The 110641-nt window shown below is 70.5% G+C and carries 121 protein-coding genes (1 of these 121 cut by a window edge); 88 read left to right on the plus strand and 33 right to left on the minus strand.

Features of this window, described 5'->3' with window-relative positions:
* Positions 1-96: 96 nt before the first annotated feature.
* From IEZ08_RS21610 to IEZ08_RS21890, 57 genes are all read left to right on the plus strand, one after another.
* Entirely contained in the window at positions 97-3981 is a 3885-nt protein-coding gene (locus IEZ08_RS21610; protein WP_068921145.1) for a DNA-directed RNA polymerase subunit beta', read from the plus strand.
* A 346-nt stretch (positions 3982-4327) separates the two neighbouring features.
* Positions 4328-5011: a TetR/AcrR family transcriptional regulator gene (locus tag IEZ08_RS21615; protein ID WP_268249354.1), complete on the plus strand. Its 684-nt coding sequence runs from the start codon at positions 4328-4330 to the stop codon at positions 5009-5011.
* 53 nt (positions 5012-5064) lie between these two features.
* Complete coding sequence (locus tag IEZ08_RS21620; RefSeq protein WP_176728371.1) at positions 5065-6888, plus strand: TOMM precursor leader peptide-binding protein; 1824 nt, start codon at positions 5065-5067, stop codon at positions 6886-6888.
* On the plus strand, positions 6885-9263 hold the full coding sequence (locus IEZ08_RS21625) for a lantibiotic dehydratase (RefSeq protein ID WP_189242794.1): 2379 nt from the start codon (positions 6885-6887) through the stop codon (positions 9261-9263). The genes IEZ08_RS21620 and IEZ08_RS21625 overlap by 4 nt, the downstream gene beginning before the upstream one ends.
* On the plus strand, positions 9260-10294 hold the full coding sequence (locus tag IEZ08_RS21630; RefSeq protein WP_068921149.1) for a cytochrome P450: 1035 nt from the start codon (positions 9260-9262) through the stop codon (positions 10292-10294). The genes IEZ08_RS21625 and IEZ08_RS21630 overlap by 4 nt, the downstream gene beginning before the upstream one ends.
* Before the next feature lie 124 nt (positions 10295-10418).
* Positions 10419-11066: a DUF5969 family protein gene (locus IEZ08_RS21635; RefSeq protein WP_189242795.1), complete on the plus strand. Its 648-nt coding sequence runs from the start codon at positions 10419-10421 to the stop codon at positions 11064-11066.
* A 44-nt stretch (positions 11067-11110) separates the two neighbouring features.
* The gene (locus tag IEZ08_RS21640; protein ID WP_068921151.1) at positions 11111-12229 is read left to right on the plus strand and encodes a methyltransferase; all 1119 of its coding nucleotides are present in this window, start codon (positions 11111-11113) and stop codon (positions 12227-12229) included.
* Between the two features lie 26 nt (positions 12230-12255).
* Positions 12256-13488, plus strand: a complete 1233-nt coding sequence (locus IEZ08_RS21645) for a coproporphyrinogen-III oxidase family protein (RefSeq protein WP_176728372.1) — start codon at positions 12256-12258, stop codon at positions 13486-13488.
* 134 nt (positions 13489-13622) lie between these two features.
* Positions 13623-13781 (plus strand): thiomuracin/GE37468 family thiazolyl RiPP peptide, encoded by a 159-nt coding sequence (locus tag IEZ08_RS21650; RefSeq protein WP_229803382.1) that lies wholly within the window; start codon positions 13623-13625, stop codon positions 13779-13781.
* A 57-nt stretch (positions 13782-13838) separates the two neighbouring features.
* Positions 13839-16319 carry a lantibiotic dehydratase gene (locus tag IEZ08_RS21655; RefSeq protein ID WP_189242796.1) on the plus strand — a complete coding sequence of 827 codons (2481 nt, stop codon included), beginning with the start codon at positions 13839-13841 and terminating at the stop codon, positions 16317-16319.
* Positions 16312-17220 carry a thiopeptide-type bacteriocin biosynthesis protein gene (locus IEZ08_RS21660; protein WP_189242797.1) on the plus strand — a complete coding sequence of 303 codons (909 nt, stop codon included), beginning with the start codon at positions 16312-16314 and terminating at the stop codon, positions 17218-17220. Before IEZ08_RS21655 ends, IEZ08_RS21660 begins: the two co-directional genes overlap by 8 nt.
* Complete coding sequence (locus IEZ08_RS21665; protein ID WP_189242798.1) at positions 17201-18202, plus strand: thiopeptide maturation pyridine synthase; 1002 nt, start codon at positions 17201-17203, stop codon at positions 18200-18202. Before IEZ08_RS21660 ends, IEZ08_RS21665 begins: the two co-directional genes overlap by 20 nt.
* Positions 18202-19572 carry a SagB family peptide dehydrogenase gene (locus IEZ08_RS21670; RefSeq protein WP_068921157.1) on the plus strand — a complete coding sequence of 457 codons (1371 nt, stop codon included), beginning with the start codon at positions 18202-18204 and terminating at the stop codon, positions 19570-19572. The genes IEZ08_RS21665 and IEZ08_RS21670 overlap by 1 nt, the downstream gene beginning before the upstream one ends.
* Positions 19560-21356, plus strand: coding sequence for a hypothetical protein (locus IEZ08_RS21675; RefSeq protein ID WP_068921158.1), 1797 nt, complete (start codon positions 19560-19562; stop codon positions 21354-21356). Before IEZ08_RS21670 ends, IEZ08_RS21675 begins: the two co-directional genes overlap by 13 nt.
* Positions 21356-23092: a TOMM precursor leader peptide-binding protein gene (locus IEZ08_RS21680; RefSeq protein ID WP_189242799.1), complete on the plus strand. Its 1737-nt coding sequence runs from the start codon at positions 21356-21358 to the stop codon at positions 23090-23092. Before IEZ08_RS21675 ends, IEZ08_RS21680 begins: the two co-directional genes overlap by 1 nt.
* Positions 23093-23108: 16 nt before the next feature.
* Positions 23109-23477 (plus strand): hypothetical protein, encoded by a 369-nt coding sequence (locus tag IEZ08_RS21685; protein WP_068921160.1) that lies wholly within the window; start codon positions 23109-23111, stop codon positions 23475-23477.
* On the plus strand, positions 23467-24693 hold the full coding sequence (locus IEZ08_RS21690) for a coproporphyrinogen-III oxidase family protein (RefSeq protein ID WP_068921161.1): 1227 nt from the start codon (positions 23467-23469) through the stop codon (positions 24691-24693). The genes IEZ08_RS21685 and IEZ08_RS21690 overlap by 11 nt, the downstream gene beginning before the upstream one ends.
* Before the next feature lie 9 nt (positions 24694-24702).
* Positions 24703-25710: a methyltransferase gene (locus IEZ08_RS21695; protein WP_068921162.1), complete on the plus strand. Its 1008-nt coding sequence runs from the start codon at positions 24703-24705 to the stop codon at positions 25708-25710.
* Between the two features lie 507 nt (positions 25711-26217).
* Positions 26218-26589: a 30S ribosomal protein S12 gene (gene rpsL / locus IEZ08_RS21700; RefSeq protein ID WP_012887826.1), complete on the plus strand. Its 372-nt coding sequence runs from the start codon at positions 26218-26220 to the stop codon at positions 26587-26589.
* Positions 26590-26591: 2 nt separating this feature from the next.
* Positions 26592-27062: a 30S ribosomal protein S7 gene (gene rpsG / locus IEZ08_RS21705; protein WP_068921163.1), complete on the plus strand. Its 471-nt coding sequence runs from the start codon at positions 26592-26594 to the stop codon at positions 27060-27062.
* Positions 27063-27098: 36 nt separating this feature from the next.
* Positions 27099-29192, plus strand: coding sequence for an elongation factor G (fusA, locus tag IEZ08_RS21710; protein WP_203863447.1), 2094 nt, complete (start codon positions 27099-27101; stop codon positions 29190-29192).
* An 89-nt stretch (positions 29193-29281) separates the two neighbouring features.
* Complete coding sequence (gene tuf, locus IEZ08_RS21715; protein WP_068921164.1) at positions 29282-30475, plus strand: elongation factor Tu; 1194 nt, start codon at positions 29282-29284, stop codon at positions 30473-30475.
* A 333-nt stretch (positions 30476-30808) separates the two neighbouring features.
* On the plus strand, positions 30809-31117 hold the full coding sequence (gene rpsJ / locus IEZ08_RS21720) for a 30S ribosomal protein S10 (protein ID WP_012887830.1): 309 nt from the start codon (positions 30809-30811) through the stop codon (positions 31115-31117).
* Positions 31118-31131: 14 nt separating this feature from the next.
* On the plus strand, positions 31132-31785 hold the full coding sequence (gene rplC, locus IEZ08_RS21725; protein WP_068921165.1) for a 50S ribosomal protein L3: 654 nt from the start codon (positions 31132-31134) through the stop codon (positions 31783-31785).
* On the plus strand, positions 31782-32429 hold the full coding sequence (rplD, locus tag IEZ08_RS21730; protein WP_068921166.1) for a 50S ribosomal protein L4: 648 nt from the start codon (positions 31782-31784) through the stop codon (positions 32427-32429). The genes rplC and rplD overlap by 4 nt, the downstream gene beginning before the upstream one ends.
* The gene (gene rplW, locus IEZ08_RS21735) at positions 32429-32728 is read left to right on the plus strand and encodes a 50S ribosomal protein L23 (RefSeq protein WP_068921167.1); all 300 of its coding nucleotides are present in this window, start codon (positions 32429-32431) and stop codon (positions 32726-32728) included. Before rplD ends, rplW begins: the two co-directional genes overlap by 1 nt.
* A gap of 93 nt (positions 32729-32821) precedes the next feature.
* A complete protein-coding gene (gene rplB / locus IEZ08_RS21740; RefSeq protein WP_068921168.1) occupies positions 32822-33658 on the plus strand; it encodes a 50S ribosomal protein L2 in 837 nt (278 codons plus the stop codon).
* An 11-nt stretch (positions 33659-33669) separates the two neighbouring features.
* Complete coding sequence (gene rpsS / locus IEZ08_RS21745) at positions 33670-33948, plus strand: 30S ribosomal protein S19 (RefSeq protein WP_030451498.1); 279 nt, start codon at positions 33670-33672, stop codon at positions 33946-33948.
* Positions 33949-33986: 38 nt separating this feature from the next.
* Positions 33987-34340, plus strand: a complete 354-nt coding sequence (rplV, locus tag IEZ08_RS21750) for a 50S ribosomal protein L22 (RefSeq protein ID WP_068921169.1) — start codon at positions 33987-33989, stop codon at positions 34338-34340.
* Positions 34340-35188 carry a 30S ribosomal protein S3 gene (gene rpsC / locus IEZ08_RS21755; protein WP_068921170.1) on the plus strand — a complete coding sequence of 283 codons (849 nt, stop codon included), beginning with the start codon at positions 34340-34342 and terminating at the stop codon, positions 35186-35188. The genes rplV and rpsC overlap by 1 nt, the downstream gene beginning before the upstream one ends.
* A 2-nt stretch (positions 35189-35190) precedes the next feature.
* On the plus strand, positions 35191-35610 hold the full coding sequence (gene rplP / locus IEZ08_RS21760; protein WP_067130055.1) for a 50S ribosomal protein L16: 420 nt from the start codon (positions 35191-35193) through the stop codon (positions 35608-35610).
* Entirely contained in the window at positions 35610-35846 is a 237-nt protein-coding gene (gene rpmC / locus IEZ08_RS21765; protein ID WP_068928352.1) for a 50S ribosomal protein L29, read from the plus strand. The genes rplP and rpmC overlap by 1 nt, the downstream gene beginning before the upstream one ends.
* Positions 35839-36114, plus strand: a complete 276-nt coding sequence (gene rpsQ / locus IEZ08_RS21770; RefSeq protein ID WP_068921171.1) for a 30S ribosomal protein S17 — start codon at positions 35839-35841, stop codon at positions 36112-36114. The genes rpmC and rpsQ overlap by 8 nt, the downstream gene beginning before the upstream one ends.
* Before the next feature lie 207 nt (positions 36115-36321).
* Complete coding sequence (gene rplN, locus IEZ08_RS21775; protein ID WP_068896541.1) at positions 36322-36690, plus strand: 50S ribosomal protein L14; 369 nt, start codon at positions 36322-36324, stop codon at positions 36688-36690.
* Positions 36691-36699: 9 nt separating this feature from the next.
* Positions 36700-36996 (plus strand): 50S ribosomal protein L24, encoded by a 297-nt coding sequence (gene rplX / locus IEZ08_RS21780; protein ID WP_203863449.1) that lies wholly within the window; start codon positions 36700-36702, stop codon positions 36994-36996.
* A complete protein-coding gene (rplE, locus tag IEZ08_RS21785; protein WP_068921173.1) occupies positions 36996-37565 on the plus strand; it encodes a 50S ribosomal protein L5 in 570 nt (189 codons plus the stop codon). Before rplX ends, rplE begins: the two co-directional genes overlap by 1 nt.
* Positions 37566-37567: 2 nt before the next feature.
* Positions 37568-37753 carry a type Z 30S ribosomal protein S14 gene (locus tag IEZ08_RS21790; RefSeq protein ID WP_012887844.1) on the plus strand — a complete coding sequence of 62 codons (186 nt, stop codon included), beginning with the start codon at positions 37568-37570 and terminating at the stop codon, positions 37751-37753.
* A gap of 142 nt (positions 37754-37895) precedes the next feature.
* Entirely contained in the window at positions 37896-38294 is a 399-nt protein-coding gene (rpsH, locus tag IEZ08_RS21795) for a 30S ribosomal protein S8 (RefSeq protein ID WP_068921174.1), read from the plus strand.
* 17 nt (positions 38295-38311) lie between these two features.
* Positions 38312-38854, plus strand: coding sequence for a 50S ribosomal protein L6 (rplF, locus tag IEZ08_RS21800; RefSeq protein WP_068921175.1), 543 nt, complete (start codon positions 38312-38314; stop codon positions 38852-38854).
* A gap of 2 nt (positions 38855-38856) precedes the next feature.
* Entirely contained in the window at positions 38857-39240 is a 384-nt protein-coding gene (rplR, locus tag IEZ08_RS21805; protein ID WP_189242800.1) for a 50S ribosomal protein L18, read from the plus strand.
* A 61-nt stretch (positions 39241-39301) separates the two neighbouring features.
* Positions 39302-39934, plus strand: a complete 633-nt coding sequence (gene rpsE / locus IEZ08_RS21810; protein WP_068921177.1) for a 30S ribosomal protein S5 — start codon at positions 39302-39304, stop codon at positions 39932-39934.
* A 3-nt stretch (positions 39935-39937) separates the two neighbouring features.
* Positions 39938-40120 (plus strand): 50S ribosomal protein L30, encoded by a 183-nt coding sequence (gene rpmD / locus IEZ08_RS21815; protein ID WP_068921178.1) that lies wholly within the window; start codon positions 39938-39940, stop codon positions 40118-40120.
* A 2-nt stretch (positions 40121-40122) separates the two neighbouring features.
* Positions 40123-40578, plus strand: coding sequence for a 50S ribosomal protein L15 (rplO, locus tag IEZ08_RS21820; RefSeq protein ID WP_068921179.1), 456 nt, complete (start codon positions 40123-40125; stop codon positions 40576-40578).
* Positions 40579-40753: 175 nt separating this feature from the next.
* Positions 40754-42070, plus strand: coding sequence for a preprotein translocase subunit SecY (secY, locus tag IEZ08_RS21825; protein WP_068921180.1), 1317 nt, complete (start codon positions 40754-40756; stop codon positions 42068-42070).
* A complete protein-coding gene (locus IEZ08_RS21830; RefSeq protein ID WP_068921181.1) occupies positions 42070-42720 on the plus strand; it encodes an adenylate kinase in 651 nt (216 codons plus the stop codon). Before secY ends, IEZ08_RS21830 begins: the two co-directional genes overlap by 1 nt.
* Positions 42721-42854: 134 nt before the next feature.
* Positions 42855-43682, plus strand: a complete 828-nt coding sequence (gene map, locus IEZ08_RS21835; RefSeq protein ID WP_068928353.1) for a type I methionyl aminopeptidase — start codon at positions 42855-42857, stop codon at positions 43680-43682.
* 51 nt (positions 43683-43733) lie between these two features.
* On the plus strand, positions 43734-44159 hold the full coding sequence (locus IEZ08_RS21840; protein ID WP_229803384.1) for a DUF1707 SHOCT-like domain-containing protein: 426 nt from the start codon (positions 43734-43736) through the stop codon (positions 44157-44159).
* A gap of 110 nt (positions 44160-44269) precedes the next feature.
* Positions 44270-44746, plus strand: a complete 477-nt coding sequence (locus tag IEZ08_RS21845) for a hypothetical protein (protein WP_068921182.1) — start codon at positions 44270-44272, stop codon at positions 44744-44746.
* A 377-nt stretch (positions 44747-45123) separates the two neighbouring features.
* Positions 45124-45345, plus strand: a complete 222-nt coding sequence (gene infA / locus IEZ08_RS21850) for a translation initiation factor IF-1 (protein WP_012887858.1) — start codon at positions 45124-45126, stop codon at positions 45343-45345.
* A 24-nt stretch (positions 45346-45369) separates the two neighbouring features.
* Positions 45370-45483: a 50S ribosomal protein L36 gene (gene rpmJ, locus IEZ08_RS21855; protein ID WP_003956441.1), complete on the plus strand. Its 114-nt coding sequence runs from the start codon at positions 45370-45372 to the stop codon at positions 45481-45483.
* A gap of 217 nt (positions 45484-45700) precedes the next feature.
* Positions 45701-46081: a 30S ribosomal protein S13 gene (gene rpsM, locus IEZ08_RS21860; protein WP_068921183.1), complete on the plus strand. Its 381-nt coding sequence runs from the start codon at positions 45701-45703 to the stop codon at positions 46079-46081.
* Positions 46082-46129: 48 nt separating this feature from the next.
* Positions 46130-46534: a 30S ribosomal protein S11 gene (gene rpsK / locus IEZ08_RS21865; protein ID WP_020542285.1), complete on the plus strand. Its 405-nt coding sequence runs from the start codon at positions 46130-46132 to the stop codon at positions 46532-46534.
* Between the two features lie 20 nt (positions 46535-46554).
* Positions 46555-47181 (plus strand): 30S ribosomal protein S4, encoded by a 627-nt coding sequence (gene rpsD / locus IEZ08_RS21870; protein WP_068921184.1) that lies wholly within the window; start codon positions 46555-46557, stop codon positions 47179-47181.
* A gap of 100 nt (positions 47182-47281) precedes the next feature.
* Complete coding sequence (locus IEZ08_RS21875; RefSeq protein ID WP_068921185.1) at positions 47282-48298, plus strand: DNA-directed RNA polymerase subunit alpha; 1017 nt, start codon at positions 47282-47284, stop codon at positions 48296-48298.
* Positions 48299-48507: 209 nt separating this feature from the next.
* Entirely contained in the window at positions 48508-49083 is a 576-nt protein-coding gene (gene rplQ, locus IEZ08_RS21880; protein ID WP_068921186.1) for a 50S ribosomal protein L17, read from the plus strand.
* 80 nt (positions 49084-49163) lie between these two features.
* On the plus strand, positions 49164-50039 hold the full coding sequence (gene truA / locus IEZ08_RS21885) for a tRNA pseudouridine(38-40) synthase TruA (protein WP_068921187.1): 876 nt from the start codon (positions 49164-49166) through the stop codon (positions 50037-50039).
* Between the two features lie 105 nt (positions 50040-50144).
* Positions 50145-51716, plus strand: coding sequence for an alpha/beta hydrolase (locus IEZ08_RS21890; RefSeq protein ID WP_229803386.1), 1572 nt, complete (start codon positions 50145-50147; stop codon positions 51714-51716).
* Between the two features lie 10 nt (positions 51717-51726).
* On the opposite strand, the gene IEZ08_RS21895 is transcribed toward IEZ08_RS21890, so the two are convergent.
* From IEZ08_RS21895 to IEZ08_RS21905, 3 genes are all read right to left on the minus strand, one after another.
* On the minus strand, positions 51727-53493 hold the full coding sequence (locus tag IEZ08_RS21895) for a hypothetical protein (protein ID WP_189242801.1): 1767 nt from the start codon (positions 53491-53493) through the stop codon (positions 51727-51729).
* A gap of 470 nt (positions 53494-53963) precedes the next feature.
* Positions 53964-55106, minus strand: coding sequence for a hypothetical protein (locus IEZ08_RS21900; protein WP_189242802.1), 1143 nt, complete (start codon positions 55104-55106; stop codon positions 53964-53966).
* Positions 55107-55141: 35 nt separating this feature from the next.
* Positions 55142-55837: a CAP domain-containing protein gene (locus IEZ08_RS21905; protein ID WP_068921191.1), complete on the minus strand. Its 696-nt coding sequence runs from the start codon at positions 55835-55837 to the stop codon at positions 55142-55144.
* Between the two features lie 525 nt (positions 55838-56362).
* Here IEZ08_RS21905 and rplM point away from each other — a divergent pair.
* From rplM to IEZ08_RS21925, 4 genes are all read left to right on the plus strand, one after another.
* On the plus strand, positions 56363-56806 hold the full coding sequence (gene rplM, locus IEZ08_RS21910) for a 50S ribosomal protein L13 (RefSeq protein WP_068921192.1): 444 nt from the start codon (positions 56363-56365) through the stop codon (positions 56804-56806).
* Positions 56807-56877: 71 nt separating this feature from the next.
* Positions 56878-57399: a 30S ribosomal protein S9 gene (gene rpsI / locus IEZ08_RS21915; protein ID WP_068921193.1), complete on the plus strand. Its 522-nt coding sequence runs from the start codon at positions 56878-56880 to the stop codon at positions 57397-57399.
* A gap of 1 nt (position 57400) precedes the next feature.
* Positions 57401-58762: a phosphoglucosamine mutase gene (gene glmM / locus IEZ08_RS21920; RefSeq protein ID WP_189242803.1), complete on the plus strand. Its 1362-nt coding sequence runs from the start codon at positions 57401-57403 to the stop codon at positions 58760-58762.
* 249 nt (positions 58763-59011) lie between these two features.
* On the plus strand, positions 59012-60004 hold the full coding sequence (locus IEZ08_RS21925; RefSeq protein ID WP_084779546.1) for an alpha/beta hydrolase family protein: 993 nt from the start codon (positions 59012-59014) through the stop codon (positions 60002-60004).
* On the opposite strand, the gene IEZ08_RS21930 is transcribed toward IEZ08_RS21925, so the two are convergent.
* Entirely contained in the window at positions 59983-60627 is a 645-nt protein-coding gene (locus IEZ08_RS21930; RefSeq protein ID WP_189242804.1) for a LuxR C-terminal-related transcriptional regulator, read from the minus strand. The genes IEZ08_RS21925 and IEZ08_RS21930 overlap by 22 nt on opposite strands.
* A 177-nt stretch (positions 60628-60804) precedes the next feature.
* Between IEZ08_RS21930 and IEZ08_RS21935 the strand changes: the two genes are divergently transcribed.
* Positions 60805-61341 (plus strand): hypothetical protein, encoded by a 537-nt coding sequence (locus tag IEZ08_RS21935; RefSeq protein WP_068921196.1) that lies wholly within the window; start codon positions 60805-60807, stop codon positions 61339-61341.
* Positions 61342-61416: 75 nt separating this feature from the next.
* Here IEZ08_RS21935 and IEZ08_RS21940 read toward each other — a convergent pair whose 3' ends face one another.
* The 5 genes from IEZ08_RS21940 to coaA form a co-directional block, all read right to left on the minus strand.
* A complete protein-coding gene (locus tag IEZ08_RS21940; protein WP_084779547.1) occupies positions 61417-62133 on the minus strand; it encodes an ABC transporter permease subunit in 717 nt (238 codons plus the stop codon).
* 2 nt (positions 62134-62135) lie between these two features.
* Complete coding sequence (locus tag IEZ08_RS21945) at positions 62136-63050, minus strand: ABC transporter ATP-binding protein (RefSeq protein WP_068921198.1); 915 nt, start codon at positions 63048-63050, stop codon at positions 62136-62138.
* Positions 63047-63952 (minus strand): hypothetical protein, encoded by a 906-nt coding sequence (locus IEZ08_RS21950; RefSeq protein ID WP_068921199.1) that lies wholly within the window; start codon positions 63950-63952, stop codon positions 63047-63049. Before IEZ08_RS21950 ends, IEZ08_RS21945 begins: the two co-directional genes overlap by 4 nt.
* Positions 63945-64850: an ABC transporter ATP-binding protein gene (locus IEZ08_RS21955; protein ID WP_068921200.1), complete on the minus strand. Its 906-nt coding sequence runs from the start codon at positions 64848-64850 to the stop codon at positions 63945-63947. The genes IEZ08_RS21950 and IEZ08_RS21955 overlap by 8 nt, the downstream gene beginning before the upstream one ends.
* A gap of 149 nt (positions 64851-64999) precedes the next feature.
* Complete coding sequence (gene coaA / locus IEZ08_RS21960; RefSeq protein ID WP_068921201.1) at positions 65000-65932, minus strand: type I pantothenate kinase; 933 nt, start codon at positions 65930-65932, stop codon at positions 65000-65002.
* A gap of 185 nt (positions 65933-66117) precedes the next feature.
* Here coaA and IEZ08_RS21965 point away from each other — a divergent pair, with 185 nt between their 5' ends.
* Positions 66118-67533 (plus strand): PhoX family protein, encoded by a 1416-nt coding sequence (locus tag IEZ08_RS21965; RefSeq protein WP_068921202.1) that lies wholly within the window; start codon positions 66118-66120, stop codon positions 67531-67533.
* Positions 67534-67549: 16 nt separating this feature from the next.
* On the opposite strand, the gene IEZ08_RS21970 is transcribed toward IEZ08_RS21965, so the two are convergent.
* Positions 67550-67978, minus strand: coding sequence for an organic hydroperoxide resistance protein (locus IEZ08_RS21970; RefSeq protein ID WP_275424748.1), 429 nt, complete (start codon positions 67976-67978; stop codon positions 67550-67552).
* Positions 67979-68043: 65 nt separating this feature from the next.
* Here IEZ08_RS21970 and IEZ08_RS21975 point away from each other — a divergent pair, with 65 nt between their 5' ends.
* Complete coding sequence (locus tag IEZ08_RS21975; protein ID WP_203863446.1) at positions 68044-68619, plus strand: TetR/AcrR family transcriptional regulator; 576 nt, start codon at positions 68044-68046, stop codon at positions 68617-68619.
* Between the two features lie 40 nt (positions 68620-68659).
* Here the strand turns inward: IEZ08_RS21975 and IEZ08_RS21980 are convergent, their stop codons facing one another.
* From IEZ08_RS21980 to IEZ08_RS22020, 9 genes are all read right to left on the minus strand, one after another.
* Entirely contained in the window at positions 68660-69994 is a 1335-nt protein-coding gene (locus IEZ08_RS21980; protein WP_189242805.1) for an FtsX-like permease family protein, read from the minus strand.
* The gene (locus IEZ08_RS21985) at positions 69991-70719 is read right to left on the minus strand and encodes an ABC transporter ATP-binding protein (protein ID WP_189242806.1); all 729 of its coding nucleotides are present in this window, start codon (positions 70717-70719) and stop codon (positions 69991-69993) included. Before IEZ08_RS21985 ends, IEZ08_RS21980 begins: the two co-directional genes overlap by 4 nt.
* Positions 70712-71236, minus strand: coding sequence for a PadR family transcriptional regulator (locus IEZ08_RS21990; RefSeq protein ID WP_189242807.1), 525 nt, complete (start codon positions 71234-71236; stop codon positions 70712-70714). Before IEZ08_RS21990 ends, IEZ08_RS21985 begins: the two co-directional genes overlap by 8 nt.
* A 52-nt stretch (positions 71237-71288) precedes the next feature.
* A complete protein-coding gene (locus tag IEZ08_RS21995) occupies positions 71289-71582 on the minus strand; it encodes a sigma factor (RefSeq protein WP_229803388.1) in 294 nt (97 codons plus the stop codon).
* A gap of 149 nt (positions 71583-71731) precedes the next feature.
* Positions 71732-72484 (minus strand): peptidylprolyl isomerase, encoded by a 753-nt coding sequence (locus IEZ08_RS22000; RefSeq protein WP_068921207.1) that lies wholly within the window; start codon positions 72482-72484, stop codon positions 71732-71734.
* Between the two features lie 148 nt (positions 72485-72632).
* Positions 72633-73223, minus strand: coding sequence for a superoxide dismutase family protein (locus IEZ08_RS22005; protein ID WP_084779548.1), 591 nt, complete (start codon positions 73221-73223; stop codon positions 72633-72635).
* A gap of 351 nt (positions 73224-73574) precedes the next feature.
* Entirely contained in the window at positions 73575-74174 is a 600-nt protein-coding gene (locus IEZ08_RS22010; RefSeq protein ID WP_068921208.1) for a dihydrofolate reductase family protein, read from the minus strand.
* 67 nt (positions 74175-74241) lie between these two features.
* Positions 74242-75441: a sensor histidine kinase gene (locus IEZ08_RS22015; protein WP_068921209.1), complete on the minus strand. Its 1200-nt coding sequence runs from the start codon at positions 75439-75441 to the stop codon at positions 74242-74244.
* A gap of 13 nt (positions 75442-75454) precedes the next feature.
* The gene (locus tag IEZ08_RS22020) at positions 75455-76108 is read right to left on the minus strand and encodes a response regulator transcription factor (RefSeq protein ID WP_068921210.1); all 654 of its coding nucleotides are present in this window, start codon (positions 76106-76108) and stop codon (positions 75455-75457) included.
* A gap of 118 nt (positions 76109-76226) precedes the next feature.
* Here IEZ08_RS22020 and IEZ08_RS22025 point away from each other — a divergent pair, with 118 nt between their 5' ends.
* The 11 genes from IEZ08_RS22025 (at position 76227) to tsaD (ending at position 85012) form a co-directional block, all read left to right on the plus strand.
* Positions 76227-76544, plus strand: coding sequence for a hypothetical protein (locus IEZ08_RS22025; protein ID WP_176728373.1), 318 nt, complete (start codon positions 76227-76229; stop codon positions 76542-76544).
* Positions 76541-76891, plus strand: a complete 351-nt coding sequence (locus IEZ08_RS22030) for a holo-ACP synthase (protein ID WP_068921212.1) — start codon at positions 76541-76543, stop codon at positions 76889-76891. The genes IEZ08_RS22025 and IEZ08_RS22030 overlap by 4 nt, the downstream gene beginning before the upstream one ends.
* Positions 76892-76900: 9 nt before the next feature.
* Positions 76901-78478 carry an NAD(P)H-hydrate dehydratase gene (locus IEZ08_RS22035; protein WP_068921213.1) on the plus strand — a complete coding sequence of 526 codons (1578 nt, stop codon included), beginning with the start codon at positions 76901-76903 and terminating at the stop codon, positions 78476-78478.
* Between the two features lie 17 nt (positions 78479-78495).
* Positions 78496-79623 carry an alanine racemase gene (gene alr / locus IEZ08_RS22040; RefSeq protein WP_229803390.1) on the plus strand — a complete coding sequence of 376 codons (1128 nt, stop codon included), beginning with the start codon at positions 78496-78498 and terminating at the stop codon, positions 79621-79623.
* A gap of 22 nt (positions 79624-79645) precedes the next feature.
* The gene (locus tag IEZ08_RS22045) at positions 79646-80719 is read left to right on the plus strand and encodes an alpha/beta fold hydrolase (RefSeq protein ID WP_068921215.1); all 1074 of its coding nucleotides are present in this window, start codon (positions 79646-79648) and stop codon (positions 80717-80719) included.
* A 55-nt stretch (positions 80720-80774) separates the two neighbouring features.
* Positions 80775-81227, plus strand: a complete 453-nt coding sequence (gene tsaE, locus IEZ08_RS22050; RefSeq protein ID WP_068928357.1) for a tRNA (adenosine(37)-N6)-threonylcarbamoyltransferase complex ATPase subunit type 1 TsaE — start codon at positions 80775-80777, stop codon at positions 81225-81227.
* 245 nt (positions 81228-81472) lie between these two features.
* Positions 81473-82132: a hypothetical protein gene (locus IEZ08_RS22055; RefSeq protein WP_068921216.1), complete on the plus strand. Its 660-nt coding sequence runs from the start codon at positions 81473-81475 to the stop codon at positions 82130-82132.
* Positions 82133-82150: 18 nt separating this feature from the next.
* Positions 82151-82714, plus strand: a complete 564-nt coding sequence (locus tag IEZ08_RS22060; RefSeq protein WP_068921217.1) for a class F sortase — start codon at positions 82151-82153, stop codon at positions 82712-82714.
* A gap of 114 nt (positions 82715-82828) precedes the next feature.
* Positions 82829-83521, plus strand: a complete 693-nt coding sequence (gene tsaB, locus IEZ08_RS22065) for a tRNA (adenosine(37)-N6)-threonylcarbamoyltransferase complex dimerization subunit type 1 TsaB (RefSeq protein WP_068928358.1) — start codon at positions 82829-82831, stop codon at positions 83519-83521.
* Entirely contained in the window at positions 83518-83988 is a 471-nt protein-coding gene (gene rimI / locus IEZ08_RS22070) for a ribosomal protein S18-alanine N-acetyltransferase (RefSeq protein ID WP_342342436.1), read from the plus strand. Before tsaB ends, rimI begins: the two co-directional genes overlap by 4 nt.
* The gene (gene tsaD, locus IEZ08_RS22075; protein WP_068921219.1) at positions 83981-85012 is read left to right on the plus strand and encodes a tRNA (adenosine(37)-N6)-threonylcarbamoyltransferase complex transferase subunit TsaD; all 1032 of its coding nucleotides are present in this window, start codon (positions 83981-83983) and stop codon (positions 85010-85012) included. The genes rimI and tsaD overlap by 8 nt, the downstream gene beginning before the upstream one ends.
* 22 nt (positions 85013-85034) lie before the next feature.
* On the opposite strand, the gene IEZ08_RS22080 is transcribed toward tsaD, so the two are convergent.
* Positions 85035-86105, minus strand: coding sequence for an alkene reductase (locus IEZ08_RS22080; RefSeq protein ID WP_141703557.1), 1071 nt, complete (start codon positions 86103-86105; stop codon positions 85035-85037).
* Positions 86106-86213: 108 nt separating this feature from the next.
* Here IEZ08_RS22080 and IEZ08_RS22085 point away from each other — a divergent pair, with 108 nt between their 5' ends.
* Positions 86214-86705 (plus strand): MarR family winged helix-turn-helix transcriptional regulator, encoded by a 492-nt coding sequence (locus tag IEZ08_RS22085; RefSeq protein WP_084779549.1) that lies wholly within the window; start codon positions 86214-86216, stop codon positions 86703-86705.
* Positions 86706-86782: 77 nt separating this feature from the next.
* Here IEZ08_RS22085 and IEZ08_RS22090 read toward each other — a convergent pair whose 3' ends face one another.
* The 3 genes from IEZ08_RS22090 to IEZ08_RS22100 all read right to left on the minus strand — a co-directional run bounded on the left by IEZ08_RS22090 (position 86783) and on the right by IEZ08_RS22100 (position 90066).
* Complete coding sequence (locus IEZ08_RS22090; protein WP_068921221.1) at positions 86783-88171, minus strand: coiled-coil domain-containing protein; 1389 nt, start codon at positions 88169-88171, stop codon at positions 86783-86785.
* Positions 88172-88382: 211 nt separating this feature from the next.
* Positions 88383-89549, minus strand: a complete 1167-nt coding sequence (locus IEZ08_RS22095) for a class I SAM-dependent methyltransferase (RefSeq protein WP_068921222.1) — start codon at positions 89547-89549, stop codon at positions 88383-88385.
* A gap of 25 nt (positions 89550-89574) precedes the next feature.
* Positions 89575-90066 (minus strand): MarR family winged helix-turn-helix transcriptional regulator, encoded by a 492-nt coding sequence (locus tag IEZ08_RS22100; protein ID WP_068921223.1) that lies wholly within the window; start codon positions 90064-90066, stop codon positions 89575-89577.
* A gap of 110 nt (positions 90067-90176) precedes the next feature.
* Between IEZ08_RS22100 and IEZ08_RS22105 the strand changes: the two genes are divergently transcribed.
* Positions 90177-91028 (plus strand): NAD-dependent epimerase/dehydratase family protein, encoded by an 852-nt coding sequence (locus tag IEZ08_RS22105; protein ID WP_068928360.1) that lies wholly within the window; start codon positions 90177-90179, stop codon positions 91026-91028.
* Between the two features lie 3 nt (positions 91029-91031).
* Here the strand turns inward: IEZ08_RS22105 and IEZ08_RS22110 are convergent, their stop codons facing one another.
* The gene (locus IEZ08_RS22110; protein ID WP_189242808.1) at positions 91032-91322 is read right to left on the minus strand and encodes a PDDEXK family nuclease; all 291 of its coding nucleotides are present in this window, start codon (positions 91320-91322) and stop codon (positions 91032-91034) included.
* A gap of 427 nt (positions 91323-91749) precedes the next feature.
* Between IEZ08_RS22110 and groES the strand changes: the two genes are divergently transcribed.
* From groES to IEZ08_RS22130, 4 genes are all read left to right on the plus strand, one after another.
* Positions 91750-92061: a co-chaperone GroES gene (gene groES / locus IEZ08_RS22115; RefSeq protein WP_068921225.1), complete on the plus strand. Its 312-nt coding sequence runs from the start codon at positions 91750-91752 to the stop codon at positions 92059-92061.
* An 88-nt stretch (positions 92062-92149) separates the two neighbouring features.
* Positions 92150-93775 carry a chaperonin GroEL gene (groL, locus tag IEZ08_RS22120; protein ID WP_068921226.1) on the plus strand — a complete coding sequence of 542 codons (1626 nt, stop codon included), beginning with the start codon at positions 92150-92152 and terminating at the stop codon, positions 93773-93775.
* Positions 93776-94132: 357 nt separating this feature from the next.
* On the plus strand, positions 94133-94771 hold the full coding sequence (locus tag IEZ08_RS22125) for a sigma-70 family RNA polymerase sigma factor (RefSeq protein WP_068928361.1): 639 nt from the start codon (positions 94133-94135) through the stop codon (positions 94769-94771).
* A complete protein-coding gene (locus IEZ08_RS22130) occupies positions 94768-94980 on the plus strand; it encodes a hypothetical protein (RefSeq protein WP_068921227.1) in 213 nt (70 codons plus the stop codon). The genes IEZ08_RS22125 and IEZ08_RS22130 overlap by 4 nt, the downstream gene beginning before the upstream one ends.
* On the opposite strand, the gene IEZ08_RS22135 is transcribed toward IEZ08_RS22130, so the two are convergent.
* Both IEZ08_RS22135 and IEZ08_RS22140 read right to left on the minus strand, forming a co-directional pair.
* A complete protein-coding gene (locus IEZ08_RS22135) occupies positions 94941-95318 on the minus strand; it encodes a DUF5319 family protein (RefSeq protein WP_176728374.1) in 378 nt (125 codons plus the stop codon). The two genes, IEZ08_RS22130 and IEZ08_RS22135, sit on opposite strands and share 40 nt — an antisense overlap.
* Before the next feature lie 149 nt (positions 95319-95467).
* Positions 95468-96469 (minus strand): helix-turn-helix transcriptional regulator, encoded by a 1002-nt coding sequence (locus IEZ08_RS22140; protein WP_068921228.1) that lies wholly within the window; start codon positions 96467-96469, stop codon positions 95468-95470.
* Between the two features lie 387 nt (positions 96470-96856).
* Here IEZ08_RS22140 and guaB point away from each other — a divergent pair, with 387 nt between their 5' ends.
* Positions 96857-98338: an IMP dehydrogenase gene (gene guaB, locus IEZ08_RS22145; protein ID WP_189242809.1), complete on the plus strand. Its 1482-nt coding sequence runs from the start codon at positions 96857-96859 to the stop codon at positions 98336-98338.
* A 67-nt stretch (positions 98339-98405) separates the two neighbouring features.
* Positions 98406-99524, plus strand: coding sequence for a GuaB3 family IMP dehydrogenase-related protein (locus IEZ08_RS22150; protein ID WP_176728375.1), 1119 nt, complete (start codon positions 98406-98408; stop codon positions 99522-99524).
* 76 nt (positions 99525-99600) lie between these two features.
* Here IEZ08_RS22150 and IEZ08_RS22155 read toward each other — a convergent pair whose 3' ends face one another.
* The 4 genes from IEZ08_RS22155 to IEZ08_RS22170 are packed head-to-tail and all read right to left on the minus strand — an operon-like array spanning position 99601 to position 103639.
* Positions 99601-100425 carry a class II fructose-bisphosphate aldolase gene (locus IEZ08_RS22155; protein WP_068921230.1) on the minus strand — a complete coding sequence of 275 codons (825 nt, stop codon included), beginning with the start codon at positions 100423-100425 and terminating at the stop codon, positions 99601-99603.
* A gap of 21 nt (positions 100426-100446) precedes the next feature.
* Complete coding sequence (locus tag IEZ08_RS22160) at positions 100447-101577, minus strand: 1-phosphofructokinase family hexose kinase (RefSeq protein WP_068921231.1); 1131 nt, start codon at positions 101575-101577, stop codon at positions 100447-100449.
* Positions 101578-101594: 17 nt separating this feature from the next.
* A complete protein-coding gene (gene nagA / locus IEZ08_RS22165) occupies positions 101595-102737 on the minus strand; it encodes an N-acetylglucosamine-6-phosphate deacetylase (protein WP_068921232.1) in 1143 nt (380 codons plus the stop codon).
* A gap of 29 nt (positions 102738-102766) precedes the next feature.
* Complete coding sequence (locus IEZ08_RS22170; protein ID WP_189242810.1) at positions 102767-103639, minus strand: SIS domain-containing protein; 873 nt, start codon at positions 103637-103639, stop codon at positions 102767-102769.
* Between the two features lie 102 nt (positions 103640-103741).
* Here IEZ08_RS22170 and IEZ08_RS22175 point away from each other — a divergent pair, with 102 nt between their 5' ends.
* The 3 genes from IEZ08_RS22175 to IEZ08_RS22185 all read left to right on the plus strand — a co-directional run bounded on the left by IEZ08_RS22175 (position 103742) and on the right by IEZ08_RS22185 (position 106983).
* A complete protein-coding gene (locus tag IEZ08_RS22175) occupies positions 103742-104512 on the plus strand; it encodes a DeoR/GlpR family DNA-binding transcription regulator (protein WP_068921234.1) in 771 nt (256 codons plus the stop codon).
* Between the two features lie 239 nt (positions 104513-104751).
* Positions 104752-106488 (plus strand): glycerol-3-phosphate dehydrogenase/oxidase, encoded by a 1737-nt coding sequence (locus IEZ08_RS22180; protein WP_084779551.1) that lies wholly within the window; start codon positions 104752-104754, stop codon positions 106486-106488.
* 183 nt (positions 106489-106671) lie between these two features.
* Positions 106672-106983: an aldo/keto reductase gene (locus IEZ08_RS22185; protein WP_268249352.1), complete on the plus strand. Its 312-nt coding sequence runs from the start codon at positions 106672-106674 to the stop codon at positions 106981-106983.
* A gap of 117 nt (positions 106984-107100) precedes the next feature.
* On the opposite strand, the gene IEZ08_RS22190 is transcribed toward IEZ08_RS22185, so the two are convergent.
* The 3 genes from IEZ08_RS22190 to vanY-N all read right to left on the minus strand — a co-directional run bounded on the left by IEZ08_RS22190 (position 107101) and on the right by vanY-N (position 108391).
* A complete protein-coding gene (locus IEZ08_RS22190) occupies positions 107101-107430 on the minus strand; it encodes a type II toxin-antitoxin system PemK/MazF family toxin (protein WP_068921237.1) in 330 nt (109 codons plus the stop codon).
* Complete coding sequence (locus IEZ08_RS22195; protein ID WP_068921238.1) at positions 107427-107726, minus strand: hypothetical protein; 300 nt, start codon at positions 107724-107726, stop codon at positions 107427-107429. Before IEZ08_RS22195 ends, IEZ08_RS22190 begins: the two co-directional genes overlap by 4 nt.
* 68 nt (positions 107727-107794) lie before the next feature.
* Positions 107795-108391, minus strand: a complete 597-nt coding sequence (gene vanY-N / locus IEZ08_RS22200; RefSeq protein WP_189242812.1) for a D,D-peptidase/D,D-carboxypeptidase VanY-N — start codon at positions 108389-108391, stop codon at positions 107795-107797.
* Positions 108392-108582: 191 nt separating this feature from the next.
* On the opposite strand from vanY-N, the gene IEZ08_RS22205 reads away from it, so the two are divergent.
* The gene (locus IEZ08_RS22205; RefSeq protein WP_176728376.1) at positions 108583-109257 is read left to right on the plus strand and encodes a response regulator; all 675 of its coding nucleotides are present in this window, start codon (positions 108583-108585) and stop codon (positions 109255-109257) included.
* A 7-nt stretch (positions 109258-109264) separates the two neighbouring features.
* Positions 109265-110641: the 5' portion of an ATP-binding protein gene (locus tag IEZ08_RS22210; RefSeq protein ID WP_068921241.1), read on the plus strand. The gene runs 132 nt beyond the window's last position; 1377 of the gene's 1509 nt are visible here — the first part of the coding sequence; its start codon is at positions 109265-109267; its stop codon lies off the right edge, out of view.

Consider the following 110641-nt stretch of genomic DNA (forward strand, 5'->3'; position numbering starts at 1 on the left):
CTTCCGCGCCGCGGAGGAGCTCGGCATCGACCTGTCCCGGCGCGAGCCGAGCAGCGTCGAAGAGGTCTGATCTAGAAGCTGAGGAGGGGAAAACACATGTTGGACGTCAACTTCTTCGACGAGCTTCGGATCGGCCTGGCGACGGCTGACGACATCCGCCAGTGGTCGCACGGTGAGGTGAAGAAGCCCGAGACGATCAACTACCGGACCCTCAAGCCCGAGAAGGACGGACTCTTCTGCGAGAAGATCTTCGGTCCGACCCGGGACTGGGAGTGCTACTGCGGTAAGTACAAGCGTGTCCGGTTCAAGGGCATCATCTGTGAGCGCTGCGGCGTCGAGGTGACGCGCGCCAAGGTGCGCCGTGAGCGGATGGGCCACATCGAGCTGGCCGCGCCCGTCACGCACATCTGGTACTTCAAGGGCGTCCCGTCCCGTCTGGGATACCTGCTCGACCTGGCCCCGAAGGACCTGGAGAAGGTCATCTACTTCGCGGCCTACATGATCACGCATGTCGACAAGGACCTGCGTGAGCGTGACCTGCCCTCGCTGGAGGCGAAGATCTCCGTCGAGCGGCAGCACATCGAGCAGCGCCGCGACGCCGACATCGAGGCCCGGCAGAAGAAGCTGGAGGCCGACCTGGCGGAGCTCGAGGCCGCCGGGGCGAAGGGCGACCAGCGCCGCAAGGTCCGCGAGGGCGCCGAGCGCGAGATGCGCCAGCTCCGTGACCGGGCCCAGCGCGAGCTGGACCGGCTGGACGAGGTCTGGAGCCGCTTCAAGAACCTCAAGGTCCAGGACCTGGAGGGCGACGAACTGCTCTACCGCGAGATGCGCGACCGCTTCGGCCGTTACTTCCGCGGTGGCATGGGCGCCCAGGCCATCCAGGAGCGCCTGTCCAACTTTGACCTCGACGCCGAGGCCGAGAACCTGCGCGAGACGATCCGCAGCGGCAAGGGCCAGAAGAAGGCCCGCGCGCTCAAGCGTCTCAAGGTCGTCTCCGCGTTCCTGAACACCCGCAACTCGCCCAACGGCATGGTCCTCGACTGCATCCCGGTCATCCCGCCGGACCTGCGCCCGATGGTGCAGCTCGACGGTGGCCGGTTCGCGACCTCGGACCTGAACGACCTGTACCGCCGGGTCATCAACCGCAACAACCGCCTCAAGCGTCTGCTCGACCTCGGCGCCCCCGAGATCATCGTGAACAACGAGAAGCGGATGCTCCAGGAGGCCGTCGACGCGCTGTTCGACAACGGCCGCCGCGGTCGCCCGGTCACCGGTCCCGGCAACCGCCCGCTGAAGTCCCTCAGCGACATGCTGAAGGGTAAGCAGGGCCGGTTCCGCCAGAACCTGCTGGGCAAGCGTGTCGACTACTCCGGCCGTTCGGTCATCGTCGTCGGCCCGCAGCTGAAGCTGCACCAGTGCGGTCTGCCCAAGCAGATGGCGCTGGAGCTGTTCAAGCCGTTCGTGATGAAGCGTCTGGTCGACCTGAACCACGCGCAGAACATCAAGTCGGCCAAGCGCATGGTGGAGCGTGCCCGCCCGGTCGTGTGGGACGTCCTCGAAGAGGTCATCACCGAGCACCCGGTGCTGCTCAACCGCGCGCCCACCCTGCACCGCCTGGGCATCCAGGCCTTCGAGCCGCAGCTGGTCGAGGGCAAGGCCATCCAGATCCATCCGCTCGTCTGCACCGCGTTCAACGCGGACTTCGACGGTGACCAGATGGCCGTGCACCTGCCGCTGTCGGCCGAGGCACAGGCCGAGGCCCGCATCCTGATGTTGTCCACCAACAACATCCTGAAGCCCGCCGACGGCAAGCCGGTGACCATGCCCACCCAGGACATGATCATCGGTCTCTACTCGCTGACCACCATCAAGGACGACGGCGAGGGCGCCGGCGCGGGGCGGGTCTTCGGCTCGGTCGCCGAGGCGCTCATGGCCTTCGACCGGCGCGAGCTGGACATCCAGGCCAAGATCCAGATCAGGATGAAGGGCGACGTCCCGCCGCCGCGCGGCTGGACGCCCCCGGAGGGCTGGGAGCAGGGCGACACGTACCGGCTGGAGACCACGCTGGGCCGGTGCCTGTTCAACCAGACGCTGCCCGCGAACTACCCGTTCGTTAACATGCAGGTCGGCAAGAAGCAGCTGTCGGTCATCGTCAACGAGCTGGCGGAGAAGTACCCCAAGGTCGAGGTGGCCGCGGCGCTGGACGCGCTGAAGGACGCCGGCTTCTACTGGGCCACCCGCGCCGGTGTCACGATCTCGATCGAGGACGTCGTCGCGCCGCCGAACAAGGCCGAGATCATGGAGTCGTACGAGCGCCGGGCCGACAAGGTCCAGCGCGAGTACGAGCGGGGTCTCATCACGGACGAGGAGCGCCGTCAGGAGCTCATCGAGATCTGGACGCACGCGACCAGTGACGTGACCGAGGACATGCAGAAGGCGTTCCCGAAGAACAACCCGGTCTGGATGATGGTCCAGTCGGGTGCCCGAGGAAACCTCATGCAGGTCCGCCAGATCTCCGGCATCCGCGGTCTGGTGTCCAACACCAAGGGTGAGACGATTCCGCGCCCGATCAAGGCCTCGTTCCGCGAGGGCCTGTCGGTGCTGGAGTACTTCATCTCCACCCACGGTCAGCGGAAGGGTCTGGCGGACACCGCGCTGCGGACCGCCGACTCGGGTTACCTGACCCGTCGTCTGGTGGACGTCGCGCAGGACGTCATCGTCCGTGAGATCGACTGCGGCACCGACCGCTCGGTCCCGCTGCACGTCGGCGAGCGCGACGCCCAGGGCAACCTGGTCAAGGCGGAGAACGCCGAGAGCAACGTGCACGGCCGCATCCTGGCCGAGGACGTCGAGGTGGACGGCAAGATCATCGCGACCGCGGGTGTCGACATCAACGACACCCATGTGACCGCGCTGGTCGAGGCCGGGATCGAGACCGTCAAGACCCGCAGCGCCCTGGTCTGCGAGGCCAAGATCGGTGTCTGCGCCACCTGCTACGGCCGTTCCCTGGCGACCGGCAAGCTGGTGGACGTCGGTGAGGCCGTCGGCATCATCGCCGCCCAGTCGATCGGTGAGCCCGGTACCCAGCTGACCATGCGGACCTTCCACACCGGTGGTGTGGCGGGTGCGGACATCACCCACGGTCTGCCCCGTGTCCAGGAGCTCTTCGAGGCGCGCATCCCCAAGGGTGTCGCCCCGATCAGCGAGGCCGAGGGCCGGGTCCGCATCGACGAGACCGACAAGACCCGCAAGATCGTCATCGTTCCGGACGACGGTTCCGACGAGATCGCGTACCCGGTGTCGATGCGCTCGCGCCTGCTGGTCTCCGAGGGGCAGCGCGTGTCGGTCGGTCAGCAGCTGATCGCCGGTGCGGTCAACCCCAACGAGGTGCTGCGCATCCTCGGCCCGCGGGCCGTGCAGCTGCACCTGGTGGCCGAGGTCCAGCAGGTCTACCGCTCGCAGGGTGTGTCGATCCACGACAAGCACATCGAGATCATCGTGCGCCAGATGCTCAAGCGGGTGAACGTCCTGGAGTCGGGCGACACCGACATGCTCCCCGGCGAGCTGGTCGAGCGGCCGCGCTTCGAGCGGATGAACCGCGAGTGCGTGGCCGAGCAGGGCACGCCGGCCTCCGGCCGCCCGGTGCTCATGGGCATCACCAAGGCCTCGCTGGCGACCGAGTCCTGGCTGTCGGCGGCGTCCTTCCAGGAGACGACCCGGGTGCTCACCGACGCGGCGATCCACGCCAAGTCGGACTCGCTGCTCGGCCTCAAGGAGAACGTCATCATCGGAAAGCTCATCCCGGCCGGTACCGGCATGCCGCAGTACCGCAACATCCGGGTCGAGCCCACCGAGGAGGCCAAGGCCGCGATGTACACGGTCGGGGGCTACGACGGCTCCGCGGCGGACTACACCTTCGGTTCGGGCTCCGGTGAGGCCGTGCCGCTGGAGGAGTACGACTTCGGGCAGTACAACCGGTAAACCACGCAGAACCGACATGCCCGGCGCTTTCGGAAGGCGCCGGGCATTTCGGTATTCGGGACCACCTCGTCCGGGGGCCGGGCATCCATCGTGCGCCCGTGCCGGCCCCTCCCGCGTGAAGGCCGCGACCGACAAAAGCCCAGCATACGACAGGAATTCACCGGGATGATTATTTATCCTTGACGCATTCGATGATCGTGGTTAATGTGACAAAGTGCGTAATGTCCACCTGGTGGGCGTATAGTTATTGGGCTGGGGGCATAATGACTATCCGTATCCGGTCGTGCAACGCGCTGCGGTCGCGGCGGGAAAGCGCGTGACGAGCTCGCGCAGTAATGCCGAACGAGTGGTCCGAATCATCGACGCATCTGCGGAGCTTTTACTCCAGAGGGGATATCGACGGGTGACCGTCGAGGAGGTCGCCAGCCATGCCGGTGTCTCCAAGAGCAGCGTCTACCTGCACTGGAACACGAAGGACGACATCTTCTACGACGCTCTCGACCGCGAGTGCGCCGCGCTCGTGTGCGAGGCCGTCGACCGCGTCAGACGCAACCCGGCCGAAATCCTGGCTCACCGGATGGCGGCCAATCTGCTCCGGATCATCCTGGACAGGCCGCTGCTGCGGGCGCTGCTGATGGGTGACCAGGCGATTCTGGGATCGCTCCGCCATGCGAAGTCGTCCGCTCTCCGATCCCGGACGGCGGCAATTGACGAGCTGATTCACCGATATCTCTCAGCGCTGCAGAAAAACCAACTCATCTGTCCCGACATCGATCTGCGCATCACCCGGAAAGCGGTGTGGGAAATGCTGCGCGGCATGATTTTCTCGGCGGGGACGGAGCCGTTGGGCAAGCCGCGCTCCGCCGAGCTGGCGCAGGTCATGACGGTTACCGTGCGGCGGGCGTTCGAGCCCAGGGGCGTACCGGGGATCGACCGGATCACCGCCGCCGCGGCCGAGGTCTTCGAGGCGTTCGACGAACTCATTCCGACCGCGGAGAACCTGGACTTCGAGCGCCCGATGGTGCTATGACCGTGGCGCCGGCATATCTTTCTCCGGTTTCGAGGACGCTTGTCGGAAACGGTGTGCTCGCCGACCGGCTCTCGGCGGTGCCGGCCGGGCTCGATCCGGATCTGGTGCTGGCCGTATCGGACGCGCCCGATCCCGCGGTGCTCGCCGCGGCGAGAGCGACGGGCCGCCCGGTGCTGCCGGTGATCGCCGAGATGGGGCACGTCCGCATCGGACCGCTGGAACGGCCGGGCGAGCCGGGGTGCTCCGACTGCCTGAGCATCCGCAGACATCGTGCCGCCACCCGGTCGGCCGAACGCGAGGCGGTGTGGCTGAGACACGGCGAGAGCATGGCCGGTGCGATGTCGCCGCTGCTCGTGCCGGCGGCACTGGACCTGGTGGCCGCGCTCGTCGCCGGAGCGGCGGCGGGCCGCGGCGGCATTCTGCTGGTCGACCTCGCCGACCTCGCCGTGACGCCGCACTCGTTCCTGCCCGATCCGCTCTGCGGCCGGTGCGGGGAACTGCCGGACGACAGCCCGGAGCGTGCGCGCGTCACGTTGGTGCCGCGGCCGAAGCCCGCTCTGGACCAGTACCGGGTGTGGGACGCCGAACACGAACTGGACCGCCTGATCCGGACCTACGTCGACGACCACACCGGTCTCGTGAACTCGCTCACCCCGGCGGCGCTCGGTTCGCTCGCCGTCGCGGGAGCGGCGATCCGGCTACGCGGGACGACGGTGTTCGAACCGGGCTTCGGCCGGTCCCGCAGCTACCGCCGCAGCTCGGCCATCGCGTTGCTCGAAGCGCTGGAGCGGTACGGCGCCATCGGCCCCGGCGGCAGGCGCGGAACCGTACGCGCGAGCTACGCGTCCCTGGGCGACCGGGCGGTGGATCCACGGTCGCTGGGCCTGCACCCGCCCACGCACTACGCGCTGCCGGACTTCCCGTACCGGCCGTTCACGGTCGACGCGGTGTGCCGTTGGGTGTGGGGGCACTCGTTCGCGGCCGGTGGTCCCGTGCTGGTGCCGGAGCGCAACGTCTACTACGGGCGCTCCGACGACCAGCCGTTCTGCTACGAGCTCGCCAACGGCTGCGCCCTGGGATCGTGCCTGGAGGAGGCGATCTTCCACGGCATCCTGGAGGTGCTGGAACGCGACGCGTTCCTGCTGACCTGGTACACCCGTGCGCGGGCCCCGCGCATCGATCTCGGCACGGCCCGCGATCCGGGGATCCCGCTGGTCGCCGCGGCGATCACCGCCGAGACCGGTTACCTCGTCGAGTGCTACGACATCACGCCCGACCACGGAGTGCCGTGCGTGTGGGCGCTGGCCCGTACGCTGTCCGGTGAGCCCGCCACGATCAGCGCCGCCGCCGCCGGGACCAGCCTGGAACACGCCGCCGCGGGGGCGCTCGCCGAACTCGGCCCGATGGTGCCGACCGTGCGCGAGCACTTCCCCCCGAACGCCGACCGAGCACGGACGCTGGCCGCCGACGGCAGCCGGGTACGGTCGATGATCGACCATTACCTGGTGTACGGAGTGCGGTCGGCGGCGGAGCGGTTGTCGTTCCTCACCGAGGGGACGACGCGGGTGCCGTTCCCACCGCCTCCCGAAGGGTTCCGGCACCAGGATCTGACCCTCGACCTGGAGTTTCTGATCGACCGGCTCGCGGACGTCGGGCTCGACGTGATCGTGGTCGATCTGACGACACCGGAGCATCGCGCGGGCGGCCTGCGCTGCGTGAAGGTGCTCGTGCCCGGTGCGGTCCCGATGACGTTCGGGGAGCAGAACCGCCGCACCTGGGGGCTGCCGCGACTGCTGGACCCGGCCGCGGTGCGCGGACGGGGGATGCCGGTGCGTGTCCACGCCGACCTGAACCCCGACCCCCACCCGTTCCCGTGAACCGCGCGGTCGCCAGGGTCGGCGGACTGCCGCTGTCCGCTCTGGACGCTCTGGCCTGCCCTGACGCCACGGCTCTGGCCGCCTGTGTCGTCTCGCTCACCGACGAGTTGTCCCGGCGGGCCGCGGTGCTGTCCGACCTCCTGTACGAGGTGATCGGCGCCGCGGAGGAGCACAAGCCCGTCCTGGTGGCGATCCGGCGGGACCTGCACGGGCTGCGTCGGCCCAAGCGGATCGAGGTGCTGCCCGCGGCGCTGCTGGATCGGGTCCATGAGTGGATCTCCCTCTGGGAACAGCGCGCGCGGGCCCGCGCCGCGTTGCCCGAGGTGCTCGCGGGTGAGGCCCGGACGGCCTGGGCGTCGCTGCGGGAGCTGGCCGCCGCTCCGGCGGTACGGCACGGGCTCGCGCACGCCAGCCCGGACCTGTCCGCGGAACTGGAGAAGTGGCTCGCCGACCCGGGGCGACGGCCCCGGGCGGGGACACTGGCGAGCCTGCTGCGCTACGTCACCCGGGTGGCGGCCAAGACGAGTCCTTTCAGCACGTTCACGAGCGTTCACCGCGTGCACTGGGAGATGGAGGGGACGGGCTGGGAGATACCCGACTCACCGCCGACCGTGGTGGTCGAGGCCGATGTGGGACTCCGGCTGCTGGTGGAGTTCATGGTGCCACGATGGCCAGGACCGGCCGCGGCGCGTACGGTCCGGCTGTCGCCGACCGCGTACATGTCCGGGCGGAAGCTGCTCTTCCTCGGCCCGGACGGGCGGACGCGCGCACTCGAACGGACGGCGGCGCTGGATGCCCTCGTCGAGTTGCTGCGTGCCGAGCACGGGGCCCGGTGGGACGTGGTGGCCGGCAAGCTCGCCGCAGAAGACCGCGAGCAGGGGGAGGAGACCCTGGCCCGGCTGGTGCGCGGCGGGCTGGTGGAGGCGGTGGTGCCGGTGCCCGGCCAGGCGGCGAGGCCGTTCGCGGCCCTCGCGGACTGGGCCCGGGCCGCCGAGGTCGCCCATCCGCTGAACCGCATCCAGCAGGCACTGGACCTCACCGGACCCCTCGGCACCGGTGACCCGGCGACATCGGCCTGCACCGAGGCGGCGCGTCGCGTCACCGCCGAACTCCCCGCGCTCAGCCTTCCCGCCATGCCGCTCCCCGAGCTGCGCCGCCGCGTTCTGCGCGAGTCGACCGTCGGCGCGCCCGTCACCTGCGCGCTCCCGGAGTGGCGACCGGCCCTGGCCGACCTGGAACGGGTCCGCCGCTGGCTGGCGGTCCACGATCCGATGTTGCCGCTCCGCCTTTCCCTGGCGGACCACGTCCGCGACTGGTTCGGCCCGGACTCCAGCCCGCCGCTGCTGGAGGTGTACCTCCGGGTCGAGGCGGCTCAGCCGGGGTCGCCGCTCCACCCCGACTTCCTGGAACGCCCCGACCCCCTGGCGGATGTCGCCGACCCGCGCCTGCGCGGACTGCGCGACCTGCGCGTCCGGACGATCGAGGCGCTTCACGGAGGGCGGGCCGAGGAGATGCTCGGCGAACTGCCGGGGTGGATCGGCGACCCGGGACCGGTCACCTGCTACGTCCAGCCCTTCCATGAGGAGGGCGAGCTCAGGCTGGTCCTCAACACCGCGCACGGCGGCCACGGCCGGGGCATCACCCGCTGGAGCAGACTTCTGGGCGGCAGTCCGGTGCGGGTCTCCCCCGGCTACCTGGCCGCCGAGCTGCCGGGGGTCTTCGGGCACAGCTTGAACCTGCGCGCTCCCGGCACGGAATGGGAACTCGACTACCCGGGCGCGGTAGGCCAGGCACCGCCGGATCGCCGCATTCCGCTCACCGAGTTGCAGGTCCGGCACGACCAGGCCAGGGGTCTCGTCACCCTGTGGTGGCCGCGTGCCGGCCGGCGGGTCGTCCCGGTGCACGCGGGCATGATGTCGGAGACGCTCCTGCCGCCGCTGGCGCGGCTGCTCGTCGAGGCGTTCGGTACCACCTACCTGACCCACCCCACCCTCCCGGCGATCCCGCGGGCGAGCGGCCCTCGGATCGATCTCGGCCGTGTCACCCTCGCCAGAGCCCAGTGGACGGTCGGCCAGGACGCCGTTCCCCGGCGGGAAGACGACGACGCCGATCACTTCGTCGCCGTCCAGCGGTGGCTGCGCCGCACCGGGATTCCGCGCCGTTGCTTCGTGCGCGTCCGGGAACGCCAGGTGAGCAGGGACCGGATCGCGTTCGACAAACGGCACAAGCCGGTGTTCATCGACTTCGGCAGCTGGCCGTCGGTGCTGGAGTTCGACCGGATGGTCGAGCGGACGACCGGCGAGCTGGAAGTGGCGGAGGCGCTGCCCGACGGCGATCGGGCCGTGGAGTTCGCGATCGAGGTGGGGGAACCGTGACGCAGTATCCACTGAGCCGTCCGGAGCCGCTCGGGGTCCACCCCGACTACCGGCGGCTCCGTGAGACATGCCCGGTGGCGCGGGTCGGCTCGCCCTACGGCCCGGCCTGGCTGGTCACCCGCTACGCGGACGTGGCGGCGGTGCTGACCGACGCGCGGTTCAGCCGTGCGGCGGCGCCGGAGGACGACGGTGGCATCCTGCTCAACACGGACCCGCCGGAGCACGACAGGCTGCGCAAGCTCATCGTGGCGCACACCGGAACGGCGCGGGTCGAGCGGCTCCGGCCGAGGGCCGAGGAGATCGCGGTCGCGCTGGCACGGCGGATCCCGGGTGAGGGTGAGTTCATCAGCGCGTTCGCCGAGCCGTTCTCGCATCGGGTGCTCAGCCTGTTCGTCGGGCACCTGGTCGGCCTGCCCGCCCAGGACCTGGGTCCGCTGGCCACCGTCGTGACGCTCGCGCCGGTGCCCGACCGGGAGCGGGGAGCCGCCTTCGCCGAGCTGTGCCGGCGGCTCGGGCGCCAGGTGGACCGGGAAACGCTCGCGGTGGTGCTCAACGTCGTCTTCGGCGGGCACGCGGCGGTGGTGGCCGCGCTGGGCTACTGCCTGCTGGCCGCGCTGGACGCACCGCTGCCGAGGCTGGCGGGCGATCCCGAAGGCATCGCCGAGCTGGTCGAGGAGACGCTCCGCCTCGCGCCACCGGGCGACCGGACTCTGCTGCGCCGTACCACGGAGCCGGTGGAGCTGGGCGGGCGGACACTCCCCGCGGGCGCGTTGGTGATCCCGTCGATAGCGGCGGCGAACCGCGACCCGGACCGGCCCGTCGGCCGGCGCATGCCCCGGCATCTGGCGTTCGGCCGAGGCGCGCACGCGTGCCTCGGGATGGCGCTCGCCAGGATGGAGCTGCAGGCGGCGCTCAAGGCGCTGGCCGAGCACGCCCCCGACGTGCGGCTTCCGGCCGGGACGGGCGCCCTCGTGCGAACACATGAAGAATTGTCGGTGAGCCCTCTTGCGGGAATCCCGATTCAGAGGTAAGAGCGAAAAGTCGAGAATACGGTTTTGGTCAGCGGGTTCGGATTCCTTGCGATGTCCGTAACGCGACAATAGCCTCGAATCAGCGAGCAGAAAGACTAGCGCTGTAGGGATTCGAGGGAGAACCGTGTCGGCAGAACACCCTTACCACGACAGGCTGCGCGCCTTGTTCGCGTATCTTCGGAAAGTCGACAGCGACCCGGCCGTGGCGTCCGAGCTCCAGGAGGACCCGGAGAAAGCCCTGCGTGCAGCAGGTGTGGATCAGGCATTCGACCGTCCGGAAGCCTTTCAGGCTTTCGTCGGGAAACTGTCGGCGCTGAGCGGTGAAGCGTGGCTCGCGACTGTTCACTCGATGATTGAATTATGTGAGAACGGCTCCGACGTGCAGCCGCCGACGGGGCCGAATATCTCATTCCGGCTCTCCGGGGACGGCAGTGTCACCGCTATCGCCAACCGCGGCGAAGTCGCCAAGAAGGTGCAGCCCAATCCGTTCTACACGAGTGGGAAGAGCGCGTCGGCGGGCAGCCGGCTGCGCATTTACCCCGAGTACGCGACCAGCGAGCTGTCGGCGCGGCTGAGCGAGCGTTATCTCTCGACGTTCTACCAGCGCACCCTGCTCAAGCGCGTCGTTCTCGACCCGGCCACCGTCGTCGAGGACGCGGACGCCGGTGAGGGCGTCACCGTGAGCCGGTCGCACTACAAGGGCGTCGAGTTCGACCTGCACACCAGGGCCGAGGGCGCGGACCGCGAGATCATCGCCGCGTTCGTGCGCTGATCATCGGCACAACGACCACGACATCACATCCACGGAGGCTCGGGATGCTCAGCAGCGCCCTGGAAGTAGACATCGACGAGGCGGCCGTCGCCGCCGACCTCAGAGAACTGGCCGCGGCACTCGACCGCAGCGGCTACGGAGAGATCCTGACGTGCTTCCTGCCGCAGAAAGCGCAGGCCCACATCTGGGCGCAGACCGCGGCGAAGATCGATGGTCCGCTGCGGACCCTGATGGAGCTCTTCCTGCTCGGCCGCGCGGTGCCGCAGGACGACCTCCCGCCCCGGATCGCCGCGGTGATCCCCGGCCTCGTCTCCGCGGGGCTGGTCAAGACGGGGCAGGGCGCCGTGTGGCTGCCCAACCTCATCCTGCTCCGGCCGATGGGCCAGTGGCTGTGGTGCCAGCGCCCGCACCCCTCGCCCACCATGTACTTCGGCGACGACTCGCTCGCGCTGGTGCACCGCATGGTGACCTACCGCGGCGGCCGCGCCCTCGACCTGTGCGCGGGGCCGGGCGTGCAGGCGCTGACGGCGGCGCTGCGCAGCGAGCACGTCACGGCGGTCGAGATCAACCCGGTGGCGGCGGCGCTGTGCCGTACCAACATCGCCATGAACGGACTCTCGGACCGGATGGAGGTCCGCCTCGGCAGCCTCTACGACGTCGTGCGGGGCGAGGTCTTCGACGACATCGTGTCGAACCCGCCGCTGCTGCCGGTCCCCGAGGACGTGCAGTTCGCGTTCGTCGGCGACGGCGGCCGTGACGGCTTCGACATCTCCTGGACCATCCTCGACGGCCTGCCCGAGCATCTGTCCGACCGCGGAGCATGCCGCATCGTCGGCTGCGTGCTGAGCGACGGCTACGTGCCCGTCGTGATGGAAGGCCTCGGCGAATGGGCGGCGAAGCACGACTTCGACGTGCTGCTGACCGTCACCGCCCATGTCGAGGCGCACAAGGACTCCTCCTTCCTGCGCAGCATGTCGCTGATGTCGAGCGCGATCTCCGGCAGGCCCGCCGAGGAACTGCAGGAGCGCTACGCCGCGGACTACGCCGAGCTCGGCGGCTCCCACGTGGCGTTCTACGAGCTGTGCGCGCGGCGCGGCGGCGGCTCGGCCCGGCTCGCGGACGTCTCCGCCACCAAGCGCTCCGCCGAGGTCTGGTTCGTCTGACCTGCCACCGACCGGACGGGATCGCTATGTCGACGACACTTCGCGGAACAGGCGGCGCAGTCGCCGAGCAGCCCTTGCTGATCTACGTGAACGTTCCGTTCTGCAACTCCAAATGCCACTTCTGCGACTGGGTCACCGAGGTGCCCCTTGCGGATCTGCGGCTCACGCCGGACTCCTCGCCGCGGCAGCGTTACATCGCCGCGCTGGTGCAGCAGATCGAGACCCACGCCCCGGTCCTGACCGGCTTCGGCTACCGGCCGGAGATCATGTACTGGGGTGGCGGCACGGCCAGCATCCTCTCGATCGACGAGATCGAGGCGGTGGCCGGCGCGCTGTCGTCGCGGTTCGACATGAGCGGACTCACCGAGGCCACCATCGAGGGCAGTCCGGAATCCCTGGACCCGGACAAACTGAAGCTGTTCCGCGCGGCCGGGTTCAACCGGATCAGCATCGGCGTCCAGGCGTTCGATGACGCCCGCCTGCGTCGCATCGGCCGCGTCCACTCCGCGGAACAGGCGGTGCGCGCGGTCGAGATGGCCGCCGAGGCGGGGTTCGACAACATCAACATCGACCTGATCGTCGGATTCCCCGGCCAGGAGGTCGACGAGGTGTCCCACATGATCCAGCGGGCCGTCACCCTGCCGGTCAACCACTTCTCCGTGTACCCGTACCGTCCGACGAACGGGACGGTGATGCGCAAACAGGTACGGCGCGGCAACAGCGAGATCGATGTGGACGAGCAGCTGCGGTCCTACGCCTACGCCCGTGACCTGCTCGCCGAACACGGATTCGACGAGTACGCCACCGCCTACTTCGGCGGCCCCCGGTGCGAGTCCGACGAGGTCTACTACAAGCTCACCATGGACTGGATCGGATTCGGCTCCGGTGCGAACTCCCTGATCGGGACGCGGTTCCTGCTGAACGAGCGGGGGGCCCTCCACCGGTTCAGCGCGGCGCCGCAGCGGTTCGACTCCGACATCCCGGCGTCCTCACCCCACCTGACACGCCATTTCCTGGCGCAGGCGCTGACCACCGTGGACGGCATGGACGCGCGGACGTTCCAGCAGCGCACCGGCCGTTCGCTGCGGGCGGCGTGCGAGGAGCCCGCCGTACGGCGGATGCTCGAGCAGATCAACCGGCGTGGCCGGCTGATCATCGACTCGCGCGGCATCCGTCTGCACCGCGACGACATGGCCTCGACCTACATCACGATGAACAGCGTCGACCTGTACGCCGCGACCGAGCAGATCGGCGGATGACCACGGGTCCTCCCGCCGATCCCGCTCCACAGTCTTCGCGATCCCGTGTGTCCGTCCCATGGGGGGACGGGCGTGCCGGTCGACCGCCATGGGGTCGTGGAGGAACGACAAGACAAGGAAAGGAGATGAGCGAGATGGAGTTGAACCTTAACGACCTGCCCATGGACGTCTTCGAGATGGCCGACAGCGGCATGGAAGTCGAGTCACTCACCGCGGGACACGGGATGCCCGAGGTCGGTGCCTCGTGCAACTGCGTGTGCGGCTTCTGCTGTTCCTGCAGCCCGTCCGCGTGACGATCAAGGAGTGCCGCCGGCCTCGGCCGGCGGCACTCCGCCTGCGAGGGGGAGACGATGCGTGTGGAGAAAGGCCACGAGATCGTGGTCCGGGTCGCGGGGGTGCCCGCGGCCGTTCTCGGCGGACTGCGCCTGCCGCACTCCGCCGCACTCGTCACGCATCTCATCGCGGAGGACCACCGGCTGACGGCCGAGGCCGCCGTGCTCTCCGACGACCTCTTCGAGCTGATCGGCGACGCCGGACCCGCGCGCGCCGCGCTGGTCGGCCTGCGACGCGCGCTCGCCCCCGGACGTCGCCGCCCCTCCGCGCGACTGATCGAACGGTGCCCCCTGCCGGAGCCCCTGGCCGGCCGGATCACCGCGTGGGCGCGGGCACGGGCGGAATGGGACGGACGGCGCCGCGAACTCGACGACCTGCTGACGAAGGAACGCGCCGACGTGCTCGGCCACGTACGCGCGGCCTGCGCCGACCCCGCGTTCCGGCGGGGCCTGTTCCTGTCCGGCGCCGAACTGTCCGGCACGCTCGACCGCTGGCTGGCCGACCCGGACCGCCCGCCCCGGCCCGGAAAGGTGCTCAGACTCGTCAAATACCTCGCGCGCGCCTCGGCCAAGACCAGCCCGTTCGGCTCCTTCATGGTGAGCGCGCTCACCGGCTGGAGCGACGACGGCATGGGCGCACCGGAGTCCGTCGAGGTGACCGAGCCGTCCGGCGCGTTCCTCGACGCCGTCCGTGACGCGTTGCTCGCCGACCCGCGGCTGGCTGACCGGGTGCCGTTGCGTCCCAACCCGAGCCTGACCGAGGCCGGCGACGCGCTGATGTTCGTGTCCGGGCAGACCGGGGAGCGGATCGCCACGGTCGGGCGGGTGCCCGCGGTCGAGCTCTGCCTGCGGCACGCCGAGTCCCGGCCCACCGCGCCCCGGCTGGCCGGGCTGCTGACCGAGGCGGGTGCCGACCCCGGCGAGGCCGCCCGGTTCGTCTCCCGGATGGTGACGGCGCAGCTGCTGGTGCCGTGCCCGCCGGTCACCGACGACGATCACGACCCGTTCGGCGCCTGGGCCCGCTGGGCGGACCTTCCCGAACTGCGCGAGCTGTCGGCCGCGTTGCGTCCCGTACGGCTCGGACGGCATGGCCGCTCCGGACCCTCCGGACCGTCCGGCCCGGACGCCCACCGGCGGCGCCGGGAGAGGACCGCCGCCGCGCTCACCGCCGTGGCGGAACGTCTCGGCATCGACCCGCCCGCCGAACCCGCGCACGAGGTCGAGGTCGGCGTCGGCAGACCGGCGCCGCCGGCGCTGCCCGACGACGTGCTCGCCGATCTGGACGCCGTCCGCCGATGGCTGTCGGTGTTCGACTGGAAGATCCCCGTCCGGGTGAGCGTGGGCGCGTACTGCCGGGAGCACTTCGGCCCCGGTTCCCGGACACCGTTCCTGCTGGTGTGCCGGCAGGCCACGGCGGCCTTGCCCCACTTGTTCGGACCGGCCGCGATGCCGTGGTTCTCCGACCTGACCGGCAGCCCACGCCTGCGCGAGCTGGACCGCCTCCGGGAGCGGGCCCGCGGGCTGGCCCGCTCGGGCGCTCTCGACCGCCGGGAGGTCCTGGACGACACCGCCGACTGGCCCGCGTGGCTGACCTCACCCGCCTCCGTCGGCTTCTACCTGCAGCTCCTTCCCGGAGAGCCCGGGAAGGTCGTGCTGAACGCCGTCCACGCCGGACACGGCCGGGCGTCCGGACGCCTCCACCACCTCCTCGGCCGGGCGGGCGCCGCACCGGAGCGCCCCGCGCGGCCGGGCCCGCCCCTGGCCGAGATCGGCGGGAGGTTCGGTTCGGCGCTCAACACCCGCACGCCGAGCACGCTCCTGGAGATCGACCATCCCGGCGCGGCCTCCGGCCGCGACCCCGGCCATCGGATCCGTCTCGGCGAGCTCATGGTCGTCCACGATCCGGAGACCGATCTGGCCTTCCTGCACAGCGAGCGGTTCGGGCGGATCGAACCGGTGCACCTCGGCATGATGGGCGAGCTGGCGCTGCCCGCCGTGGCCGGGTTCCTCGAACGCGCCTTCGCGCCCACCTACCTGTTCCACCCGAGCGTCCCCCCGCTGATCTCCCTGCGAGACCTCGCCGGAACCGCCGCGACCCGGCGGTTCCCCCGCGTGTCCGTGGGCGGCGTCATCGTGCAGCGTGCCCGCTGGACCGTGCCCGCCGACCGGGTGCCCGCCCGTTCGGGACCGGACGCGGACCATTCGGGATCGGACGGAGACCATCTGCTCGCCCTCGCCCGGTGGCGGCACGCCGAAGGCATCCCCGAACGGTGCTTCGTCCGCGGCTGGAGCCCCGGCGCCGCGTTCGGCAAGGCCCGCAAACCCCTGTACGTCGATTTCGCCTCCTGGCACCTGACGACCCTGTTCGAGCGGGAGGCACGCTCGAACGCCGCCGTCGTCATCGACGAGGCCCTGCCGGACCCCCTGGCCGAAGGCGCTCCGGCCCACGTGACCGAGTACCACATCGAGATCGACACCGGAGGGACGGCTGATGCCTGACCAGCCGACCTGGCTCGGAGCGCACCTGCACTACCGTGGCGACCTCGACATGATGTTGCGGGACGCGGTGGCGCCGCTGGTGCGCGCGCTCGGCACCGACTTCTTCTTCCTGCGCTACTGGGACGGAGGCAGCCACGTGCGGCTGCGGCTGCGCGGAGCCGACGAGGCCGTCGTCGCCGACCACATGAACGCGTACTTCGCCGCGCATCCCGCACCGGAGACCATGACCCAGCAGGAGTACGCCCGGGTCGCCGCGGTGCTGGCCGACCGCGAGGGCATGACGCACCACCTCACATCGCTCCGGCCGAACAACTCCGTGGAGTTCGTGCCCTACCGGCCCGAGACCGGCAAATACGGCACCGGGGAGACGTTACGCGCCGTCGAGCGGCACTTCGTCGAATCCAGCCGGTCCGCGCTGGACATCATCGGCCGCTCACCGACCGGCAACCAGCGGGAACTCGCCGTGCTGGGCATCCTGCTGCTGGCCTGGTACGCCGCCGGGGTGCCGGAGGAACGGCTGCCCGGCGCGGCCGAGACGTTGTGCCGGGGCTGGCGCGGTGGTCACGACCTGCCCGAGGACCGGGTGGAACGAGAGTTCGCCGGCGTGCGGGAGCGGGTCGTGCGACTGGCCGGCTCGCTGCGCGGCCTCGAACCGAGGCCGGATCATCCCGGCACCAGCCTGCACGCGTGGGCGGCGACGTTCGCGCGGCTCGGCGCCGCGCTGGCCGGACCGGACCGGCTGCGGGTGCTCGACAACTGCGCTCACCTGGCGGCCAACCGGCTGGGCGTGTCCATGGCGGCCGAGGTGCGCCTGCGGCTGCTCGCCGTACGGGCGTTGCGTGAGACGGCTTCCCCGAGACCGTTTCGGTGCGGAGGTGACGGTGACCTGGCGACGCTTTGACGTGGCCTACCACGACCCGGATCTCGACCGGCTGATCCTGGCGGCGCGGCCGCTGCTCTCGGAGAGCCCCGGCCGCGGCTGGTTCCAGCGGCACTGGGTACGCGGCCCGCATCTGGAGCTCTGGTTCGACCACCCGGAACCCTCGTGGGAGCGGGTGCGGGAGGTGCTGGGCACCCACCTGCGCGCCCACCCGTCCCGCACCGGGATCGACCCGGACCGGCTGCTGCCCCAGCACCGCCGCCTGGCCCTCGCCGAGCAGATCGACGAGCCGCTGCTGCCCTTCTACGACGACAACACGCTGCACCGGGCCGTGCCGCGGTCCCGCGTGCACGTGCTGGGCAGCGCGGCGGCCGAGGATCTGTTCCACGACTTCCACGCCGCCGCCAGCACCGCGGCGTTCGACCAGCTCGACGCGGTGGTGGCGGGGGAGTCCCGGCTGGGGCTGGCGTTCGAGCTGATGATCGCGGCGGCGCACGCCCACGCCGAGGGCGGCATCACCGGCGGGTTCGTGTCGTTCCGCTCACACGCCGAGGCGTTCCTGGCCGGCGCCGCCGGCCTGCGCGAGCGCTGGGAGGCCGAGTACCGCACCCGCGCGGAGGCGTTGCGCGCGCAGGTCGCCGCCGTGGTCACCGGGACCCCGCGCGGCCGGGCCTGGACCGGGTTGCTCGACGGGTTCGCCGGCCGCGGCGACGAGTTGATCGCGTCCGGCGCCCTGACGGTCGAGCCCGCCTCACCGACCGCGGCCGCCGAGCCGGACACCGAGTTCCACCGGGCGTTACGCGCCAACCGGACCTGGCACGACGAGGTGCTGCGGTCACCGTCGTTCCGCCGGTACCGGCTGCTGCTCAACCTGACGTACCTGCAGATGTCCCGGCTGGGGGTGACCGCCGTGCAGCGGTCGCTGCTGTGCCACTTCGCCGCCTCGGCGGTCGAGGAGGAGTACGGGGTGTCCGCCATCGAGATCGCCGTAGGAGGCATGTGATGTCAGTACAGGCTGATTCGGTCGTGGCGCACCGGTGGGCGCTGCGGTCCGGCGTCTACCGCGCCACCGCGGCCAACGGCGACCTCATGCTCGCGGCCTGGCCGCACACCGCGATGCTCGGGCATGCGTCCCCGCAGCTGCTGGCGTTGCTGGACGCGCTGGCCGAAGGACCGGTGCCGGTCGACGAGCCCGGCATGTCGGCCACGCTGGACCGGTTGCGCGCGGGCGGCTGGCTCTCCAGGACGGTCTCCTGCGCGGGACGCGACCTCTACACGGTCACTCCGCTCGCCGCGCCCACCGAGGCTCCGGCGCCCGCGGGGGAGCTGAGGCTGTCCCGCTTCGCGGTGCTGCGGAACACCCCGGAGGGGCTGGTGCTGGAGATGCCCGGCTCGTGGTGCGACATCCGCGTGCACGACCCCGCGGTGGCCGCGCTGCTCGCCGACCCGTCCGGTGACGCGGGGCTGCCCGCCGACGCCGCCGCGGCGGTGCGCGCCGATCTGGTCGCCGCCGGGATGCTGGTGGCGGAGGAGGAGGAGCGGGAGCCGTTCGAACGGCGGCAGTGGAGCACGCACGAACTGTGGTTCCACGAACGCAGCAGGCTCGGCAACCGCGGCTGGTTCGGCGGCGCCCACTTCGGCGGCACCTTCTGGGCGCGCGGCGTGCACGAGCCCCCGCCCGCGCGGCCGTCGCCCTACCCCGGCGAGGCCGTCCCCCTCGCACGGCCGGATCTCGCGACGCTCCGCCGCACCGATCCGACGCTCACGACCGTGCTGGAGGACCGGGAGAGCGTCCGCGACCACGACGACGACGCCCCGATCACCGCCGAGCAGCTGGGTGAGTTCCTCTACCGCTGCGCACGGGTGCGCCTGCTCCGCACCATCGAGGGGTTCGAGTACTCCAGCAAGCCCTATCCCGGCGGCGGGTCCGCGTACGAGCTGGAGGTGTACCCGATCGTCCGGCTGGCCGCGGACCTGACGGCGGGCATGTACCACTACGACGCCCATGACCACCTGCTCCGCCCCGTCCAGCCGCTGGGCCACCCGTCGGTGCGCAGGTTGCTGAAGGTCGCCACCGAGTCGTCCGTGACGAAGGCGCCGCCCCAGGTGCTGCTCGTGATCAGCGCACGGGTCGGCCGCATCATGTGGAAGTACGAGGCCATGGGCTACGCCCTGATGCTCAAGCACGTCGGCGTGCTGCAGCAGACGATGTACGCGGTCGCGACCGCCATGGGCCTGGCCCCCTGTGCGCTGGGCAGCGGCGACGACCTGGCGTTCACCGGCGCCACCGACCGGGACCGGCTCACCGAGTGCGCGGTCGGGGAATTCATGATCGGCAGCCGTAGGAAGGAGCTCGCGACATGGCAGCTCTGAACGTCCTGCTGCGCCCCGACGCGTACTACGCCGAGGTCGACGGCGGCGTCTACTTCATCAGCCACCAGGGCGAGACGTTCATCGCCGGTCCTACGGTGCACCAGTGGCTCGACCGCCTCGCGCCGCTGCTCGACGGCACCCGCACCCTCGACCGGCTCACCGCGGGCCTGCCCGCCGACCGGGCCGCGTTCGTCACCAAACTCGTCGGCGTCCTCGCCGAGCGCGGCCTGGTGCGCATGGTCGGCCCCGGCACGCCGGACACGCTCACCGACGCCGAACGCCACGAGTACCGCGGACTGCTGTCCTATCTCGGCTACTTCAGCGACTCACCCGGCCACGTCCTCGAAAACGTCCTCGACACCCCGACCGTGATCATCGGATCGGACCCGCTGGCGGCCGAGCTGAGCCGCGCGTGCGCCGCCGCGGGACTGCGGAAGGTCGAGATGGCCGACGAGGTGGGCACCGCCCAGGTCGTGGTACACGTGGCCGACCGCGCCGAACCGGAGCGAGCCGTACGGCTGGAGCGGCTCTGCGCCGCGTCCGGAGCCCTGCTGGCGCAGGTCATGCCCGTGGCGGACGGCATCTGGTGGCAGCCCGCGGCCCGGGGCGGTGGCTTGGCGAGCGCCTGGCGCAGGCACCGGGCACTGGCAGGTCCGGTCCCGGCGGCCGGCCCTCCGGACCCGGTGGCGGCCAAGGTGGTGGCGAACCAGGTGGCGCACGACGTGTTCCGGCTCCTGACCGGTCTGCGCGAGGAGACCGCGCCCCGGCTGGTGGTGTTCGACCCGCGGACCATGGCGAGCACCACGCATCCGATCATTCCGCACCCGCTCGACCTGCCCGCCGAACCGCTGGACGAGGCCGCGTTCCTCGACCGGATCACCTCGCTGCGCACCGCCCCCGCGGTGAGCGAGGAGGAGTTCTCCCGGCGGGCCAAGGGGCTGATGGACGGGAGAACCGGACTGTTCGCCGAGATCGACGAGGGCGATCTCGCGCAGTTGCCGCTGCACGTCACGGCGACCACGGTGTCCGACCCGTGCGGGAGACTGGGCGACGCGCCCAGGCCGGTGGTCACCGGCGCCGGTTTCACCTTCGAGGAGGCCCGCTACCGGGCGGCGCTCGCGGCCCTGGCGCGCGCCGGCACGCTGACGCTCGACGAACGGCGGCTGATCGACGGCCACGTGCACGCCTACGACCTGGTGGACCACACGGCACGCCTGGTGCCGGCGGAGACCGTCTTCGGCGCGTCGCGTGGTGCCGCGGCGGCGTACTCATGGGACGAGGCGGTCGCCGCGGGCCTGACCGCCCACGCGGCCGCGCTCACCCTCGACGGGATCGCGCACGTCACCGAGCCGTTCGGGCGGGTGGACCTGACGGAGGCGCCGGAGTACTGCCTGGCGATGATCCGCGCGCTCGGCGAGAAGCCGGCCGTGTACGACGTCACCGGACCGCTGGGTGCGCCCACGGTGGTCGGGACGCTCTCCGGCGGGGCCACCGCGTGCGGTGCGGCCCTGACGATCGAGGCCGCCGTGGCCGCATGCCTCCGCGACCTGCTGCTGGTCCGCCAGGCCGAGATCAACGATCAGCCGGTCTACGCCCCGGCGCCGTGCGCGCCCCCGTCCCCGGCGCTTCAGGGGGATCACCTGGCGCCCCGGCGGCCGGGCACCGATGTGCCCACGCTCGTGGCGAGACTGGCCGAGCAGGGCCGCCGTCCGCTGGCGGTGCCGCTCGACCACGACCCGGCCGTGCACGCGGCCCTGCCCTTCGTCGTCCAGGTGGTGTGCTGATGATCCGTGTGCCGGACAGCGGCGAACTGACCGTCGCGCTGGAGAAAGGCCCGAGGCTCCCGGTCCGGACGGAACTGGGCCGGATCACCGTCGGCCCGCTGGAACGGCCGGGCGTGCCGGGGTGCCGGGAATGCGTGCGCGTCCGGGAGAGGCGCGTCCAGCCCGACGCCCGCAAGGCCGAAGCCGTGCGCGCCCTGCACACCCCGGCAGCGAGTCAGTGGCTCACCCCGCTCGCCACCGACCTGGTCCACACCCTGGTCGCGAGCGAGGCCGCCGCGCTGGCGGCCGACGCGGAGCCCCGGACCGTGAACGCCGTGCTGGAGATCGACCTGATGACCCTGGAGATCACCCGGCACCGGTTCCTGCCGGATCCGCTGTGCGCGCACTGCGGGGACCTGCCGCCGGACGCCCCGGCGGAGCTCACCCTCCGGTCCCGGCGCAAGCTCGGCGGCAGCCCGCGGACCAGGGAGATCGAGCTCGACGCGCTCTTGGAGACCTACGTGGACGGCCGGACCGGCATGATCCGCCCGCTGAAGACCGGCGTGCAGGGCGGTCTCACGGTGGCGAGCGCGATGCTGCCGATCCGCGCGGGCAACGGCCTCGAACCGGGCGTCGGCCGCACCCGGAACTACCGCGCCAGCAAGCTCACCGCCGTGCTGGAGGCGCTGGAACGCTACGGCGGCGTGAGTCCCGGGGGCCGCCGCACGGTGATCAGGTCCGCCTACCGCGACATCGCCGGTGACGCCGTCCACCCCGATGGGTTCGGCACGCATCCGGAGGAGAACTACGACCGTCCCGACTTCGAGTTCCGCCGGTTCACCGAGGACACGGTGTGCCGATGGGTGTGGGGCTACTCGTTCGCGCAGTCGCGGCCCGTCCTGGTGCCGGAGAATCAGGTCTACTACTACGCCCGGCACATGCCCGACGGCGAGAAGCCGTTCGTCTTCGAGGTCTCCAACGGATGCGCGCTCGGCTCGTGTCTGGAGGAGGCGATCCTCCACGGCCTGCTGGAGGTCGTCGAACGCGACGCGTTCCTGCTCACCTGGCATGCCCGGCGGCAGGTCCCGGTGCTGGACCCCGCGCTGGCGGCCGACCCGGTGCTGCCGATGCAGGTCGCCGCGATCACTGCTGAGACGGGACATCGGGTGCTGTGCTTCGACACCACGGCGGAACACGGCATCCCGAGCGTGTGGGTCATGGCGGTGGACGCCGAACGCCGCCCGGACCAACCCGCCACCGCCCACGCCGCCGGCTCGGCGCTCACGCTGGAGAAGGCCACGATGAACGCCCTCAGCGAACTGGGACCGCTGCTGGCGGATGTGATCCGCCGCTACCCGCAGCAGCGGGAGCGGGCGCAGGCCATGGTCCGCGACCCGGAGGAGGTCGTCACCATGCACGACCACTCGATCCTCTACGCCGCGCCGGAGGCGGCGGACCGGCTGGACTTCCTCATCGGCCGCGCCGACGGCCCGAAGGCGGGGTTCGGCACGGACCGGTTCACCGGTGACGACCTCACCGCGGACCTGCGGGCCATGATCGATGCGGTGCTGGCGGCCGGAATGGACGTGGTGGTGGTCGACCAGACCACCCCCGAGCACCTGGCGGGCGGATTCCGCTGCGTGAAGGTGCTGGTGCCCGGCGCGTTGCCGATGACGTTCGGCCATCGGCACCGGCGGCTGGGAAACCTGCCGCGGCTGGAGACCGTACGGACCACCGATCCGCACCCGTTCCCGTGAGCAGGAAGGATCCGCCATGTACGTGGTGATCGTCGCGTTCGACCTGAAGGACTCCGCCATCGACTTCGCCGAACTGCGCGCCTGGGTGCACGACCGGGCGGCGGACGATTACTCCAGGCTGCCGGGGATGCGCTTCAAGGCGTGGTTCTCCGACGAGAGGAAACGGCTGTGGGGCGCGGTCTACCTGGTGGAGTCGATGTCGTCGTTCGACCGGGACAAGATCCCGCTGCTGCCCGACGGAGCCACCGGACCGGTCGGCACCCGGCCGACCTCGATCATGTTCCTGGAACTTGAGGCGTTCGTCGCCGGACCCGACGGCATCGCCGGGATCGAAGCGCTCACCCGGCAGGGGCTGAGCATGGTGGGAGGCAGTCATGACCACTGAAGCGATCACAAACGCACTTCCGCTGACCGGGCCGAAGACGGACGAGCCGTTGCTGCTCTACGTCAACGTCCCGTTCTGCAACTCCAAATGCCACTTCTGCGACTGGGTGGTGGACGTCCCGGTCTCCGACCTGCGGCTCACTCCCGTGTCAGCGGGCCGGATCGACTACCTGGAGGCGCTGCGCACCCAGATCCGCATCCACGCCCCCGCCCTGCGGGAGGCCGGTTACCGCAGCGAGGTCATGTACTGGGGCGGGGGCACGGCGACCGTTCTCACCGAACGGGAGATCGAGCAGACCTACGCGTGCCTGGCGGCGGAGCTCGACCTGTCCTCCCTGGCCGAGGCGACGATCGAAGGCAGTCCCGAGTCGGTGGACCTCGCCAAGCTGACGTTCATGCGCGACCTCGGCTTCGACCGGGTGAGCCTCGGCGTGCAGTCGTTCGACGAGACGAGGCTGCGCCGCATCGGCCGCGCGCACTCCGCGGGCCAGGCCGTGCAGAGCGTCGAGGCCGCGCACGCGGCGGGGTTCGACAACATCAACATCGATCTGATCGTCGGTTTCCCGGACCAGTCACTGGAGGAGGTCGAGGAGATGATCCGGCGGGCGCTCGACCTGCCGGTGAACCACTTCTCGGTCTACTCGTACCGGGCGACCGAGGGCACGGTGATGCGCAAGCAGATCGAGCGCAGCGGTACCGAGATCCTGCTGGAGCATCAGCTGCGGTCGTACCGGCTCGCCGCGGACATGCTGGCCGCGGCGGGGCACCCCGAGTACGCGGTCTCGTACTTCGGCGTGCCGAGGTGCCTCGCAGACGAGGCGTACTACCGGCTCAGCATGGACTGGATCGGCTTCGGGACGGGCGCCAACTCGCTGATCAATCAGCGCTACCTGCTGAACGGCCGCGGCCGGATGCGGGACTTCACCAGCAAGCCGGGGGAGTTCGAGGTGAACCTGCCGGCCGCCACCGGATCGCTCACCGTGCAATGGCTGCCCAGGGCGCTGGGCACCTCGGAGGGGATCGACGCGGTCACCTTCCAGCGCCGCACCGGCATGTCGTTACGCGCGGCGTGCGAGGAGCCCGACCTGAACGCGTTCCTGAGGCAGGTCAACAGGTTCGGCGATCTGGTGGTGGACCGCACCGGCATCCGCCTCGCGGACGACGACCGGTCGAGCGTGCTGTCCCGTACGTTCGCCGCGATGGGCTGGGTGTCCTGAGTGGAGGCGATGCGCACGGTGCTCGCCGCCGCGGACCTGGCGACGCCCATGGCCGTCCGGGTCGCGGCGACGCTGAGGCTGGCCGACCGCATCGCGGCCGGAACGGATTCCGCGGCCGCACTCGCCGCGGCCGCGGGGGCCGATGAGGCGGCACTGACGCGGTTGCTGCGCTACCTGGTCGCGCGGGACATCTTCCGCGAACCGTCACCGGGGCGTTTCGCCCTGAGCCCGGCCGCGGAGCTGCTGCGCGGCGACCGCCCGGAGCGGTTGCGCGACTGGCTGGACCTCACCGGCCCGATCGGCCGCGCGGACCTGGCGTTCGGGTCGCTGCTGGACGTCGTGCTCACCGGCAGGCCCGGATACCCGATGATCCATGGACGGGGCTTCTGGGACGACCTCGCCGGCCGGCCCGAGCTCGCCGCCGCGTACGACGCCCTGATGGGCGGCAAGCGCGACTGGGCGGCGACCACCCTCGCCGCGCTCGACTGGAGCCGTTCCCGGCATGTGGTGGACGTCGGCGGCGGCAACGGCACCCTGCTGTCGTGTGTCCTGGCCGCGCATCGGCATCTGCGCGGCACTGTCGTGGACCGGCCCTCGTCCGCCGAGGCCGCCGGGGCGGTGCTGGCGTCGGCGGGCGTTGCGGACCGCTGCGAGTTCCGGGCGGGGGACTTCTTCGAACCGTTGCCGGTGAAGGGTGCCGACACCTATCTGCTGAGTTCGATCGTGCACGACTGGGACGACTCCTCGGCGGTCGCGATCCTGCGCCGCTGCGCGGAGGCCGCCGGGCCGGGCGGCCGGATACTGCTGTGTGAGCTGATGGCCGGAGGCGGGCGGGACCAGCGGGCGGTGACACAGATGGACCTGTGCATGCTCGTGTACTTCGGCGGGCGGGAACGCACCGGGGACGAGTTCGCCGCGCTGGCCGAGCGTGCCGGACTGGAACTGCGGACGGTGACGCCGCTGCCGCCGCATGACTGGGGCAACTCGCTCATCGAGTGCGTGGTCACCGGGGGCTGAGGCCTGCCCGGCGGCTCCTTCCGGGGTTCGCGACGGGGGGTCGGCGGGCCCGGGGACGTCTCGGGGGATATACTTCTCGTCGAGCCCGATGCGGACGGCGTCACCCCCTCGAAGGGGGCGTCTCTCTCCGGTCTCCGGCCGGGACACTCGCTGTGACCTACCGGAACGCGGAAGAGAGTCGTTTTGACGTGCGCCGCGGGCCTGGGTAGGCTAGCTAGCCGTGACCACGGTCATGGGCTCCGAGCTGCGCCTAGCCGGGTATTCAGGCAGGTAGATATTCAGGCAGGTAGACTGGCGGAGTTCAGCATGGTCTCTTCCTGGAGTCTACTCAGGGCGAGTGTGCTTCCATTAAGCGCGACACGCCCGACTGCGTGGGTCGGCGATGGAGAGATAACAGCAGGTCATGACACCGGCAGTACCTGCAAAAAGCAAGAAACCTGAGACGAGGCACGCTGCGGCCTCGGCTCTGACGGACGTTTACCGGCCAAGGCACGAAACGGAGATGTAGTGCCCACTATTCAGCAGCTGGTCCGCAAGGGCCGCCAGGACAAGGTCACAAAGACCAAGACCCCGGCGCTCAAGGCCAGCCCTCAGCGACGCGGCACCTGCATGCGCGTTTACACCACGACCCCCAAGAAGCCGAACTCCGCGCTCCGCAAGGTGGCGCGTGTCCGGCTCACCAACGGCATCGAGGTCACGGCCTACATCCCGGGTGTCGGTCACAACCTCCAGGAGCACAGCATCGTGCTCGTCCGTGGTGGTCGTGTGAAGGACCTGCCGGGTGTTCGCTACAAGATCATCCGCGGCTCGCTCGACACCCAGGGTGTCCGCAACCGCAAGCAGGCCCGTAGCCGTTACGGCGCGAAGAAGGAGAAGTAAGAATGCCTCGCAAGGGTTCTCCTGGCCGTCGTCAGCTCACGCCCGACCCTGTCCACAACTCGCCGCTGGTCACCGCGCTCATCAACAAGGTGCTCCTGGACGGCAAGCGCTCGATCGCGCAGTCGATCGTCTACGGCGCCCTTGAGGGATGCCGCGACAAGACCGGCAACGACCCGGTCGTCACGCTGAAGCGCGCTCTGGACAACGTCAAGCCCACCCTTGAGGTCCGCAGCCGCCGCGTCGGCGGTGCGACCTACCAGGTCCCGGTCGAGGTGCGCGCCGCGCGCAGCACCACCCTGGCCCTGCGCTGGCTGGTGCAGTACTCCCGCGCCCGCCGCGAGAAGACCATGACCGAGCGCCTGATGAACGAACTGCTCGACGCCAGCAACGGCCTCGGCGCTTCGGTCAAGAAGCGCGAGGACACCCACAAGATGGCCGAGTCCAACAAGGCCTTCGCCCACTACCGCTGGTAACAGCGGGTTCCACGAGACGACGAGGACGCGAGAGAAGTGGCCACCACGCTTGACCTGGCCAAGGTCCGAAACATCGGCATCATGGCCCACATCGACGCGGGCAAGACCACGACGACCGAGCGCATCCTGTTCTACACCGGTATCACTTACAAGATCGGTGAGGTCCACGAGGGCGCAGCCACGATGGACTGGATGGAGCAGGAGCAGGAGCGTGGTATCACCATCACCTCCGCTGCCACCACCTGTGAATGGCTCGGCCACACGATCAACATCATCGACACGCCGGGTCACGTCGACTTCACCATCGAGGTCGAGCGTTCGCTGCGCGTCCTCGACGGCGCCGTCGCCGTGTTCGACGGTGTGGCGGGTGTCGAGCCGCAGTCCGAGACGGTGTGGCGTCAGGCTGACCGCTACAACGTGCCCCGCATCTGTTTCGTCAACAAGATGGACCGGGTCGGCGCGGAGTTCCACCGCTGCGTCGACATGATGGTCAGCCGGCTGAACGCGACTCCCGCGGTCATCCAGCTTCCCTGGGGCGTCGAGGCCGGCTTCAAGGGCGTCATCGACCTGGTGAAGATGAAGGGCCTGCTCTGGAGCGCCGAGGCGGCCAAGGGCGAGATGTACGAGACCGTGGACATCCCGGCGGACCACGTCGAGGCTGCCCGCGAGTGGCGTGACAAGCTCGTCGAGACCGTCGCCGAGAACGACGACGAGCTGATGGAGCTCTTCCTGGAGGGTGTCGAGCCCACCGAGGAGCAGCTGGTCGCGGCCATCCGCCGCGCCACGCTGTCCGGTTCCATCAACCCGGTCCTGACCGGCACCGCGTTCAAGAACAAGGGCGTGCAGCCCCTGCTCGACGCGATCGTCGCCTACCTCCCCGCGCCGACCGACATCCCGGCCTTCAAGGGCCACGCGGTCAACAACGAGGAAGAGGTCATCGAGCGTCACGCGGATGTGAAGGAGCCCTTCTCCGCGCTGGCCTTCAAGATCATGAGTGACCCGCACCTGGGCCGTCTCACCTACATCCGCATCTACTCGGGCACGCTCGAGTCCGGTTCCGGGGTCATCAACTCCGTGAAGGGCAAGAAGGAGCGGATCGGCAAGATCTACCAGATGCACGCGAACAAGCGCGAGGAGCGCCCGTCCGCGCACGCCGGTCAGATCGTCGCCGTCATGGGGCTGAAGGACACCACCACCGGTGACACCCTGTGCGACCCGGCCCACCCGGTCGTCCTGGAGTCGATGACGTTCCCGGCCCCGGTCATCAACGTCGCGATCGAGCCCAAGACCAAGGGCGACCAGGAGAAGCTCAGCACCGCCATCCAGCGGCTGGCCGAGGAGGACCCGTCCTTCCAGGTCCGCCGGGATGAGGAGACCGGTCAGACGGTCATCTGGGGTATGGGCGAGCTCCACCTGGAGATCCTGGTCGACCGGATGCGCCGCGAGTTCAAGGTCGAGGCCAACGTCGGCCGGCCCCAGGTGGCGTACCGGGAGACCATCCGCCGCAAGGTGGAGAAGGTCGACTACACGCACAAGAAGCAGACCGGTGGCTCCGGCCAGTTCGCCAAGGTCATCATTGACATTGAGCCGCTGGGCGAGGGCAACGACGGGTACGAGTTCGAGAACAAGGTCACCGGTGGCCGCATTCCGCGGGAGTACATCCCGTCGGTCGACGCGGGTGCCCAGGAGGCCGCCGAGTTCGGTGTTCTCGCCGGCTACCCGATGGTCGGGGTCAAGGTCACCCTGCAGGACGGCGCCTACCACGAGGTCGACTCGTCCGAAATGGCCTTCAAGATCGCTGGCTCGATGGCCTTCAAGGAGGCCGCGCGCAAGGCGGACGCCGTAATCCTGGAGCCGGTGATGGCCGTCGAGGTCACCACGCCCGAGGACTACATGGGTGACGTCATCGGTGACCTCAACGGTCGCCGCGGACAGATCCGTGCGATGGACGAGCGTGCCGGCGCCCGCGTCGTCCAGGCGCTCGTACCGCTCTCTGAGATGTTCGGTTACGTGGGTGACCTGCGTAGCAAGACGCAGGGACGGGCGAGCTTCAGCATGCAGTTCGACTCCTACGCGGAAGTGCCTCAGCACATCGCCAAGGAGATCGTCGCGAAGGTGCGGGGCGAGTAATCCTCGCCGGCCGGTCCCGTCAGGGGCCGGCCTTCCCCCACCTGAGTGAAAAGACGAAAGTCAAGTCAGAATCTCTAAGGAGACAGACAGTGGCCAAGGCCAAGTTCGAGCGGACCAAGCCGCACATGAACATCGGCACCATTGGGCATATCGACCACGGCAAGACCACTCTGACCGCGGCGATCACCAAGGTGCTCCACGACCGGTACCCCGAGCTGAACAAGGCGACCCCGTTCGACAAGATCGACAAGGCGCCCGAGGAGAAGGCTCGTGGCATCACGATCTCCATCGCGCACGTCGAGTACCAGACCGAGAAGCGCCACTACGCCCACGTGGACTGCCCCGGTCACGCCGACTACGTGAAGAACATGATCACCGGTGCTGCTCAGATGGACGGCGCCATCCTCGTGGTCGCCGCCACCGACGGCCCGATGCCGCAGACGAAGGAGCACGTCCTCCTGGCCCGTCAGGTCGGCGTCCCCTACATCGTCGTGGCCCTGAACAAGGCCGACATGGTGGACGACGAGGAGATCCTGGAGCTCGTCGAGCTCGAGGTCCGCGAGCTGCTCTCGGCTCAGGAGTTCCCCGGCGACGACCTGCCGGTCGTGCGCGTCTCCGCTCTCAAGGCCCTCGAGGGCGACGAGAAGTGGGCCGACAGCATCATCGAGCTGATGAACGCTGTGGACGAGAACATCCCCGAGCCGCCGCGTGACACCGACAAGCCGTTCCTCATGCCGATCGAGGACGTCTTCTCGATCACCGGTCGTGGAACCGTCGTCACCGGCCGTATCGAGCGCGGTGTCGTCAAGGTCAACGAGCAGGTCGACATCATCGGCATCAAGAGCGAGAAGACCACGACCACCGTCACCAGCATCGAGATGTTCAACAAGATGCTGGACGAGGGCCACGCGGGTGACAACGCGGCCCTGCTGCTCCGCGGCATCAAGCGTGAGCAGGTCGAGCGCGGCCAGTGCATCATCAAGCCGGGCACGACCACCCCGCACACCGAGTTCGAGGCTCAGGTCTACATCCTGTCCAAGGACGAGGGCGGCCGCCACACGCCGTTCTTCAACAACTACCGTCCGCAGTTCTACTTCCGTACGACTGACGTGACCGGTGTCGTGAACCTGCCCGAGGGCACCGAGATGGTCATGCCCGGTGACAACACCGAGATGACCGTCCAGCTCATCCAGCCGATCGCGATGGAGGAAGGCCTCAAGTTCGCGATCCGTGAGGGTGGCCGGACCGTCGGCGCCGGCCGCGTCACCAAGATCCTCAAGTAGTTCGACCGCGGAGTGGCGGCCGGCCCTCCTCAAGGGGCCGGCCGCCGCACCGCGCGGGGACCCCGCAGGGTCCCCCGCACGACCCACGAACCGTGATCTCGCAGGTGGTTCGGCTGTGAAAGTGACCGAACTAACTGCCAGATCACGGAAGAAAGCGCAGACCATCAGCGTCTGCTACGTGGGACATCCAAGGGAGAGGAAGCCGGGCCGGGCGCGGCGGGGACGTCGAGGACGGACCCGCGGGCTGTACGGCGAGGCGGACTCCACCCCTGTATAGCGGCCACCGGCCGCACGTAACTTTTTCAGACGACAGCGAAGGACACCGAGGCCATTATGGCGGGACAGAAGATCCGCATCCGGCTCAAGGCCTATGACCACGAGGTCATCGACAGCTCGGCCAAGAAGATCGTCGAGACGGTGACGCGGACTGGCGCTAAGGTCGCGGGCCCGGTTCCGCTGCCGACCGAGAAGAACGTGTACTGCGTCATCCGCTCGCCGCACAAGTACAAGGACAGCCGCGAGCACTTCGAGATGCGCACGCACAAGCGGCTGATTGACATCATCGACCCGACGCCGAAGACGGTCGACTCGCTCATGCGACTCGACCTCCCCGCCGGCGTTGACATCTCGATCAAGCTCTGAGGGAACGCACAGACATGGCTAAGCAGATCAAGGGCGTCCTGGGCAAGAAGCTCGGCATGACCCAGGTCTTCGACGCGGACAACCGGATGGTCCCGGTGACCGTCGTCGAAGCTGGTCCGTGCGTCGTGACCCGCGTCCGCACCCCGGAAAAGGACGGCTACTCCGCCGTTCAGCTCGGCTTCGGGCAGATCGACCCGCGGAAGGTCAACAAGCCGCTCGGTGACTACCTGCGCAAGCACGAGATCACCCCGCGCCGTTACTTCACGGAGATCCGTACCGACGACGCGAGCGAGTACACCATCGGCCAGGAGGTCCTGGCCGACACCTTCGAGGCCGGTCAGTTCGTCGACGTGACGGGCAAGAGCAAGGGCAAGGGCTTCGCCGGTGTCATGAAGCGGCACGGCTTCGGCGGTCTGGGCGCCTCGCACGGTACCCAGCGCAAGCACCGTTCGCCGGGTTCCATCGGCGGCTGCGCCACCCCCGGTCGCGTCTTCAAGGGCCTGCGCATGGCCGGTCGGATGGGCAACGCCCGTACCACCATCCAGAGCCTGAAGGTCCACGCCGTGGATGTCGAGAAGAACCTCATCCTCATCAAGGGTGCGGTCCCCGGCGCCAACGGCAGCCTGGTCCTCATCCGCACCGCTGCCAAGAAGGGGGCTGCCAAGTGAGCACCATTGACGTCCTCGACGCCAGCGGCGCCAAGTCCGGCTCGGTCGACCTTCCCGAAGACGTCTTCGGCGCCAAGGTCAACATCCCGCTGATCCACCAGGTGGTCGTGGCCCAGCTCGCCGCTCGCCGGCAGGGCACCCACAAGGCCAAGACCCGCGGTGAGGTCAGCGGTGGCGGCAAGAAGCCGTACCGCCAGAAGGGCACCGGTCGCGCCCGTCAGGGTTCGACCCGCGCTCCGCAGTTCACCGGTGGTGGCACCGTCCACGGGCCGGTCCCGCGCGACTACTCGCAGCGGACCCCCAAGAAGATGAAGGCCGCCGCCCTGCGCGGCGCCCTGTCGGACCGGGCGAACGGTGGCCGCGTTCACGTGGTCAGCAGCCTGGTCACCGGCGACACCCCCAAGACCAGGGCGGCCCTCGAGGCGCTGCGCAAGGTCACGCAGGCTCGCAGCGTCCTGGTCGTCGTCGACGAGGGCGACGAGCTCACCTGGCTGAGCCTGCGCAACGCCCCCGAGGTCCACCTGCTGGACGCGGGGCAGCTCAACACCTACGACGTGCTCTGCTACGACGACGTCGTCTTCACTCAGGAGGCGTACGACAAGGTCGTCGCGCGTCTGAGCAAGAGCGGGAAGGAAGACGCCTGATGGAGAAGATCGCCGACCCGCGCGACATCATCATCAAGCCGGTTGTCTCCGAGAAGAGCTACGGCCTGATCGACGAGCACAACAAGTACACGTTCCTGGTGCGGAAGACGGCCAACAAGACGCAGGTCAAGATCGCGATTGAGCAGATCTTCGGCGTCAAGGTGGCCAGCGTCAACACCATCAACCGCCAGGGCAAGCGCAAGCGGACCCGGTTCGGCTACGGCCAGCGCCCGAGCACCAAGCGTGCGATCGTGAGCCTGGTCGAGGGCGACCGGATCGACATCTTCGGTCAGGGCTGAACCCCGCTCGCCAGTAAGTAACGCGTCGGAAGCCCCTCGCCGGGAGGCGAGGGGCATTCGGCCGGAATAACCGACGAAGGATGAACGAAAAAGATGGGCATCCGTAAGTACAAGCCGACGACCCCGGGTCGCCGCGGCTCGAGTGTCTCGGACTTCTCCGAGATCACCCGCAGCACGCCCGAGAAGTCGCTGCTTGCTCCCCTGCACAGCAAGGGCGGTCGCAACGTCCACGGCCGGGTCACCACCCGCCACCAGGGCGGCGGCCACAAGCGCGCCTACCGGATCATCGACTTCCGGCGCCACGACAAGGACGGGATCCCGGCCAAGGTCGCTCACATCGAGTACGACCCGAACCGCACCTCCCGGATCGCGCTGCTGCACTACGCCGACGGGGAGAAGCGCTACATCCTCTGCCCGACCGGCCTCAAGCAGGGCGACAAGATCGAGAACGGCCCCACGGCCGACATCAAGCCGGGCAACTGCCTCCCGCTGCGCAACATCCCGACCGGTACCTTCATCCACGCGGTGGAGCTCCGTCCGGGCGGCGGCGCCAAGCTGGGCCGGTCCGCCGGTGCGCAGATCCAGCTGCTCGCCAAGGAGGGCCAGTACGCCACGCTGCGTATGCCGTCCGGCGAAATGCGCCAGGTCGACGTCCGCTGCCGGGCCTCCATCGGCCAGGTCGGCAACGCCGAGCAGGGCAACATCAACTGGGGTAAGGCCGGCCGTATGCGGTGGAAGGGCAAGCGTCCCACCGTCCGCGGTGTCGCGATGAACCCGGTCGACCACCCGCACGGTGGTGGTGAGGGTAAGACCTCCGGCGGTCGCCACCCGGTCAACCCGAAGGGCAAGCCCGAGGGCCGGACCCGTGCGGCGAACAAGGCCAGCGACCGCCTGATCATCCGTCGTCGGACCAAGCGGAAGAAGCGGTAGGAGTAGCCGAAATGCCACGTAGTCTTAAGAAGGGCCCCTTCGTGGACGACCACCTTCAGAAGAAGGTGGACGCCCAGAACGAGAAGGGCACCAAGAACGTCATCAAGACGTGGTCGCGGCGCTCCATGATCGTGCCCGACATGCTCGGTCACACGATCGCCGTTCACGACGGCCGCAAGCACGTCCCGGTGTTCGTCACCGAGTCGATGATCGGTCACAAGCTCGGCGAGTTCGCCCCCACGCGGACGTTCCGCAGCCACGTCAAGGAAGACCGCCGCAGCCGGCGGTAAGCGCCTTAAACGAAGCAGAAGGTTAAGAGGAGTAAGCGATGGAAGCCAGGGCTCAGGTGCGGTTCGCGCGCCACACGCCCATGAAGGCCCGCCGTGTGGTGGACCTCATTCGCGGGCTGCCCGCTTCGGAGGCGCAGGCCGTGCTGCAGTTCGCTCCCCAGGCGGCGAGCGAGACCGTGTACAAGGTGCTGTCCAGCGCCATTGCCAACGCGGAGCACAACTTCAATCTCGACCGCGACACGCTCTTCGTGAGCCGTGCGTGGGTCGACGAGGGCCCGACGCTGAAGCGGTTCCGTCCGCGCGCCCAGGGTCGTGCCTATCGGATCAACAAGCGGACGAGCCACATCACCGTGATCGTGGAGTCCCGCGAGCCGAAGGGGAGGACCCGCTAGTGGGTCAGAAGGTCAACCCGCACGGGTTCCGCCTCGGCATCACGACCGACTTCAAGAGCCGGTGGTATGCCGACAAGCTCTACAAGTCGTACGTCGCCGAGGACGTGGCGATCCGCCGCATGCTGAAGAAGGGCATGGAGCGGGCCGGCATTTCCAAGGTCGAGATCGAGCGGACCACCGACCGGGTTCAGGTCGACATCCACACCGCCCGTCCGGGCATCGTCATCGGCCGCCGCGGCGCCGAGGCGGACCGGATCCGCGGTGACCTCGAGAAGCTGACCAAGAAGCAGGTCCAGCTGAACATCCTCGAGGTCAAGAACCCTGAGATCGACGCGCAGCTCGTCGCCCAGGGCGTGGCCGAGCAGCTGTCCAGCCGTGTCTCGTTCCGCCGGGCCATGCGCAAGGCGATGCAGTCGGCGATGAAGAGCGGCGCCAAGGGCATCCGGGTGCAGTGCTCCGGCCGTCTGGGCGGCGCCGAGATGTCCCGCTCGGAGTTCTACCGCGAGGGCCGCGTGCCCCTGCACACGCTCCGCGCGGACATCGACTACGGCCTGTACGAGGCCCGTACCACCTTCGGCCGGATCGGCGTGAAGGTGTGGATCTACAAGGGTGAGGCTCCGACCAGCCGCGCCGAGCGCGAGGCGGCCGCCGCCGGCGCCCGTGCCGGCCAGCGTCGTGAGCGTGACGACCGTCGTGGCGGTGCCGACCGTCCCCGTCGCGGTGGCGGCGCCGGTGGCGACCGTCCCCGTCGCGGTGGCCGTGGCGACCGCGCCCCCAGGAACGAGGCGGCCTCGCAGGCTGCCCCCGAGACCGGCCCGGCTGCGCAGCCGGGTGCTGAAGGGAGCTGACCATGCTGATCCCGCGCAGGGTCAAGCACCGCAAGCAGCACCGGCCCGACCGCAGCGGCGCCGCCAAGGGCGGCACCCGCGTCGTGTTCGGCGAGTTCGGCATTCAGGCGCTTGAGCACTCCTACGTGACCAACCGCCAGATCGAGTCGGCTCGTATCGCCATGACCCGGCACATCCGCCGTGGCGGCAAGGTGTGGATCAACATCTACCCCGACCGCCCGCTCACCAAGAAGCCGGCCGAGACCCGCATGGGTTCCGGTAAGGGTTCGCCGGAGTGGTGGATCGCCAACGTCAAGCCCGGTCGCGTCATGTTCGAGCTGTCCGGTGTCGCCGAGCCCGTGGCCCGCGAGGCCATGCGCCGCGCGATGCACAAGCTCCCGATGAAGTGCCGGTTCGTCAAGCGTGAAGTGGGTGAGGCGTGATGGCTAAGGGCCTGACCGCCGGTGAGCTGCGGGCTGAGGACCAGGACACCCTGGTTCAGAAGCTGAAGGAAGCCAAGGAGGAACTGTTCAACCTCCGCTTCCAGGCCGCGACCGGCCAGTTGGAGAGCCACGGGCGGCTGCGCGCCGTCCGCCGCGAGATCGCCCGTATCTACACCGTGATGCGCGAGCGGGAGCTCGGCATTGTGACGGTTGAGAAGGAGTCGATCGATGGCTGAGGCAACTGAGAAGACCACGCGGAACTACCGCAAGACCCGCGAGGGCCTGGTCGTCAGTGACAAGATGGACAAGACCGTCGTCGTCGCTGTCGAGGACCGCGTCAAGCACCCCCTGTACGGCAAGGTCATCCGTCGGACGACCAAGTACAAGGCGCACGACGAGGCCAACAGCTGCGGCGTGGGCGACCGCGTCCTTCTGATGGAGACCCGGCCGCTCTCGGCCAGCAAGCGCTGGCGGGTCGTCGAGATCCTCGAGAAGGCCAAGTAAAGAACGCGCCTCGTGGGGGGTGGCCCGCTCCACCCCCCATGACGGTGTCCAAGGGTGTGGGGGTTCCCCGTACGGGGTCCGCCCCCGCACCGCCCGCGGCGGCGGTCTCCGGTCATCCGGACGCTGTCGCCGAGGGAAAAAGCCCACAGTAGGTTCCGCAAGGCTCACCCCGCGGGGTGAGAACCGGCGAGACAAACAGGAGTACACGTGATCCAGCAGGAGTCGCGACTCAAGGTCGCCGACAACACGGGTGCGAAGGAAGTCCTTTGCATTCGCGTTCTCGGTGGCTCGGGTCGGCGCTACGCGGGTATCGGCGACATCATCGTCGCCACGGTGAAGGACGCCATTCCCGGCGGCACCGTCAAGAAGGGTGACGTCGTCAAGGCTGTCGTCGTGCGCACCGTCAAGGAGCGTCGCCGGCCCGACGGCTCCTACATCCGCTTCGACGAGAACGCGGCGGTCATCATCAAGGACAGCGGTGACCCCCGTGGCACGCGTATCTTCGGTCCGGTCGGCCGCGAGCTGCGTGACAAGAAGTTCATGCGCATCATCTCGCTCGCGCCGGAGGTGTTGTAAATGCCGAAGCTGCATGTGAAGAAGGGTGACCTGGTCCAGGTCATCGCCGGCAAGGACAAGGGTGCCAAGGGCCGTGTGATCGCCGCCTACCCGCGCGAGGACCGCGTGGTGGTCGAGGGCGTCAACATGATCAAGAAGCACTCCAAGGAGACCCTCCAGGGCCCGCGCGGCGCCAAGACCGGCGGCGTGCAGACCATGGAGGCCCCCATCCACGTGAGCAACGTCAAGAAGCTCAAGGATGACGAGAAGCCCGCCGAGAAGAAGGCCGAGAAGAAGGCCGACGACAAGACGGGTGAGGACAACTGATGACTGCGACTTCCGAAGAGCGCACGCTCCCTCGCCTCAAGCAGCGTTACCGCGAAGAGATCACCGCGAAGCTGCAGGAGGAGTTCGGGTTCGAGAACGTCATGCTGATCCCCACGATCACCAAGATCAAGGTGAACATGGGTGTCGGCGAGGCGGCTCGCGACTCCAAGCTGATCGAGGGCGCCGTCCGTGACCTCACGGCCATCACCGGCCAGAAGCCGGCCGTCGTCCGGGCCCGTAAGTCCATCGCCCAGTTCAAGCTGCGCGAGGGCATGCCGATCGGCGCGCACGTCACGCTGCGCGGCGACCGCATGTGGGAGTTCCTGGACCGTCTGCTGTCCCTGGCGCTTCCCCGTATCCGCGACTTCCGCGGTCTGTCGCCGAAGCAGTTCGACGGCAACGGCAACTACACCTTCGGTCTCACCGAGCAGGTCATGTTCCACGAGATCGACCAGGACAAGGTCGACCGGCAGCGTGGCATGGACATCACGGTCGTGACCACCGCCAAGACCGACGACCAGGGCCGGGCGCTGCTGAAGCACCTCGGCTTCCCCTTCAAGGAGGCCTGATCATGGCGAAGACTTCGCTCAAGGTCAAGGCTGCTCGCAAGGCCAAGTTCGAGGTCCGGGCCTACACCCGGTGCTCGCGCTGTGGTCGTCCCCGCGCCGTCTACCGGAAGTTCGGCCTGTGCCGCATCTGCTTCCGCGAGATGGCGCACCGGGGCGAGCTGCCCGGCATCACCAAGTCGAGCTGGTAGTCTCCGCGCGGGTCCGGAGTCTTCCGGACCCGCGCGCCGCCAGCCGCACACGAGAAGTTGTATTCACCGGGCGTCGCCTGACGGCGCCCATGACCACACCGAAGGTCCCCTGGGGAAACCGCGGTGAGGAAGGCCACCGGCCATGACGATGACCGACCCGATCGCAGACATGCTGACGCGTCTGCGAAACGCGAACTCGGCTTACCACGACACCGTGGCGATGCCGTACTCGAAGATCAAGGCGCACATCGCCGAGATCCTCCAGCAGGAGGGTTACATCCAGGCCTGGAGCGTCGAGGACGCCAAGGTCGGAAAGAACCTCGTGGTGGAGCTCAAGTTCGGGCCGAGCCGTGAGCGGTCGCTCTCTGGCCTGCGCCGGGTTTCCAAGCCCGGTCTGCGGGTCTATGCGAAGAAGGACAACCTGCCCCGAGTCCTGGGCGGGCTGGGCGTCGCGATCATCTCGACGTCCGCCGGTCTCATGACCGACAAGCAGGCCGGCAAGCGTGGAGTGGGCGGGGAAGTCCTCGCCTACGTCTGGTAAGAGGGGAGTAGAACAGCATGTCGCGAATCGGACGGCTGCCCATCCCCGTGCCGGGCGGTGTCGATGTCACCATCGACGGCCGGAATGTCACGGTCAAGGGCCCGAAGGGCACGCTTTCTCACACGGTCGCTGAGCCGATCGAGGTCGCCAAGGGCGAGGACGGTGCCGTCACCGTCACGCGTCCCAGCGACGAGAACAAGGTCCGTGCGCTGCACGGGCTGTCCCGCACCCTGATCGCCAACATGGTGACGGGTGTGACCCAGGGCTACACGAAGACCCTGGAGATCGTGGGTGTCGGTTACCGCGTGCAGGCCAAGGGCCCGACTCAGCTCGAGTTCGCCCTGGGCTTCAGCCACCCGGTGATCGTGGACGCCCCCGAGGGCGTCACCTTCCGCGTCGAGAAGCCGACCCTGTTCCACGTGGACGGCATCGACAAGCAGAAGGTCGGCGAGATCGCCGCGAACATCCGCAAGCTGCGCAAGCCCGACCCGTACAAGGGCAAGGGTGTGCGCTACCAGGGCGAGGTTGTCCGCCGCAAGGTCGGAAAGGCTGGTAAGTAGGCATGGCTGGCAAGACTGCGTTCGGCAAGCACACGGCCGCCCGCGCCGTCTCGCGGGCCCGTCGCCACACCCGCGTCCGCAAGAAGGTGGTCGGCACGGCCGTGCGCCCGCGCATGGTCGTCAACCGCTCCGCGCGGCACCTCTTCGTGCAGATCGTGGACGACGCCCAGGGGCACACGCTGGTCAGCGCCTCCACCATGGAGAGCGCTCTGCGTACGGCCGATGGTGCCAAGACCGACAAGGCGAAGCAGGTCGGCGAGCTTCTCGCTCAGCGGGCCAAGGCCGCCGGGATCACCGCCGTCGTCTTCGACCGCGGTGGCAACCGCTACGCGGGCCGCATCGCGGCCCTGGCGGACAGCGCCCGCGAGGGCGGGCTGGAGTTCTGATGACTCTGTCCCGAGGATCACAACTGATGGCCCGTCTTATGAATGAGAAGAGGAACCACTGATGGCTGGAGCTCCGCGTCGCGGTGGCGCCGCCGGTGGCGAGCGGCGTGAGGGTCGTCGTGATGACCGCCGCGGTGGCAACGCTGACAAGGGCGTCTCGTACATCGAGCGCGTCGTGAAGATCAACCGAGTGGCCAAGGTCGTGAAGGGTGGTCGTCGCTTCAGCTTCACCGCCCTGGTCGTCGTCGGTGACGGCAACGGCCTGGTCGGCGTCGGCTACGGCAAGGCCAAGGAAGTCCCCGCGGCCATCGCCAAGGGCGTCGAAGAGGCCAAGAAGCACTTCTTCAAGGTGCCCCGCATCCAGGGCACCATCCCGCACATCGTGCAGGGTGAAGAGGCCGCGGGTGTCGTCTTCCTCCGTCCGGCCTCGCCCGGTACCGGTGTCATCGCCGGTGGCCCGGTGCGCGCCGTTCTGGAGTGCGCCGGCATCCACGACGTTCTGTCCAAGTCGCTCGGCTCGGACAACCCGATCAACATCGTGCACGCCACGGTGGCCGCTCTGAAGGGCCTCAGCCGCCCCGAGGAGATCGCCGCCCGCCGCGGCCTGCCGATCGAGGACGTCGCCCCCAAGGCGATGCTCAAGGCTCGCGCCGAGGGTCTCGCCGAGGCCGCGGCGGCGAAGGCGGTGAGCTAGCCGATGGCGCGTCTGAAGATCACCCAGGTCCGCTCGAAGATCGGTGGCAAGCAGAACCAGCGTGACTCGCTGCGCTCGCTCGGTCTGAAGCGAATCGGTGACGTCGTCGTCAAGGAGGACCGCCCGGAGATCCGCGGCATGGTCTCCGTGGTGTCGCACCTCGTCACCGTGGAAGAGGTCGACTAGACATGTCTGAGAACACTCCGCTCCGTCTCCACGACCTGCGTCCGGCTCCCGGCGCCAACAAGTCGAAGGTCCGCAAGGGCCGCGGCGAGGCGTCCAAGGGCAAGACCGCCGGCCGTGGCACCAAGGGCACGACGTCCCGGAGCAAGGTTCCCCTCGGCTTCGAGGGCGGCCAGGTCCCGCTCCAGCGTCGTCTGCCCAAGATGAAGGGCTTCTCCAACGCCGCGTTCAAGACGACCTACCAGGTCGTCAACCTGGACAAGCTCGGCGAGCTGTTCCCCGAGGGTGGCGACGTCACCGTCGAGACGATGGTCGCCAAGGGCGCGGTCCGCAAGAACCAGCTGGTGAAGGTCCTGGGAACCGGTGACATCTCCGTGGCGTTGAACGTGCAGGCGCACGCCTTCTCCGCCAGTGCCAAGGAGAAGATCACCGCTGCCGGGGGCTCCGTCTCCGAGCTGTAGGCATGACACGAGGCGCGAGAGCCCGCAATGGGCTCTCGCGCCCGTGGTGCGTTAGAGTTCGCTGGACAGTGAGTGTCAACTCACATTCCACGGGCTCGTTGACTTGAGATAGCAAGATGGACCACCCCCGCCCCATCGCTGACCGACCTCGCCTTTCAGGCGCGCAGGAGGGACCGTGCTGACCGCGTTTACCCGAGCGTTCCGTACGCCGGACCTGCGTAAGAAGCTGCTCTTCACTCTGGGCATCATCGCCCTGTTCCGTCTCGGTTCGGTGCTCCCCACTCCGGGTGTGCACACCGAGAACATCGCCCTGTGCCTCAAGGACGCGCAGGCAGGCAGTTCGAGCAACATCTACGGGATGGTGCAGCTGTTCAGCGGTGGCGCACTGCTGAAGCTGTCGGTGTTCGCGCTCGGCATCATGCCGTACATCACCGCGAGCATCATCCTCCAGCTGCTCGTCGTGGTCATTCCCCGTCTGGAAGCCCTCAAGAAGGAGGGCCAGGCCGGCCAATCGAAGATCACGCAGTACACCCGTTACCTCACCGTCGGCCTGGCGATCCTGCAGTCGACCGCCTTCATCGCGCTGGCGCGCAGCGGGCAGCTCTTCCCCGGGTGCCGCCAGGACGTCCTGCTGGACAAGGACAACGTCTTCGCCATCATCACGATGGTGCTGACGATGACCGCCGGCACCGCCGTCGTCATGTGGCTGGGCGAGCTCATCACCGACCGCGGCGTCGGCAACGGCATGTCCATCCTGATCTTCACGCAGGTCATCGCGGTCTTCCCGGCCGAGCTCCTGCGCATCGCCCAGACCAAGGGCAGTTTCGTCTTCGCCGTGGTGATGGCCGTGGGTATCGCGATGATCGCCCTGGTCGTCATGGTCGAGCAGGCGCAGCGCCGCATCCCGGTGCAGTACGCCAAGCGCATGGTCGGCCGCCGGATGTACGGCGGGACGTCCACCTACATCCCCCTGAAGGTGAACCAGGCCGGCATCATCCCGGTCATCTTCGCCTCTTCGCTGCTCTACCTCCCGCAGCTGGTCACCACGCTCTTCAGCAACACGCAGGAAGAGCCGAACGCGATCGTGCAGTGGATCAACCAGAACATGGTCACCGGCGACACCCCCGCGTACATGATCACGTTCTTCCTGCTGATCGTGTTCTTCACCTACTTCTACGTGTCGATTACCTTCAACCCCGTTGAGGTCGCCGACAACATGAAGAAGTACGGTGGTTTCATCCCGGGTATCCGCCCGGGGCGCCCCACGGCCGAGTACCTCAGCTACGTACTCTCGCGTCTGACGGCTCCCGGATCGCTCTATTTGGGCCTGATCTCCATGGTGCCGATCGTCGCGCTGGCACTCGTCGGGGCGAGTCAGAACTTCCCGTTCGGAGGGACGAGCATTCTGATCATGGTGGGTGTCGGTCTTGACACCGTGAAGCAGATCGAGAGCCAGCTCCAGCAGCGCAACTACGAAGGTTTCCTGAAGTAGTGCGTCTCGTCCTGGTGGGGCCCCCCGGAGCGGGTAAGGGGACGCAGGCCCAGTACATCGCATCGAACCTGTCCATCCCGAAAATCTCGACAGGTGACATCTTCCGTGCCAACGTCTCGGGCGGTACGGAGCTCGGCAAGCTTGCCAAGGAATACATGGACCGAGGCGACCTCGTGCCCGACGAGGTCACCATCGCCATGGTCCGTGACCGCCTCTCCGAGGACGACGCGCAGGACGGCTTCCTGCTCGACGGCTTCCCCAGGAACGTGCCCCAGGCCGAGATCCTGAAGAAGATGCTCGCGGAGTTCGGCGTCGCCCTGGACATCGTCCTGGAGCTCGTGGTCGACGAGGACGAGGTGGTCCGCCGCCTCGCCGGTCGCCGGACCTGCAGCCAGTGCGGCCGCATCTGGCACGTCGACTTCGACGACAAGAAGGACGACGTCTGCGACGCCTGCGGCGGCAGCCTCTACCAGCGGGATGATGACAAGGAGGAGACCGTCCGGCGCCGGCTGGAGGTCTACCAGGAGCAGACCGCTCCGCTCATCACCTTCTACGCGGACGAGGAGATCCTGGTCGGCGTGGACGCGGCGGGTCCGGTGGAAGAGGTCACCGGTCGCGCGATGGAGGCCCTGGCGCCCTATATCGGCTAGCGGCCCGGCGAACTTCACCGGCACGCCACCCATGGGTTCCCTCATGGGTGGCGTGCTGTCGTTGGGGCAGGTACTGCGGCACAATCAGGGGAATTGTGCTTAAAGTCGCCCATTTATCACCCGGGGGTGTGGACGTGTTCAAGAAGAAGCGGCACGGGATTCAAGTCAAGACGCCCGAGCAGCTGGAGAAGATGCGGGCCGCGGGCCTGGTGGTCGGCCGGACGCTGCAGCTGCTCCGGGAGAGCGTGCAGCCCGGCATGACCCCGCTGGACCTCGACGCGATCGCGGAGAAGGCCATCAGGGACGAGGGCGCCATCCCCTCCTTCAAGGGGTACCAGGGCTTCCCCGCCACGATCTGCGCGTCCGTCAACGACGAGGTCGTCCACGGCATCCCGAGCGACCGGCGTGCGCTGCGTGAGGGTGACGTCATCTCCATCGACTGCGGCGCGATCCTCGACGGCTGGCACGGAGACTCGGCGATCACCGTCCCGGTCGGCGAGGTGGATCCCGCGCTGACCGAGCTGATGCGGGTCACCGAGGAGGCCATGTGGCGCGGGATCGCCGCGCTCACGGTGGGCCGCCACCTGTCCGACATCGGCTACGAGGTGGAGAGGTACATCCGTGCCCAGGGGCGCTACGGCATCCCGAAGGAGTACGGCGGACACGGCATCGGCACCGAGATGCACATGGATCCCTGGGTCGCCAACTACGGCAAGCCCGGAAAGGGGCCGCAGTTCGAGCCGGGCATGTGCTTCGCGATCGAGCCGATGGTCAACCTGGGCACCGACCGCACCAAGGTGCTGGCCGACGACTGGACGGTCGTCACGATCGACGGAAAGGCCTCCGCGCACTTCGAACACAGCGTCGCCGTGACACATAATGGACCGTGGGTCCTGACCGCTCTTGACGGGGGGAAAGAGCGGCTTGCCGACCTGCTGGGTGACGGTGCGAGCCGGGAGTGACCGGCCCGCTGCGGTGAGCGGATGTGGGTGACGATGGCGGCGAGTCCAGATATGCGAGCGTCCGACGGAGACAGGGACAAGGTCGCCTCGGTGCTGCGTGAGCACTACGCGCAGGGGCGCCTGACCGTCGAGGAGTTCGACGAGCGGCTGGAGCGGCTCTACTCGAGCAGGACGTACGGCGAGCTCGCCACCCTCACCTCCGACCTGCCGGGTGTGGACCTGCGCAGCCTCCCCGACGCCGCGGAGGAGCGGAGCAAGAAGGAGCTCGCGGAGCGCAAGAAGCGCAAGGACCTGATCGATCACTGGTCCTTCTGGGCGGTGGCCAGCGCGATCAACTGGGTGATCTGGTTCATCATCGGAGCGGCGGACGGCTTCGACTTCCCGTACCCCTGGCCGCTGTGGGTGATGGGCCCGTGGGGGGCGGTTCTGCTGGTCGGCACCATCGCGACGAAGATGGGCTGGGACGAGAAATCGTAATAGTGCACGCTCGGGGGTAAGTGTGCATTCCTCCGCAGAAAGGCAGCTTGAATCTTCCTAACGTGAGCGGTGTCCGAACAGCAGGACCCCTTCACAGGAGGAAGCAGCAAATGAGCAAGATCCGTACCGCTCTCGTCGGCACCGCTCTCGCCGGCGCCCTGGCCGCCGGTCTGGCCGCCACGCCGGCCCAGGCCGCCACCGTGACCGCGACCGCCGACAGCTCCGCCGCCCAGCAGGCGCAGGCCCCGAAGAAGCACTTCTTCGGCCCGTACTACTCGAAGTACGGCAAGGGTGAGAGCTTCGGCAAGCGGTCCTACTTCAAGGGCTACTGGTACAAGAAGGACGGGCGTTACTGGTTCTTCGGCGACCTGGTCGACCGTGACCGCGACAACGACTACAGCTACGTGTGGTTCCGCTGGCACGACAAGTTCGGTCACCACACCAAGTACTACAAGACCAAGGGCTTCCGTCACTTCGACAAGTTCGGCGGCTTCAAGAAGAGCAACGGCTTCGACGACTTCAAGATCCGCGTCTGCGAGGGCGACAGCCGCTTCGACGACTGCGGTAACTGGGGCGACGCCTTCTAAACCCGATATGCCGGACCTCCGCTGAGGCGGAGGGACGGTCCACGGGGGGAAGCCGACTTCGAAGAGCCCGCCGGTGACCAGGTCACCGGCGGGCTCTCCGGTTGCCCGGCGCCGGACGGCTCGCCGATCGGGGCAGGGGAATCGGTCGGCGCGCCGCGCGCCCATCCACGGACGGGGGGTATCCTGGATTGTGGGTGTGCCAAGGTACCGGCCGTCTGTTTCGCATTTCATCGCTCGGTGCCGTACACTCCTTCTTCGGTTCACTATGACCATTGCGCCTTTGCGGTGTCGCTACCGCCGCTCTCACGTAAGGCGCATGGTCGCGGCTGCTTAGTGTGCCGAAGCCTCAGACGACCGATCAGTGAAACGCGAGGGACATGGCCAAGAAGGACGGCGCCATCGAGATCGAGGGCACTGTGGTTGAGTCGCTCCCGAACGCGATGTTCCGGGTGCAGCTCGACAACGGCCATAAGGTCCTGGCCCACATCAGCGGGCGGATGCGCATGCACTACATCCGCATCCTTCCCGACGACCGGGTTGTCGTCGAACTGAGCCCCTACGACCTGAGTCGTGGGCGGATCGTCTACCGATACAAGTAAGCGTCTGAGGGACGACTAAGGACTATGAAGGTCAAGCCGAGCGTCAAGAAGATCTGCGACAAGTGCAAGGTGATCCGCCGGCACGGTCGCGTCATGGTGATCTGCGACAACCTGCGCCACAAGCAGCGTCAGGGCTAGTCGCAGGAATCCGGTCTTACACAGAGTCCGCTCCACGAGGCGGGCTCGATCCATGTGAGGCCGCAGCACAGTAATCGCGTTCCACACCCGCGCAGGCGGCCCCGCAGGGCCGTACCCCGCGGGAGACCCCCGGTCGGAGGCCGGGGCCCTCACCCCGGGCATGGGGAGGGGCAGTGAAGCGCAGGACCTCCGCCACAACGAAGGAGAATGCCCGACCATGGCTCGCCTGGTTGGCGTCGACCTCCCCCGCGACAAGCGGCTGGAGATCGCTCTCACCTACATTTACGGAATCGGCCGCACCCGCGCGCTCGAGACCCTGCAGGCCACCGGCATCAGCGGCGACCTCCGGGTCCACCAGCTCACGGACGAAGAGCTCGTGCCGCTGCGTGACTACATCGAGGCCAACTTCAAGATCGAGGGTGACCTCCGCCGCGAGGTCCAGGCCGACATCCGTCGCAAGATCGAGATTCAGTGCTACCAGGGCATCCGGCACCGCCGCGGCCTCCCCGTGCACGGTCAGCGCACGCAGACCAACGCACGCACCCGCAAGGGCAAGAAGAAGACCGTGGCCGGCAAGAAGAAGCCCGGCAAGAAGTAGTAGTCCGCGCAGCCGCAGGACCGAAGACCTCAGGAGTGAAGGCAAGCAATGCCTCCTAAGAGCCGTCAGGGCGCCCCGAAGAAGGTGCGCCGCAAGGAAAAGAAGAACGTCGCTCACGGGCACGCCCACATCAAGAGCACGTTCAACAACACGATCGTTTCGATCACCGACCCGAACGGGAACGTGATCTCCTGGGCCAGCGCCGGCCACGTCGGGTTCAAGGGCTCCCGTAAGTCCACCCCGTTCGCCGCGCAGATGGCCGCCGAGAACGCCGCCCGCCGCGCCATGGAGCACGGCATGCGCAAGGTCGACGTCTTCGTCAAGGGTCCCGGCTCCGGCCGGGAGACCGCGATCCGCTCGCTGCAGGCGACCGGTCTCGAGGTCGGTTCCATCCAGGACGTCACCCCCGTTCCGCACAACGGTTGCCGTCCGCCCAAGCGCCGTCGCGTCTGACGCCCAGGAGATAGAGAGAAATGGCTCGTTACACGGGTGCGGACTGCAAGCTCTGCCGCCGGGAGAAGGTCAAGCTTTTCCTCAAGGGCAAGAAGTGCGAGTCCGCGAAGTGCCCCATCGAGATCCGTCCTTACCCGCCGGGTGAGCACGGCCGCGGCCGTCCGAAGGAGTCTGAGTACCAGCTCCAGCTTCGTGAGAAGCAGAAGACCCGCCGCATCTACGGCGTCCTCGAGAAGCAGTTCCGCAACTACTACGAGGAAGCCAACCGCAAGGCCGGTAAGACCGGTGAGAACCTCCTCCAGATCCTGGAGAGCCGTCTCGACAACGTGATCTACCGCGCCGGTTTCGCGGAGTCCCGCGACGCCGCCCGCCAGCAGGTCCGTCACGGCCACATCCTGGTGAACGGCAAGAAGGTCGACATCCCGTCGTACCGCGTCCGCGAGCACGACATCATCGAGGTCCGCGAGAAGTCCCGCAACCTCCTGCCCTACGAGGTGGCCCGCGCCACCGCCGGCGACCGGACGTTCCCGGCCTGGCTGGGCGTCGCGCCGGAGTCCATGCGCGTCCTGGTCCACCAGCTGCCGGTCCGCCAGCAGATCGACACGCAGGTCCAGGAGCAGCTGATCGTCGAGCTCTACTCCAAGTAGTGCTCTCGCAAGGTGCCGTACGGTTCGCCGTACGGCACCTATGCTGTTGTTATCGAGCGGCGTCAAATAGCGGGCGCCGCACGGCCAGGGGAGAACCCACATGCTGATCGCTCAGCGTCCCACCCTCCTCGAGGAGAACCTCGAGGAGAACCGGTCCCGGTTCATCATCGAGCCGCTGGAGCCCGGCTTCGGCTACACCATCGGCAACTCGCTGCGGCGCACGCTGCTGTCGTCCATCCCGGGCGCGGCCGTGACCAGCATCCGCATCGAGGGCGTGCTGCACGAGTTCTCGACCGTCCCGGGGGTCAAGGAGGATGTCACCGACATCATCCTGAACCTCAAGGAGCTGGTCGTCTCCTCCGAGCACGACGAGCCCGTGGTGATGTACCTGCGCAAGCAGGGTCCCGGCGACGTCACCGCCGCCGACATCGCGCCTCCGGCCGGTGTCGAGGTGCACAACCCCGAGCTGCGCATCGCCACGCTGAACGGCAAGGCGAAGCTGGAGATGGAGCTCACCGTCGAGCGCGGTCGCGGCTACGTCTCCGCCGCGCAGAACAAGCAGCCCGGCCAGGAGATCGGCCGCATCCCGATCGACTCGATCTACTCCCCGGTGCTCAAGGTCACCTACAAGGTCGAGGCGACCCGTGTCGAGCAGCGCACCGACTTCGACCGTCTGATCCTGGACGTCGAGACCAAGCCGAGCATGAAGCCGCGGGACGCGGTGGCCTCCGCCGGCAAGACCCTGGTCGAGCTGTTCGGCCTGGCCCGCGAGCTGAACGTCGAGGCCGAGGGCATCGACATCGGCCCGTCGCCGACGGACGCGGCCCTGGCCGCCGACCTGGCGCTGCCGATCGAGGAGCTGAACCTCACCGTCCGCTCCTACAACTGCCTCAAGCGCGAGGGCATCCACACCGTGGGTGAGCTCGTCGCCCGCAGCGAGCAGGACCTGCTGGACATCCGCAACTTCGGTGCGAAGTCCATCGAGGAGGTCAAGCAGAAGCTGCACGAGATGTCGCTCGCGCTCAAGGACTCCCCGCCCGGGTTCGACCCGACCTCGGTGGCCGGCGGCGGCTACGACGACGACGACAGCGCGTACGTCGAGACCGAGCAGTACTGACCTCGCGGGGGCTGCGCCCCCGCGACCCCGGCGGGCATCGCCGCGTCCGGGGACGTCCGGCAGGACGGGAATCCCTCGCGGTTCCCGTCCCCGGCGCAAAGTCCCTCTTCGGAGGGGTTTCGGTAACGCGGGAGCCGCTTGCGACTCCCGCGGCCTGACTCCGGTACCTGATACGGCCGGGGCAGGTTAACTCTCAAGGAGAACGAGAAATGCCCAGGCCCACCAAGGGTGCCCGTCTCGGCGGCAGCCCGGCCCACGAGAAGCTGATCCTGTCGAACCTCGCCACTCAGCTTTTCCAGCACGGCCGGATCAAGACCACCGAGGCGAAGGCCAAGCGCCTGCGCCCGCTGGCGGAGAAGCTGATCACCAAGGCGAAGAAGGGCGACATGCACAACCGTCGCCAGGTGCTGACGGTCGTCCGTGACAAGAGCGTCGTCCACCACCTCTTCACCGAGATCGCCCCGACGTTCGCCGAGCGTCCCGGCGGTTACACCCGGATCACCAAGATCGGTCAGCGCAAGGGCGACTCCGCCCCCATGGCGGTCATCGAGCTGGTCACCGAGGCCCTGAACCAGGTCAGCGTCTCCAAGGCGCCGGCCTCCCCCAAGGAGACCGTGGCGACCCCGGTCGACGAGAAGACCAAGGTCGTGTCCGAGGCTCCGGCCGAGGAGACCGAGGCCGCTGAGGCCACCGAGGCTCCCGCCGAGGAGACCGCGGAGGCTCCGGCTGAGGAGACCGCCGAGGCTCCCGCCGAGGAGACCGAGGCCAAGAAGGACAACGCCTGATCCGTCAGGCCGTGTGAACGGGCCCGGCATCCCCGCATCTGGGGTGCCGGGCCCGCTTCGCGTTCTCCGGGAGGAACATCGTGGTACGGCTGCGCCTGGATCTCGCCTACGACGGCACCGACTTCTCCGGCTGGGCCCGGCAGCCCGGTAGGCGCACGGTCCAGGGGGAGATCGAGGAAGCGCTCGCCAAGGCCCTGCGGCTCGCCGGACCGCCCTCGCTGACGGTGGCCGGGCGGACCGACGCCGGGGTCCACGCGCGGGGACAGGTGGCCCATCTGGACGTGGAGTCCGACGCGCTCCTGGTCCTGGAGAACCGCCGCGGGCGCGGCCCGTCCCCCGGGCAGGAGGCGGAGGGCGGAATCGCTGAGCGCCTCGACGTCCTTCGCAGGAGGCTGGCGGGCATCCTGGACCCAGATGTCAGGATTTATCGCGTTACGGTGGCGCCGGAGGGCTTTGACGCACGTTTCTCGGCGATGTCCCGCCGATACGCCTACCGGGTCTGCGACGCTCCCGGCGGCGTGGACCCGCTCCGCCGCCACGAGGTCGTCTGGTACGCCCGCCCTCTCGACCTCGACAGGCTCAACGCGGCCGCGACCCGCCTGACCGGCGAACACGACTTCGCGGCGTTCTGCAGAAAGAGAGAGGGCGCGACGACCATCCGCGAGCTCCAGCGGCTCGACTGGGTCCGAGAGGACGGCCTCCTCGTGGCGACCGTCGTCGCCGACGCGTTCTGCCACTCGATGGTGCGGGCACTGGTCGGGTCGCTGCTCGCGGTGGGGGAGGGCCGCCTGCCGGTCGAGTGGCCGGGCCAGGTGCTGGCGGGAGCCGTACGGGACTCCAGGGTGCATGTCGCCCCGGCGCACGGACTCTGCCTGGAGGAGGTGCGCTACCCGGAGGCGGCGGAACTGGCCCGGCGGGCAGCGGCGACCCGCCGGGTGCGCACCCTGGGGGAGTGACCTCGGATATGACCGGCGCTCTGGCCGAACGGCCGAGACGTGCGGCTCCTCGATCGGCTTGATGGCCGATGCGGGCCGTGCGGCCCGGCCGCGACGCTGATCTCCATGAGAAAGATCTCCATGGCCGCCGTCACCGCCACCGCCGCCGCCGTCGCGCTGCTCGCCTCGGCCGGGGGCGCGAGTGCCCTGGCCGCCTCCGGAGCCCGGCAGCCCGGCCCGGACGGCGGGCTCGCCCGGTTCGAGCAACAGAAGATCACCTGGCACGACTGCCGGACCGGCCCCGATGACGCGATCGGCGCCCAGCTGGAGGCCGCCGGGGCGCGCTGCGCCGAGGTCACCGTCCCGCTGGACCACGCCCGCCCCGACGGGCCCGCCATCGAGGTCGCGATCTCCCGGCTGCGGGCCACCGACCCCGGACGCCGGCGCGGAGCACTGCTGATCAACCCCGGCGGCCCCGGCGACCCCGGAAGGATCTACGCGCCGCTGCTGAAGGCCACGATGCCCACGCTGGCGGCCCGCTACGACCTGATCGGCATGGACCCCCGCTTCACCGGGCGCAGCACCCCGCTGAACTGCCATTGGCCCATCGGCGACTACGTGCGCTCGACCGGCCACGACCGGCGCGGCTTCGACCGGATCGCCGCCCAGGCCCAGGACCTGGCCTCGCGCTGCGCGGGGCTGCGGGAGATGTTGCCGCACGCCTCGGCCCGCGCCACCGCTCGCGACATGGACCTCATCCGCGCCGCCCTGGGCGAGCCGAAACTGTCCTACCTCGGCGGTTCGTACGGCACCTACCTGGGCGCGGTCTACATGCAGCTGTTCCCCGCCCGCGCCGACCGGTTCGTCCTGGACAGCGCCCTGGACCCCGCCGCCGCCGGACCCGGCTACGCCCGCCCGATGGGACCGTACCTGGCCAAGGCGCTCAAGGAGTGGGCCGGCTGGGCCGCCCGCCACCACGGCCGCTACCGCCTGGGCTCCACCACCGCCCGGGTCCTGGCCACCGTCGGCCGTATCGACCGGGCCGCCGCCCGCACCCCGCTGCGCATCGGCCGTTACCGGGTCGACACCCACGTCTTCCCGGCGATCCTGCTGCTGAGCCTGGGCCGAGACAGCGAGCAGGCCTACGCCGCCCTGGCCGCCGATCTTCAGGTCCTCGACGACGCCGCCCGCGGAGCCGAGATCACCTCGGCCCCCTCCCTGGAGGAAGGACTGGCCTACCTGTCCTCACCGGAGACCGACGGAGCCGGCAGCGCACGGATGGCGATCACCTGCGCGGACGGACCCGCCTCCCGCGATGTCGATGCCTACTACCGCGACATCCAGGCCCACCGCGCCGACGAGCCCCTGTTCGGGCCGCTGACCCGCGCCATGAACCTGCCGTGCGCGTTCTGGCCGGCCTCTGCGGCCGAACCTCCCACCCGGATCCGCAACGACGTCCCGGCGCTGATCGTCGGGGCCTCCGGCGACCCCAAGACCCCTTATCCGGGACAGCGGGCGATGCACCGGGCCCTGAGCGGCTCGCGCATGGTCACCGTGCGTGGCGCCTTCCGTCATCTGGTGTCCGGGGTGTTCACCGCCACCCGCAACGCCTGCGTCGACGACGCCGTCGGCCGCTACCTGCTCGACGGCGTCCTGCCCGCCGAAGACACCGTCTGCGCCGACGCCCCCGCCCGGTAGCCTTCGCGGTTCAGCCGGTCACGCGGCGTTCGACGACCTTGGCGGTCTGGTCGCGGAAGGCACCGCTGACCTTGCCGAGGCCCTTCTCCTTCGCGGTGGGGGTGTGCCCGTCGGCGAAGGTCGCGTAGCTGAACACGATGTAGCGGCCCCACACCAGTCCCGCCGCGTAGCCGCCCGCGATGTGCACGCGCTCGGCCCCGCTGCCGGGGGAGCCGGGCAGGCCGCGGAACCACAGGTTGCGCTCCAGGTTCTTGGCTTGGTCGGCGGCGACGGCCGACTCCCTGGTGGGCAGCACCGCGACGCCCGTGGTCACGGCGTACTTCTTCTGGCTGTCCACGTAGGTGGCCCGCAGCACGCGGCGGCACTCCTCCCTGCGCAGCGCGGTGGCGAACCCGCCCGAGGCGGCCTTCTCGCAGTCCTGGGTCAGGTGGGTCTTGACCCGGGTGAAGGTGGTCCCGCCGATGGTGACCTTCTTTCTGAAGGCGTCGGTCAAGGTCATCTTGCCCGGGTCGGTCAGCTCGGAGTTGAGCATCGTGGTACTGGCCGGGGACGGCTCGGCGGGCGAGCTCGCCGGTCCGTCGGTGGGCCCGCCGGTGACGGCGGGGGCGCTCGTGGCGGCGCCGGTGGTCTTCTCGGAGCCCGACGAGCGGTAGGCCAGGAAGGCGCCGGTGCCGATGCCTCCCACCACGATCGCCACGGCCGCCGCGGCCAGGACGGTCGCGGCCTTGCCTCTGACCGGGCGGACGCCGGGAGCACCCGGGGGACCGGTCGCGGGGGCCGGTGACGGAAGGAGAGCGGTGTGCTCCGGCGCCGGACCGCCGGGGCCGGAGCGCGGTGGCCGCCCCCCGGGCGGTCCCGGAGCGAGCGGAGCCGGAGGGACCGGGATCGGGACCGGAGGGGAGACCACCGGGATGCCGCCCGGCGGAGTCGGGTGATCGGCCGAGATCGGACCGGGAGTCGGCGCGGACACGCCCGGCTCCCCGGACCATGCGGGCCCCGGGGGCGGGGCGTCGGGCGGGGGCGCGGTGGGGGGCATGCCGGGCCTCGCGGACCATGCGGGTCCCTGGGGCGGGTTGCCGGGTGGGGGCGCGGTGGGGGGCATGCCGGGTCCCGCGGACCACGCGGGTCCCAGGGGCGGATCGCCGGCGGGGAACCCGACCGGGGGCGTGGCCGGGGCGGAGGCGTACGGCTCCGGCCGTACGGCGGGAGCCTGCGGGGCCGGAACGTCGGGCGGCGCCGGCGCGTCGACGTGCTGGGCCGGCGCGCCGTCCTGCCCCTCCGGTCCGGCGGACATGGGCACGCGGACCTTGACGGTGTCCTCTCCGCCTTCCTCGTCCGGTCCCTGGGCCGCGAGGTGCGGCGGCCAGACGGCGACGTCGCCGGGCTCGCGGGGGCGGGACGGCTCCTCGGGCTCCGGCCACGCCGACTCGCCGACGGGCTCGCCCGTGGCGGCGGGCCACGGCGGGTTGTCCGAGGCCCCGGAGGCCGGGGACGGCCACACGTGCATACCCGCCGCGGCGGCGGTGAAGGCCGGGGGCGGCTGCCAGGCGGGGGCATCCGGCGGCACGGGCGCGCCGGGAAGCGGCGGGTCGTCCAGCGGTACGGGGGCCGGGGGCGTCGCGGCCTCCCCGCCGATCGGGGGGCTCGCCCAGGGCCGCTCCTCCCGCTCGGCGGGGGAGGAGGGGCTCCCCGCAGGGCCCGCTGGGTCCTCGGGGCTCCCGGGGCCCGCGTGCCGCGGCATGGGGAGATCGGTCGCGAGCACGTCGGGAGCGGTCATCGGGGCGGTGGAGCCGGGCGGTGAAGCGCCCGGGGCGGCTTCCGGCGTGACCGGGACGGGCGGCGGGATGCTTGGGGAATCAGGACCGGGGAGGCCGCTTCCGGTGTCGGCCAGCCAGTCGTAGGGTGCCGCTCCGTCGTCGGGAACCGTCCACGGTTGCTCCACCGGGGGTGCGGGAGAGATCGGCTCCGGCCACGCCGGAGGGGTGTAAGGCTGCTCGCCACCTGTGTGATCGGTCCGCGGCACGTGCGGCGAAGGCCGGCCGAAACTCGGCGGCGGCGTCGCCGGTACGGCCGAACCACCGGTTTCGTGCTCGTGTTCGGACCCGGATTCCTGGCCACGCATACTCGGCAGCGTAGCGACAGCTGGAGATCGCCACGTGGGTATGAGCGTTCCCAAGCGTGTCCCGTGCCGGTTTTACCGCGAAAAATGGTGAAAAAATCTTCCATCGACGAGGCTGTCGGCTGCGGTCAGGGACGCCTGCCGGTCAGCGACCGTGACTCCAGCGCAGGGGTGACGGTCGCGTCGGCGACACCGAACGCGGCCGCGTTGAGTTTCTTCGCCTCGTTCTTGCTCGGCGCGTGCCCGTCCTTGTACTGGAACCAGACGAGGATGGCGTAGTGCCCGTGCCGCCATCCGCCGGCGAACGCCTCACCCGTGCCGAGGAACTTGGTGACCTTGTCCTTGCCGGGCAGCACCTTGAGGTACTCCTCCAGCTTCTTGCCGCTGACCGCCTTGACCACCCGCGCCGCCGAGGCGGACGTCCCCAGGTTGGCCACGCCCACGGTGCCGATGATCTTCCCGGAGGAGTCGCGGAAGCTGGCGCGGATGAGCTGGGTGCACTTGCCGGAGGCGAGAGCCTTCTGCAGCTTGGCGCCCACCACGGCGTCCTTGCACTTCTTGGCCTTGTCCTCCCGCCAGACGGTCCTGGTGTACGTCTGGCCCTTGACCTTCACGCTCTTGCTCCCGAACAGCTCCTTCGCCGTCAGCGCGTGCGGGTCGGTGGCGCGTGAGGCCGCGAAGCCGAACTCGTCACCGGGGGCGGCGGGGGGCACGGCGACGGTCTTCGACGGGGAGGCGGACTCCGTCGCGGCGGGGACGGCGCCGTCGTCGGAGCCTGCCAGCACGGCCAGCCCGATGCCCGCGGCGACCAGTACGGCCAGCCCGGCGGACGCGATGATGATCGGCCGGCGGGAGCGGGGACCCTCGTCGTAGGGGCTCCACATCTCCTGGCGAGGCCGCTCCGCCGGTTTCCGGGGTGCCGTCGGCTCGTCCCGGGCCACGGACGGTGCGGTCCGGTCGGGCGGCGGGGACGCCGGGCCGTACGGGGGCGCCTGACCACGCGGCGGCGCCTGAGCGTGCGAGGGAACCTGGCGACGCGGGGGCGCCTGGCCGTACGGCGGCGCCTGATCGTGTGAGGGAGCCTGGCCGTACGGCGGGGAGGTGTGACCGTGCGACGGGGAGGACTGACCGGACGGGGCGGGGGCGAACCAGTTCTCACCCCCGTCTTCCGGCGCGGACGGCGATCGCGGCACGTCGGGACGGCCGTGCGGCTGCGGCGCGCCGGGCCGTCCGTACGGCTGGCGGCGCGGCGAATCCCCGGGAGAACCCATGGGGTGAGCGTAACCGGCCGCCGGGACGGATCTGGTCACGAATATCCGAAATCCTGAGTCCACCACGGCCCGCCCGGGCCGTCCACGACCCCGACGCCGGTGGCTCTGAGCGCGCAGTTGAGGATGTTCCCCCGGTGGCCGGGGTCGGCCATCCAGTTTCTCAGGGCCTCCTCGGCGGAGCGGGAACCGCGGCCGATGTTCTCGGCGCCCCCGCTGCTGTAACCGGCGTCCTCCATCCGCTTCCAGGGGGACGACCCGTCGGGCGAGGTATGGGAGAAGTCACCGCTCGCCGCCATCTCGGCGGAGTGCGCGCGCGCCGCACCGGCCAGCCGTGGGTCGATCCGGAGCGGGGCGCAGCCGGCCTGCCTGCGGGCCGCGTTGACCAGCCGGACGACCTCGTCCTCCAGGTCGCTCAGCGCCTGAAGGGCACCGCCCCCGTCCTCGGCGCGGAGGGGGTGGCGGGAGCCGGCGCTGTCGGTGAAGCCGCCGATCATGTTCTCCGGACTGCTCGACGGGCGGGGCGTGGCGGACACCCGGGGAGCCGGGGAGGACGCCTGCGTACGCCGGGCGACCCGGCCGAGGGGGGCCCGCCGTTCCACGGTCCGGCCCGCTCCCGCCACCACGGTGGGCGAGGGCGTGCTGGGAGCGTCGTACAGGTAGACCTGGTCGACCGTTTGCGGGGCGCGGCTGCTCCTGCCGAGGATGAATCCGGTCAGCAGAACCGCCGCCAAGCACGCGAAAGCCCCCAGACGGCGCAGACGAGCCCGCTGGGTATGCCTGGGGTAAGGGGACTGCCACATACCGCTAACAAAGATAGGGATGTTGAGATAGTTGAAGAAGAGAATGTCGAGAATGAGTTGTAACCGTTCGGTGGAGCTTCGGATGTGGTAGCGCTCGCCCGGGCTGCGTCGTCGCGGACCGGGACGGCCTCGCCTCCGGTCGTGCTTTCGACGGCGGGTGACGTCCTCCGCCGATCGCCTCCGCCCTGGGCGAGGCATCTCCCATGGCGGGTAAACTCTTTGAAGGACGGCTCGGAGGGCCGGTCTTTTTGACCCCCGCTCTCTCCGGCCTGTATCCTGCTACTTCGTTGTGTGCGAATCGGTCTCCGTCATCTGAGACTGATGCGCGGCGCGTCCGGCGTCATCTCCTTCGACTTGGGAGACGGAAGGTCCGGGCTGTCGTGTGCCCGCACCTACCGACCAAGTCGCTGCCGATCCCGGCAGTCCCGAAGACGCGAACAAAGAAGGCATACGACCGTGCGCACGTACACACCCAAGCCTGCTGAAGTCGAGCGTCAGTGGTATGTCATCGACGCCACCGACATCGTGCTCGGCCGGCTGGCAAGCCACGTCGCGACGCTGCTTCGCGGTAAGCACAAGCCGATCTTCGCCAACCACGTCGACACCGGTGACTTCGTCATCGTCATCAACGCCGACAAGGTCGCGCTGACCGGCAACAAGCTCGAGCAGAAGAAGGCTTACCGCCACTCGGGTTACCCGGGCGGTCTGCGCTCCGTGACCTACGCCGAGCTCATGGACAAGCGTCCCGACCGCGCCGTCGAGAAGGCCGTGAAGGGCATGCTGCCGAAGAACGCCCTCGGCCGGAAGATGATCAAGAAGCTCAAGGTCTACGCCGGATCCGAGCACCCGCACCAGGCGCAGCAGCCGGTGCCCTTCGAGATCACCCAGATCGCCCAGTAGTCGCACGAGCCGCTGTCGCCGGCAAGCGTTGGCCGATGGCCGACGCCGAGTAGGAAAGTTTGAGGAGAACCGTGGCTGAGCCCACCGGTGTCGAGACGCCCATCGAGGGCGAGCTGGACGATTACAACGCGGAGGAGTTCCCCTCCGAGTACACCAGCGAGTCCGCTGTCGGCGGCGAGGCCGCCGTCCGCAAGCCCATCACCCTGGGCAACTCGTACGGCACCGGCCGCCGCAAGGAGGCCGTCGCCCGCGTGCGCATCGTGCCGGGCACCGGCAAGTGGACGATCAACGGTCGTCCGCTTGACGTCTACTTCCCGAACAAGGTCCACCAGCAGATCGTCAACGAGCCCTTCGTGACGCTCGGCGCCGAGGACCAGTTCGACGTCATCGCCCGCATCGACGGCGGCGGCGTCACCGGCCAGGCCGGTGCCCTGCGCATGGGCCTGTCCCGCGCGCTGGCCGTCCTGGACGTCGAGGTCAACCGCCCGCCGCTGAAGAAGGCCGGCTTCCTGACCCGTGACGCCCGCGCCACCGAGCGCAAGAAGTACGGCCTCAAGAAGGCCCGTAAGGCCCCGCAGTACAGCAAGCGTTAAGTTGGGGCGCCTCTTCGGCACCGACGGGGTCCGTGGGGTCGCGGGTCGCGACCTCACGGCCGAGCTCGCCATGGACCTGTCCGTGGCCGCGGCTCACGTCCTCGGCGATGCCGGAGCGTTCCATGCCAGCGACGGGCGTGCCCCGCAGGGCCGCCCGATCGCCGTCGTAGGCCGGGACCCCCGGGCTTCAGGAGAGTTCCTGGAGTCCGCGGTGGTCGCCGGCCTTGCGTCGTCCGGCGTGGATGTGCTCCGGCTCGGCGTGCTGCCCACCCCGGCGGTCGCTTATCTGACGACGGCTCTCGGAGCCGACATGGGCGTGATGATCTCCGCCTCCCACAACCCCGCCCCGGACAACGGGATCAAGTTCCTCGCCCGCGGCGGCTACAAGCTGCCCGACGCGGTCGAGAACGAGATCGAGCAGCGTCTCGGCGAGAAGTGGGACCGGCCGACCGGCGCGGCCGTCGGCCGGGTGCGCGAGGCGTACGGCGAGGCCGATCGTTACGTGTCCCACCTGTTGTCCACCATGTCCGGACGGCTCGACGGCCTGAGCGTGGTCATCGACTGCGCGCACGGCGCGGCCCACATGGTCGCCCCCGAGGCGCTGACGCGTGCCGGAGCGAAGGTCGAGACCATCGGGGCCCGCCCCGACGGCCTCAACATCAACGCCGGCGTCGGCTCCACGCATCTGGACAAGCTCCAGCAGATCGTGGTCTCCCGCGGCGCGGACGTCGGGATCGCCTACGATGGTGACGCCGACCGCTGCCTGGCGGTCGCGCACACCGGCGAGGTGATCGACGGCGACCAGATCATGGCGGTGCTGGCCCTGGCGCTGCGTGCCGAGGGGAAGCTGGCGGGTGACACCGTGGTCGCCACGGTCATGTCGAACCTGGGCTTCAAGCTGGCGATGCGGGAGTCCGGGATCGACGTGCTCGAAACCGCGGTGGGCGACCGCTACGTCCTGGAGGCCATGCGGGAGGGCGGCTACACCTTCGGCGGCGAGCAGTCCGGACATGTGATCATGCTCGACCACGCCACCACCGGGGACGGCCTGCTGACCTCGCTGCACCTGCTGGCGGCCGTGGCCCGCGAGGGCAAGCCGCTGGCGGAGCTGGCCTCGGTGATGACCCGGCTCCCGCAGGTCCTGATCAACGTCAAGGGCGTGGACCGGACCAAGGCGTCGGTGCCCGAACTGTCCGCGGCCGTCGAGGCGGCCGAGGGCGAACTGGGCGAGACCGGCCGGGTGCTGATCCGGCCGAGCGGGACCGAGCCGATGATCCGTGTGATGGTCGAGGCCGCCTCGGCCGAGCAGGCCCAGGCGCTGGCGGAGCGCCTGGCCGGCGTCGTCCGTGAGGTCTGCGTCTGACCGCTGCGGGGTCCGTCCCCGCCGTCGGCCGGGCGTGACCGCTGCGGGGTCCGTCCTGACCGTCAGGCCCGCGTCTGATCGCATTCCGGCCCCGGCTCCCTCAGGGGAGCCGGGGCCGGTCGCTTCCCGGGATGCCCGGACCGGGTGCGTTTTGGCATTCACCCAGTCTTCTGTGCGGGGCTGTTGCCGTGGGGAACCGGCGTTTCCACAATCGGTGGGACATCCCCGCAGAAAGCCTGGTGAAGCGTTATGCGCGCATGGTCATCCAGGGTGTGCCTCACCGTCGCGGCCCTGTTCCTGCTCCTGCTCACCGCGGTCCCGGCGCACGCCGCCCCAACCGCCTCCGCCGGGACACCCGGCGGGACCCCTGCCGGACTCCCCGCAGGACCCCGTGCGGAGGCTCCCACCGGAGCCGCCGCGGACCTCTCCGCTCCCGGCCCGCACGCGGTGGGGTACTCCGACGTCAACGTCTCGGCGTCCGGCAGGTCGTTCTCGGCCCGGGTCTACTATCCGGCCGTGTCGGCGGGGGGCAACACGGCCGTCGCCGCCGGGCGCTTCCCCGTCGTCTCGTTCGGCCACGGCTTCTTCCAGGGCATCGGCAAATACGCCTCGCTCGGCAGGCACTGGGCCTCCTGGGGAATGATCACGATCATGCCGGCCTCCCAGGGAGGTCTCTTCCCCAGCCACAGCGCCTTCGCGGACGACCTCAACGCCGCCCTCACCTGGATGGTCCAGCAGGACACCGCGGCCGGTTCCCGTTTCGGAACCCACGTCCGCACCGACAGACTCGCCCTGTCCGGCCACTCCATGGGCGGTGGGGCCAGTGTCCTCGCCGCCGCGCGCAACCCGGGCGTGCGGACCGTCACCAACCTGGCCGCGGCCGAGACCAACCCCTCGGCCCGGGCCGCCGCGGCGACCACACGGGTTCCCATGCAGCTGGTGGCGGGGTCCAGGGACACGGTGGCGGGGCCGTCCGGGCACCAGATCCCGATCTACGAGGCCAAGCCCGCCCCCAAGCAGTTGCGCACGATCGTCGGCGGCTTCCACTGCGGGTTCACCGACTCCGGCGGCCTCGGCTGTGACAGCGGATCGATCGGCCGCGCCGTACAGCAGTCGATCACCAAGCGGGTGACGACGTCCTGGCTGCTGTACCACCTGGCCGACGACGGCGGCCAGTACGACGCGGTCTGGGGTGCCGCGGCCCGGACGGATCCGGCCGTTCAGTTCCTCGGCGTCGAATAAGACCCGCCCGACCCGCCCGGCCCGGACCGTTCACCGGTCCGGGCCGGGCAGAACGTCGGGGGCCACACGTCGTGGACGAACACGCCGAGGACGAAGGCCCGGCCCACCAGCGCGGACCGGCTGCCGGCGCCGAGCTTGGCGCGCAGCCGTGCCAGGTGGTAGTCCACGGCCTGGCGGGTGAGGTAGAGCTGCCGGGCGATCTCCCGGTTGGACGCCCCGGCCGCCACCAGACGCAGTACCTCGCGCTGGAGCAGGCTCAGCGCCGGGGCCTCCGGGGCGACCTCCTCCAGTACGGCCACCGCCCGCCACGGCAGCCCGTTGCGGCGCGGCTCGACCGAGGCGCTGACCCGGGCGACGATGACGGTCCGGTCCCCCCGGAGCAGCCTCATCCACGTCCGGTAGGCGTTCAGCCGCCCGGTCGCGAGCAGGCGCCAGTGGGGCCACTGCGCCTCCCGCTCACCGGGGGCGAGCAACTCCTCCGCCGGGCGTCCGAGCAGCGCGGCGGCGTCGCGGCCGAGCGCCGCCTGGAAGGCCGGATTGCTCTCCCTGATCCTGCCCAGCCCGTCCACCGCGACGATCGGCACCCGGGCGCGTTCGAAGTAGACCTGGTAAGGGCCCTTCATCGCTCGAACGTAGGTCACCCAAGCCCATCGGACCAGGGCCGCCCCGATCTCTCCTGGTGGGGGCGGGAGCCGTACGGCAGGCGCCTCGGCAAGGGAACATCGGCCTTGCCGGTTCAGTATGGGACTGAGCCGTCTATCACGTTGACGGGTTAAAGATCAATTCGACATCATTGCGAAATGATCTCTTTACGACCTCTCGCGGGACTCGCTCTCGCTGCCGCCCTTGCCGCCGGTTACGCGGCGGTCCCGGCCGCCGCCGCGACCCACACGGCGGTCCCGGCCGCCGCCTCGGCCCAGGAGTCCGCAGTCTCCTCGGCCGAGACCGCGGCCCGCCCCAGGAACGGAAAGATCCTTTACGCCGGCATCAGCGGCGGACGGGGCGTCCTCAAGATCAAGAACGGGACCAAGAGGGACGCGGTCGTCACTCTTGTCCGCGGTAAGAGCAAGGCGATCAGCATCTATGTCCGCGCCCGGTCGACCGCGAGCGTCAAGACCGTCAGGAGCGGCACCTACCGGATCTTCTTCACCTCGGGCTACCGGTTCAACGTCTCCAAGGGCCGCTTCGCCAGCTCCGCCTCCTACCAGCGCTTCGACGACAAGCTGAAGTTCGTCTCGACCTCCACCACCTGGTCGATCTGGACGCTGACCCTGAACACGGTTCCCGGCGGCAACGCCAGGACCAGGGGCGTCGACCCGAAGGACTTCCCGGCGTGATCCCCGGGGCCGTCCGGCGTGCGTGACGGACGGCCCCCCAGTGCAAACCGCTTCCCCTCGCCGGCGGGCCGCCGGTCACTCGTCGCCGGTGAGGGAGAAGCTCCGCAGCCGCCGGCCGGCCCACAGGACGGCGCCGACGCTGACGACCACCAGGGCCGACACGGCGAAGCCGATCCCGATGTCGGTCGTCAGGAAGGCCGAGGACGACACCTGGTCGGCGACCGTCTGGGCCCACTGCTGGACGGAGTAGCGGCGGGCGCCCGGGACGAAGTTGCCCACCACGCCCTCCCAGATCACCGCGTAGATGATGCCGATGGTGACCGCGTGCCGGGTGACCACGCCCAGCAGCATGAACACCGCCGCGTACGCCACGCCGCCGACGAGGGCGGCCAGGGCGAAGCCGGAGGCCACCCCGGCTTCGAGGCCGATCAGCAGGTAGGCCGCGGCGAAGGTGGGCACGGTCGCGAAGGCGGCCACCACCGAGGCGGCGACCAGGAACTTGGTCTGCGCGATCACCGGCCGGGAGATCGGCTTGGACAGCAGGTGGACGATCGTCCCGTCGTCGATCTCGGGGGCGATCACGCCGGTCCCCGCGATCACGCCGAGCAGCGGCAGCATGACGCCGATGGCGAAGGTCCTCAACAGCTCCACCGTCGCCCGCTCGCCGTCGGCGCCGATCACGCGGAGCAGGACGGCCAGGGCGAGCAGCACCGCCGGCAGCAGGACGAGAAGCCAGACCCGCCGCCGGCCGAGCAGCGCCCGGTAGGTGATTCCGGCGATGACACCGTTCATGATCAGCCGCTCCTGTTGATCAGGTAGGAGAAGACGCTCTCCAGGTCCTCGTCGGCGGGGGAGACCTGCCAGACCCGCACGCCCGCGTCTCTGGCCACGCGGGGCAGCAACCAGGTGAAGCGCCGGAAGTCCACCGCCCGCACCTCCAGGCCCGCCTCGGTGAGGGAGACCGCTCCGGAGGAGGCGTCGGCGATCAGGGCCGCGGCCAGGCGGCGGTCGTCGCTGGAGCGCACCCGGAACAGGTGGGGCCGGTCGGTCATCCGGCGGCGGATCTCGCGGAAGTCGCCGGAGGCGGCGTGGCGGCCGGCGACCAGGACCTCGATGTGCTGGGCGACGCGCTCCACCTCCTCCAGGATGTGCGAGCTGAACAGGATCGTCTTGCCGGCCGTGCCCATGGCCCGGATCAGGTCCATCATGTGCATGCGCTGGCGCGGGTCCATGCCGTTGAACGGCTCGTCCAGCAGCAGCACCCGGGGTTCGTGGACGAGGGCCGCGGCGACCTTCATCCGCTGGCGCATGCCCTTGGAGTAGGTCTCGATCCGGCGGTCCGCGGCGTCCTCCATCTCGACCAGGGCCAGCGCCTTGCGGGCGGCGTCCTCCGGGTCGGGCAGGCGGTGCAGCCGCGCGCTGGAGAGCACGAACTGCCAGCCGGTGAGGAAGCCGTAGACGGCCTCGCGCTCGGGGACCAGGCCGATCGAGCGGTAGACCTCGTGGTTGCGCCAGATCCGGGTGCCGTCGAGGGTCACGGTCCCGCCGGAGGGCGCCAGGAAGCCGGCCATCATGTGCAGCAGCGTGGACTTGCCCGCGCCGTTGGGGCCGAGCAGCCCGGTGACGCCGGGGCCGATGGTCATGGTGACGTCGTTGACGGCCACCACGTTCCCGTACCAGCGGGAGACCTGGGCCAGTTCGATGTTCATCGGGAGGCCGCCTTCCGGTAGCGGGCGATCAGCGCGACCACCGAGAGCGCGATCAGACCGACCATGATCATGATTGCGGCGGCGACGCCGACGCCCTCCGGGTAACCGCCGGGACCGGAGCCGTCCATGCCGAAGACGCCGACCTGGACGGCCGCGTCCACCAGGAAGAACGGGCTGATCAGCCAGGCCCAGGAGGCGGCGGCGAAGTCACCGGCCTGCTCCAGCACCCTGCCCACGGCGGTCGAGACGCCCGTGGACAGGAGGTAGAACGCGATGACCGCGGCCACGCCCAGGCCGCGCCGCGGGGTGAAGGAGGCGATCGCGACGCCGAGCGCGGCCAGCAGCACCGACAGGGCGAGCGCTCCGGCCATGCCCGCGAGGTACTCGGAGGTCCGTACGGCGCCGGGCATGTCGACGACCAGCTCGCCGACGAACAGCACGGTCAGCGGTACGGCCGTCAGCAGGAACAGCGCGGCCGTCATCGCCGCCAGCTTGGCGCCCACGTAGTCCCAGAGGGTCACCGGCCGCGACAGATAGAGCGGCAGCACCCGGAAGCGCAGGTCGGGGGCCACGGTGTACGGCGACTGCGAGGCGAGGAAGATCGCCGGGATGGCCTGCATCACGATCGCGTACTCGGTGTAGCGCACCCCCCTCTCCTGGAGGATCGCCATCATCGCGATGGAGACCACAGCCGGGAGCATCATGATCCCGAAGAGCACGAAGGGAATGATCTTCGCGCGCGCCGTGCGGCCCAGCCCGAAGACCCCGCGCAGGCTGTGCACGGCCAGCGCTGCGGCGGCGTGGCCGCGGCCCAGGCGCGGCCCGTCGTAGTGCCGGTACCCGATGTCGTGGATGACGCCGGCCGGGGCGGGGGGCGGGGGAGCGGGAAGGCTCTCAGACATCGGCGGGCTCCTTGAAGACGTCCTCGATGCGACGGCGGCCCTGTTCGAGGCGGATCAGGCAGAGGTCGAGGTCGGCGACGGCGTCGCGGAGCGCGTCGTAGGTCTCCGGGGCGCGCACCCGGACCAGGAGCGTCCGGCCGTCGGCGGTGACGGACTCACCCAGCTCGGCCAGGCGGGCGGCCAGTACGTCCTGGCCCTCCTCGACCTCGACGGTGACGGTCTCAGTCGCCTGGGTGAACTCGGCGATGGCCGAGGAGCGCAGCAGCCTTCCCCCGTCGATCACGACGACGTGGTCGCAGATCCGCTCCAGCTCGCCGAGCAGGTGCGAGGTGACCAGCACGCTGATGCCGAACTCCGCGCCGATCCTGCGGATCAGGGCGAGCATCTCGTCGCGGCCCTGCGGGTCGAGCCCGTTGGTGGGCTCGTCGAGGAAGACCACCTGCGGGTCGTGCACGAGGGCCTGGGCCAGCTTGACCCGCTGCTTCATGCCGGTGGAGTAACCGCCCATGACGCGGTAGCGCTCCTCGTAGAGCCCCACGTGCCGCAGCACGTCGGCGGCGCGCTCACGGGCGGCGGTGCGCGGCAGCCCGGACATGCGGGCCATGTGCACGGTGAACTCGGTGGCGGACAGGTCGGGCGGGAGGCAGTCGTGCTCGGGCATGTAGCCCACGACCCGGCGGATCTCGGCGCCGCGGGTCCGCACGTCCATGCCGAGGACCTGCGCGTCCCCGCTGGAAGGCTCCAGCAGGCCAAGCAAGATCTTGATCAGCGTGGACTTGCCCGCGCCGTTGGCGCCGACCAGCCCGGTCACGCCGGGACCGACGGTGACGGTGAGCCGGTCGAGCGCCGTCACCCGGGGGAAGCTCCTGGTGAGCTCCTCGGTGGCGAGGATAGTCATGATCGGAGGTTAGCCCCCGGGGGCCGGGACCGCCTCGGTCATTGGAATGACCCGTCCCTCATCCGCGGGGGAGGGACATCCCTGATCCGCTCCCGGGGGTCGTCCCCGACCGGTCCCGGCGCGGCTGCGGTCCCGGTACGGCCCGCCGGTCAGCCGCGGCGCAGCCGTACCCGCCGGATCGAGTGGTCGCGCCCCTTGTACAGCACGAGACCGGCGCGGCCCCGGGTGGGCGCGATGTTCTCCACCAGGTTGCGCTCGTTGATGTCGCGCCAGACATCCTTGGCGAAGGCGGTGGCCTCCTCCTCCGACAGCTCGGTCAGGCGCCGGAAGTAGGACTTGGGATCCTCGAACGCGGTACGGCGGAGCTTGTGGAAGCGGTCCACGTACCACTCGCGGACGTGCTCGGTCTTGGCGTCCACGTAGATCGAGAAGTCGAAGTAGTCGTTGACCGCCAGCGCGGCCGGCGGGGCGGGCTGCAGGACGTTGAGACCCTCGACGATGAGGATGTCGGGGTGGCGCACCGTCTGCACGGCGCCGGGCACGATGTCGTACTCCAGGTGGCTGTAGACCGGGGCGCTGACCTCCGGGACCCCGGCCTTGACGTCGGCCACGAACCTGACCAGGGCCCGGCGGTCGTAGCTCTCCGGGAAGCCCTTGCGGTGCATGATGTCCCGCTCGGCGAGGACCTTGTTCGGGTGGAGGAAGCTGTCGGTGGTGATCAGCTCCACCCGGGGGTGCTCGGGCCAGCGGGCCAGCAGCGTGTGCAGGAGCCGGGCGGTGGTGGACTTGCCGACCGCGACGCTCCCGGCGATGCCCAGGATGTACGGCGCGGGCTCCCGGCCGGTGCCGAGGAAGGTGTTGACGGCGGCGTTGCGCTGCCTGGACCCGGTGAAGTGCAGGTTGAGCAGCCGGGTCAGCGGCAGGTAGACGTCGGTGACCTCGGCCAGGTCGATCGGGTCGTCGACGCCGCGCAGCTCCTCCAGCTCCTCCTCGGTGAGCGTGAGCGGCGTGTTCTTGCGCAGCTCGCTCCACTGAGCCCTGCTCAGCTCGACGTACGGCGTCGCGTCCCACCCGTTGGCCATAGCCCGCAAGCCTACTGACCGGTCACCGGCGCCCCGGCTCTGGGTTCCCCGGACTCTCCGGAGTGTCTCCCGCCTCGCCGGGTACGGCATCCCGAACACGTTAATTGGCGATATATGCCATATAGCGGATCGGTGATATCGGATTAACGTAGCGTGAATCCACCGGATCCCCAGGGAGTCGCTCAATGGACCGTCGTCGTTTTCTCGCCGGGACCACAACGCTGGCGGCGGTGGGCGTCGCCGGGCCGTTCGCCGGGGTCGCCCGGGCCGGGCAGGCCGGGGAGCTGCGTCCCGGAGGCGGGTACGGCCCGCTGGTGCCCGTCCGCGACGAACGCGACGGGAAGGTCCGGCTGCACCTGCCCGAGGGGTTCAGGTACCGCTCGTTCAACCCCGCCGGAGAGGCGTTCACCGACGGCACGGTCACTCCGGGCCGGCACGACGGGATGGCCGCCTTCCGGGGACCCCGGGGCGACGCGATCCTGATCCGCAACCACGAGGTCAACGGCCCCGTCGGCGCCTTCGGCGATCCGGCCAGGGCCTACGACCCGGCCGCGGGCGGAGGTACGGCGACGCTCCGGGTCACCCGCTACGGCCGGGTGGTGAAGTCCGGGCCCAGCCTGAACGGGACCCAGATGAACTGCTCCGGCGGGCCGATGCCCTGGGGCGCCTGGGTGACGTGCGAGGAGACCGTCAACGGGCCCGACGTCGGCAACGACTTCACCGGACAGGACAACAGCAAGCTCCAGCGCAAGCACGGCTACATCTTCGAGGTGCCGGTCGACGGCGCGCCGGGCGGACCGATCAGGAACGCCGGGCGCTTCGCCCACGAGTCGGTCGCGTTCGACCCGCTGACCGGAGCGATCTATCTGACCGAGGACAACTTCGCCTTCCCCTCGGGCTTCTACCGCTACCTGCCGCCGAAGAACCCGTTGCGCGCGGGGAGGATCCTGGACGGCGGCCGGCTCCAGATGCTCGCCGTACGGGGCGAGCCCGGCAAGGACCTGTCGGCCGGCCAGCCCGCCGGGGCCGCCTACGCGACCTCCTGGGTGGACATCGACGACCCCGACCCCGCCTTCACCGGCACGCCCAGCAACGACACCGCGATCCAGGCCGTCGGCAACCAGGGCCGGGCCGGGGGCGCGGCGATCTTCTCCCGCCTCGAAGGGGCGATCAACCACCACGGCACGATCTACTTCGTCTCAACCCAGGGCGGCGCGACCGCCCCCGGCGACACCCCGCCCAGCGGGTTCGGCAAGGGACGCGGCCAGGTGTGGGCGTACGAGACGTGGAGCGGCAGGCTGAAGCTGGTCTACGAGTCGCCCGGCGCGGTCACCCTCGACCTGCCCGACAACATCACCACCAGTCCCCGCGGGACCCTGGTGCTGTGCGAGGACGGCGGCGGTGACAACTACCTGCGGGGCCTCACCCGCCGCGGTGAGATCTTCGACTTCTCCCGCCTGGAGCCCGTCGCGGGCGACACCGGAGCCGAGTTCGCCGGATCCACCTTCGGGCCCGGCGGTCACACGCTCTACGTCAACGTCCAGTCCTCCCAGGGCGTCAGCTTCGCCATCTGGGGCCCCTGGCACCGCGGCGGCTTCTGAGGGCGGCCCGCGGCGGCTACTCGACCACGAGGTTGACGGGGATGTTGCCGCGGGTGGCGTTGGAGTAGGGGCACACCCGGTGGGCGGTCTCGACGAGCTCGCGGCCGACCTCCGGGGAGAGGGCGTCGGGCAGTTCCACCCGCAGGGTGACGTCGAGCCGGAAACCGCCCGCGCCGTCGGGGTTGAGGCCGACCTCGGCGGTGACCGACGCGTCGGAGGCGTCGATCTTCTTCTTGCCCGCGACCAGCTGCAGGGCGCTGGCGAAACAGGCGGCGTAGCCGGCGGCGAAGAGCTGCTCGGGGTTGGTGCCGCCGCCGTCGCCGCCGAGCTCCTTCGGCAGGGCCAGGGCGACGTCCAGCTTGCCGTCGGAGGTGACCGCGCGGCCGTCGCGTCCGGCGGCGGTGGCGATGGCGGTGTAGAGGCTCATGTCCGTGCCCTTCGTCATAGACAGACAGGTCTGTCTAGCTGAATGGCACGATGGTAGACAGACCTGTCTGGTAGTGTCAAGGTGTGAACGCAGAGACGGTGGACCATCGGAAGAGTCCGGCCCGCACCCGCGTCCTCGACACCGCGGCGCGCCTGTTCTACGCCGAGGGCGTGCACTCGGTGGGCATCGACCGGATCATCGCCGAGGCCGGCGTGGCCAAGGCGACCTTCTACCATCACTTCCCGTCCAAGGACGAGCTCGTCCGCGCCTACCTCGCCGAGCAGAGCCAGGCGCAACGCACCGCCGCCGCGGGGCTCCCCACGCGGGAACCCCGCGAGGCGGTGACGGCCCTCTTCGAGTTCATGTGCCGGGTCGGCGTGAGCCCCGGCTACCGGGGCTGCTCCTTCCTCAACGCCGCGGCCGAGTACCCCGACCCGGCCCACCCCGTGCGGCGGGTCATCGACGAGCACCGGGCCTGGCTCCGCGGCCTCTTCCGCGACCTGCTGGCCGACGACGGCCACCCCGACCCCCGCCGCACCGCCGACATCCTCGTCCTGCTCAGGGACGGGATCGTGGTCGGCTTCGACCTCGACGACCCCGCCGCCGTCCGCGCCGCGGCCCGCGAAGCGGTCACCAGAGCCCTGGCCGTCCCGTCCTGAGGCGTCTCCCCCGGTCCGGGACTCCGGCCGCTCCCGCCGGTCAGCCGGTCCGGAGCTCCTCCGGGCGGAGCGCCTCGCGCAGGATCCGCCGGGACGCCCGTGCCACCAGCACCGCGGCCAGCACCCCGATCCCGGCCATGACCGCCGCCCGGACGGCGGTGAAGGCGAAGGCCCCGGGTGACCAGCCGGGGGCGTCCGCCCCGGTGAGGATGACGAGTCCCGCCCCGGCGACGGCGGCCACGACGCAGACCGGGGACGCCGCGATGAGCGCCTGCCGGGTGAGGACCCGGCCCAGCGCGGTCGCGGGCACGCCGGAGGCGGCCAGAGCCGCGAACGAGCGCCGGTGGTCCAGCAGCTCCTCCGCCTGGTGGACGACGAGCGCGGCGGCGGAGGTGACCAGGGCCAGCAGCAGGGCGAGGTCGATGAGCAGGTAGGCCGTCAGGTAGGGCGGCTGGAGGCCGGTTCTGAGGAGGACGTTCCCCTGCTGGGCGCCGATGCCGGAGCCGAAGAACACCGTCAGCCCCACCACCGTCAGCGCGCGGGCCCACGCCCGGGGGTCGGCCTGGACGATCCGGGCGGCCAGCAGCGTCTCGGGGGCGGCGGTCACCCGGCCCGCCCGCCGGGCGACCGCCCTGATCAGCCAGGTGGCGGCCAGCACCAGCCCGAACAGCAGGAGCACCATCCCGGCCGTCATCGACAGAGCCGCGCCGTACTTTCCGAGGACGGGGAAACGGCCCTTCCCGATGAGCCCGGCGGCGAGCAGCGCGACACCCAGCGCGACGAGGAGGAGGTCCACCGCTCTGGGCCCGCGGAGCCGGGCCCGCCGGACCAGCCCCAGCGGGGAGGCCACCACGTGCCGCCCCGCGGCCAGCCCGGACCACACCTCGGCGAGCACCACCGCGGCGAGCGCGGCGAGCGTCCACACCGGTGAGAGCAGCGGCACGACCCCGTCCAGCGACCACCACAGCACCACGTTGACGGCGAGATGAGCCACGCCGCCGAGCGACCCGCCCAGCAGCGCCTGCCGTCCGGCCTCGTAGGCCCCGATCAGCCGTGTCTCGTACGGCGTGGCCCCGGCCAGCCGGAGCGCGGCCAGCCGCCGTTCCCGGGTCGCGGTGGCCAGGCGGCTCGCCTGGTAGGTGAAGACCGCGGCGGGCACGACCAGCAGGGCCAGGGTCAGCGCGACGACCAGGCGCGGCTCCCGCTCGGTGAACATCCACAGACGGTCGTCCGGCGTGTCGATCCGGAAGGACACCAGGGTCACCGCGGCGCAGAGCAGGAACGTCGCGAGTGCCGCACCGACGGACATCAGCCGGGCCCGCGCCCGCTCAGGGGCGGACCGGCCCCTGACCGGCATCCGTATGACAGTGATCACGTCGTCGCCTCCCCGCCCGCCGCAGGCGCCCCTGCCGCAGGCGCTCCCGCTGTGGACGTCCCGACTGTGGACGCCCCGGCGACCGTGCCGTCGCGCAGCACGATCTCCCGGTCGGCGTAGGCGGCCACCCGGTTGTCGTGAGTGACGATCACGAGGGTGGTACGGCTCTCGCGCGCCGTGCCGACCAGCGTGTCCATCACCTGCTCCCCGGCCAGCGAGTCGAGCGCGCCGGTGGGCTCGTCGGCGAAGACCACCCGGGGCCCGACGGCCAGGGCGCGGGCCACCGCGACCCGCTGGAGCTGGCCCCCGGACAGCTCCCCGGGGAGGTGGTCGGCGCAGTCGGCCGTATCCAGCCGCTCCAGCCAGGACCGGGCGGTGCGCAACGACTCCCGCCGCCCGTGCCGGTTGAACAGCAGTGGCAGCGCCACGTTCTCCACCGCGCTCAGCTCCGGCACCAGCTGGCCGAACTGGAAGACGATCCCGAAGTTCTCCCGGCGCAACCGGGTCCGGTCGTCCTCGTCGAGGGTGTCCACCCGCCGCCCGTCCAGGCGGACCTCCCCCGCCTCCGGGCGGATGATCCCGGCCAGGCAGTGGAGCAGGGTGGACTTGCCCGAGCCGCTCGGCCCGGTGATCGCGATGATCTCTCCCTCGCCGATCTCCGCCGACACCCCGTCCAGCGCCGTGGTCCGGCCGAAGGCCTTGCGCAGCGCACGCGCCTCAAGCATCGATCTCCCCCCTCAGGTCCGCCAGCCGTTCCATCGCCGTCTCGATCCACCGCAGGTCGGCGTCGAGATGCTGGAGCGCGTAGTCGGCGGCCAGCGCCCGCGCGGGCGAGCCCGACCGCCTCTCGGCGGTGAGCTCCCGCATCCGCGCCAGGTGGGCGGCGCGCTGCCGGAGCAGGTAGCCGTCGGCGGCTCCGCCGGTCACGGCCGCCACCACGACCCGGGAGAACAGCGGGCTCACCACGTACGGCGCGGACTCCTCCACCTCCTCCAGCCACCGCGCCAGTTCGGCGCCGCCCCTGTCGGTGATGGCGTAGACGGTGCGCTCGGGGCCTCCCCCCTGCGCCGTCTCGGCCACCTCGGCGAACCCGTCCCGCTCCAGCCGCTGGAGCGTCGCGTACACCTGCCCGTAGGCGAGCGGCCTCGCCCCGGGCAGGTGGTGATCATGCTCTTTCTTGAGCTCGTACCCGTGCTTGGGCCGCTCCGCGAGCAGCCCGAGCAGGACGTGCCTGGTCGACATGATCGCGACTATACACTCGATGTATTCACCGAGTGAATACATCGGTCGTGCTCTACTCGATCTTCGACAGGTCGATGACGTACATCTCGTCCCCGACCGGGCAGGCCGGCTGCTCCCGCCGCCGCAACCGCCACGCGGCGATGTGCAACCTGGCCATCGTGGTGCGCGCGTAACTCTCCGGATTCTCTTTGAGCCGTACCCTCGGCCAGGCCGCCCGCAGTTTCAGCAGCGCCTCCTGCACCAGGTCGGCCGCGTCGTGCGGGTTCCCGGCGAGCACATAGCCGTAGCGCAGCAGCGCGTCGCCACGCTCGGCAACAAACTCCGCGAAGCGGGAATCTGCCTCCACCTGCCTCCGCCCTTCGTCGGTTTCTCGTCTCCGAGAGGGCGTTGCGGGCAGAACTGTTGCACGCCTCCTTCCGGCCGATTCCCGGGCGGGCGACGTCCGGTGCGGAGCAGGGGAGGAAACGTTCCGTCAGCGGCGGACGATCCGGGCCGTCAGCGGCGGACGATCCGGGCCTTGTCGATGTCGACCGGGAGGACCGGCCTGCCGTCCACCGGAGGCGTCGGACCGTCCGGGGCCGGCTGGATTCCGCCGGCGGCGATGCGGTCCAGGACGGCGAGTCCGGCGGCGTCGACCGTACCGAAGATCGTGTAGTTGGGGGCCAGCCCGGAGTCGCCGTAGACCAGGAAGAACTGGCTGCCGTTGGTGTCCGGACCGGCGTTGGCCATGGCCAGGACCCCTCGTGCGTACGTCTTGCGCACCCCGGTGGGGTCGCCCGGCCACGGCGGCAGATCGGTGGGCAGCTCGTCCCTGTACCGGTAACCCGGCCCGCCCTCGCCGGTGAAGCTCGGATCGCCGCACTGCAGCACCTTCAGCCGGTCGTAGGCGGTCAGCCGGTGGCATGAAGTGTGGTTGTAGAACCTGTGCCTGACCAGGTGGACGAAGCTCTGCACCGTGCAGGGCGCTCTGTCCGGGTGGAGGGTGAGCCCGATGTCGCCGTGGTTGGTCCTGAGCACCGCGGAGACCGGCCGGGTGGGGGTGCGGCGCGGGTCCGGGGGCAGCGGAACCCTGCGCGCGGCCGGTTCGTCCGGGGTCGTGGTGTAGCCGCACGGGCCCTTCGTCGTCTTCGGCGGCCTGTCCCCGCCCTCGCCCGCGGACGCGGTGGCGGGCATGGCGCCGAAGGCGACCAGCGAGCCCGCCGTGACCGCGGCCGTCGCGGCGCGTCGTACCAGTGCTCTGCCAGACATGACGTCCTCCCTGAGAAGTGATCGACGGGCCCTCTGCGGTCCTAACCGATCACGCCGACGCCGTCAAGGGCACGGAGTCAAGGTGCGGCGCGGTGGGGAGGGGCGGGCCCGCCGATCACCCTGACGGAAGTGTTCCGTCAGGGGCGGATCACTTGATCACTCCGCACGCCACCCGGCCCCCGGCGTCACCGGTCTTCAGGGTCACCTCGTCGATCTCCGTGCTGTACCGCTCGGGGATGTGGGCGAGGTTGTCGGGGAGCGCGTGGACGATGACGGCGCTGCCGTCCTTGTCGGAGAGCTGGCGCACCCTGAACGCGTCGGTGACGACGGAGGCCGTGGCGGTGCCGTCCTTGCCCGCGAGCAGCGGGGGCAGGTCCCCCGAATGCTCGCCGTGGGAGCCCTTGCCCAGGTCGAAGTGGCCGCCGGCGGAGAAGAACGGGGTGACCTTCCCGGTGGCGGGGTCGACGGCCTCCGGGTCGCATTTGCCGGTGGCGTGGATGTGGAAGCCGTGGAAGCCGGGGGTCAGGCCCTTCACCGTGACCGTCACCCTGGCCTTGCCGTACCCCTCGCGGGCGACGTTGAGGCGGCCGACGACGTTGCCCTTGGCGTCCCGGATGGTGGCCGCCGCGGAACGCTCGCCCCCCGAGGGCACGGCCTCGGCCGCGGCGGAGACGGCGACGACCGCGACGCCTGTGGCGAGTGCGGCGGTGATGGCCAGATGGGTCCTGCGCAGAATCATGATCTGCCTCTCTCGCGAAGGAGCCTTGGTCTTTCGCGAGAGTAAATTCGGATGCTTTACCGGCGCTGAACGTTCACTGAAATCCTTTCATGAGACCTCGCCGACCTGGTTTTATAGAGAAATATAAGAAACATCCAAGAAATACCGGTCAAGCCGGAAATGCTATTCAAGGCGTCCCGAGTGTTCCGGGAGCTCTGAGTGTCCCGGGTATCCCGGGCGCCCTCGGTGCCCCGGTGCCCCGGTGCCCCGGTGCCCCGGTGCCCCGGTGCCCCGGTGTCCGGAGGGGCGGGGGGATCGGAGTGCCTGGCGGGGTTCCGCCGGGCACTCCAGTCTTTATCTGGTCTTCCGGACTTACTTGGTTGTGCCGGACTTCACTGTGTAATACAGGTGGGTCACACCGGTCCCCTCGATGACCCGGGGCCCCTCCAGCTCGACCGGAGCGCAGGTGAGCCCCTCGAAGAAGGGGACGCCCTCGCCCAGGAGCACGGGCACCAGGTCCACCCGGATCTCGTCCAGCAGCCCCGCGTTGAGGCACTGCGAGGCGATCTTGGAGCCGACGCCGACCCAGCCGTCCCCGGCGACCTGCCTGGCCTGGGCGATCGCGCTCTCGACCCCGTCGGTGACGAAGGTGAAAGGAGCGTCCTTGCGGGGCCAGCCGTCCGGGACGGTGTGGCTGACCACGAACACCGGCACGTCCATCGGGTGGCGTCCGCCCCACCCGCCGGTCATGTCGAACAGGTGACGGCCGACGACCAGGGCTCCGACGTTGGCCATCGCCTCCCGCAGGTGGGCCGCGCTGGCCTCGGACACCTGGAAGGTCATGCCGGGCGTGGCGGTCGGGATGGCGACGTCGCCGTTGCCGTACCAGCCGAACAGGTGCTCCACGCTGTCGGCGGGACCGGCGATGAAGCCGTCGAGGGACATCGACATGTTGGCGATCACCTTGGCCATGGGAGTGCTCCCTCCTCGAATGTCGCGACCCGCACGGAGTTGTTCCACGCGGTGTTCGCGTTACGCGTCAAGCCACCCCGGTGCCGTCCGCCACCCGATCGACGGGGGGATCCAGGGAGACGGTCACCTCAAGGCCGCCCTCCGGGAGCGCGCGGGTCTCCAGTTCGCCGTGGTGGGCCGCGACGACGGCGGCCACGATCGACAGTCCCAGCCCCAGGCCGTCGCCGACGGCCTTCCTGCCGGTCTCCAGGCGCTGGAAGGGTTCGAGGAGCTCGGGGACCCGGCCGGGCGGGATCACCGGGCCGCTGTTGGCGACCCTGAGGGTCGGGCGGCCGGACCGTACGGAGGTCTCCACCTCCACCCAGCCGCCGGGCACGTTGTGCCGGGAGGCGTTGTCCAGCAGGTTCACGACCAGGCGCTCCAGCAGGGCGCGGTCACCCGAGGCGGACGCCGGACGGAGCACGGACGTGACACGCGGACCCGTCTCTCCCCGCCGGTCGAGGGCCTGCCCGGCGATCTCGGCCAGGTCGAGGGGCCGCCGGTGGTGCAGCCCCTGCTGGCTGCGGGCCAGGGTGAGCAGAGCCTCGATGAGCCGCTCCTGGTGCCTGCCGGCGGCCAGCAGGCGCTCCAGTACGGCCCGCAGCGAGCCGGTGTCGGCGTCCGGGTCGGTCAGCGCGATCTCGGCCATGGTCTGCTGCAACGTCAGCGGGGTGCGCAGCTCGTGGGAGACGTTGGCGGCGAACCGCCGCTGCGCGGTGAACGCGGCCTCCAGCCGGTCCAGCAGCTCGTCGAAGGTGTCGGCCAGTTCCTTGAGCTCGTCGTCCGGCCCGGCGACGGCCAGCCTCCGGTCGAGCCGGTCGGCCGTGATGTGCCGGACGGTGGCCGTCATCTCGCCCAGTGGGCGCAGCACGCGCCCGGCCATGAGCCAGCCCAGCGCCATCGAGGCGAACGCCATGACCACCAGGGCGATCAGGGAGTTGACCAGCAGCCGGCGCAGGTTCTCCTGCTGCTCCGGTGTCGTCGAGGGGTCCGCGACCGGCGGTTCGGGCGCGGCGGGCGGTTCGGGAGCGACCGACGGCGTGAGAGCGCCTGGCGGCGCGGAGGCGTCCGGCGGTGCCGGGGCGTCCGGGGCCGTGGGGGCGTCCGGAGGTGTGGGGAAGGGCGAGTACTCGACCAGGAAGTAGATGAGGGTCACCAGCAGTACCCCCGCTACCAGGAACAGGCCGCTGTAGAACAGGGTCAGGCGCAGCCGTACCGTCCACCTCATCTGCTCGCCCGCCTCATATCCGGTATCCGGCCTGCGGGACCGTCTCGATCAGCGGTGGGTCGCCGAGCTTGCGGCGCAACCGGCTGACCGTCACCTTCACGGTCTGCGTGAACGGGTCGGCGAACTCGTCCCAGCACCGTTCCAGGAGCTGCTCGGCGGAGACCACGGCTCCTCCGGCGGCCAGCAGCAGCTCCAGCACCGCGAACTCCTTGGGGCTCAGCGGCAGCCGCCGCCCGTCGCGGGTGGCGATCCGGGTGGCCGAATCCAGGCGCAGGTCGCCGTGGACGAGCACCGCCGGCAGGGCCTGGGCCGCCCGCCTGGCCAGCGCGCGGATCCGGGCGACCAGCTCGGCGAAGGCGAACGGTTTGGGAAGGTAGTCGTCGGCGCCGATGCCCAGCCCGGTCACCCGGTCGTCGATCGTCCCGGCGGCGGTGAGCATCAGCACCCGCGCGGGGTGACCCGCACCGGCCAGCACCCGGCACACGTCGTCGCCGTGCAGACCGGGCAGGTCGCGGTCGAGGACGATGACGTCGTAGTGGTTGGCGGAGGTGCGTTCGAGCGCCGCGACGCCGTCCAGCACCACGTCGACGGCCATGCCCTCGCGGCGCAACCCCACGGCCACCGTCTGGGCCAGCTCTTCATGATCTTCGACCACCAGCACTCTCATGATCCACCCAGGATGCCCCGCCTCCGGTTACAGCGGGGTAACCGCCGCCGTTCCCGCCCTGTAACCGGTCACCGGGTTGGCTGATCCCACCGACATCGGCGGAAACGGAGAAACCATCATGAACGGCGCAAGGATCAGGAACGTGCTCCTCGTCACGGCTCTCGTCGTGGGAGTGGGAGGAATGGCCCAGGGGATTCCCGGGATCCCGGAGGTCCTCACGGCAGTGCAGGTCGCGGAACCGCTCACCGTACCGGCGGCACCCATGGCCCCCGTCGCTCCGGTCGCACCCGTCGCTCCGGTCGCCCCGGTCGCCCCGCTTGCGCCGCTTGCGCCTCTCGCACCCGCCGTCCTCGCCGTACTCGGCGCGCTCATCGCATTCGCCGCGCTCACCAGGGCGGGTTCACGACGGCGGCAGGACACTACGCTGGGCGGGTGATCGTGGGGATCGGCGTGGATGTGGTGGACGTGGCCAGGTTCGAGGCGACGCTGGCCCGGACGCCCGCGCTGCGGACCCGGCTGTTCACCGAGGCCGAGCGCGGCCTGCGGGTGGAGTCCCTGGCCGCGCGGTTCGCGGCCAAGGAGGCCGTGGCCAAGGCGCTGGGGGCCCCGCCCGGCCTGCTCCACGTGGAGGCCGAGGTGGTGAGCGGCGAGCACGGCCGCCCCGGGCTGCGGGTGACCGGCCGGGCCGCCGAGGTGGCCGCCGCGCTGGGGGTGACCCGGTGGCACATCTCGCTGAGCCACGACGGGGGCGTCGCCGTCGCCTACGTGATCGCCGAAGGTTAGGTTCGGGGCATGCGGACCGCGTACACCTCCGATCAGATCAGGGCGGCCGAGGCGGCGCTGATGGCGACGCTGCCCGAGGGGACGCTCATGCGGCGGGCCGCCGCCGGGCTGGCCGTGAGCTGCGCCGCGATGCTCGGGAGGGTGTACGGCTCCCGCGTCGTGGTGCTGGCGGGCAGCGGCGACAACGGCGGTGACGCCCTCTACGCCGGGGCCCGGCTGGCGGCTCGCGGGGCCAGGGTGCACGCGGTCCTGGCCGGCTCGCGGGTTCACGAGGCCGGGCTGGCGGCCCTGCGCGGAGCGGGCGGCCGGGTCGTGGGCCTTCGCGGCGGGGGTACGGACGTCCGCGACGGCAGCGGGCCCGGCGCGGCGGATGCCGCCTCCCGGGCGGGAACCGCCGGAACGGACGCGGTCCGGGAGGTCATCGACGCCGCGGACCTGGTCCTGGACGGACTGGTCGGGATCGGCGGGACGGGAGCGCTGCGGGAACCGTACGCGCGTCTGGCGGCGATCACCGAGGAGAGCGCCGCGGCCGTCGTCGCGGTGGACGTCCCGAGCGGGGTGGACGCGAGCAGCGGGCGGATCGACGGCCGGGCGGTCCGGGCGGACCTCACCGTCACGTTCGGGGCGCTCAAGATCGGGCTGCTGGTCGACCCGGGATCCGGACAGGCGGGCCGTGTCGAACTCGTCGACATCGGCCTGGGGCCGTACCTGCCGGACCCCGACGCGACCGCGCTCACCGGTGAGGACGTCGCGCTCCGGCTGCCCCGGCCCGGCGCCTCCTCCGACAAGTACCGCAGGGGTGTCGTCGGCGTCGCGGCCGGCAGCCGCCGCTACACCGGCGCGGCGGTGCTGGCCGTGGGCGGCGCGATCCGGGCCGGGGCGGGCATGGTGCGCTACGCCGGAGCCGCCGAGCCGGTGGCCCAGGTGCGCGCCCGCTGGCCGGAGGCGGTGATCACCGAGCTGGCGTCCGCGAACGGGGACGGCGCGGCGGACCCGGCCAAGGAGATCGCGGAGGTCGGCCGGGTGCAGGCGTGGGTGCTCGGGCCCGGCCTGGGCACCGGCCCCGAGGCGCACGCTGTGGCCCGCGCCGTCTTGGCGAGCGACGTCCCGGTGCTCGTGGACGCCGACGGCCTGACCCTGGCCGCCCGGGAGAGGGAGCTGCTGCGCCGCCGTACCGGGGCGCCCGTGCTGATCACCCCGCACGCAGGGGAGCTGTCACGGCTGCTCGGCGTCCCCCGCGAGCGGATCGAGGCCCGGCGGCTGGAGCACGCCCGGCAGGCCGCCGCGGAGCTGGGCGTGACCGTGCTGCTGAAGGGCTCGACCACGCTGGTCGCCGAGGAGGGCAGGCCGGTCCGGGTCAACCCGACCGGCAGCCCCTGGCTGGCCACCGGCGGCACCGGCGACGTGCTGGCCGGGCTCGCGGGCACGCTGCTGGCCGCCGGGCTGGACTGTTACGACGCCGCCTCCTGCGCGGCGTACCTCCACGGGATCGCCGGGCAGCGCGGCCCGGTGGCCGCCGCAGACGTGGCGCAGGCGCTCCCGGAGGTTATGAGGTCGGTCATAAACCGGCCTCGGCAACCGCGCTGACCTGCCAGACTGGAGAGATGAGCTTCCCGATGACTCCTGCCGAGGCGCGGGTGGACCTCTCGGCGATCCGGGACAACGTCGCGCTGCTGCGGAGCCATGCTCCCGGGGCTCTGACCATGGTCGCGGTCAAGGCCGACGGCTACGGGCACGGGATGGCCGCCGCCGCGCGGGCGTGCCTGGAGGGCGGGGCCGAGCGGCTCGGCACCGCCTACGTCCGGGAGGCTCTCCAGTTGCGGGCCGAGGGTGTCACGGCGCCGATCCTGTCCTGGATCATCCCGCCGGGGGAGCCGCTGGACGAGGCGGTCTCCGCGGACGTGGAGCTGTCCGCCGGGGCGCCGTGGCTCGTGGACGCGATCGCCGAGGCGGCGGGCCGTACCGGCCGGGTGGCGCGGGTGCACCTGAAGGCCGACACCGGCAACGGGCGCGGCGGTTCGCCGATCGCCGACTGGCCCGCGCTGGTGGACCGGGCGCTCGCCCGGCAGGCGGAGGGGACGATCGAGGTCGTCGGCCTCTGGTCGCATTTCGCCTGTGCCGACATCCCGGGGCATCCGTCGATCGATACTCAGCTGGGCGCCTTCGACGAGGCCCTGGCGATCGCGGAGAAGGCGGGCGTGGGAGGCTCCCACGTGATCCGGCACATCGCCAACTCCGCGGCGAACCTGACGCTGCCACGGGCCCGCTACGACATGGTGCGTCCGGGCATCGCCGCGTACGGCCTGAGTCCGATTCCGGAGCTGGGCGATTTCGGGCTCCGTCCGGCGATGACGCTGACGGCGCGGCTCGCGCTGGTCAAGCGGGTCCCGATGGGTTCCGGTGTGTCCTATGGGCACCTTTATGTCACAGATCGCGAAACAAAGCTTGGTCTCGTCCCGCTCGGGTATGCGGACGGCATCCTGCGGCACGCCACCGGCCGGGCGGAGGTGTTCGCGGGGGGCCGGAGGCGACGGATCGCCGGGCGGGTCTGCATGGACCAGTTCGTTATCGACGTGGGAGAGGACCCGCTGACCGAGGGAGACGAGGTGATTCTGTTCGGTGACGGCTCACAAGGGGAGCCGACCGCACAGGAATGGGCGGATTCCCTCGGCACGATCACTCATGAGATCGTGACCAGGATCGGTTCGCGCGTGCCACGCGTTTACCGGTGAGGGCGGGTACAAGGGGGTCTGAATGGCGACTACGACACGACGCAGGGTCGGTATCGCGGGTGCGGTCGTCGGTGCCGCGTCCGCCGGAGTGGCGGCGGCGGCCCTCGCCAAGCGGTACGCCGTGGGCCGCATCCGGCTCCGCCCCGACCCCGAGGCCAGCGAGCCGCTGGGCGAGCTGCGCGGGCGTCAGGTCACGGTCACGACCTCCGACGGCGTGAGCCTCCACGCCGAGGTGGACGGCCCCGAGGAGGCCCCGCTGACCGTGGTGTTCTGCCACGGCTACACGCTCAATCTCGACTCCTGGCACTACCAGCGGCGCGACCTGCGCGACTATCACCGCCTGGTGCTGTGGGACCAGCGCTGCCACGGGCTCTCCCAGCGTTGCTCGGCCGAGGACTCCACGATCGACCGGCTCGGCGAGGACCTGTTCGAGGTGCTGGAGGAGCTGGTGCCCGGTCCGTGTGTGCTGGTCGGGCACTCCATGGGCGGCATGACCATCATGGCGCTCGCCGACCGGCACCCCGAGCTCTTCGGCGACCGGATCAAGGGCGTGGCGCTCATCTCCACCTCCGCCGGGAAGCTGGCGGAGGTCTCCCTGGGCCTGCCCGCGCTGCTGTCCAAGGCGGTGCACAAGATCACGCCGGGTGCGGTGTCGCTGCTCGGCCGCCGGGGGGAACTGGTGGACCGGGGCCGCCACGCGGCCAACGACATCGCCTTCCTGGTCCTGCGCAACCTCGGCTTCGGCGACTCCAAGAACGTCAGTCCCACGGTGGTGGACTTCGTCGAGTCGATGATCCGCTCCACGCCCTTCGAGGTGATCGCGGACTTCTACCCGGCGCTGATGTCGCACGACAAGCTGACGGCCCTGGGCGTCCTGGACGACGTGCCGACCTCCATCGTGGTCGGCGACAAGGACTGGCTGACGCCCGTCGAGCACAGCAAGGCGATCGCGGCGGCGCTGCCGCGCGCGTGGTTCACCGAGGTGCCCGACAGTTCGCACCTGGTCCAGCTGGAACGGCCGGCCACGGTCAACGACGCGCTGCGCGACCTGCTGAAGCGGGCGGCGGCGGACATGGGAACGGCAGACGGCCGGTGAGACGCCGGTGAAGGGATGGGCGAGCGGTGAGAGCCGTTACGGGAGCGGGTGAGTGGTGAGAACCGTCGCGACCGCCGAGGAGATGCGCGAACTCGGCGCCGAGCTGGCCGGGCTGCTGCGCCCGGGGGATCTGGTGGTGCTCTCCGGGCCGCTGGGCGCGGGCAAGACGACCCTGGCGCAGGGCATCGGCGAGGGCCTCAAGGTGCGCGGGCCGATCACCTCGCCGACCTTCGTGATCGCCCGGGTCCACCCGTCGCTGGCGGACGGTCCCGCGCTGGTGCACGTGGACGCCTACCGGCTCGGCGGCGACCTGGAGGTCGACGACCTGGACCTGGACGCCTCGCTGGAGGAGTCGGTGACGCTCGTCGAGTGGGGCGAGGGCCTCGTCGAGGGCCTCGCCGAGGACCGGCTGGAGATCTCCATCGAGCGGGGCGAGGCGGCCGAGACGAGCGAGGGGCGCACGGTACGGCTCCGCGGGGTCGGCCCCCGCTGGGAGGGCGTCGTCTGATCCGGAGGTCCGGATGGTTCCGGTGTGTCCTACGGTCCTCATGTGCTGCCTGGGGCCGCATCATGCCGCCCGATTCACCCACGTAGACAGGGAAATCCTGGCACTCTGACACTGTGCCCCACTTGGTCTAGATCATCAGGGATGATGATCGACTCTTACTGGTTTGCCCATGTTTAATGGGGACAGGTGGGAAGCAGCCGTGCCGGGCGAGGGTCGTCGGCCGGAGTACGAAGTGGAGTACGACGGTGCCAAGGGTCAAGCGTGTCGCGGTTCTCGGGGCCCTCGGGGGCGCCGTGCTGCTCGGGACAGTCGGATGCACGGCCGAGGCCAACTCGGGCAACCCCACGGGAACGCCCACTCCGGTCGTGTCCCAGCCGGGCGCCGCCCGCGCCAACATCGAGGTCCAGCTCCAGCCCGCCACCCTGAGGCCGGGACAGAAAGTCTGGATCCTGGCGAACTGCCCGATCCCCCAGGGCGGTCCCCAGCACCGGGGCACCGCCCGCTCCGAGGCCTTCCTCACCGCGGTGACGCTCGACCCCATCCTGGTGACGCCCACGCCGGCCCCCACCGGCACCGCCACGCCCACGCCCCGGCCCTGGGTCCGCGGGCAGGCCACGGTCGCCGAGGAGACCGAGCCGAACGTCTACGCCGTCAACGTCCGGTGCGAGGGGACCAACGACACCGGCACGGCCAACCTGCGCGTCATGGCGACCAGCACGCCGAGCCCCCGGCCGACGACCACGCGCACGCCCATCAGCACCCGGGGGCCGGGCACGGGCGGCGGCGGCACCGCGGCCGGCGGCCCCGAGGACTCGGGCATGCCGGCCGGGATGACCGGGGTCCTGCTGGCGGCGGCCCTCGCGGGCGGCATCGGTCTCGCCGTCGTCCGGCGGCGCCGCCCCTGACATCCGTTCCCGATATCCATGGCAGAGTCCTCCCGCTGGTCACGGGTCGTCATCGCCGGGGTCATCACCGGCGCCGTCCTGGTCGCCTTCGACCGGGGCGGTGAGAACGACGCGCCCGTCCGCTCCGCGGTCGTGCCCAGCCGCATCGACATCCCGTCGCTGGGCATCAAGGCGCCGCTGATGAAGCTGGGCGTCGTCGACGGCGAGGTCGAGCTGCCGCCGTACGAGGAGCCGGACGTCGCGGGCTGGGTGAAGGACAGCGCGGTCCCCGGCGACGAGGGGTCCGCGGTCATCCTCGGGCACGTCGACACCAAGACCGCCCCCGCCGTCTTCTACAAGCTCAAGACCATGCGGGAGGGACAGGCCATCAAGGTCGTACGGAGCGACGGCAAGGTCGCCCAGTACCGGGTGGACTCCATCGAGCAGGTGGACAAGGACGAGTTCCCGGCGGACCGGGTCTATCTGGAGAACGGCCTGCGGCTGATCACCTGCGGCGGCAGGTTCGACTGGGACAAGAACGAGTACGACGACAACGTGATCGTCTACGCCACCCTGGTGAAACCCGCCGCCCCCGAAGCCTGACGCGACCGGTTCGCGCCTTCGGCGAGGTTCGCGCCGCCCGGCGACCCGGCGGTGCCTCGATCACCGCCGGGTATCGGGTAAAGACCGGTGGCCGAGGTACTAGGCTTGACGACCGTGCTGGTCCTGGCCTTCGACACCGCAACCCCCGCCGTCACCGCAGCGCTGCACGACGGTGAGAGGGTCCTCGCCGAGTCCACCACGGTGGACGCGCGCCGTCACGGCGAACTGCTCGTGCCCACCGTCCAGCGTGTCCTGGCGGATGCCGGAACGTCGCTCGCCGACGTCACCGCCATCGCGGTGGGCTGCGGCCCCGGCCCCTACACCGGGCTCCGGGTCGGTCTGATGACCGCCCAGGCGCTGGCGGCCTCCCTGGGCGTCCCGGCGTACGGCGTGTGCACGCTCGACGCCGTCGCCTACGGCAGCGGGCTGACCGAGCCCTTCCTGGTCGCCACCGACGCGCGGCGCAAGGAGGTCTTCTGGGGCCGCTACGCCGACGCCCGGACCCGGCTGTCCGGGCCCGCGGTGGACAAACCGCAGGACCTCCCGCCCGGCCTGCCGGTCGCCGGCGCGGGCGCGCGGATGTACGCCGACGTGATCGGCGCGTCCCGGGTGCTGGACGTGCCGGAGTTCCCGCACGCGGGGGCGCTGGCCGCGCTGGCCGCCGCGCAGCTGGGCCACGAGGACGTCGAGGAGGTCGTGGAGGTCGTGGAGAGCGGCACACACCCCGTGCTGGGCCTGCCCCGCCCGATCTACCTGCGCCGCCCCGACGCCCAGGTGCCCTCGGCGCCCAAGAAGGTCTCGCAGTGAGCTCACCTCCCGATACGCGCGCGGTCCTGCGCCCGATGACCGCGGACGATCTGACCGCGGTCATGGCGATCGAGCGGGAGACCTTCCCCGACGACGCGTGGAGCGAGGGCATGCTCCGCGGTGAGCTGGACGACCAGCCCCGGACCCGGCACTACATCGTCGCCCTGGTCGAGGGGGAGATCGTGGGGTACGCCGGGCTCGCGGCGGCGGCGGATCAGGCCGACGTGCAGACCATCGCCGTCGTGGCAGGGCACCGGCGGGCCGGGATCGGCGCGGCCATGCTGACCGAGCTGCTGGCCGAGGCCGTACGGCGCGACGCCCGGGAGGTCTTCCTGGAGGTGCGCGCCGACAACCCGCCCGCCCAGGCGATGTACGAAAGGTTCGGCTTCGAGGCCATCGGCGTACGGCGGCGCTACTACAAGGACGGCGTCGACGCCATCATCATGAAGAAGGATCTCCATGCGTGACGAACCCCTGGTCCTGGGGATCGAGACCTCCTGCGACGAGACCGGCGTGGGCATCGTCCGAGGTCACACCCTGCTGGCCAACACCATCGCCTCCAGCGTCGAGGAGCACGCCCGCTTCGGCGGAGTCGTCCCGGAGGTCGCTTCCCGGGCGCACCTGGAGGCGATGACGCCGACCATCGAGCGCGCCCTGGAGCAGGCGGGCCTGCGCCTGTCCGACATCGACGCGATCGCCGTGACGGCCGGTCCCGGCCTGGCCGGGGCGCTGCTGGTCGGGGTGGCCGCGGCCAAGGCGTACGCCCTGGGCCTGGGCGTGCCGCTCTACGGCGTCAACCACCTGGCCGCCCACGTGGCGGTGGACCAGCTCGAACACGGCGCCCTGCCCAAGCCGTGCATCGCGATGCTCGTCTCGGGCGGCCACTCCTCCCTGCTCCTGGTCCCGGACGTGGCGCGGGAGGTCGTCTCGCTCGGCTCCACGGTGGACGACGCGGCGGGTGAGGCGTTCGACAAGGTGGCCCGGGTGCTCGGCCTGCCGTTCCCCGGCGGGCCGCACATCGACCGGGTCGCCCGGGAGGGGTCCGGCACCGCCATCGCCTTCCCGCGGGGGAAGGTGGACGACGGCACGCTCGACTTCTCCTTCTCCGGCCTGAAGACGGCCGTGGCGCGGTGGATGGAGGCACGGGAGCGGGCCGGGGAGAGCGTCCACGTGCCGGACGTGGCGGCCTCGTTCCAGGAGGCCGTGGTCGACGTGCTGACCCGTAAGGCGCTGCAGGCGTGCAAGCAGTACGGCGTGCAGGACCTGCTGATCGGTGGCGGCGTGGCCGCCAACTCGCGCCTGCGGGCCCTGGCCCAGGAGCGCTGCGACGCGGCCGGGGTGCGCCTGCGCGTCCCCCGGCCGGGCCTGTGCACCGACAACGGCGCGATGGTCGCCGCGCTCGGGTCCGATCTCGTCGCGGCCGGGGTGACCCCGTCCCTGCTGGACATCCCGGCCGACTCCTCCATGCCCATCACCACCGTCCACGTCTGAGCCCCCGCGGTCGGACGCGGGCTCAGGCGGGGTTCCCGGCCGGGTGCAGGGAGAGCGGCGGGTAGTCGGTGTAGCCCCGGTGGTCACCGCCGAAGGCCGTGCCGAAGTCGGGCTCGTTGAGCGGCGCGCCGAGCCGGACGCGGAGCGGCAGGTCGGGGTTGGCGAGGAAGTACTTGCCCAGCGAGACCAGGTCGGCGCCCCGCTCCAGCCACCGGTCGAGCGCCTCGGTCGGGTGCCCGGCCGACGGGTCGTTGGCGATGAACGTGTTCGGCCACAGCTCGCGGATCCGCCGGTTCAGCTCGTCCGAGGGACCCGCCACGAGGTGCACGTAGGCCAGGTCGAGCTCGGCCAGCGCGGAGACCAGCGCCGGGTAGACCTCGTGCGCGTCCTCCTCGACGAGGTCCTGGGCGCCGGTGGCGGGGGAGATCCGGATGCCGGTCCGGGACGCCCCGATCGCCTCGACGACGGCTGCGGCGGTCTCCACGGCGAACCGGATCCGGTTCTCGACGGAGCCGCCGAAGCGGTCGTCGCGCAGGTTGGCGTTCTGCGACAGGAACTGGTGGATCAGATAGCCGTTCGCGCCGTGCAGCTCGACCCCGTCGAACCCGGCGTCGACGGCCCGTCTGGCCGCGTCGGCGAAGTCCTGGACCGTCGCCTCGACCTCGGCGGTGGACAGCTCCACCGGGACGGGGATGTCCTGCATGCCGTTCGGCGTGAAGATCTGCGCCGCGGGCCGTACGGCCGAGGGCGCGAGGGGGAGACGGCCGGTGTTGTCGGGATGGCCGATCCGGCCCGCGTGCATGATCTGGGCGAAGATCCGGCCGCCCGCCGCGTGAACGGCGTCGGTCACCTCGCGCCAGCCCGCCACCTGCTCGTCGGTGTGCAGGCCGGGCGTGTCCATGTATCCCTGGCCGGCGGGGCTCGGCTGGATTCCCTCGCTGACGATCAGGCCGGCTGAGGCGCGCTGGGCGTAGTAGAGGGCGGTCAGCGAGGAGGGGATCCCGTCCACATAGGCCCGCGAGCGGGTCATGGGCGCCATGACGAGGCGGTTGGGGAGCCGCAGCTGACCGAGGTCGAACGGGGTGAACGGCATGACTCTCATCCTTTCTTGGGCGACCAACTTGGTCGACCAATGAGGTTTATATAACTTGGTCGACCAATATGCAAGCGGTAGGCTGGTTCCCTGAGAGAGGGGCCAGACATGACAGAGCTGACGGTGCTAGAGGAGACGACCGAACCGACCGTGTGCGGGGAGAACCCCGGCGACCTGAGCTGCGTGATGGCCCAGGCGGCACGGGGCCACCGGGTGCTGCTCGCCGCCCTCCTGGCCGAGATCGACCTCTACCCGGGCCAGGACCGCGCCCTGTTCGCGCTGTGGGAGAACGGGCCGCAGTCGCAGAACGCGCTTGCCCGGCTCCTCGGCATCGACGTGTCGACGATGACCAAGATGCTGCAGCGCCTCGAACGCAGTGGATTCATCAGCCGGAGCCCGTCCCCCGCCAACCGGCGGATCAGTATCGTGAGCACCACCCCGGCAGGTGACGCCCTCCGCCCCGAGCTCGACCGCGTCACCGCGGAGATCCACCGGCAACTGACCCGAGGGTTGAGCCCGGAGCAGGTGGAGACGCTGACCTCGCTGCTGAGCGTGGTCCGGGACAACGTCTGCCGTGAGGCCGGGGCCTGCTTCACCTGACGGGGGTGCGCCTACGGCGCGGGTTGCGCCGTATCGGCGCAACCCGCGCCGTAGGCGCAGCCCGCGCTGTAGGCGCGTCAGTCCGTGGCGCGGCTGGGGCGCAGGAGTGCTTCGGCGAGGGCCAGCATGGTCTCCTCCAGTGTGGCCAGGCGGCGGGCCAGGTCGGTGTGGGCGGGTTCCACGATTTCGCCGAGGGCCTCGGTGAGCTGCTCGCGGTCGGGACGGGCGTGCAGGAGGTCGGCCAGTGGGGCGAGTGCGGCCTCGGCCTGGGCGAGGCGCTCGTCCAGGGTGTCGAAACGTTTGGCCTGGTCGCCGCCCTGGGCGGAGAGGAGCTCGCCGACGCGCTTGTGGACGTCGCCGATGGCGAGGGTGGCGGGGAGCTGGCCGATGCGCTGGTTGACGGCCTCGACGTGGTCGTCGACGGCTTCGAGCTGCTCCTTGGCCTGTTCGGCGCGGCCGTCCAGTGCGGCCAGGCGGGTGTCGACGAGGTCCATCCGGCTCGTGATGCGTCCCTCGACGTCGTCCAGGCGCTCGTCCAGGGTGTCGAACCGGCCGTCGTGGCGGGTGGCCGCCTCGCCGAGGTGGGCGTCCAGGCCGCCCAGCCGGGTCTCCGCCGACTTCAAGTGGGTACCGACCGAGCCCAGGCGGTCGTCGATCGAGCCGAGCCGGACGTCCAGGCCGCCCAGGCGGCTCTCGGTGTCGCTCATCCGGGTGTCGATGTCGGCCAGGATGGCGTCGGCGGTCTCGATACGGCCGTCCACCGAGGCCAGGCGGGTGGTGACTCCGGTCACGTTCCCGTCGACCCGGTCGATGCGGCTCTCGATGCCGTCGATCCGGTCGTCCATCCGGGCGATCACGTGGTCGGCCTTGTCGTTGACGCGTTCGACGGCGGACAGCAGGCGGTCGGCGACGGCGCCGACGATCTCCTCCACGCTTCCGGGCAGGCCGGTCAGGCCGGTCTCCACGCGCTCGGTGCGTTCGGTGAGCTCGGCCAGCGACCTGTCCAGGCGGGTGAACCGGGCGGCGGCGGCCTCCATGCTCGCCTGGAGCCGTCCGAGCTGCTCACCGAGGCCGTCCAGCCGCTCGCCGGTGCTCTCTCCGGCGGAGCCGGCACGCTCGTCGGCCGCGTCGACGCGCTCGCCCACCGTGTCGACGTGGTCGCGTACGGCCTCGACGTGCTGCGCCAGGTTCTCGGCCCAGGAGGGAGGACGGACGGTGATGTCGTCCAGGCGTCCCCGGATGGACTCCAGGGTGCCGTTCAGTCCGCTGAGCTCGCGTTCCCTGACCTCGCGCAGCAGCCACTCCATCCCTTCGAGCCGCTGGCGGAGCTCGTCCAGCACGGCGCCCTGGGTGCGCTTCTCGTAGACGTGGTCCTGGGCGGCGCGGGCGAGGAGTTCGCGCATGCGGTCCGGGATCGGGTTGTGGCTGCCCGCCTGAAGCAGGGTGGTGTGGTTGGCGTGATCCACCGAAAAACTCCTTCGCTCGCCGACAGACAGCCGTGCGGTGACGTTGGTCCGGTTTGCTGATGAATGCGGGTGAACCCTGGACGGAAAGAATTCCCGCCCGGCAACCCTAGCCTCTGGATCAAGGTTTTTCGGTGGCGAATTTGAAAGATCGCTATTGTCTGCGGAGTGCCATTATTAGCCGTTCGGGCAGATCACCAGAGAGGGTAAAGGGTTAGTCCGGAGAGCAGAGGAGGGCGAACGGCTTTTCTCCGATCCTGGTGAGAACGACCGTCGCCGACGTGCTTCCCGAGAGCCGTAGATCTTTCCTTAGCCTTTCGATATCGATTGCGGAGCCGCGTTTCTTGATCGTCACATTTCCGGTGTCGCGTTCGCGGAGCGCGGCCCGGAGCCGTTTGAGTGAGAACGGCAGTACCTCATGGATCTCGTAGCGGGAGGCCCAGGGAGTCCCGGTGCGGCTCTCGGAGGTGATGTAGGCGATGTTCGGGTCGAGCAGATGCCCGCCGACCAGCGCGGCGACCTCCGCGACCAGGTGGGCCCGGATCGCCGCGCCGTCCGGCTCGTAGAGGTGGCGGCAGACCGGGCCCGACCCGGCACGCGACTCCCCGGGGCCGGAGGCCATCGTCACGCCCGACGGCAGCATCGTGGCTCGCCGCTCCACCTCGCCGGCCAGTGCGCCGGACCAGATCACGGCTTCCTTGACGTCACCCCGGTAGGAGACCCATTCGGCCTCGGCTCCGGCGGGGATGAAGTCGTACGGGATGCCGGGGGCGACCTTCAGGCAGGCCGCCTCCGCCCGGGCGACCATGTCCAGCACCTCGGGCCAGGCCGGCGAGTAGGCCATGGGGTCGAAGGTCCGCCCCCGGGCCGTACGGCGGGCGGGGTCGGCGAACAGCACGTCGAAGGCGGCCGGGTCGATCGTGGCGGCGTCCGCCGTACGGACCGAGACGCGGTCGCCGAACCCCAGGGCCTCCGCGTTGGCCCGGGCGACCTCGGCCGTGAGCGGGTCGGCGTCCACGGCCTCCACGGTGCAGCCGGCCCTGGCCAGGGCGAGCAGGTCGCCGCCGATGCCGCAGCAGACGTCGGCGACCCGGGAGCCGGGGGCGATCCGCCGGGCCCGGTGGTCGGCGACCTCGCGGCGGGTGGCCTGCTCCAGGCCGTCCGGGGTGAAGTACATCAGGTCGGCGTCGTCGCCGAACTTCTCCCGCGCGCGCCGCCTCAGCGCGGCCTGGGTGAGCGCCGCGGAGGTGAGGCCGGCGTCGAAGGTCTTCCTGAGCCGGGTCACCGCCGTCACCGGGTCGGACCCGAGGGTCTCCGTCGCGGCTCGCAGGGCCTCCTGGCCTCGCGGGGTCAGCAGCTGCCGGAATGCGTCGAGGTCCACGTCGCCCGACGCTACCGTCTCGCGTTCACAGGTCGGTGTCGCCGAGGGAGCGCAGCAGTTTGCACAGCAGGGCGGCCAGTTCGGCCCGCTCGTCGGGGGCGAGCCCGGACAGCAGGCGGTCCTCGTTGGCGACGTGGCCGTCGAGGAGGCCGGTGACGACGCGGCGTCCCTCGTCGGTGAGGCTGACCAGGACGAGGCGGCGGTTGTCCGCGGAGGTGGCGCGGGTGACCAGGCCCTTGGCCACGAGGCGGTCGATCCGGTTGGTGAGCGCGCCGGAGCTGACCATGGCGGCCCCGGCCAGCTCGCTCATGCACAGGGTCCGGCCGGCGCGCAGCAGGGTCGCGAGCACGTCGAACTCCCAGGCCTCCAGGCCGTGCTCGTCGAAGTAGGCCTTGACGCCGCGCTCCAGCAGGCGGGAGGCGCGGGAGATGCGGCCGACGACGCCCATGGCGGAGACGTCGAGGCCGGGTCGTACGGTGCCCCACTGCTCAAGGATCTTGTCCACGGCATCGTTCACGTTCTCACGATAGCAAATCCTTCGATGCCGAACTGTTTGACACCGGCGGATCGTCGGTTTAACGTTTCGCCATCGCACGTTTCGACATCGAAGTTTTTGAGGTGAAGGTGATGAGGGTTCTCGTGGCGGGCGCGACCGGCTACATCGGTTCGGCGGTCGCGGAGCGGCTGGCGGAGCAGGGCCACGAGGTGGTGGCGCTGGTCCGGCCGAAGGCGGGCGAGACCCGTGCCGTGCCCGGAGCGGCGGAGGTGCGCTACGGCGATCTGGCGGACCCCGCCTCCCTCGCAGGCGCCGCCGCGGACGTGGACGTGGTCGTTCACGCCACCGCTCCGAGCGGTGACGAGGCGGTGGAGCTCGCGGCGATCGACGCCCTGCTGGCCGGCGGGGCGAAGCTCGTCTACACCAGCGGGATCTGGCTGCTGGGCGCCGGGACCTCCGACGAGGACAGCGCGCCGGACCCCATCCCGCTCGTCCGCTTCCGGGTCGCGGTGGAACGGCGGGTGCTCGGTGCGGGCGGCGTCGTGGTCAGGCCCGGCATCGTGTACGGCAGGGGCGGCGGCATCCCCGCCCTCCTGGTCGCCAAGGCGGCCGAGCACGGCCGGGGCCGTTACGTCTCCGCGGCCGGGCAGGAGCCCGCCTGGCCCACGGTCCACGTCGACGACCTGGCCGACCTGTACGTCGCGGTGGTGGAGAGGGGCGAGCCCGGCGCGGTCTTCCACGCCGTGGGCGAGGAGGCGGTGCCGCTGGGGGCGGTCGCGGAGGCGGCGGCGGAGGCGGCGGGCGTCACCGGCGGAGGAGTCGAGGCCTGGCCGGTGGGGGAGGCGTCGCGGGACCTCGGAGCGGCCTTCGCCGAGGCGCTCGCCCTCAGGCAGACGGTGAGCGCGGCCCGGACCCGCAAGGAACTCGGCTGGACCCCGTCCCGCCCCGGCCTCGTCGCCGACCTCGCCGGCGGTTCGTACTAGCGCTCACCGGCAGGACCGCATGTCTTCCCGGTTGATCCGGATGTCCGTCTGGCTGACGGCGGCGAGATCCTCCGGCGCCTGGGCGTCGAGGGAGTTCGTGAGCCCTCGGATCAGCCGCTCGTGGATGCGTCGCTGGGGGGACATGAAGATGAGTGCTCCATCGAGGAGTTCGACGCGCTTGAAGAAGTCCGGCTCGCCGTTGGGGCCGTCCAGGGGGAGCCGGTCCAGGTCGTCGGCCGTCCAGCCGCCGGGCGGGGGGGGAGGGCCAGTTGGCGAGCAGGAATTCGGCGTCACGCCGGGTGCCCGTCGTCTCGCTCGTCGTGCTGGTCACGTCGTCCACCGTAGCGTCTTCTCCGTCACTATCAGTGGTCATCTGCTCACATCTCCGTCGAAGCCCGCGCGTCTCCTCGTATGTTCCCCCGAACGGCCGCCGGCGTCACCGGCACCGCCTCCGGCCGGGTGTGCGAGGGGTGATCTCTCGCGGGGTGACGGTTCCGTCTCCGCTCACCTGCGCGGACGTGAACGGGAGGGGAACTCCGGCGTTCGCCGCAAGCGCAGTGGGGCGGTTCGTGTTGACTGTCAAGAGCTCCTTGCATACTGTTCCGTATTGGCACTCTCCCCGTGAGAGTGCCAATACATGCGACGAGGCAGGTCTGACACCCGCGACGGCAGACCGCTGGTCGCCTCTTCTGATCATTCAAATCTGAAGGGGAGGTCCGACGTGACGACCGCCACCAAGGTTCCCGTTAAGCCGCTCGGCGACCGCATTGTGGTTCAGCCGCTCGAGGCAGAGCAGACCACCGCTTCCGGCCTGGTCATCCCGGACACCGCCAAGGAGAAGCCGCAGGAGGGCAAGGTCCTGGCGGTGGGCCCCGGCAACTGGGATGAGAGCGGCGCCAAGCGCATCCCGCTCGACGTCAACGAGGGCGACGTCGTCCTCTACAGCAAGTACGGCGGCACCGAGGTGAAGTACGGCGGCGAGGAGTACCTCGTGCTCTCCGCCCGCGACGTGCTCGCCATCATCGAGAAGTAATCCGAACTTCCGCGATGACGCATCGAGCCCCGGGCTGCTGTGGCACCCGGGGCTTTGATGCGCCGACGTACTTTCAAGGAGGACAGTCATGCCGAAGATCCTGTCGTTCGACGAGGACGCGCGCCGCGCTCTTGAGCGCGGTGTCAACGCCCTCGCCGACGCCGTCAAGGTGACCCTCGGCCCGCGGGGCCGCAACGTCGTCATCGACAAGAAGTTCGGTGCGCCGACCATCACCAACGACGGCGTCACCATCGCCCGCGAGGTCGAGCTGGAGGCTCCCTACGAGAACCTCGGCGCCCAGCTCGCCAAGGAAGTCGCGACCAAGACCAACGACATCGCCGGTGACGGCACGACCACCGCGACCGTCCTCGCCCAGGCGATGGTCCGCGAGGGTCTGCGCAACGTGGCCGCCGGCGCCTCGCCGCTCTCCCTCAAGCGCGGTATCGACCTCGCGGCCAGGGCCGTCAGCGACAAGCTGATCGAGTCCGCCCGCCCGGTCGCCGACAAGAAGGAGATCGCGAACGTCGCGACCATCTCCGCGCAGGACGCCAAGATCGGTGACCTGATCGCCGAGGCGTTCGACAAGGTGGGCAAGGACGGTGTCATCACCGTCGAGGAGTCCAACACCATGGGCCTGGAGCTGGAGTTCACCGAGGGCCTCCAGTTCGACAAGGGTTACCTGTCGCCCTACATGGTGACCGACCAGGAGCGGATGGAGGCGGTCCTGGAGGACCCCTACATCCTGATCCACCAGGCCAAGATCGCCTCCGTCGCGGACTTCCTGCCGCTGCTGGAGAAGGTCGCCCAGACCAAGAAGGCGCTGTTCGTCATCGCCGAGGACGTCGAGGGCGAGGCCCTGGCCGTCCTGGTCACCAACAAGATCCGTGGCACCTTCACCTCCGTCGCCGTCAAGGCGCCGGGCTTCGGTGACCGCCGCAAGGCCATGCTGCAGGACATCGCCATCCTCACCGGCGGCCAGGTCGTCAGCGAGGAGGTCGGCCTCAAGCTGGAGCACGTGGGCACCGAGGTGCTCGGCACCGCCCGCCGCGTCGTGATCACCAAGGACGCCACCACGATCGTGGACGGCGCCGGTGACGCGAAGGCGATCGAGGACCGGGTCAAGGAGATCAAGCTCGCCATCGAGCAGTCCGACTCCGACTGGGACCGCGAGAAGCTCCAGGAGCGTCTGGCCAAGCTCTCCGGCGGCGTCTGCGTGCTGAAGGTCGGCGCGGCCACCGAGGTGGAGCTCAAGGAGAAGAAGCACCGCCTTGAGGACGCCATCTCCGCCACCCGCGCCGCGATCGAGGAGGGCATCGTCTCCGGCGGTGGCTCCGCGCTCGTGCACGTCTCCAAGGTCCTGGACGACCTGGGCCTGTCGGGTGACGAGGCGACCGGTGTCTCCGTGGTCCGCAAGGCGCTCGTCGAGCCGGCCCGCTGGATCGCCGAGAACGCGGGCCTGGAGGGCTACGTCGTGACCTCCAAGGTCTCCGACCTGCCCGTCGGCCACGGTCTCAACGCCGCCTCGGGCGAGTACGGCGACCTGATCTCCCAGGGCGTCATCGACCCGGTCAAGGTCACCCGCTCGGCCGTCCAGAACGCCGCCTCCATCGCCGGCATGCTGCTGACGACCGAGGCCCTCGTGGTGGACAAGCCCGAGGAGGAGGCCCCGGCCGCCGCCGGTGGCCACGGTCACGGCCACGGTCACGGCCACTGATCCGCTCCGCCGATCTGCTGAGGACCCGCGCGGGCAGGCACGCCTCACCGCCTGACCGGCCCGCGCGGTTCCGGCTCGATCCCGGGGGCTCCGATCCTCGCGGCCCGCATCTCGAAAGAGATGCGGGCCGTTGTTGTTTTGCGGTAAACCAAAAGAGGCTCCGGAGCGTCACCTGCGGATGCGCGTCAGTGTGCTCTCCGCTATCACGAATAGCCGACATATACGTCGATCAGATGAAATATTAGGGCGTATTAAAAACCCCTCTGTCACCATCCGATTACTCTTCGCTTCCGCCGCCTCAATGTGACCAATCCGTAGCCGTTCGCTATGACGACACGCCCGATCAGTGCGGGCATCATGCCTAACGTGACCGAGGGATGCGTCGCCGACGCCAAAAGTGGGGTAAGGCTTGCGACGAGATCTGACGGGGAAGCCCACAGGGACGACCTCAAGGATCTGACAAGCCTCGCCGTTCAGGGGGATCGCACCGCGATCGAATCCTTGCTCGCGCAGTTGCGCCCGATGGTGGTGCGCTATTGCCGCGCGCGCCTCGGCCGGGTTTCCGGCCAATATCACATCGCGGACGATGTGGCTCAGGAAGTATGCATCGCGGTGTTGTCCGCACTGCCCCGATACCGCGACATGGGACGCCCCTTCGCATCCTTCGTCTTCGGCATCGCCTCCCACAAGGTGGCCGACGCGCTGCGCAGTTCCGTGCGCTCCGCCGTGCCGACGCAGGACCTCCCGGACGGGCCCGACGAGGGTCCCGGCCCCGAGGAGACCGTGGTCCGCTACATCGAGGCCGAGCACGCCCGGCGGCTGCTCTCCCGGCTCCCCGACAACCAACGCGAATTACTGATGTTGCGGGTGGTGTCAGGACTGTCGGCTGAGGAGACAGGTAATGTACTGGGTATGTCACCAGGTGCGGTTCGCGTCGCCCAGCACAGGGCGCTCGCCCGCTTGCGGGCGATGGCGGAGCTGGAGTCGATAGCTTGACCGCTGTCCATCCGCGACGTCCGGCACGGAGATACGGGCCGGAGGAAGATCCGGCGATTGCCGAGACCGAGGCCGTCATCCAGGCCCTGTCTCTTCGGCGACCCGTCACAGAGGTCGCCGAGAACGACGAGGCCGTCAGGCTGCTGCTGGCGCTGATCGACGACGTCGATCAGCGCTGCTCCTCGGTGTCGATCACGCCGTCCGCGTAGCCCTGGGCGTAGTCCCAGCTCACGTAGGCCGAGGGGTTGGGCTGGTAGGCGGGTTCGTGCACCTGCGGCTGACCGTTCTCGATCATCTGACGGAGGTTGCCGCGCAGCAGGTCCCAGTCGAAGTAGTGCCGCTCGCCGCACTCGGGGCAGTCGAGGACCAGACCGGAGATGCCCTGCGGTTCGAGCAGGGCGCGGAAGACCTCCACGTCGGCGAGGTCGGTGATGGCCTCGTCGCGCTCGGCCGGCGTCAGGGGCTCGGGATCGTCGGGCTCACCCAGCGCCGCGGCCGGGTCGTCGGGGTCGTCCGCGAACGGGTCGCGTGGGACGTCTTCCAGCACGATCCCACTTTATGGCCTTCGCGCAACCGGCATACGCGGAACCCCGTGAACATGGGGCCTCGGGGCCGGGCGCGCCCTGTGTGAGCCGGCCCCCGCGCGCTATGTGAGCCGGTCCCGGCGGGCCCTATGTGAGCCGGTCCCGGCGGGCCCTATGTGAGCCAGCCCCGGCGCGCCGCCTCCACCCCCGCCTGGAAGCGTGACTGGGCGCCGAGCTCGGCCATCGCCTCGGCGAAGCGGGCACGGACCGTCCGTACCGAGATCCCCAGTTTCCGGGCGATCATCTCGTCGCCGACCCCCTGGGCGGCCAGCCGGAGCACGCGCACCGCGCCGTCGGCGGAACGCGACCACGGCAGCGGCGCGGCCCGGGACCACAACTCCTCGAACAGCGTGCGGAGCGAGGCCACCACGACGGCGGCCCGGACCAGATAGAAGTTGTAGGCGTTCTCGGCCAGGGTGCCGCCCCACTGGGCGGGCATGCCGGCGGTGTCGGACCCCGCGACGAGGAACCAGCTCGGGACCGCGGGGAGGGTCCGGATCTGCGCCCCGGCCCGCTCGAACTCCACGAGCTTGTCCCGGAGGCCGGGTAGCTCCAGCGCGCCCACCGGGATGACGGCCCTGCAGGAGAGCAGGCCACGGTGGTGCGGTGAGATCCACTGGTCGGCGTAGCGGTGGGCGAAGTCGTTCATCGTCCGCAGGTCGGGGACGGCCGAGAGCAATTCCAGCGGCGGGGCCTGGACCGCCATGCCGATCACGCTCTCGTAGAGCTCGTCGGCCCCGCCGACCAGCTCGACCGGGAACTGCCCGTTCTGGTAGTCGCGCCCGGCGTCGTACTGGTGGATGAGTCCGCGGATGGAGCCGAGGACGCTGTCGATCCGGCGGCTCTCCTCGGCGAGGTGGTCCAGCCGCTCGGCGATCAGACGGCCCAGGGCGGCGGCGGGGTGCCGGGCGAGGTACTCCCCGGCCTGTTCGTCGATCACGCCCAGCCGTACCAGGGTGGTCAGCTCGTGGCTCAGCGGTCCCGGCGGGCGGTTGGTGGCCTCGGCCAGTTCGGCGCAGGTGGCGCGGTGGAGGCGGAGCACCGCGTTGTACAGGGCGGTCTGGGCGGGCGTGAGACCCAGCGCCTCCAGGGGATCGGATGTGTCGGTGCGCATCGGCGGGGGGCTCCTGAAGTGACACGACTCCCGCGAGAATAACCCGGCGGGCCCTCCCTGTCCGGGTCTTGCCCTGACTGGCCGATCCCGGGTGCAACTTCGTGCAATTGCACCTTTGCCCATTGCGTGCCGACGCAAGGTGACGCACTCTTAACTCAGCGTCGGCACCGTAAGCGAGTGACGTCGCCGCTCGAACACGGAGGGGGGTTCGGCGGCGGAAGGCGTTCCGCTGGTGTTGCCGGTGACCGAGGGACCGAGCGGGTCACCGACCGCTCGGTCCTCCGGGCTTTCCCCTGCCATCCGTCCGTTTGGCGCCAGGCCCTAAACTGTGCCCCGGGGACCGGCGCCTCTCCCCACCCGTAGAGCGCCGTGGCAGGAGGGTTGCAGATGGCCAAGTTCACCGAGCAGGGGCTCACGTTCGACGATGTGCTCCTGGTTCCCGCGTATTCGGACCTTCAGCCCGGTGAGGCCGACACCACCACGCGCCTGTCCCGCAACATCACCCTGCGGATCCCGCTCATCTCCGCGGCGATGGACACCGTCACCGAGGCGCGGATGGCGGTGGCCATGGCCCGCCAGGGCGGCATCGGCATCCTGCACCGCAACCTCTCCATCGAGGACCAGGCCCAGCAGGCCGACCTCGTCAAGCGCTCCGAGGCCGGGATGGTCACCAACCCGGTCACCTGCTCCCCGGACGACACGCTCGCCGAGGTCGAGCGGCTGTGCGCCACCTACCGGATCTCCGGTGTCCCGGTGACCGACGCGAGCGGCGTGCTGGTCGGCATCGTCACCAACCGCGACATGCGTTTCGAGAGCGACCACGGCCGTCCCGTGCGCGAGGTCATGACCGCGATGCCGCTGGTCACCGCGCCGGTCGGGGTCTCCAGGGACGACGCCTTCGACCTGCTCAGGAAGAACAAGATCGAGAAGCTCCCGCTGGTCGACGCGGACGGCAGGCTCCGCGGTCTGATCACGGTCAAGGACTTCACCAAGAGCGAGCAGTATCCGCTCGCCACCAAAGACGCCGACGGCCGGCTCGTCGTGGGGGCGGCCATCGGCGTCGGCGGTGACGCCGAGCAGCGGGCGGCGGCCCTGATCGAGGCCGGCGCCGACGTGATCGTCGTGGACGTGGCGCACGGCCACTCCAAGGGCCTCGCCGACATGATCGGCAAGATCAAGGCCAACAGCCGGGTCGACGTGATCGGCGGGAACATCGCCACCCGGGCGGGCGCCCAGATGCTGATCGACGCGGGCGCCGACGCGGTCAAGGTCGGCGTCGGCCCCGGTTCCATCTGCACCACCCGCGTGGTCGCCGGCGTCGGCGCCCCGCAGGTGACGGCCATCCACGAGGCCGCGCTGGCGTGCGGCCCGGCGGGGGTGCCGGTGATCGGCGACGGCGGCCTGCAGTACTCCGGCGACATCGTCAAGGCCATCGCGGCCGGCGCCGACACCGTGATGCTCGGCTCGCTGCTGGCCGGCTGCGAGGAGTCGCCCGGTGAGCTGATCTTCATCAACGGCAAGCAGTTCAAGTCCTACCGCGGCATGGGCTCGCTCGGCGCGGTCCGCAACCGCGAGCGCGGCGGCGCCTCCTTCAGCAAGGACCGCTACGCCCAGGCCGACGTCGGCGGCGAGGACAAGTACATCCCCGAGGGCATCGAGGGCCAGGTCCCCTACCGCGGCCCGGTCGCGGCGGTCGCCCACCAGCTCGTCGGCGGCCTGCGCCAGGGCATGTGGTACGCCGGATGCCGCACGATCGGGGACATGCACACCAAGTGCGAGCTCATGCCGATCACGGCCGCGGGCCTCAAGGAGAGCCACCCGCACGACATCCAGATGACGGTCGAGGCCCCGAACTACCACCGTCGCTAGGTTTCCTCGTACGGCTTCCGCCCCGGTGGCGGGAGCCGTACTCGCATGAAATGGGAAAGACAGACATATGACTCAGGTGGAGATCGGCCGCGGCAAGAACGGCCGCCGCGCGTACGCGCTCGACGAGATCGGCATCGTCCCGTCCCGGCGGACCCGGGATCCGGAGGAGGTCTCGATCGCCTGGCAGATCGACGCCTACCGGTTCGATCTGCCCCTCGTGGTGAGCCCCATGGACAGCGTGGTCTCCCCGAAGACCGCGATCGAGGTCGGACGGCTCGGCGGCCTGGCCGTACTCGATCTCGAAGGACTGTGGACCCGGTACGAGGACCCGGAGCCGCTGCTGGAGGAGGTGGCCGGGCTCAAGGGCGAGGCGGCGACCAGGCGTCTGCAGGAGATCTACAACGCGCCGATCAAGGATGAGCTGATCGGCCGCCGGATCGAGGAGATCCGGGCGGCCGGGGTGACCACCGCCGTCCGCCTGTCCCCGCAGCGCACGGTCCAGCACCACAAGGCCGTCATCGACGCGGGCGTGGACATCTTCGTGATCCGCGGCACCACCGTCTCCGCCGAGCACGTCTCCGGCCGGGCCGAGCCGCTGAACCTCAAGCAGTTCATCTACGAGCTCGACGTCCCGGTGATCGTCGGAGGCTGCGCCACCTACACCGCGGCGCTGCACCTGATGCGGACCGGCGCGGCCGGCGTGCTCGTCGGCTTCGGCGGCGGCGCCTCGCACACCACCCGCACCGTGCTGGGCGTGGTGGTGCCGATGGCCACCGCGATCTCCGACGTGGCCGCGGCCCGCCGCGACTACATGGACGAGTCCGGCGGCCGGTACGTCCACGTCATCGCCGACGGCGGCATGGGCACCTCCGGTGACATCGCCAAGGCCATCGCGTGCGGCGCCGACGCGGTCATGGTCGGCTCGCCGCTGGCCCGCGCGGCCGAGGCGCCCGGCCGGGGCTTCCACTGGGGTTCGGAGGCGCAGCACCCCGAACTGCCGCGCGGCAAGCGGGTCGAGTTCGGCACGGTCGGCACGCTGAGGCAGATCCTGCACGGCCCGTCCTCGGTCGCCGACGGCTCGATGAACCTGATGGGCGCGCTGCGCCGCACGATGGCCACCGCGGGCTACTCCGACCTGAAGGAATTCCAGCGGGTCGAGGTCGTCGTCGCCCCGCAGCAGCCCTGACCTCCGGCGGACGAAAAGGGACGGCTCCCGTGAGGGATGCCGTCCCTTCCGCGTTCCCGGCGCCGGCGGACGACGATCAGCCCCGGAGGACTCCGAGGAGGTGGGTGACCTCGGCGGCGACGGCCGTACGGGCCTGCCTCATGTACGTACGCGGGTCCACGACCTTCTCGTCGGCGGCCAGGCGGTCGCGGATCGCCTGAGTGAAGACCTCGTTGAGGCGGGTGGCGATGTTGATCTTCTTCATGCCGTGCCGTACGGCGGCGCTCAGGGTGGCGTCCGGCACGCCGGAGGAGCCGTGCAGCACCAGCGGGACCGGGACCGCGTCCCGCAGTTCACTGATCAGCGCCAGATCGAGGACGGCGTCGCGGGTCGTCATGGCGTGGGAGGTGCCGACCGCCACGGCGAGGGCGTCGACGCCCGTGCGCGCCACGTAGTCCGCCGCCTCGCGCGGCCGGGTCCGCGTCCCGGGCGCGTGCGCGCCGTCCTTCCCGCCGATCTCGCCGAGCTCGGCCTCCACCCACACGCCCCGCCGGTGGCACCAGGCGGCGACCTCGGCGGTGAGCGCCGCGTTCTCCCCGTCGGGCAGCGCGGAGGCGTCGAACATCACCGAGCCGATCCCCAGCTCCACCGCCTCCTCGACGAGCTCGCGGTCGGTGGCGTGGTCCAGATGGACGGCCACGTCCACCGAGGAGGCGCGGGCCACGGCGAGCGAGGCGGCGGCGACGGGGGCGAGGGCGCCGTGGTAGCGGACGCAGTTCTCGCTGATCTGCAGGACGACCGGGGCCCCGGCGGCCTCCGCCCCGGCGACGATCGCCTCGGCGTGTTCGAGCTGGATGACGTTGAACGCGCCGACGCCCCCCGGGGCGTCCCGGACGATGTCGCCTATGCCGACAACAGGCATGCTGGGCCTTTCACTGGTAGTTCACCGGTCGTGGACGGGCTGCGGGCGCACCGGCTCGATCCGGATCCCCGGGGCGATCGCCCGGAACACGTCCCGGTCGATGTCCCCGGCGACCGGCGCGGCCACCGCCGCCGCGCCCAGGGCGGCGGCCCGGCGCAGCCGCTCCGGCCAGGGGATGCCTTCCACCAGTCCCAGGGCCAGCCCCGCGACCAGGGCGTCCCCGGCTCCGGTGGGGTTGCCCTCGACCCGGTACGGCATGGCGGCCCGCCAGGCGCCCTCGGGGGTCACGGCCAGCAGCCCGTCCGCCCCGAGGGAGACGACGACCGCCCCGGCCCCGGCCGCGCGGAGCGTCTCGGCGCCGAGCAGCGCCTCCCGCAGTCCGGGGGGCCCGGTCCGGGAAGGGTCTTCCGCCGGTGCCGGTGCCGGTGCCGTTCTCGGGGGCGGGTGCGCCGCCGGCGTCAGGGCCCGGGTCAGTTCCTCGGCGTTGGGTTTGACGATCGCGGGCCGTCCCGCGGGAGCGTGCCGGAGCGCCTCCCCGTCGGCGTCCACGATCACCGGGATGCCGTGGTCGCGGGCACGGCGGGCGAGACTCGCGTAGAAGCCGGCGGGCACGCCGCGCGGCATGCTCCCGGAGATCACCACGGCCGCGATCCCGCCGCGGCGGAGCCGTACCTCGAAGTCGCCGGCGAACCGGTCCAGCTCGCCGGCGGAGACGACGGGTCCCGGCTCGTTGAAAAGCGCTGTCCGCCGCCGGGGACGCAGCGCGGCTCGCTCCGCGCCGCCACCCGGTGAGGCCGCGGCGGGCACGGGGGGAGTGCGGGGAAGGGGGGCGTGGTCGGTGACGGCGAGGGTGGTGCGGGACTCGCCGGTGATGGGGGTCAGGGCTGCGGGCAGGGCGGCCGCGGTGAGATCGGCCCGGACGGCGTGGCCGACGGCGCCCCCCGCCAGACCGGTGACCAGGACGTCGTGACCGAGGGCCGCGAGCACGCGGGCGACGTTGACGCCCTTGCCGCCCGCCCTGCGGTGCACCGTCCGCACCCGGTTGACGCCGTCCCAGTCGACGCCGTCGGCCACGTAGGTGACGTCCAGGGCCAGGTTCAGCGTGACGGTGAGGATCGTCCCGGCGCGCGGGGCGGACGGTGAGGAGGTCATCGAGGTTCGTGCTCCGGTCAGGGTTCGGTGATCCAGGTGCCGTGCCTCATGACGCCGGCGACCTCCAGACCGTCGGTGAGGACCACCAGGTCGGCTTGCCTGCCGGCGGAGACGGAGCCGAGCCGGTCGGCGAGGCCGAGGACCCGGGCGGGGGTGCGGGAGGTGACCTCGGCGGCCTCGGGCAGGGACAGGCCGAGCTCGTGGACGGCGCGGCGGAAGGCGACGTCCATCGTCAGGGTGGAGCCCGCGATGGAGCCCGCTCCGGGCCCGTCCGCCAGCCGGGCCACGCCGTCCACCACGTCGACCTTCAGCGGGCCGAGGCCGTAGCTCCCGTCGCCTGCGCCGGCCGCCGCCATCGCGTCGGTGATGAGTGCCGTACGGCCCGCGCCCGCGGCCCGGTAGGCGAGACGGAGCATCGCCGGATGCACGTGAACGCCGTCGTTGACCAGCTCGACCGTGACCCGCTCGTCCTCCAGCAGCGCGGCGATCGGGCCGGGGTCGCGGTGTCCGAGCTGCGGCATGGCGTTGTAGAGGTGGGTCGCGACGCGGGCGCCCGCCTCGATGCCCGCGACGGTCTGCCCGTAGTCGGCGTCGCTGTGCCCGAGCGCGGCGATCACGCCGTTCGCCGCCGCCTCCCGGATGGTGTCCAGGGCCCCCGGGAGCTCGGCGGCGATGGTGATCATCCGTACGTGACCGCGTCCCGCCGCCAGCAGCTCCCGGAACTCCCGGACCGAGGGCTCGCGCAGCAGGGCGGGGTCGTGCGCGCCGCAGCGGGCCTTGGAGATGTAGGGGCCCTCGAAGTGGATCCCGGCCAGCAGGCCGTCCTCGCACAGGTCGGCGAGGGCGGAGGTGGCTCTGGCCAGGTTGCCGAGGGAGGCGGTGACCAGGCTGGCGACGAGGGTGGTCGTTCCGTGCCGGGCGTGCAGGGCCGCGATCCGGCTCGCCTCGCCCGCATCGCCCGTCGGGAAGGAACCGCCCGCTCCACCGTGGTTGTGGATGTCGACGAAGCCCGGGACGACGTACCGGCCGCCGAGGCTGTGGCCCGGTCCCGGGGCGGTTCCCCGGCCGACGTGGGTGATGCGGCCGTCTTCGATGGTCAGCCAGCCGTCGTGCACACCCTCGGGGGTCACGACGCGGGCGTCGGCGAGTGTCATGGTCATGGCACAATCCTCTCCTCTCCCGGAGGGACCTATGAGGAGAGGATCACCGATCGGGTCAGGTGGAGGGGCTCGTCCGGGTTCAGGCCCCGGGCCAGCGCCCGCGCCACGGCCACCCGCTGGATCCTCACCAGCTCGGCCATCGGGTCCAGCGGACTCTGCAGGAACGTGCCGCCGGCGGCCTCGACCTCGGCGCGCAGCCCTTCGGGGGCCTCGCCGAGCATCCAGGTGATCCGGCCCGGTCCGGCGATGCTGATGGGGCCGTGGCGGTACTCCATCGCGGGGTAGGCCTCGGTCCACGCGCGGCAGGCCTCGCGCATCTTCAGCGCGGCCTCCAGGGCCAGGCCGTACGACCAGCCGCGGCCCAGGAACGTGAACTGCTCGGCGGAGATCAGGTCCGGAGGGAGCGGGTCCGCGAGCGCGCGTTCGGCGTCGATGATCGAGCCGGTCAGGTCCTCGCCCAGGTGGGCGCGGAGCAGGGCGAGCTGGGTGGTCGCGAACCGGGTCTGCACGACCGACTTCTCGTCGGCGAAGTCGAGGACGACGATCTGGTCGGCGAGGGTCATGACCGGGGTGTCCGGGTCCGCGGTGATCACGGTGGTCGGCGTGGAGGTGTCCCGCAGCAGGTTCAGCACCTCGGTGGTGGTGCCGGAGCGGGTCAGCGCGAGCACGCGGTCGTAGGAGCGGCCCGCGGGCGCCTCGGACGCGGCGAACGCGTCCGTCTCACCGTGACCCGCGCGCTCGCGGAGCACGGCGTACGCCTGGGCGACGAACCACGAGGTGCCGCAGCCGACCACGGCGACCCGTTCCCCGGGCCGGGGGAGGGCGTCGGCCGGGACCGTGCCGACGACGCGGCGCCAGCAGGCGGGCTGTGACGCGATCTCTGTCTCGGTGTGGGTGGTCACGGCACTCCTCCGGAAAGGTTGATATATGACTGATTTATAGCAGTAGTGAGCAGAATTGCGCATCAGTAGGTTTTGATTGATCGTTGTGCCACTCTGTTCCCCGTGAGCCGATACGAACGCTGGAACGCGATTCTCGAACTGCTCGCCCAGGAAGGCCGGTTGACCGTCGAGCGGGCCGCCGAGTCGCTGGACGTCTCCACGGCCACGATCCGGCGTGACTTCGACCAGCTCGCCCAGCAGCAGATGCTCATGCGTACCCGGGGCGGGGCCGTCGCGCAGAGCGTGAGCTACGACCTGCCCCTGCGGTACAAGACGGCCCGGCACGCGGGGGAGAAACAGCGCATCGCCGAGGCGGCCACCGAGCTGGTGCCGCCCGGCGCGATCGTCGGCATGAACGGCGGCACGACCACCTCGGAGGTCGCCCGGGCCCTGGCGATCCGGGCGGACCCCGAGATCGGGTTCACCATCGTCACCAACGCGCTGAACATCGCCGCGGAGCTGACGGTCCGCCGGCACGTGAAGATCGTCCTGACCGGAGGGGTGGCCAGGCCGCAGTCCTACGAGCTGATCGGCCCGCTGGCCGCGCCGGTGCTGGAGCGGGTCACGTTGGACGTCGCGTTCCTCGGCGTGGACGCGATCGACGTCGAGGGGGGCGCCTTCGCCCACCACGAAGGCGAGGCGAGCGTCAACAACCTGCTGATCAGCAGGGCCGCCGAGGTCGTCGTGGTCGCGGACGCCTCCAAGGTCGGTCGTCGTGCCTTCGCGCGTATCTGCTCCCTCGACGCCGTCGGCACTCTGATCACCGATGAGAGCCTCTCCGACGAGGCCGCCGCCCGCTTCACCGACGCGGGAATCAAGGTCATCCGCGTCTGAGAGCAGAGTGGCCGGGCGACCGGGGTGACCGGGTGATCCGATGACCGGGCGTGGCGGGATAGGGGTGTCCGGCCGCGGCGGGGGCGTGGGATGTCCGGGTGTGGCGGGAATCTCGCCCACGCCCGCTACTCATGAGTAATGGCATTCGACGTGAAAGGGTAGATACTCCAGGGCTCCGCTCCCGGCACGCCGGGAGCGGACCTCGCACAGGACGACCGGTTCATCTCGGGGAGAGCAACATGACGGCGCGAATGGGCACGGCGCGGCTCGGTCCGGCCGAGCGGTCCGCCGCACTGGAGCAGATGGCCGCCCAGGAGCTTGACCTGGTGGTGATCGGCGGCGGGATCGTGGGCGCCGGAGTCGCGCTCGACGCGGCCACGCGCGGGCTGAGCGTCGGGCTGCTGGAGGCGCGCGACTACGCCTCGGGCACCTCGTCCCGGTCCTCGAAGCTGATCCACGGCGGACTGCGCTACCTGGAGCAGCTCAACTTCGACCTGGTCCGGGAGGCGCTGCAGGAGCGCGCCCTGCTGCTGCAGCGGATCGCCCCGCACCTCGTGCGGCCGGTGCCGTTCCTGTTCCCGCTCACCCACCTGGGCTGGGAGCGGCCCTACGTCGGCGCCGGGCTGGTGATGTACGACTCGCTCGGCTTCTCCTTCGGGTTCACCCGCGGTGTGCCCGGCCACCGGCACCTGTCGCGCACGCGGGCGCTGCGGCTGGCTCCGGCGCTGCGCCGTACCTCCTTCTCCGGGGCGGTCCAGTACTGGGACGCCCAGGTCGACGACGCCCGCTACGTGATGACCGTGCTGCGGACCGCCGCGACCTACGGGGCGCACGTCGCCTCACGGGCGCAGGTGGTGGGCTTCCTGCGGGAGGGCGAGCGGGTCACCGGGGTCCGGGTGCGCGACCTGGAGACCGGGGCCGAGCACCGGGTCCGGGCGCGGCAGGTGGTCAACGCCACCGGCGTGTGGACCGACGACATCCAGGAACTGGTCGGCGGGCGGGGCCAGATCCACGTGCGCGCCTCCAAGGGCGTCCACCTGGTGGTGCCGCGCGACCGCATCCACTCCCTCACCGGGATCATCCTCCGTACGGAGAAGTCGGTGCTGTTCGTGATCCCCTGGGGCCGCCACTGGATCATCGGGACCACCGACACCCGCTGGAACCTGGACCGGGCCCACCCGGCGGCCTCCCGCTCCGACATCGACTACGTGCTGGAGCACGTGAACCGGGTGTTGTCGGTCCCGCTCACCCGCGACGACGTCGAGGGCGTCTACGCCGGGCTCCGGCCGCTGCTGGCGGGGGAGTCGGAGGAGACCTCCAAGCTCTCCCGCGAGCACGTCGTGGCCCACCCGGTGCCCGGACTGGTCATGGTTGCCGGAGGGAAGTACACCACCTACCGGGTGATGGCGCGCGACGCGGTGGACGCCGTGGCACACGGCCTGGACCAGCGGGTCCCGCCCTCGTGCACCGACCGGATCCCGCTCGCCGGGGCGGAGGGGTACCAGGCGCTGTGGAACTCCCGGCAGCGGCTGGCCCAGTCGTCCGGGCTGCACGTGGCGCGGATCGAGCACCTCCTCCAGCGGTACGGCTCCATGATCGACGAGGTGCTGGTGCTGATCGAGCAGGACCCCTCGCTCGCCCGCCCGCTGTCCGGGGCCGACGACTACCTGCGCGCCGAGATCGTCTACGCCGCCACCCACGAGGGCGCCCGTCACCTCAACGACGCGCTGGCCCGGCGCACCCACATCTCCATCGAGACCTTCCACCGGGGCCTGGCCGTGGCCGAGGAGGCCGCCGAGCTGATGGCCGGACCGCTGGGATGGGACGGGGAACAGGTCAAGCGTGAGGTGGAGTACTACACCAAGCGCATCGAGGCCGAGCGCCTCTCCCAGGAACAGGACACCGACCACGAGGCCGACGCCATCCGCCTGGGCGCCCCCGAGATCGTCCCGATCGCCACCCCCGACCCCGTCTAGGACGTTTTCGCGCACCGACTACCCGGAGATCGTCCCGCTGTGCCGCCGTGAGGGCATCGGCCAGCTGGCCTTCCAGCCGCTCGCGCAGGGTGTGCTGCCCGGGAAATACCGGCCCGGCCAGGAACCGCCGGACGGGACGGGGGGGAAGGCCGGCGGCTCCTGGCCCCCACATCCGTCAGGAGGGTGCTCGGCCGGCGGCTTCTCGAACGTGTGCAGCACCTGCTCCCCGTCGCCGCGGATTGCGGCCTCTCGGCCGCTCAGCTCGCGATCGCCCGGGTGCTCCGGCAGCCGGGGGCCTCCTCGGTGGTCGCCGGTGCCACCAGACCCGAGCAGGCGACCGAGAACGCTTCGGCATCCGGTAAGAAGATCGACGATGTCACCCTGGCACGGGTGGACGAGATCCTCGGGGACCTCATCGACCGGGATCCCGCCAAGACCGCCCAGATGATGGCGGTCAAGCCGGAACGGATGGAGACCGCAGCCGGAAACGGTTAGCCGTGGACGGAACCCGTCCGCGGGGACATGGACCAGGACTCCGCCGGGCGCCGTGACCGTGAGCGGTCCTGAGATCGTTCCGCCGCCGGGCCACGTCTGAACCGGCCTCCGAAGGTGTCACAGGGCGAGAGCGTGCTGCAGCCCCTGCCCGATGCGCACCATCGTCTGGAGGCTGAGCTCGCCGAGATCGCGCCGGATGTCCTCGGGGAAAAGGATCGCGATGTCGTCGCAGAGCGCACGCCCGGGCACCGGATCTTCGGGGGCCATCTCGACGATGCTGGGAAGCGGTGGCGTCTGCGATGTGGTGATCCGTACGGCGAGATAACTCGGCAGGCCCCGGTTGCGGGCGTTGTTGCTCACGATGACATACGGCTTCTCGCCCCGCTGCCCGCGCAGGTCGGTCATGTAGACACGGCCGCGGAGCGGCCATCCGTAGCCGGGCGTCATTCTCGGCCGGCCACTTCGGCGGCCCGATGCCACGCCGCCCGGTGGGCGGCGTGGTCCTTGCCGTTCTGCGTGGCGGCCAGCATGGCGTATCCCGCCAGCATGACCTCTTCGCGGACGGCTTTGCGGGCGATGCTCATCAGGGCGTGCAATGCGACGGCGAAGGACTTCTCCAGTTTCGGCGCACCGCCCACCAGGCGGTGCACGGCCATGTACTCGGGGCTGCCGGGGTCGCGGACGGCCCTGAGGAACTCTTGGTCGTGCTCGGTCAAAGGCACGGGGATCTGGCGGACTTCCATGCGTTCATGATGCACCATCCTGGACACTCTTTGCTTATGCTCGGTTGCAAACCGTTATGGCGGGGTGGTCAATGCCACTCGGCCGGTTCGGGTGCGCTCTGATCACCGCTCTCGGTGACGTGGCCCACGCCGGGGTGGGGCCGTCGTCGTGGCGGTGTGCCGCCGCTGTCCGGGCGGTGCTCGAAGTGCCACCACTCGTTGTCGTAGATGCGGTAGAGGTCGTAGCGGGCGCCGTGCTCCTCCAGCCAGCGCGCGCCTTCGTGGGGGCGCACGTCCAGCGCGATGCCCTTGACGTGGCCGGATTCCGCCGGCGGTAACACGAGCATCCGCGCCGAGGCCGGGGAGCCGGAGCGGCGCACCTCCTCGTCGAACATCCGTTGCTGGACGTGGGGATCGCGGTATCCCGAGGTGAGGCCGATGAGCTGGCCGTGACGCCAGAGCGCCTCGGCGCGCGCCGCGGTGAACGCCGCCCTGGCGCCCTCGGTGAGGCCGGTGAGGTCCTCGGCCGGGAATCGCATCTGTAACGCCCAGTGGCAGGCCAGTTCGCGGGCGCGGCCGGGACGGCGGACGAACGCCGCGGGGAGCAGGAGCACGGCGAGCACCAGCGTGACCGCGGCGTACAGCCGGTCTCGGGGCCGGAGCGGGACGGTGCGTGGTTCGTTCATGCCGAACTACGATTGGTGCCGAATATGCGTGCGTCGTCCGCCGCATGTCACGGTTCATCGACGGCGGCGATCGTCGGCGCGACCGTGACACGACCATGACACGGCGCGGACGGAGCGGGGACACGACCGGCCGACAGTGGATGGAGTCGACCGGCGGGCGAGGTACGGAGCGTGCGGTGATACTCGGCGGCGTGTCGCGGGTGTTGTTGATCGAGGACGACCCGGCCGTGCGGGAGGGTCTTGAGCTGGCCCTGACCCGCCACGGGCACCGGGTGCGCGCGGTGGAGTCCGGCGAGCAGGGGCTGGAGTGGCTGCGCGCCGACCTTCCCGACGTCGTCGTGCTCGATCTGATGCTGCCCGGCATGGACGGGTTCGAGGTCTGCCGTCGCATCCGGGCCGCCGGGGAGGTGCCGATCATCATGCTGACCGCGCGCGGCGACGACATCGACGTGGTGGCCGGGCTGGAGGCGGGCGCCGACGACTACGTGGTCAAGCCGGTGCGGCCCAGGGTGCTCGAGGCACGCATCCGCGCGGTGCTCCGGCGCATCGACCGGGACCGGGGGGAGCTGGAGCGGTACGGGGATCTGACCATCGATCGGGCCGGGCTGGTGGTCGCCAAACACGGCGTGCCGGTGGGCCTGGCCCCGACCGAGCTGCGCCTGCTGCTTGAGCTGTCCGGCACGCCGGGCCGGGTGCACAGCCGCCAGCAGCTGCTGGAGTCGGTGTGGGAGCACGACTACTTCGGCGACTCGCGTCTGGTGGACGCGTGTGTGCAGCGGTTGCGTGCGAAGATCGAGGACGACTCGGCGGCGCCCGTCTACGTTCAGACGGTGCGCGGGTTCGGGTACCGGTTCGGGCCGGTGTGAGCCACCGGTGGGACCTCGGCCGAGCCTGGGGCTGCGTGCCCGGCTGCTGTCCGCGTTCGCACTGCTGTGCGTGGTCACCGCGGCGGCGGTGGCCGGCGGGATGTACGTCCAGGCCCGAACCGAGATTCTGCAGCGGACCCAGGACGCCGCGGTGCGGGCGATGACGAGCCGCCTGCAGACGCTCTATCCGTTGCGGAATCCGGCGCCGGGCCCGGACGAGCTCGGCCGGATCGCCCGCACCGTGGCCGACGGGAACATCTCCGCGGTCGCCCTCTACCACGGGACGCACTCGCCGGCCGACCCGCGGCCGGGGCCGCCGGCCGCCCCGGGCTCCGGCCCGCCGCCGTGGCGCCAGAGGCCGGGCGGGAACGCGCCGGTCCTGGACCCCGGGGTGATTCCGGCGGAGCTGCGGCGGACGGTGGCCGACGGCGAGATCGCCTGGCAGCGCGTGGTGTGGCGGGGCGAACCCGTCCTGATCATCGGTACGCCGCTGCTGATCATCGATCGGGACCGGACGACGCGGATGTCCGGCATCGAGGTCTACGTCGCCCGCGACCTGAGTCCCGAACAGCGCAGCATCGACGCGCTCGCCGCACGCGCCTGGCTCACCGGCGGGGCGGCCCTGGCGTTCGCGGTCGTCCTGGCGTCGCTGGCCACCCGCGGCGTGCTGGGCCCGGTGCGCGAGCTCGGCCGGGCGGCACGCCTGCTGGGCGAGGGCGAGCTGCGGACCAGGATCGCGGTCCGCGGCTCCGACGAGCTGGCCGAGGTGGCACGCACGTTCAACACCACCGCCGCGGAGCTGGAACGGCACGTCGAGCAGCTGCGTGCGATGGAGGCCGACGCCCGCCGGTTCGTGGCCGACGTGTCCCACGAGCTGCGCACCCCGCTGGCCGCGCTCGCCGCGGTCGCCGACGTCCTGGACGAGGAGGCGGCCGGGCTGCCCGAGCCCGCCGGCCGGGCCGCCAGGCTGGTCAGCCAGGAGACCCTCAACCTCACCGCTCTGGTGAACGACCTCATCGAGATCAGCAGGTTCGACTCCGGCGTCGCGGCCCTCGCGCCGAACGAGGTCGACGTGGCCGAGCTGGTGCGCGCGACCCTGCGCGTCCGGGGCTGGTCGGAGTCGGTGCGGACCGAGCTTCCACCCGCGGTGACGGCATGGCTGGACCCGCGCCGGGTGGACGTCATCCTGGCGAATCTGGTCGGCAACGCCCTGCGGCACGGCGAGCCGCCGGTGTCGGTGCGGCTCCGCGCCGACCCGCACCGGATCGCCCTGGAGGTCCGCGACCACGGACCGGGGCTGGACGAAGCGGTGCTGCCGCACGTGTTCGACCGGTTCTACAAGGCCAGCGCGGCCAGGGCCAGGTCCGAGGGCAGCGGCCTGGGC

This window comes from Planobispora rosea, assembly GCF_014648175.1.
GTDB classification, from domain to species: domain Bacteria; phylum Actinomycetota; class Actinomycetes; order Streptosporangiales; family Streptosporangiaceae; genus Planobispora; species Planobispora rosea.

What these genes read in the sequence shown, in the direction of transcription:
- IEZ08_RS21610 (WP_068921145.1), top strand. Translation starts at nt 97, where the DNA reads ATGTTGGACGTCAACTTCTTCGACGAGCTTCGGATCGGCCTGGCGACG.
- IEZ08_RS21640 (WP_068921151.1), top strand. Translation starts at nt 11,111, where the DNA reads ATGCTCAGCAGCGCCCTGGAAGTAGACATCGACGAGGCGGCCGTCGCC.
- IEZ08_RS21645 (WP_176728372.1), top strand. Translation starts at nt 12,256, where the DNA reads ATGTCGACGACACTTCGCGGAACAGGCGGCGCAGTCGCCGAGCAGCCC.
- IEZ08_RS21650 (WP_229803382.1), top strand. Translation starts at nt 13,623, where the DNA reads ATGGAGTTGAACCTTAACGACCTGCCCATGGACGTCTTCGAGATGGCC.
- IEZ08_RS21655 (WP_189242796.1), top strand. Translation starts at nt 13,839, where the DNA reads ATGCGTGTGGAGAAAGGCCACGAGATCGTGGTCCGGGTCGCGGGGGTG.
- IEZ08_RS21660 (WP_189242797.1), top strand. Translation starts at nt 16,312, where the DNA reads ATGCCTGACCAGCCGACCTGGCTCGGAGCGCACCTGCACTACCGTGGC.
- IEZ08_RS21670 (WP_068921157.1), top strand. Translation starts at nt 18,202, where the DNA reads ATGTCAGTACAGGCTGATTCGGTCGTGGCGCACCGGTGGGCGCTGCGG.
- IEZ08_RS21675 (WP_068921158.1), top strand. Translation starts at nt 19,560, where the DNA reads ATGGCAGCTCTGAACGTCCTGCTGCGCCCCGACGCGTACTACGCCGAG.
- IEZ08_RS21680 (WP_189242799.1), top strand. Translation starts at nt 21,356, where the DNA reads ATGATCCGTGTGCCGGACAGCGGCGAACTGACCGTCGCGCTGGAGAAA.
- IEZ08_RS21685 (WP_068921160.1), top strand. Translation starts at nt 23,109, where the DNA reads ATGTACGTGGTGATCGTCGCGTTCGACCTGAAGGACTCCGCCATCGAC.
- IEZ08_RS21690 (WP_068921161.1), top strand. Translation starts at nt 23,467, where the DNA reads ATGACCACTGAAGCGATCACAAACGCACTTCCGCTGACCGGGCCGAAG.
- IEZ08_RS21695 (WP_068921162.1), top strand. Translation starts at nt 24,703, where the DNA reads ATGCGCACGGTGCTCGCCGCCGCGGACCTGGCGACGCCCATGGCCGTC.
- rpsG (WP_068921163.1), top strand. Translation starts at nt 26,592, where the DNA reads ATGCCTCGCAAGGGTTCTCCTGGCCGTCGTCAGCTCACGCCCGACCCT.
- rpsJ (WP_012887830.1), top strand. Translation starts at nt 30,809, where the DNA reads ATGGCGGGACAGAAGATCCGCATCCGGCTCAAGGCCTATGACCACGAG.
- rplC (WP_068921165.1), top strand. Translation starts at nt 31,132, where the DNA reads ATGGCTAAGCAGATCAAGGGCGTCCTGGGCAAGAAGCTCGGCATGACC.
- rplW (WP_068921167.1), top strand. Translation starts at nt 32,429, where the DNA reads ATGGAGAAGATCGCCGACCCGCGCGACATCATCATCAAGCCGGTTGTC.
- rplB (WP_068921168.1), top strand. Translation starts at nt 32,822, where the DNA reads ATGGGCATCCGTAAGTACAAGCCGACGACCCCGGGTCGCCGCGGCTCG.
- rpsS (WP_030451498.1), top strand. Translation starts at nt 33,670, where the DNA reads ATGCCACGTAGTCTTAAGAAGGGCCCCTTCGTGGACGACCACCTTCAG.
- rplV (WP_068921169.1), top strand. Translation starts at nt 33,987, where the DNA reads ATGGAAGCCAGGGCTCAGGTGCGGTTCGCGCGCCACACGCCCATGAAG.
- rplP (WP_067130055.1), top strand. Translation starts at nt 35,191, where the DNA reads ATGCTGATCCCGCGCAGGGTCAAGCACCGCAAGCAGCACCGGCCCGAC.
- rpmC (WP_068928352.1), top strand. Translation starts at nt 35,610, where the DNA reads ATGGCTAAGGGCCTGACCGCCGGTGAGCTGCGGGCTGAGGACCAGGAC.
- rpsQ (WP_068921171.1), top strand. Translation starts at nt 35,839, where the DNA reads ATGGCTGAGGCAACTGAGAAGACCACGCGGAACTACCGCAAGACCCGC.
- rplE (WP_068921173.1), top strand. Translation starts at nt 36,996, where the DNA reads ATGACTGCGACTTCCGAAGAGCGCACGCTCCCTCGCCTCAAGCAGCGT.
- IEZ08_RS21790 (WP_012887844.1), top strand. Translation starts at nt 37,568, where the DNA reads ATGGCGAAGACTTCGCTCAAGGTCAAGGCTGCTCGCAAGGCCAAGTTC.
- rpsH (WP_068921174.1), top strand. Translation starts at nt 37,896, where the DNA reads ATGACGATGACCGACCCGATCGCAGACATGCTGACGCGTCTGCGAAAC.
- rplF (WP_068921175.1), top strand. Translation starts at nt 38,312, where the DNA reads ATGTCGCGAATCGGACGGCTGCCCATCCCCGTGCCGGGCGGTGTCGAT.
- rplR (WP_189242800.1), top strand. Translation starts at nt 38,857, where the DNA reads ATGGCTGGCAAGACTGCGTTCGGCAAGCACACGGCCGCCCGCGCCGTC.
- rpsE (WP_068921177.1), top strand. Translation starts at nt 39,302, where the DNA reads ATGGCTGGAGCTCCGCGTCGCGGTGGCGCCGCCGGTGGCGAGCGGCGT.
- rpmD (WP_068921178.1), top strand. Translation starts at nt 39,938, where the DNA reads ATGGCGCGTCTGAAGATCACCCAGGTCCGCTCGAAGATCGGTGGCAAG.
- rplO (WP_068921179.1), top strand. Translation starts at nt 40,123, where the DNA reads ATGTCTGAGAACACTCCGCTCCGTCTCCACGACCTGCGTCCGGCTCCC.
- IEZ08_RS21840 (WP_229803384.1), top strand. Translation starts at nt 43,734, where the DNA reads ATGCGAGCGTCCGACGGAGACAGGGACAAGGTCGCCTCGGTGCTGCGT.
- IEZ08_RS21845 (WP_068921182.1), top strand. Translation starts at nt 44,270, where the DNA reads ATGAGCAAGATCCGTACCGCTCTCGTCGGCACCGCTCTCGCCGGCGCC.
- infA (WP_012887858.1), top strand. Translation starts at nt 45,124, where the DNA reads ATGGCCAAGAAGGACGGCGCCATCGAGATCGAGGGCACTGTGGTTGAG.
- rpmJ (WP_003956441.1), top strand. Translation starts at nt 45,370, where the DNA reads ATGAAGGTCAAGCCGAGCGTCAAGAAGATCTGCGACAAGTGCAAGGTG.
- rpsM (WP_068921183.1), top strand. Translation starts at nt 45,701, where the DNA reads ATGGCTCGCCTGGTTGGCGTCGACCTCCCCCGCGACAAGCGGCTGGAG.
- rpsK (WP_020542285.1), top strand. Translation starts at nt 46,130, where the DNA reads ATGCCTCCTAAGAGCCGTCAGGGCGCCCCGAAGAAGGTGCGCCGCAAG.
- rpsD (WP_068921184.1), top strand. Translation starts at nt 46,555, where the DNA reads ATGGCTCGTTACACGGGTGCGGACTGCAAGCTCTGCCGCCGGGAGAAG.
- IEZ08_RS21875 (WP_068921185.1), top strand. Translation starts at nt 47,282, where the DNA reads ATGCTGATCGCTCAGCGTCCCACCCTCCTCGAGGAGAACCTCGAGGAG.
- rplQ (WP_068921186.1), top strand. Translation starts at nt 48,508, where the DNA reads ATGCCCAGGCCCACCAAGGGTGCCCGTCTCGGCGGCAGCCCGGCCCAC.
- IEZ08_RS21890 (WP_229803386.1), top strand. Translation starts at nt 50,145, where the DNA reads ATGAGAAAGATCTCCATGGCCGCCGTCACCGCCACCGCCGCCGCCGTC.
- IEZ08_RS21895 (WP_189242801.1), bottom strand. Translation starts at nt 53,493, where the DNA reads ATGACCGCTCCCGACGTGCTCGCGACCGATCTCCCCATGCCGCGGCAC.
- IEZ08_RS21900 (WP_189242802.1), bottom strand. Translation starts at nt 55,106, where the DNA reads ATGGGTTCTCCCGGGGATTCGCCGCGCCGCCAGCCGTACGGACGGCCC.
- IEZ08_RS21925 (WP_084779546.1), top strand. Translation starts at nt 59,012, where the DNA reads ATGCGCGCATGGTCATCCAGGGTGTGCCTCACCGTCGCGGCCCTGTTC.
- IEZ08_RS21930 (WP_189242804.1), bottom strand. Translation starts at nt 60,627, where the DNA reads ATGAAGGGCCCTTACCAGGTCTACTTCGAACGCGCCCGGGTGCCGATC.
- IEZ08_RS21935 (WP_068921196.1), top strand. Translation starts at nt 60,805, where the DNA reads ATGATCTCTTTACGACCTCTCGCGGGACTCGCTCTCGCTGCCGCCCTT.
- IEZ08_RS21940 (WP_084779547.1), bottom strand. Translation starts at nt 62,133, where the DNA reads ATGAACGGTGTCATCGCCGGAATCACCTACCGGGCGCTGCTCGGCCGG.
- IEZ08_RS21945 (WP_068921198.1), bottom strand. Translation starts at nt 63,050, where the DNA reads ATGAACATCGAACTGGCCCAGGTCTCCCGCTGGTACGGGAACGTGGTG.
- IEZ08_RS21950 (WP_068921199.1), bottom strand. Translation starts at nt 63,952, where the DNA reads ATGTCTGAGAGCCTTCCCGCTCCCCCGCCCCCCGCCCCGGCCGGCGTC.
- IEZ08_RS21955 (WP_068921200.1), bottom strand. Translation starts at nt 64,850, where the DNA reads ATGACTATCCTCGCCACCGAGGAGCTCACCAGGAGCTTCCCCCGGGTG.
- coaA (WP_068921201.1), bottom strand. Translation starts at nt 65,932, where the DNA reads ATGGCCAACGGGTGGGACGCGACGCCGTACGTCGAGCTGAGCAGGGCT.
- IEZ08_RS21965 (WP_068921202.1), top strand. Translation starts at nt 66,118, where the DNA reads ATGGACCGTCGTCGTTTTCTCGCCGGGACCACAACGCTGGCGGCGGTG.
- IEZ08_RS21970 (WP_275424748.1), bottom strand. Translation starts at nt 67,978, where the DNA reads ATGACGAAGGGCACGGACATGAGCCTCTACACCGCCATCGCCACCGCC.
- IEZ08_RS21985 (WP_189242806.1), bottom strand. Translation starts at nt 70,719, where the DNA reads ATGCTTGAGGCGCGTGCGCTGCGCAAGGCCTTCGGCCGGACCACGGCG.
- IEZ08_RS21990 (WP_189242807.1), bottom strand. Translation starts at nt 71,236, where the DNA reads ATGTCGACCAGGCACGTCCTGCTCGGGCTGCTCGCGGAGCGGCCCAAG.
- IEZ08_RS22000 (WP_068921207.1), bottom strand. Translation starts at nt 72,484, where the DNA reads ATGTCTGGCAGAGCACTGGTACGACGCGCCGCGACGGCCGCGGTCACG.
- IEZ08_RS22005 (WP_084779548.1), bottom strand. Translation starts at nt 73,223, where the DNA reads ATGATTCTGCGCAGGACCCATCTGGCCATCACCGCCGCACTCGCCACA.
- IEZ08_RS22010 (WP_068921208.1), bottom strand. Translation starts at nt 74,174, where the DNA reads ATGGCCAAGGTGATCGCCAACATGTCGATGTCCCTCGACGGCTTCATC.
- IEZ08_RS22015 (WP_068921209.1), bottom strand. Translation starts at nt 75,441, where the DNA reads ATGAGGTGGACGGTACGGCTGCGCCTGACCCTGTTCTACAGCGGCCTG.
- IEZ08_RS22020 (WP_068921210.1), bottom strand. Translation starts at nt 76,108, where the DNA reads ATGAGAGTGCTGGTGGTCGAAGATCATGAAGAGCTGGCCCAGACGGTG.
- IEZ08_RS22025 (WP_176728373.1), top strand. Translation starts at nt 76,227, where the DNA reads ATGAACGGCGCAAGGATCAGGAACGTGCTCCTCGTCACGGCTCTCGTC.
- IEZ08_RS22035 (WP_068921213.1), top strand. Translation starts at nt 76,901, where the DNA reads ATGCGGACCGCGTACACCTCCGATCAGATCAGGGCGGCCGAGGCGGCG.
- alr (WP_229803390.1), top strand. Translation starts at nt 78,496, where the DNA reads ATGAGCTTCCCGATGACTCCTGCCGAGGCGCGGGTGGACCTCTCGGCG.
- IEZ08_RS22045 (WP_068921215.1), top strand. Translation starts at nt 79,646, where the DNA reads ATGGCGACTACGACACGACGCAGGGTCGGTATCGCGGGTGCGGTCGTC.
- IEZ08_RS22060 (WP_068921217.1), top strand. Translation starts at nt 82,151, where the DNA reads ATGGCAGAGTCCTCCCGCTGGTCACGGGTCGTCATCGCCGGGGTCATC.
- tsaD (WP_068921219.1), top strand. Translation starts at nt 83,981, where the DNA reads ATGCGTGACGAACCCCTGGTCCTGGGGATCGAGACCTCCTGCGACGAG.
- IEZ08_RS22080 (WP_141703557.1), bottom strand. Translation starts at nt 86,105, where the DNA reads ATGCCGTTCACCCCGTTCGACCTCGGTCAGCTGCGGCTCCCCAACCGC.
- IEZ08_RS22085 (WP_084779549.1), top strand. Translation starts at nt 86,214, where the DNA reads ATGACAGAGCTGACGGTGCTAGAGGAGACGACCGAACCGACCGTGTGC.
- IEZ08_RS22105 (WP_068928360.1), top strand. Translation starts at nt 90,177, where the DNA reads ATGAGGGTTCTCGTGGCGGGCGCGACCGGCTACATCGGTTCGGCGGTC.
- groL (WP_068921226.1), top strand. Translation starts at nt 92,150, where the DNA reads ATGCCGAAGATCCTGTCGTTCGACGAGGACGCGCGCCGCGCTCTTGAG.
- IEZ08_RS22125 (WP_068928361.1), top strand. Translation starts at nt 94,133, where the DNA reads ATGCCTAACGTGACCGAGGGATGCGTCGCCGACGCCAAAAGTGGGGTA.
- IEZ08_RS22140 (WP_068921228.1), bottom strand. Translation starts at nt 96,469, where the DNA reads ATGCGCACCGACACATCCGATCCCCTGGAGGCGCTGGGTCTCACGCCC.
- guaB (WP_189242809.1), top strand. Translation starts at nt 96,857, where the DNA reads ATGGCCAAGTTCACCGAGCAGGGGCTCACGTTCGACGATGTGCTCCTG.
- IEZ08_RS22150 (WP_176728375.1), top strand. Translation starts at nt 98,406, where the DNA reads ATGACTCAGGTGGAGATCGGCCGCGGCAAGAACGGCCGCCGCGCGTAC.
- IEZ08_RS22155 (WP_068921230.1), bottom strand. Translation starts at nt 100,425, where the DNA reads ATGCCTGTTGTCGGCATAGGCGACATCGTCCGGGACGCCCCGGGGGGC.
- IEZ08_RS22160 (WP_068921231.1), bottom strand. Translation starts at nt 101,577, where the DNA reads ATGACCTCCTCACCGTCCGCCCCGCGCGCCGGGACGATCCTCACCGTC.
- nagA (WP_068921232.1), bottom strand. Translation starts at nt 102,737, where the DNA reads ATGACCATGACACTCGCCGACGCCCGCGTCGTGACCCCCGAGGGTGTG.
- IEZ08_RS22180 (WP_084779551.1), top strand. Translation starts at nt 104,752, where the DNA reads ATGACGGCGCGAATGGGCACGGCGCGGCTCGGTCCGGCCGAGCGGTCC.
- IEZ08_RS22190 (WP_068921237.1), bottom strand. Translation starts at nt 107,430, where the DNA reads ATGACGCCCGGCTACGGATGGCCGCTCCGCGGCCGTGTCTACATGACC.
- IEZ08_RS22195 (WP_068921238.1), bottom strand. Translation starts at nt 107,726, where the DNA reads ATGGAAGTCCGCCAGATCCCCGTGCCTTTGACCGAGCACGACCAAGAG.
- vanY-N (WP_189242812.1), bottom strand. Translation starts at nt 108,391, where the DNA reads ATGAACGAACCACGCACCGTCCCGCTCCGGCCCCGAGACCGGCTGTAC.